This window comes from Vibrio thalassae, assembly GCF_900089835.1.
GTDB lineage: Bacteria > Pseudomonadota > Gammaproteobacteria > Enterobacterales > Vibrionaceae > Vibrio > Vibrio thalassae.
Map to the genome: position 1 here is coordinate 1 of NZ_OANU01000022.1, position 82,540 is coordinate 82,540.

Annotated in this window: 69 protein-coding genes and 3 pseudogenes; 30 read left to right on the forward strand and 42 right to left on the reverse strand. The window is 43.8% G+C overall.

The window, feature by feature from the left end:
• The coding region (locus VTH8203_RS08670; RefSeq protein WP_167385805.1) for a transposase domain-containing protein at window positions 1-176 on the forward strand (176 nt) is incomplete at its 5' end.
• A 218-nt stretch (window positions 177-394) separates the two neighbouring features.
• On the opposite strand, the gene VTH8203_RS08675 is transcribed toward VTH8203_RS08670, so the two are convergent.
• The 14 genes from VTH8203_RS08675 to VTH8203_RS08740 all read right to left on the reverse strand — a co-directional run bounded on the left by VTH8203_RS08675 (window position 395) and on the right by VTH8203_RS08740 (window position 25,314).
• Window positions 395-4,243 carry an RNA-directed DNA polymerase gene (locus VTH8203_RS08675; protein WP_096993313.1) on the reverse strand — a complete coding sequence of 1,283 codons (3,849 nt, stop codon included), beginning with the start codon at window positions 4,241-4,243 and terminating at the stop codon, window positions 395-397.
• Between the two features lie 69 nt (window positions 4,244-4,312).
• Entirely contained in the window at window positions 4,313-7,945 is a 3,633-nt protein-coding gene (locus VTH8203_RS08680) for a DEAD/DEAH box helicase family protein (RefSeq protein ID WP_096993314.1), read from the reverse strand.
• Window positions 7,946-7,986: 41 nt separating this feature from the next.
• The gene (locus tag VTH8203_RS08685; RefSeq protein WP_096993315.1) at window positions 7,987-9,150 is read right to left on the reverse strand and encodes a restriction endonuclease subunit S; all 1,164 of its coding nucleotides are present in this window, start codon (window positions 9,148-9,150) and stop codon (window positions 7,987-7,989) included.
• Window positions 9,147-10,754 carry a type I restriction-modification system subunit M gene (locus VTH8203_RS08690; RefSeq protein ID WP_096993316.1) on the reverse strand — a complete coding sequence of 536 codons (1,608 nt, stop codon included), beginning with the start codon at window positions 10,752-10,754 and terminating at the stop codon, window positions 9,147-9,149. The genes VTH8203_RS08685 and VTH8203_RS08690 overlap by 4 nt, the downstream gene beginning before the upstream one ends.
• A 95-nt stretch (window positions 10,755-10,849) precedes the next feature.
• Window positions 10,850-12,043: a Tn7-like element transposition protein TnsE gene (locus VTH8203_RS08695; protein WP_244181176.1), complete on the reverse strand. Its 1,194-nt coding sequence runs from the start codon at window positions 12,041-12,043 to the stop codon at window positions 10,850-10,852.
• A 313-nt stretch (window positions 12,044-12,356) separates the two neighbouring features.
• On the reverse strand, window positions 12,357-13,955 hold the full coding sequence (locus VTH8203_RS08700; protein ID WP_096993318.1) for a TnsD family Tn7-like transposition protein: 1,599 nt from the start codon (window positions 13,953-13,955) through the stop codon (window positions 12,357-12,359).
• A 55-nt stretch (window positions 13,956-14,010) separates the two neighbouring features.
• Window positions 14,011-15,594, reverse strand: a complete 1,584-nt coding sequence (locus VTH8203_RS08705) for an ATP-binding protein (RefSeq protein WP_096993319.1) — start codon at window positions 15,592-15,594, stop codon at window positions 14,011-14,013.
• Window positions 15,587-17,668 carry a TnsB C-terminal domain-containing protein gene (locus VTH8203_RS08710; protein WP_096993320.1) on the reverse strand — a complete coding sequence of 694 codons (2,082 nt, stop codon included), beginning with the start codon at window positions 17,666-17,668 and terminating at the stop codon, window positions 15,587-15,589. The genes VTH8203_RS08705 and VTH8203_RS08710 overlap by 8 nt, the downstream gene beginning before the upstream one ends.
• Window positions 17,658-18,479, reverse strand: a complete 822-nt coding sequence (locus VTH8203_RS08715; protein WP_096993321.1) for a TnsA endonuclease N-terminal domain-containing protein — start codon at window positions 18,477-18,479, stop codon at window positions 17,658-17,660. The genes VTH8203_RS08710 and VTH8203_RS08715 overlap by 11 nt, the downstream gene beginning before the upstream one ends.
• 134 nt (window positions 18,480-18,613) lie before the next feature.
• A complete protein-coding gene (glmS, locus tag VTH8203_RS08720; protein ID WP_096993322.1) occupies window positions 18,614-20,446 on the reverse strand; it encodes a glutamine--fructose-6-phosphate transaminase (isomerizing) in 1,833 nt (610 codons plus the stop codon).
• 73 nt (window positions 20,447-20,519) lie between these two features.
• Complete coding sequence (locus VTH8203_RS08725) at window positions 20,520-21,287, reverse strand: DeoR/GlpR family DNA-binding transcription regulator (RefSeq protein WP_096993323.1); 768 nt, start codon at window positions 21,285-21,287, stop codon at window positions 20,520-20,522.
• A 283-nt stretch (window positions 21,288-21,570) separates the two neighbouring features.
• Window positions 21,571-22,104 (reverse strand): MltR family transcriptional regulator, encoded by a 534-nt coding sequence (locus VTH8203_RS08730; protein WP_096993369.1) that lies wholly within the window; start codon window positions 22,102-22,104, stop codon window positions 21,571-21,573.
• A 50-nt stretch (window positions 22,105-22,154) separates the two neighbouring features.
• Complete coding sequence (locus tag VTH8203_RS08735) at window positions 22,155-23,303, reverse strand: mannitol-1-phosphate 5-dehydrogenase (protein WP_096993324.1); 1,149 nt, start codon at window positions 23,301-23,303, stop codon at window positions 22,155-22,157.
• 121 nt (window positions 23,304-23,424) lie between these two features.
• A complete protein-coding gene (locus VTH8203_RS08740; protein ID WP_096993325.1) occupies window positions 23,425-25,314 on the reverse strand; it encodes a PTS mannitol transporter subunit IICBA in 1,890 nt (629 codons plus the stop codon).
• A gap of 469 nt (window positions 25,315-25,783) precedes the next feature.
• Between VTH8203_RS08740 and VTH8203_RS08745 the strand changes: the two genes are divergently transcribed.
• Complete coding sequence (locus tag VTH8203_RS08745; protein WP_096993326.1) at window positions 25,784-26,440, forward strand: HAD family hydrolase; 657 nt, start codon at window positions 25,784-25,786, stop codon at window positions 26,438-26,440.
• A 92-nt stretch (window positions 26,441-26,532) separates the two neighbouring features.
• Here VTH8203_RS08745 and VTH8203_RS08750 read toward each other — a convergent pair whose 3' ends face one another.
• Window positions 26,533-27,411 (reverse strand): NAD(P)-dependent oxidoreductase, encoded by an 879-nt coding sequence (locus tag VTH8203_RS08750; protein WP_096993327.1) that lies wholly within the window; start codon window positions 27,409-27,411, stop codon window positions 26,533-26,535.
• A 509-nt stretch (window positions 27,412-27,920) separates the two neighbouring features.
• Here VTH8203_RS08750 and VTH8203_RS24985 point away from each other — a divergent pair.
• Complete coding sequence (locus VTH8203_RS24985; RefSeq protein ID WP_244181177.1) at window positions 27,921-28,166, forward strand: SRPBCC family protein; 246 nt, start codon at window positions 27,921-27,923, stop codon at window positions 28,164-28,166.
• A 93-nt stretch (window positions 28,167-28,259) separates the two neighbouring features.
• Here VTH8203_RS24985 and VTH8203_RS08760 read toward each other — a convergent pair whose 3' ends face one another.
• The gene (locus VTH8203_RS08760) at window positions 28,260-28,745 is read right to left on the reverse strand and encodes a GNAT family N-acetyltransferase (protein WP_096993328.1); all 486 of its coding nucleotides are present in this window, start codon (window positions 28,743-28,745) and stop codon (window positions 28,260-28,262) included.
• A gap of 323 nt (window positions 28,746-29,068) precedes the next feature.
• Between VTH8203_RS08760 and VTH8203_RS08765 the strand changes: the two genes are divergently transcribed.
• Window positions 29,069-29,704: a hypothetical protein gene (locus VTH8203_RS08765; protein ID WP_096993329.1), complete on the forward strand. Its 636-nt coding sequence runs from the start codon at window positions 29,069-29,071 to the stop codon at window positions 29,702-29,704.
• Here the strand turns inward: VTH8203_RS08765 and VTH8203_RS08770 are convergent.
• Entirely contained in the window at window positions 29,674-29,928 is a 255-nt protein-coding gene (locus VTH8203_RS08770; protein WP_244181178.1) for a hypothetical protein, read from the reverse strand. The two genes, VTH8203_RS08765 and VTH8203_RS08770, sit on opposite strands and share 31 nt — an antisense overlap.
• Before the next feature lie 70 nt (window positions 29,929-29,998).
• Here VTH8203_RS08770 and VTH8203_RS08775 point away from each other — a divergent pair, with 70 nt between their 5' ends.
• Window positions 29,999-31,090 (forward strand): OmpP1/FadL family transporter, encoded by a 1,092-nt coding sequence (locus VTH8203_RS08775; protein WP_096993330.1) that lies wholly within the window; start codon window positions 29,999-30,001, stop codon window positions 31,088-31,090.
• Window positions 31,091-31,094: 4 nt separating this feature from the next.
• Here the strand turns inward: VTH8203_RS08775 and VTH8203_RS08780 are convergent, their stop codons facing one another.
• On the reverse strand, window positions 31,095-31,598 hold the full coding sequence (locus VTH8203_RS08780; protein WP_370739213.1) for a L,D-transpeptidase family protein: 504 nt from the start codon (window positions 31,596-31,598) through the stop codon (window positions 31,095-31,097).
• A gap of 235 nt (window positions 31,599-31,833) precedes the next feature.
• On the opposite strand from VTH8203_RS08780, the gene VTH8203_RS08790 reads away from it, so the two are divergent.
• Entirely contained in the window at window positions 31,834-32,553 is a 720-nt protein-coding gene (locus tag VTH8203_RS08790) for an SDR family oxidoreductase (RefSeq protein WP_096993332.1), read from the forward strand.
• 45 nt (window positions 32,554-32,598) lie between these two features.
• On the opposite strand, the gene VTH8203_RS08795 is transcribed toward VTH8203_RS08790, so the two are convergent.
• Complete coding sequence (locus VTH8203_RS08795; protein WP_096993333.1) at window positions 32,599-33,255, reverse strand: cupin domain-containing protein; 657 nt, start codon at window positions 33,253-33,255, stop codon at window positions 32,599-32,601.
• A 254-nt stretch (window positions 33,256-33,509) separates the two neighbouring features.
• Between VTH8203_RS08795 and VTH8203_RS24730 the strand changes: the two genes are divergently transcribed.
• Together VTH8203_RS24730 and VTH8203_RS08800 are read left to right on the forward strand one after the other, a co-directional pair.
• Entirely contained in the window at window positions 33,510-33,653 is a 144-nt protein-coding gene (locus VTH8203_RS24730; RefSeq protein WP_167385806.1) for a hypothetical protein, read from the forward strand.
• Between the two features lie 238 nt (window positions 33,654-33,891).
• On the forward strand, window positions 33,892-34,623 hold the full coding sequence (locus tag VTH8203_RS08800) for a sulfite exporter TauE/SafE family protein (RefSeq protein WP_096993334.1): 732 nt from the start codon (window positions 33,892-33,894) through the stop codon (window positions 34,621-34,623).
• Between the two features lie 57 nt (window positions 34,624-34,680).
• On the opposite strand, the gene uxuA is transcribed toward VTH8203_RS08800, so the two are convergent.
• The 4 genes from uxuA to VTH8203_RS08820 all read right to left on the reverse strand — a co-directional run bounded on the left by uxuA (window position 34,681) and on the right by VTH8203_RS08820 (window position 39,631).
• A complete protein-coding gene (uxuA, locus tag VTH8203_RS08805; protein WP_096993335.1) occupies window positions 34,681-35,862 on the reverse strand; it encodes a mannonate dehydratase in 1,182 nt (393 codons plus the stop codon).
• Window positions 35,863-35,958: 96 nt separating this feature from the next.
• Window positions 35,959-36,708, reverse strand: a complete 750-nt coding sequence (locus VTH8203_RS08810; protein ID WP_096993336.1) for an FCD domain-containing protein — start codon at window positions 36,706-36,708, stop codon at window positions 35,959-35,961.
• 102 nt (window positions 36,709-36,810) lie between these two features.
• The gene (locus VTH8203_RS08815) at window positions 36,811-38,589 is read right to left on the reverse strand and encodes a glycoside hydrolase family 2 protein (RefSeq protein WP_208617728.1); all 1,779 of its coding nucleotides are present in this window, start codon (window positions 38,587-38,589) and stop codon (window positions 36,811-36,813) included.
• A gap of 52 nt (window positions 38,590-38,641) precedes the next feature.
• Complete coding sequence (locus VTH8203_RS08820) at window positions 38,642-39,631, reverse strand: TRAP transporter substrate-binding protein (RefSeq protein ID WP_096993337.1); 990 nt, start codon at window positions 39,629-39,631, stop codon at window positions 38,642-38,644.
• Window positions 39,632-39,939: 308 nt separating this feature from the next.
• Between VTH8203_RS08820 and VTH8203_RS08825 the strand changes: the two genes are divergently transcribed.
• Genes VTH8203_RS08825 through VTH8203_RS08865 form a run of 9 tightly spaced genes read left to right on the forward strand, consistent with a single transcriptional unit; the run spans window position 39,940 to window position 49,941 of the window.
• Entirely contained in the window at window positions 39,940-40,458 is a 519-nt protein-coding gene (locus VTH8203_RS08825) for a TRAP transporter small permease (RefSeq protein WP_063603016.1), read from the forward strand.
• A gap of 18 nt (window positions 40,459-40,476) precedes the next feature.
• A complete protein-coding gene (locus VTH8203_RS08830) occupies window positions 40,477-41,778 on the forward strand; it encodes a TRAP transporter large permease (protein ID WP_096993338.1) in 1,302 nt (433 codons plus the stop codon).
• Between the two features lie 60 nt (window positions 41,779-41,838).
• A complete protein-coding gene (locus tag VTH8203_RS08835) occupies window positions 41,839-44,235 on the forward strand; it encodes a glycoside hydrolase family 31 protein (protein WP_096993339.1) in 2,397 nt (798 codons plus the stop codon).
• 12 nt (window positions 44,236-44,247) lie between these two features.
• Window positions 44,248-45,711: a fructuronate reductase gene (locus VTH8203_RS08840; RefSeq protein WP_096993340.1), complete on the forward strand. Its 1,464-nt coding sequence runs from the start codon at window positions 44,248-44,250 to the stop codon at window positions 45,709-45,711.
• A 21-nt stretch (window positions 45,712-45,732) separates the two neighbouring features.
• A complete protein-coding gene (gene uxaC / locus VTH8203_RS08845) occupies window positions 45,733-47,142 on the forward strand; it encodes a glucuronate isomerase (protein ID WP_096993341.1) in 1,410 nt (469 codons plus the stop codon).
• Between the two features lie 14 nt (window positions 47,143-47,156).
• On the forward strand, window positions 47,157-48,116 hold the full coding sequence (locus tag VTH8203_RS08850; protein ID WP_096993342.1) for a sugar kinase: 960 nt from the start codon (window positions 47,157-47,159) through the stop codon (window positions 48,114-48,116).
• 9 nt (window positions 48,117-48,125) lie between these two features.
• Window positions 48,126-48,755, forward strand: a complete 630-nt coding sequence (locus VTH8203_RS08855) for a bifunctional 4-hydroxy-2-oxoglutarate aldolase/2-dehydro-3-deoxy-phosphogluconate aldolase (protein ID WP_096993343.1) — start codon at window positions 48,126-48,128, stop codon at window positions 48,753-48,755.
• 56 nt (window positions 48,756-48,811) lie between these two features.
• Entirely contained in the window at window positions 48,812-49,441 is a 630-nt protein-coding gene (locus tag VTH8203_RS08860) for a hypothetical protein (RefSeq protein WP_096993344.1), read from the forward strand.
• Complete coding sequence (locus VTH8203_RS08865; RefSeq protein WP_096993345.1) at window positions 49,438-49,941, forward strand: YgjV family protein; 504 nt, start codon at window positions 49,438-49,440, stop codon at window positions 49,939-49,941. The genes VTH8203_RS08860 and VTH8203_RS08865 overlap by 4 nt, the downstream gene beginning before the upstream one ends.
• 28 nt (window positions 49,942-49,969) lie before the next feature.
• On the opposite strand, the gene VTH8203_RS24735 is transcribed toward VTH8203_RS08865, so the two are convergent.
• Window positions 49,970-50,125 (reverse strand): hypothetical protein, encoded by a 156-nt coding sequence (locus VTH8203_RS24735; protein WP_167385807.1) that lies wholly within the window; start codon window positions 50,123-50,125, stop codon window positions 49,970-49,972.
• Between the two features lie 332 nt (window positions 50,126-50,457).
• On the opposite strand from VTH8203_RS24735, the gene VTH8203_RS08870 reads away from it, so the two are divergent.
• Window positions 50,458-51,561: a DUF3541 domain-containing protein gene (locus VTH8203_RS08870; protein ID WP_096993346.1), complete on the forward strand. Its 1,104-nt coding sequence runs from the start codon at window positions 50,458-50,460 to the stop codon at window positions 51,559-51,561.
• 129 nt (window positions 51,562-51,690) lie between these two features.
• Here VTH8203_RS08870 and VTH8203_RS08875 read toward each other — a convergent pair whose 3' ends face one another.
• The 4 genes from VTH8203_RS08875 to VTH8203_RS08890 all read right to left on the reverse strand — a co-directional run bounded on the left by VTH8203_RS08875 (window position 51,691) and on the right by VTH8203_RS08890 (window position 56,489).
• Window positions 51,691-52,782, reverse strand: a complete 1,092-nt coding sequence (locus VTH8203_RS08875; RefSeq protein ID WP_096993347.1) for an ABC transporter ATP-binding protein — start codon at window positions 52,780-52,782, stop codon at window positions 51,691-51,693.
• A gap of 32 nt (window positions 52,783-52,814) precedes the next feature.
• Window positions 52,815-54,017: a carbohydrate ABC transporter permease gene (locus tag VTH8203_RS08880; RefSeq protein WP_244181179.1), complete on the reverse strand. Its 1,203-nt coding sequence runs from the start codon at window positions 54,015-54,017 to the stop codon at window positions 52,815-52,817.
• Window positions 54,014-55,024: a carbohydrate ABC transporter permease gene (locus VTH8203_RS08885; RefSeq protein ID WP_096993348.1), complete on the reverse strand. Its 1,011-nt coding sequence runs from the start codon at window positions 55,022-55,024 to the stop codon at window positions 54,014-54,016. Before VTH8203_RS08885 ends, VTH8203_RS08880 begins: the two co-directional genes overlap by 4 nt.
• Before the next feature lie 109 nt (window positions 55,025-55,133).
• The gene (locus VTH8203_RS08890; protein ID WP_096993349.1) at window positions 55,134-56,489 is read right to left on the reverse strand and encodes an ABC transporter substrate-binding protein; all 1,356 of its coding nucleotides are present in this window, start codon (window positions 56,487-56,489) and stop codon (window positions 55,134-55,136) included.
• Window positions 56,490-56,800: 311 nt separating this feature from the next.
• Between VTH8203_RS08890 and VTH8203_RS08895 the strand changes: the two genes are divergently transcribed.
• From VTH8203_RS08895 to VTH8203_RS24990, 3 genes and pseudogenes are all read left to right on the forward strand, one after another.
• Window positions 56,801-57,820: a LacI family DNA-binding transcriptional regulator gene (locus tag VTH8203_RS08895; protein ID WP_096993372.1), complete on the forward strand. Its 1,020-nt coding sequence runs from the start codon at window positions 56,801-56,803 to the stop codon at window positions 57,818-57,820.
• 32 nt (window positions 57,821-57,852) lie between these two features.
• Window positions 57,853-59,538 (forward strand): glycoside hydrolase family 13 protein, encoded by a 1,686-nt coding sequence (locus VTH8203_RS08900; RefSeq protein WP_096993350.1) that lies wholly within the window; start codon window positions 57,853-57,855, stop codon window positions 59,536-59,538.
• A 122-nt stretch (window positions 59,539-59,660) separates the two neighbouring features.
• Window positions 59,661-59,843 (forward strand): annotated as a pseudogene (locus VTH8203_RS24990) (IS5/IS1182 family transposase); the annotation flags it as partial.
• Window positions 59,844-59,992: 149 nt separating this feature from the next.
• On the opposite strand, the gene VTH8203_RS08910 reads toward VTH8203_RS24990, so the two are convergent.
• The gene (locus tag VTH8203_RS08910; protein ID WP_096993351.1) at window positions 59,993-60,769 is read right to left on the reverse strand and encodes an alpha/beta fold hydrolase; all 777 of its coding nucleotides are present in this window, start codon (window positions 60,767-60,769) and stop codon (window positions 59,993-59,995) included.
• A gap of 533 nt (window positions 60,770-61,302) precedes the next feature.
• Between VTH8203_RS08910 and VTH8203_RS08915 the strand changes: the two genes are divergently transcribed.
• Window positions 61,303-63,156 (forward strand): heparin lyase I family protein, encoded by a 1,854-nt coding sequence (locus VTH8203_RS08915; protein WP_096993352.1) that lies wholly within the window; start codon window positions 61,303-61,305, stop codon window positions 63,154-63,156.
• A gap of 59 nt (window positions 63,157-63,215) precedes the next feature.
• Here the strand turns inward: VTH8203_RS08915 and VTH8203_RS08920 are convergent, their stop codons facing one another.
• Genes VTH8203_RS08920 through VTH8203_RS08930 form a run of 3 tightly spaced genes read right to left on the reverse strand, consistent with a single transcriptional unit; the run spans window position 63,216 to window position 64,877 of the window.
• Window positions 63,216-63,455, reverse strand: a complete 240-nt coding sequence (locus tag VTH8203_RS08920) for a GNAT family N-acetyltransferase (protein WP_096993353.1) — start codon at window positions 63,453-63,455, stop codon at window positions 63,216-63,218.
• Window positions 63,452-64,033 (reverse strand): HD domain-containing protein, encoded by a 582-nt coding sequence (locus tag VTH8203_RS08925; RefSeq protein WP_158296099.1) that lies wholly within the window; start codon window positions 64,031-64,033, stop codon window positions 63,452-63,454. Before VTH8203_RS08925 ends, VTH8203_RS08920 begins: the two co-directional genes overlap by 4 nt.
• A gap of 43 nt (window positions 64,034-64,076) precedes the next feature.
• Window positions 64,077-64,877 (reverse strand): PhzF family phenazine biosynthesis protein, encoded by an 801-nt coding sequence (locus VTH8203_RS08930; RefSeq protein ID WP_096993355.1) that lies wholly within the window; start codon window positions 64,875-64,877, stop codon window positions 64,077-64,079.
• A 133-nt stretch (window positions 64,878-65,010) separates the two neighbouring features.
• Here VTH8203_RS08930 and VTH8203_RS08935 point away from each other — a divergent pair, with 133 nt between their 5' ends.
• Window positions 65,011-65,169 (forward strand): DUF2256 domain-containing protein, encoded by a 159-nt coding sequence (locus VTH8203_RS08935; RefSeq protein ID WP_096993373.1) that lies wholly within the window; start codon window positions 65,011-65,013, stop codon window positions 65,167-65,169.
• 5 nt (window positions 65,170-65,174) lie between these two features.
• On the opposite strand, the gene VTH8203_RS08940 is transcribed toward VTH8203_RS08935, so the two are convergent.
• From VTH8203_RS08940 to VTH8203_RS08950, 3 genes are read right to left on the reverse strand one after another with little or no spacing between them, the layout of a single operon-like run.
• Entirely contained in the window at window positions 65,175-65,900 is a 726-nt protein-coding gene (locus tag VTH8203_RS08940; protein WP_096993356.1) for an SDR family NAD(P)-dependent oxidoreductase, read from the reverse strand.
• A 7-nt stretch (window positions 65,901-65,907) separates the two neighbouring features.
• The gene (locus tag VTH8203_RS08945) at window positions 65,908-67,458 is read right to left on the reverse strand and encodes a cryptochrome/photolyase family protein (protein ID WP_096993357.1); all 1,551 of its coding nucleotides are present in this window, start codon (window positions 67,456-67,458) and stop codon (window positions 65,908-65,910) included.
• Between the two features lie 11 nt (window positions 67,459-67,469).
• On the reverse strand, window positions 67,470-68,810 hold the full coding sequence (locus VTH8203_RS08950) for a DASH family cryptochrome (RefSeq protein WP_096993358.1): 1,341 nt from the start codon (window positions 68,808-68,810) through the stop codon (window positions 67,470-67,472).
• Between the two features lie 142 nt (window positions 68,811-68,952).
• Here VTH8203_RS08950 and VTH8203_RS08955 point away from each other — a divergent pair, with 142 nt between their 5' ends.
• Both VTH8203_RS08955 and VTH8203_RS08960 read left to right on the forward strand, forming a co-directional pair.
• Entirely contained in the window at window positions 68,953-70,212 is a 1,260-nt protein-coding gene (locus VTH8203_RS08955) for an NADH:ubiquinone reductase (Na(+)-transporting) subunit B (protein WP_096993359.1), read from the forward strand.
• Between the two features lie 230 nt (window positions 70,213-70,442).
• On the forward strand, window positions 70,443-71,465 hold the full coding sequence (locus VTH8203_RS08960; RefSeq protein WP_096993360.1) for a GGDEF domain-containing protein: 1,023 nt from the start codon (window positions 70,443-70,445) through the stop codon (window positions 71,463-71,465).
• An 84-nt stretch (window positions 71,466-71,549) separates the two neighbouring features.
• On the opposite strand, the gene VTH8203_RS08965 is transcribed toward VTH8203_RS08960, so the two are convergent.
• From VTH8203_RS08965 to VTH8203_RS08980, 4 genes are all read right to left on the reverse strand, one after another.
• Window positions 71,550-73,250, reverse strand: coding sequence for an HD-GYP domain-containing protein (locus VTH8203_RS08965; protein WP_158296096.1), 1,701 nt, complete (start codon window positions 73,248-73,250; stop codon window positions 71,550-71,552).
• Window positions 73,251-73,337: 87 nt separating this feature from the next.
• A complete protein-coding gene (tnpA, locus tag VTH8203_RS08970; protein WP_096991864.1) occupies window positions 73,338-73,772 on the reverse strand; it encodes an IS200/IS605 family transposase in 435 nt (144 codons plus the stop codon).
• A 324-nt stretch (window positions 73,773-74,096) separates the two neighbouring features.
• Entirely contained in the window at window positions 74,097-75,050 is a 954-nt protein-coding gene (locus tag VTH8203_RS08975; RefSeq protein ID WP_096993362.1) for a hypothetical protein, read from the reverse strand.
• Between the two features lie 157 nt (window positions 75,051-75,207).
• Window positions 75,208-75,780 carry an aldolase/citrate lyase/malate synthase family protein gene (locus VTH8203_RS08980; RefSeq protein WP_096993363.1) on the reverse strand — a complete coding sequence of 191 codons (573 nt, stop codon included), beginning with the start codon at window positions 75,778-75,780 and terminating at the stop codon, window positions 75,208-75,210.
• A 237-nt stretch (window positions 75,781-76,017) separates the two neighbouring features.
• Here VTH8203_RS08980 and VTH8203_RS08985 point away from each other — a divergent pair, with 237 nt between their 5' ends.
• The gene (locus tag VTH8203_RS08985) at window positions 76,018-77,481 is read left to right on the forward strand and encodes a DUF3612 domain-containing protein (protein WP_370739214.1); all 1,464 of its coding nucleotides are present in this window, start codon (window positions 76,018-76,020) and stop codon (window positions 77,479-77,481) included.
• Between the two features lie 403 nt (window positions 77,482-77,884).
• Here VTH8203_RS08985 and VTH8203_RS08990 read toward each other — a convergent pair.
• Window positions 77,885-78,007: pseudogene (locus VTH8203_RS08990) on the reverse strand (MGMT family protein); the annotation flags it as partial.
• Window positions 78,008-78,107: 100 nt separating this feature from the next.
• Between VTH8203_RS08990 and VTH8203_RS24355 the strand changes: the two are divergent.
• Window positions 78,108-78,374: pseudogene (locus tag VTH8203_RS24355) on the forward strand (DUF3612 domain-containing protein); the annotation flags it as partial.
• Between the two features lie 404 nt (window positions 78,375-78,778).
• Here the strand turns inward: VTH8203_RS24355 and VTH8203_RS08995 are convergent.
• Together VTH8203_RS08995 and VTH8203_RS09000 are read right to left on the reverse strand one after the other, a co-directional pair.
• Window positions 78,779-79,258, reverse strand: a complete 480-nt coding sequence (locus tag VTH8203_RS08995) for a methylated-DNA--[protein]-cysteine S-methyltransferase (protein ID WP_096993365.1) — start codon at window positions 79,256-79,258, stop codon at window positions 78,779-78,781.
• The gene (locus VTH8203_RS09000; RefSeq protein ID WP_096993366.1) at window positions 79,255-80,628 is read right to left on the reverse strand and encodes a DNA-3-methyladenine glycosylase 2 family protein; all 1,374 of its coding nucleotides are present in this window, start codon (window positions 80,626-80,628) and stop codon (window positions 79,255-79,257) included. Before VTH8203_RS09000 ends, VTH8203_RS08995 begins: the two co-directional genes overlap by 4 nt.
• A 268-nt stretch (window positions 80,629-80,896) precedes the next feature.
• Between VTH8203_RS09000 and VTH8203_RS09005 the strand changes: the two genes are divergently transcribed.
• The 3 genes from VTH8203_RS09005 to VTH8203_RS09010 all read left to right on the forward strand — a co-directional run bounded on the left by VTH8203_RS09005 (window position 80,897) and on the right by VTH8203_RS09010 (window position 82,352).
• On the forward strand, window positions 80,897-81,295 hold the full coding sequence (locus VTH8203_RS09005; RefSeq protein ID WP_096993367.1) for a MaoP family protein: 399 nt from the start codon (window positions 80,897-80,899) through the stop codon (window positions 81,293-81,295).
• Window positions 81,296-81,484: 189 nt separating this feature from the next.
• Window positions 81,485-81,706, forward strand: a complete 222-nt coding sequence (locus VTH8203_RS24470; protein WP_158296097.1) for a hypothetical protein — start codon at window positions 81,485-81,487, stop codon at window positions 81,704-81,706.
• A gap of 4 nt (window positions 81,707-81,710) precedes the next feature.
• Complete coding sequence (locus VTH8203_RS09010; protein WP_158296098.1) at window positions 81,711-82,352, forward strand: GGDEF domain-containing protein; 642 nt, start codon at window positions 81,711-81,713, stop codon at window positions 82,350-82,352.
• Window positions 82,353-82,540 lie beyond the last annotated feature (188 nt).

Genomic DNA, 82,540 nt, shown 5'->3' on the forward strand with positions numbered 1-82,540 from the left:
GGTTGTTCTCGAGTACACCAAATGGTGCTGAAGCGAGCGCGATGCTTTACAGTATCGTCGAGACCGCGAAAGCCAATGGGCTCATCCTCTACGACTACATGGTCAAGTGCATGCAAGAGTTAGCGAAATCTGAGCCTGATATCGATGCGCTCCTACCTTGGAACTTCAAGCATTAGCAAGATCGCCCCGTGGGTTTATGGGGCGTTTACTTATTACTTGGTAACAAACTTTATTCTACTCGAACACTTCTGTCGGAAGCCAACAAAGTTTGATCATAATTAGAGCTATTTCCTCATAACTTCGCAGACACATTTACGTGAAGTTTGATCATTTTCATACCGAGTCCCTTACTGTATATCACTATATGAAACAATAAAGATTGATCATTTTCTGATTAACGTACTACTTCAACGCCTGCCGGAGCTGTTTTCTTCTTCAGTGCTGATTTCATACCCTCACCAACACCATCTCGTCTAAAGTCAAACATGTTCATTTCAAACGTATTTATTGAAACCTGATCATTACCGTGAACATGGGCAATTAGACGTCTATGAGCATCTTTGTAAGGCGCTTTTGCATACGAGCCACCAAACTCACCCGAATTAACCAACGTAACGTGTTGATACATATGGTAATGCAATGCCTCCACCATCGAATCAAATGTATTTACATCTTGGTTCAGAGCACTAATCACATATGCGTTAGATTTGTTTCTAAGATCTGAGCTTAAAGCAATGTCAGTTGCGTCGTAACAAATTGAGCCTGTGATAATAAAACCTTTTTCATCTTTGAAAGCGGGATGTACAAGCTCTAGCATTAATTGATATGGTCGCCACGGCTGAATCTTACCTTTTTCAACTGCCGTCATATTATGCTTGCCTTGAAGACGCACTATCTCTCGCTGATTCGTATTATGCTTTGTTGGAATAATCCAAACAGCACAATTATTCGGCCCTTTAACACCATCTTGCTCGATAAAGCCAAGCCCTGAAAATACCATCGCTTTAGTTTTCTGAGAAAGTGCGATAAGTACATCTAGATCATCATTATGAACAGCAAGCTCCGGCCAAATTATCAGGTCAGCATTTAGCTTTTTACTACCTATTTCAACCCGCTGTGCTTCAAGATGCTTCAAAACTAGCTCAGCCACCCTTGCTACGTGCCTACGATGCTTAGCACGATACTCCGGCTTATCAAGCATTAGACCAGCTTCACCAAAGTCTTTTAGAGCAGGTAGCTTAGACTGTACCATTACAACAGAAAGGGATTCTTTACCATCATTCCAGTCTAGAGCTTGCTTCTCAAGTAAACTTGGGATGCCAGACTGAGTGCAATAGGCAGTTTTCAATTCATGCAGTCGTGCGTTAACTAACTGTTTAACCGCTGATACCGACCAGATTATAGGCCAATCATAACCATGGTCATTAACTCGAATACCTGGCCACTTCAATAGCTTCGATAGTAATCCCGTTAACCAACCTGAAACTTGAGAACCAACTCCTGAGATAGATTCAGGGCTTGTCATTAGTCCTAATTGTCGCTTATAGAAGCTAGAACGAATACCTCGATATCCTGGTTTAGGTACAACACTCAAACCGAATGAAGTCCAATCTTGATTACCAACTAGTACTGCCCGAATAAATTCCCCTACGTTTCGTAACACACGCACATCATCAGATACTGTAGAATTAAAATCACCCCAGGAAGCAATTAAGTGACTGTTATCGTTGAACTCAAGAGTTAGGTTTAAATCTTTATCAAATACAGAAAATGCTACCGGTGAACTAAAACCATCAAATTCGATTGTAGTTTCTGCAAGATCGATACTTTGCTCTCGATGCTTCGCAAGCAACTCATACTCACTCAAAACAGCTTGCAAGAGTTTCAAAGCCATTATTTCATTAGAGAACGGATTATCATCACGCAAGATAAGTCGAAGAATGCTAACCTTCGTGCTGATCTTATTTAGAGGTTTGCTGTAAGGCTTCGTTTCAAGATTCAGTGGTGTAAGCAATTCCTCTTTGATTTTATCTAGTGCTGCCCATTGGTGCTTTACCCCTCTAGCATGGCGAACCAGTGCAATACCCAAGGCTCTATCTTGAACAAGGAGCAACTTAAAGGAATCAAACAGTCGATCTATATCGCCATGAATTTTCTCAAGCAAACAAGAACAAGATCTAATGCAGTCTTTGCTCATATCCGACATTTGATTTGCCATAATAATAGCTACAGCTATATCTTGAGAGCTCCAATTATCTGGAAGTGTAATCTCCCTAAAGCCATGCGTTAACTTAGAAATGACATCGAACTTTGGTTCCCCAACTTCCTGCTCTAGTACAGTATCTGCTCGAACGAGCATCAAAAATCTTGCTTGTTCAGAAAGTAAATCAAAAGATTGATCCTGAGGGACGCTATGCTTTGCCGCCGAGCTTTGCAATCTCTCAAAGTACGCATCTAAATCCGCATGCGCTGGAAATGCAAGAGAATCCTTTTTGTGGATAACAGTAGCAGAATGGCGATAGACCTCTGCTAAACAATAACTTGCCACCGCAACTTGTTTATCATCTTTTTCATCTAACAACATTTCAAGTTGAACGAGTATAGGCTCTAACAGTTTGGTACTAGGGAACAGTTCTAGTCCTTTCTTAAGTAAAAGCACTAAAGACGGATCATAACTCCAGCAAGCTATAAACCTTCTAGCTATTCGCTCTTGGGAGTAGTCCCACTCCCCAGGCTGTAATACCCCATTTTCATCTGGCACTTGTGTGGCGAAATGTCGTTTCTCACGCAATATTTTAGATAGCTTATTCGCAGCAAATCGTTTAAGCGTGTCCTCTCTAACATCAAATCGAGTTGCCTCAATTGAGGCTAATCCATTAACTGCATAAGAGTTCTTGCTTGCAGCTACAACGGATTTAGGTGGCGCTTGTAACGATAACAATGACTCTAGTTGTCCAAGCTGATTATCCGCTTCTTCCAAAGAAATGGGTCCACTCAACCTACCTTGGATTTCATTCAAATTTTTAGAAACACCAACTTTAAGCCCATGAAAAACATCAACATTAGTTTTATCTGATTGGATAGATAATCCTAATGTTTTGTATGAGTCTAGCCCGCGAACCAACTCGACTACTTGATTAGTTACTTGTTGAATACGGTCAAAACCATCGAATGATTTAGGCCCCACAATAACTAAACGTAAATCATCAACGTAGCGACAGTAATCAATTAGTCGAAGCTGTTTATTTTCGGCAAATTCCGAACCAATTTTGCCACTAAATTCACGATCAAAATCCAGCATATAGAGGTTTGAAAGAAATCCTGAAGCTACCAACCCTTGAGGTAAGCCTTTAGGTGCAGTGGGAACCTTATCCGATGCACATAAATTGCTATATTGTTCTTCAGCCTCACTAGACCACTCCCAACCATTAAATGCCGCAAGCAGCTGAGTGAGTTTATCGTAGTCTTTATCAGAAGATTTTCGTTTAATGACCTTGTCAATTTGCTCGATTAATTTCTGACGACTAATCCCATCAAAAAATTTCTCTAAATCGAGTTCAACGATGTAAATCCTTTCATCAGGAGATATCTCTCCTAGCTGCTCAAGTGCAAAGTGATGTGGTCTGTCTAGAAAACGGCGATAATCAACAAAGTACTTGCTGTAGATAGTAGTTGAACCATAACTGTGTTGAGCATTGCCATCAGCATCATAGGTACAATAAAGTCGATTGCCATAACTCACAACTCCTTGCTTATGCACATCCGTAAACTCGGTGCTTGGGTTACCTTGTATAGTTTCAACTTTGTTTGCCAACCCCATCATCAGCAACGACAACATTGACTGTTCACGAATTGGGATATGAGCAAGCGGCCTCAGTTTAACTGGACTTTGGGGATGCTCAGAGGGAGTGGTATCTTTCTCGCACTCAACGGGCTTCGGTTGCCATTTAATTTTATGGCGTCCATCGCTATCATCTTGGACAAACTCCCAAGCACAGGTCTTGGGAGCAGGCACTAAGTCTAATGGTTTGAATACAACCTCGTTGTTTAGTTCATCAGCCCAATTTTTACACTGTTCTACCAAGTTAAGAGCTGATAAATCTAATTCAAAATTATCAGCATACCAGTTAGTCGTCCGGATATATTGATGGCTTTTTTTCCAAGCCAACGCCAGGAGTAACGGATCACCTAAATGCTCATCTTTAAGTGATAATTCTTCATATTTTTTATCGATAATTGGCATACATACCCTTGGATTCAAAAGGAGTTATCCTCTTGATGACTAAATTTAATTTTACTTAAGAATCAAGCTCTAAGCACTCTGGCTTTCAGGAACCACTGCATTCGCATTTACTGTGCGAATCACTCCAAATAACTCCACTACGGTACCTTCATCGAAGAAGCCGTAGGCGCTTTCGCCGTGATTGTCGGTAAATGGTGGCTCGAACAGTTGCGACATATCTAAAATGCCGTTGTTCACAAGGTAGTCAATCACTTTATCGACGAACTGAATTTGCTCGGCGTTATACGCCTCTTCATCAAGGAAACTACTGAATGCTTCTTTTGCTGCATTCATGTCTAAACCGACAAGCTCACGGATAAACGTACCTAAAGGCTTCTCTTGTAGGATTTTTTCGCGATAGGTTTCCACATCACTCATACCGCTAGCTTCCAGTAACAAGCCTTCTAATACGTCTAAGTCCGCTTGTGTAATGGCTTTATTGCGCTTTAGCTTTTGGATGGTTAATTGATCTTGGTGGTCTTGAATATAGAGCTCAATCTTCTTACGGTATTGAGCTAAATCAACGCTTGGGTTCTTGTATACGTTTGTCACGTTATGCACACCTTGAACTTCGTCTTCAAAGTTTGTGTACACCATCTCTTTTTTATCTTTGTCCAACGCAAACATGAGATTTCGCAACTTACGTCGTAACTCTTCCAGCGTCACTAGGTGAATATCTTGCCAAAACTCTTGGGTCCGGATGTCCTGAATCAGTTGTAGTTGAGCTTGTACCGCTGGGATGGTTGATTTAGCTTCTAGCTGCTCAGCGAACTCAACTACACGACCTCGGCTCGTCTCAGAAATCATACCTTTTTCTAAAAGGTCTAACTGCATGGTCAGCACAAGGCTGTCAAAGCGGTGTGATAGATGGTTAAGCTGCTCATCAGAGTTAAAAGCCTCAGCTTCAGTTGGAAGTTCTGAGATCTGACTCTCTAGCTCAGTAAACTTAGCATCGTCAATGTTATCCCAATGCTCACGCTCTAAAAATGGCTCAATCGCTCGACGCTTCGGTCTTACAATGAAATTATCGAGATTCATACCACTAACAATGTGGTGCAACATATCCAGTTGGTAACGATTTAGCTCAGAATAGCGCTCGCAGTCTTCTGGGTGTTGCTCTCGGAACTCTTCATTATTCAACCTGCTGTTAAGTAATGTACTGAGTAGTACGCGCTTCTCGAATACCTGTTGAGTCACTGGTTTCGCCACTCCGACCGCGATACCTTCAGGATTCGCATCGAAATACTCAAAGTTCTGGCAATAGTCGAAAACCTTAAATGTCTTCTTATCATCATTTGGACCAAACAGGTCTTTACACAAACGTGTGCCACGCCCAATCATCTGGGTGAATTTCACTTTTGATCGAACGACTTTGAAGAAAACAAGGTTCACTACTTCAGGTACATCAATACCGGTATCGAGCATATCTACGGAGATTGCAATGCGACAAGTAGGGTTCTTAGGGTCGAATTCGTCAATCTTGTTTTCGTCGCCACCAAACTCATCAATTAGGCTTTGTGCATAGGTTTCTTTCCATGTGATCACACGAGCTAATTTACCCGCCCATTTAGGGTAATTCTTGTTGAATACTTCTTGCAGAAACTGTGCGTGAGGGTTATTGGCAGCAAAGATGATGGTTTTACCAATGACATCGCCACCTTCAACGTGAATACCACCGCGCTCATCTTTACTCATTAACTGAGCAAACATCTTCTCGGCAGTATCGGTATTAAACAAGAAGTTATTCACTTCAGATGGTAATACTTCATCTCGATCTTCGAGTTCAGCTTTGTTTTCCCACTCTTCTTGCTCTTCAGGTGATAGGTCTTTGTACTTAATGCCTTCACGTAAAAACTTGGTTGCCACAGAGATCTTAGTGGGTGGCACAAGGTAGCCTTGGTCATACGCTTTGTCGTCTTCATAAGCGTAGGTTGGCATCCCTTTTTGCAGGTCAAAAATGCCATAAGTATCTTTTTCAACTTCATCTTTTGGTGTGGCTGTTAACCCCACTAAGAATCCATCAAAATACTCGAAGATTTGACGGTATTTCGAGTAAACAGAACGGTGCGCTTCATCGACAACAATCAAATCGAAATGGCCAACACCAAATGGTCGTTCATCTGCACCACGATCCAAGAGATTCTTCATGGTCGGGTATGTAGAGAAGTACAAACGACTGTCGATACTGTTTTTGCTTTGACCAGAATCCAAAATAGAACAACTAACGCGAGGCAGTAGCTTAACGAAGTTCTTCTTGGCTTGAGTGAGTAGCGCATTACGGTCGGCAAGGAACAGGATGTTCTTAACCCAGTCGTTTTTCACTAACAAATCGACAAGGCTGATCACGGTACGAGTTTTACCCGTACCCGTCGCCATAACGAATAGTCCTTTGCGCTCATGCTCTAGCTCAAAGTCTTGCAGCAGTTTGGTGATGGCTGATTTTTGATAGTGACGGTTGGTGATCTCGTTGTTAATAACAAGATTGTTGTTCGGCTGCCCATTTTCAAAGAAAGGTTTACGGTCACTGCGACGCTTCACCATAAGCTCAAGTTCGGCCTTAGTATAAAAACCTTGAACTTGGCGTGGCGGGTAAAAATGGTCATCCCATAGATGCGTCTCATAGCCGTTAGTGTAGAAAATAACTGGGCGCACCCCACATTGTTTTTCTAAGCAGTCAGCGTAAAGCTTCGCTTGTTGTTGTCCGTCTTCGGCTCGGCGATGAGTGCGCTTTGCCTCAACAACCGCTAACGCAGTGCCGTCATCTCCCCATAGAACGTAGTCAACAAAGCCATTACCTTTAGGGTTTGCCTGAGAAATTGGCATACCTGACACAGGGTATTCACGGTCTCGCTTATGCTCGAGTTTCCAACCTGCTTCGTGTAGAAGTACATCGATAAGATAAGTGCGAGTTTCTGCCTCGTTGTAGTCGTGTGCATCCGTGACTTTTTCCGCACTTTGTTTGGCTTGCTCGATCTGTTCAAGTAAGGCTTGGTTTGCTGCTTTGAGCACCTCGTTTTCTTTTAGCTGCTTGAGGTAAGCTTCACGCTCAACTTTGTCTTCTTGCTCTAGCTGCTTCTCTAGCTCTTGTACCCGCTTGATGCTGCTTAGCGCTTTGGTCGCCACTGCCGCATCAATTGATACTTGTTGTGGGATAAGCGCTTCATCAAATGGCTGAACTAAAAACTGACTACGATTCAAGTCTGGTGTATGGGTGCGAATAAACCAATACAAAACATGGTGCAGCTCTTTCACGGCTTGCAGCGCATCACGCTGTGGCAATGTGGTTTTGCTGTGTACGGCCTCGTTGCCCACCTTGATCACCAGTTTTAGCTTAGGAAATAGATTGGTGGTGAGGTTTTGCTTAAAGCCCTTATCGTGAATGAGCGACATTAAGGTCACATCATGGCGAGGGCGGGCTAGCCAGTTATCAATGTCAAATACGGTTTCAACCATTAACTCCAATGCATTACGAGCATAGAAGCCGGCAATACGCGGATCGGTTTTGATGTTGCGTTCCGCATTTTTGGCACGAGTTTGAATCTCAGCACAACGCGTGGTGTATACATCGCTGCCACCATTAAGGGCAACGTCCATAAACGCAAAGTTGCTCTTTTGAGAAGAGCGGCCTTCAGCGCTAGGCGAAGAATTAGCCGTATCTGACATTGAATTTCCTTTTTACATCATATTGTTCTTTTTAGTATTCGTTATAGCTTTAGCTCGCCTTTAAAAGCTTTTTGCATAAGGGAATTAAAGTTACATTCGTACTCATTTTTTAAGCTAGTTAGTCTTTCGATTTCATCATCAAGCTTACTGCGAAACTTAATATACTTTTGCTGCTCCTCAACAGGTGGATAAGGGAACTCTAGTTGATCCAAAATGCCAGTATTCATATGAGAAAATGAACCGTCATCACCCACTTTAAGGCGTTTTAATCTTGTCTTGAAGTAGGTCATTAAACATACAAAATATAATGGATCTAGTTTGTCACCAAATCGAACCCGTATTAGGTTGGTACTAATTATTGATTGTTCATAAATGGACTTAACTACTCCCATTTTACCAACGGTACCTGCCCTAGAAATAATTACATCTCCTTGATTAACAGAATACTTATCAAGCTCTTCGTACTTTTGCTTGGTAATCCACAAGGAAGCCCCATCTCTGAATGTTCCGTTTAATGTAATATTATCCATGTTCCAAACTGGAACACCTGACTCAACAAACTCTTCTTTTTTTAATGCCGAGCCAAAAGGTCCACATTTAGTTCCATCTTTTTCTGAAATGTAGAACTCTTTTAACTTACGAACCTCCCACCCCTTCGGATTCGTCAAAGGATCGCCAAACATATCAATAAACACTGACTGAGCGAGGCTGTTAAGCTCTTGTTCCATTTTCTGGCAGTCTTTACGCAGTTTGTCGGCTTTTTCTAGCACTTCGGCGATTTGCTGTTGGGTTTCTAGTGGCCAATCTGGGACATCTATATCTAAGAGTTTTTTAACCGACAGGTGTTTTACAGTGACAAAAGGAGTGTCATCCCATATCTTTTTTAGCTTTAGAGGTAGTAAGTAGTAGATAAACTTCTTACATACTTTCGATGGGTCTACTTCTATTTTGCATACGCGCTGGTTTAACAGGGCTTTTCCACCGCGCCAATATGCAGTATTAAAGTCACCATCCATGCCAACCAAAATATCACCATTTTCAAGAATGTACTTTTCGTCAAACTCACCGGAGTAGTAAGTGTTTGAGGTGCCTCTAACAACATCCCTTATTCTTACTACTGGTATTCCTTTATCTCCAAACAATTCTGATTTAAAAGCAAACCCCGAGAGTACATTACATAAAGTCGCTAATTTAACGGTTTTCACAGCAACTTCTCCAACTCAGCTACACCCTTCGCCATCTTATCCTGCAAGGTTTTAATTCGCTTCAAGATGTCTTGCGGCGCATCGTATAGCACTTCTTCGTAAACCACTTCTTTGTAGCGGTTGATGCTTAGATCAAAGTCGTTATTAGTGATGTCCGTTACCGGAACCATAAAACTTTGTTCTGTTTTATTGCGCTTATACTCTGGGCTGTCGCTGTTTGGTGTGCTGTCTTCATTAGTTAGCGTTTTAAAGCGTGCAATGATATCGGCAATGTTGCTTTGCTCGTGAGTCGGTATTTCACCATCTTTGAACAGCTGTGAGCGCTTATCATCCAGTGAGTAACCGTCAGCCTGCATGTCATAGAACCAAACGTTATCTGTACCGCCACTGTTGGTTTTAGTGAAGACAAGAATGGCGGTACTCACCCCTGCGTAAGGTTTGAAGACGCCTGAAGGAAGCGAAATAACCGCTTCCAACTTTTGGTCCTGCACGATTTTTTGACGAATGGTTTTATGTGCTTTGGTTGAACCAAATAACACACCATCAGGGATGATAACTGCCGCACGTCCACCGACTTTAAGCATACGAAGGATTAAGGCTAAGAACAGCAGCTCTGATTTTTCAGTCGGCTTTTTCTTTTTCACCTCAACCTGAATTTCGTTGCCATCTTCGTCAATTTCGGTTTTGAATTTAGGTGCCGTTTTCTTAACAACTGGATTCTTACCTAATGCACGCAGTAAGTCTGGAGCAACGATATCGAAATCAACCGCGCCTTTAAACGGTGGGTTGGCAAGGATAAGGTTGTAGGCTTCAGAGATGTTCTCTACACCTTGGTCTTGCAAGCTATCACGGTAATGTACACTTGGGTTTTCAATTCCGTGCAACAGCATGTTCATGGCACCAATGCGTAGCATGTGTTTATCAAAATCGAAGCCAGTAAACATTTCATTGTTAAAGTGCTTACGGTTATCCGGCTTGTTCACCTCGGCAGCGTGATGCTCTTCAACGTACTCAACCGCCGCCATTAAGAAACCACATGTCCCTGATGATGGGTCACAAATGGTGTCGCCCACTTTGGGCTCCATCAGCTCGACCATCATTTGGATGATGTTACGCGGGGTACGGAACTGACCATTTACACCTGATTGTTGTAACTTGCTTAACAGATACTCGTACAGATCGCCTTTGGTGTCTTTGTCGTTCATGTCGATAGCACTTAGTAGCTGCACGACCTGATCTAATAACTTGGCTGATGGGATCATAAAAATCGCATCTTTCATGTGCTCAGCAAAGCTACCTTCATTTTGTAGCGCTTTGATTTTAGGGAACACACGATCACGTACGATTTCCATCATGACGTCCGGATCTTTATCTTTGAAACTACTCCAACGAAGGGCTTGCTCTTCAGGCGAAAAGGTTGGGTTGCTCATCGGTAGACCTGTCGCTTGGCTGCGACGCTCAGCGGTCTTTTGTAGTTCATCTAAACGACGAATAAACAATAGGTAGGAGATCTGCTCGATAACTGAGATTGGGTTAGCGACACCGCCTGTCCAAAACATTTCCCAAACTTGGTCGATTTGATTACGAATTTTGCCTGTTAGCATGGTGATTCTCTTGAAATAAAACGATGGCCAAGAACTTGGCCTATATTGGCTTTATTTTACTTCATCACCTTTGCTTAAACACTTACTTTCCTTGGTTATTGTGTTAATGCTCTCTTAACAGCTCTGTCTAAGGTTTCTATCCATGCAGTCTCATACTCACTTTCGGTTCTCAGAACCATCTCACCATCGACTTTTTTGGTTCTAGAGGGGTGCTTAATTTCAACCACTACTGAACAATATTCTTGGTTTGCTTTTGCGTCCCATCTAACGCCTTTCTCGGAGCAGGCTTTCATTACGTGAGCCAGCCCATCTTTACCACTTTCAGAGAACCCAAATAGTCTAGAGCCTAGACTATGCTTGTCGTTAATATCGCTGATATCCACTTCAATAATGACTAAAGGAGTTTGCCGATAATAGAAATATGCACAATGAAAGGTTCGAGCCTCCTGTGTGAGCTTGTTCTTGTATATCAAGGAGGTATTATCCGGCTTTGGCATTGCCAAACACTGTGTACCTTTGTGTTCATAATCAGGAAGCTTCATGAGCTGCTTGATAACCGTTTCAAAAATTTGAAAATTACCTGTAGGAGCGACTACTTTCGGTACCTCTGGACTAGTTGGATCGTCGCAGTCACTACGATTGATCGCCCAGTCTAGCTCTTGTGCCGTTCCGTTAGCAATTCCATGCCCGACTCCTGAAACATCAGGCTTTGGTTCTTCTGTGGTATTCACATTGGGCGCTACCCTCGATAGTGCTTTTCCTTGAGAAACGGTTACTTCATCTTCAGAATCACAGACAAATCGGAAGCCTTCTTCACTGAAAACATCCCTTTTTCTATGACTACCTGGCGTAGCTTCAAAGTCCAACTGCGGGTTTGGGTCTGTCCGGTTGATTTCTGGGCGCTTGCCGTTACTTGGCTCAACAGGAATAACATCGACTTTTTTTGGGTGGTATATCGAGACTTTTTTTCCATAGTCAAAACTCGACGAGTAAACTGTCTTGATTTCTTCAACATGGAACAACACTGGGTCGCTTTCATCATACTCACCAGCAAGCTTAAATCGCCAATTTTTAAGTGGCGGTGGTTCAAAGTTAAAGTTCCACTCCGTACTTTCATCTTGTTGTAACTTGTTATAAATACTGTTGAAGCTTCTTGTTGCCTCAGGGTTAAGCAACAACCATCTCAAGTGTTTACATGCATCCTTGGAGTTCAAATTCTTTAGAGGGTAATCCGATGACCTGTTGAAACGGATAAAACACTCTTTTCCAGTATCATCCACAACGGCCATCCCCAATAACCCGTTTGGCCTTAAGGCTGTGCGTGTTAGATGTACATTGTGTAAAAAGAGTGCTCGAGCGAGTTCTATACACGGGACAACAGCCTTTAAGTTGCCTTCCCTTAAAATGATTGAATGCGATTTGTTTGAAGAGGCTCTTTGAAAATTATCGGATATTTTTATGTCGATGATTTCGCGTTTATGTGGAACCGTGCGTTCCTTGTTTGAGTAGTGAGAATTCACAACCAACATAGGTATCAGTTCCGCCGGAACACGACTTTTTGGGAAACCTGAAAACTGAACGTTAATATAAGGCCGGACTTTGTTATTGAGAACGCGCTTGGTATGGATACTTCCAATGTTGATTAACGGTACGTTTTCCGGAAAGTGCCGCAGCTCTCTGCCAGGCTGGGATGTCCAATCGGAGAATTTCCCGTGCAGGTTTCCTACAACGCGCACGGCTGAGTCCAGCAAGTCGTTCAATCTCACATGCAGGCCTTAAAATATCTTTACACTCAATGAGTTGAACCATAACACGGCTTAGTCTTCTTGTTTGGTACTCTTCTACAGATTCGCTATATCGATCAAAAAACAAACGACACAGGGGCAACTTATGTATTTTTTTCTCCAATAGGCTCTTACGTCCGAGTCTGGTAGAAAACCATGACTTCGAATGGCGCAGATCGTCTAGGTTTTCTTCTGTTAAGTTCTTTATAGCGATGAGACGCTTAACTAGATGAAGATCTCGCTCATGCCAGTTCACTCGTTTGTTTATATAATTTTTGATTGGTGGTGGCTTGTGGGAATTAAGCCAATGGCGGTCATAACGGTACAACCACGAGTATAGTCGTGCCCCAAGAGCCGTATCTCGAAGCTGTTTAAGCGAATGTGTTTTTTTGGGTTCTCGCAGCAGCATCAGCCACTTTACTCTTCGCGCATCTCTATTTGTTTGGTTCTTTGCAGTCATTATCAAAGAGCTGGGAGACTCCATTGTAGAGAACTTTCTCGCCCTGTAGACCTCTTCCGCCGCATTAACTGACTCTCGACCTAAAGCAAGCCAGACTACAAAATGCTGCAAATAACTGAACATTCGTCTGTGTTTTCTAAACATCGCCGTGAGCCATGTGTTTTCCTCATAAAGCTGTAGACCCTGTTGCTGCATCCATTCGTCAGACCACACATTTCTTACCAAACTAGCAATACCTTTATGATCGACTCTTGCGCCCTTCATAACTCCTTGGTCTCTTGCAAGACTCTGATAGTAATAAGTCCATTGTTCCGGTGACACATAGCTTTGGTCAGAGTTAAATAACCATTCAACCATTTCAGCTAACTTTAACTCATTTGCGTTAGCACACTCAGATAACAGTGGCGCTTCTTGATAACAATAGCTCCCAACTAAACGATGGCGGTGGGGTGAGCTAATAGGTAAATGTGTATCAATCAGAGTACACCGATGTTTAGGACAAGCTATCACGCCCGGAGATTGAAACAGTCTTTGCCAATATGTGAAGCCAAGAGTGGTAAGCTGTGATTGCCAGCATTGAGGACAAATCTTATAGCTCAATGGCCATTGAACCAGTGAGGCTGAAATGCCCGCTCTTGTGACACTTGGGTTTGCACTACAGTGGACCAAATCAGTTTGTAGTATGTTATAGCGATGGCTTGATAGAAAAAGCCTGAACAGTGGGAGGTGGGTATGCTGCTCAATGATTTTTCTGGGAGAAGAACGCCAGACGTTACCCACGTGTTGAACCAGTTGCTCTAGATGTCCTTGCAAAAATGGGGAAGGTACAACCTTTCGATTGCCAAACAAAATGCCTAGCGCGACCTTATCATCCTTAATTCCCATCTGTTGAACGAACCGAGCGAGAACACTCGTTAGCATTTCATCTTGTTGCGCTATGGGAAAATGGGTCAACATAACAGCCCCCTAATCATAGCTCCTCATAGTTGAGTATAGCTGAGGGCACACCTACTTACAGATAAGGGGTAATATCTAGAATCATCCCTTCGCTCTTCAAATGATGGTAAGTCGACATAGGCTCATCACTTCTAAAAAGCCGAAGATCGTTATCAACATAATTAGGCTCCAGTTTGGTAACCTTTGGTTTTGTTGGCTTGCTCTCGGCAAATGACTTATCCTCTAGCGATTTTATGTGAGCAACCAACCCAAATAAATCTTCATTAGGCTTTTCATCAATAGCTTGCTGCGCAGCTAACTTAGCGACATCATCACCTAATCCCATGCGAATTAGCATATCGGTCAGTTCAACGCATTTGTCAGTGGATATCTCATCCACATCTTCCGGCTCACCTAGCTGCTTGTCACCGGTTTGCCCAATGATACGAATTGTATCGGCAGGTAAGTCTAAGTCAGCATACTTGAGAATTTCTTCTTTGCGGCCGCTTTGGAGCGCTCTGATCATCGGATGAATGATTGACAACTCTTCATTAAACACATCCTTTACTAACTTGAGGGTAATCACTTCTTTTCCTGCAACTACCGCTCTTGCTTGGCAAAGGTAAAACAATGAAACAGCTACATGAGCGACACCTTGAGTAAGCTCCCAAAACAAGTCTTTCATTGGTGTCGTAATCGGTGTCGGTGATTGAAACCACTGCAATTTCCACATTCTGTTGAAAAAGCGATCCCATTCGCTTTCGTCAGCTGTATTTGATAGGTGCTCAAATCGATTCCAATTCAAACTACCGAACTGAGCAGCACGACGAGCAGACCTTAGCGTAGGAGAAAAAAGTTCGAGAGCTTTTGGAGTGCCGATAAACAACACTGGTACTTTGATTACGTTAGTGAGCGTAACGAAGAAATTAAGTAATTTAGTAACACCACCGGAACGCGCGGCATTAAGGTGTTGGATTTCGTCTATGACCAAGATACCAATAGAATGAAGGGCGCATACTCTAGCTATGTCACCCAACATAGACTCCGCTGATGATCTCGACTTCACGTAGAGCATTTCGTAATCGCTTCCAATTGCATCATCTACCGCACGAAAAAAGTGGATACATAGGCTCTTTGCCGAACCATCATGAGGGCAATCAATCTTTAGCCATACCAACTGTGTATGCTGATATTCTGGGTGATAAATGGCCTGATGCTTATATGAATCTAAGATCGCTTGTACAGCGGTAGTTTTACCTGTTCCAGAGCAACCAATGACAGTCGTTGCCAACGCTGCGCTACCCGCATTTCTTGATGCCACAGAAAAGTCGACATTATCGACATCTAAAAGGTTACGCTGGTAGTCAATTGATGCGATATTTCGGCCAAGATATCCTCGACGTATCATTCCTGCAATCATCTGTTCCAGTTGAAGGTGGGCTTTTGTCGGATATAGAAACCCATCAAGTATTCGCATCATTGCATGGCGACGGATGTATCCTGGTAAGGTTTTTTCTGAATCTCGCACTTTAGGGTAACGATTTAACTCTTTGGCTGTATTCTGAGGTGAATTCAATAAAGGTAGTGCATTGATTAAAGGCTGATCTCGATAATCTTCAATTTCAGGCGCTACATATTCCGCATGGTGAATCTTAATCATCGTCATCTCCTAAAAAATCATCCAATGACGGGTATTCAATGCTTTCTGAATTATTACCCGTATGAATATCAATGACTTCAGCGGTACTTTGTTTTGACTCAGGCTTAAGGTTAACTGAGGCATTATCTCGCTCAAATTCCCGCTCTTCATCTCGATTACCCTTAATTCCAGTCAACCTTTGTGAGTCCGTCAATTTAGGCGCATTTACCTTTTTATCACGCTCTCGTTTAGCGATACCCTCCATCGTTTCCTGTAAGTCAGGAGCTTCAAAATCCTTAGCTTGATTCGCTGCCGCCTCCGCGACTTTAGAAGACTTGAGAATACCCGCAGCATCCACGAAACTCATTCCTTTATATCGACGGCTACGATCTGAAAGCTCACATATCCAATAGGATTGATAGCTGTTATCAGGCCTTAGGTAGACGACATCGGTTCGACGCGGGTCAAAAGCCACCTCAACTTTCTTTGGCCTCGTATGTTTAAACCTGTCAAACCAACCCTCAGCCATTGCTTCACGGCAAGTGTATTTCAGTCCTTTGAAGCCAATACCAACCTCGGACACTGTTCCTTTTTCAGTAGGTAACAAGTTCACTTCAACCATCTCTTTACTGCATGGTCTCAATTTGCCAGTGCGATTTTTGATTCCCCAGTTCCAAAGCTGTACGGGGACAGCGGGTAAATCATCAGGCATATCTTCAGCAAAATCATAATCTTTAACTACATGCCTAGTATTGTAGTTAATAATGATATGAATCACGGTTTCAGTGAATGCATGCAAGGTTAATTCTGCGTCTAGTTCATATCGGCGTCCCAAACGCTTCTTGCCGTTGACTGGCTCAACAATACCACCGATATAGGGCCTGAATTTAGTTTGAAGGGTATTGAAATAGCGCTCCACACCTCCTTTATCATCCCCTCGGTAGGAGCGCGAGTTACTCAATTGGATGTTAAATGCATTAACGAGGACGTCAGCTTGTCTATGCAAAAGCTCACCTTTGTCCGCCATGATAGACGCAGGAATACCAACAGAAGGCCACATACCAGAATCGATTTCTATTCCATAGCTCCGACAATACTCTGTTTTATCAAGAAAGGCGTTAGACATCGCCATCATCGCCGCGACCCATGATGGGTTTTCCAAACCAACGTAAAGCCCTGTAACCATACGGCTAAAGACATCTTTAACCACGTAAACCACTGGCCTACCGATGATTTTATTCGGGTCTTTCTCAGAAACTAAGTACAGGTCAGCTATGGTCGCATCAATCTCATATCTGCCACCAGGTCCGATATTCATATAGGCTGATGTGCTTGTTAGCGCTCGAATATCTTTGTCGTATGCTTTGGATGGCGTTCTTCGCCTTACTACATCATGCTTCTTGTAGTTAGATTCATAAAAATAGCGAAATTGGCGAAGAGTCGGTATGGAAGTCTTATCAGAGTCGGGATATCGGGATTTATACAAGCCAATTGCTTTATCTTTGGCATCTTTGATAGAGAACTTATCGTTTTGAAGAAAGAAGCCATCAATTGCTAGACTGAAAATTTCTGCGACATCATCTGTAATGATTGCACCTACGCCCTCAGCAGTTGTTCGCTTCCGCCCGAGCTTATTACCCACGTCACGCCTAGATTTACCTTTCCCGCCGGACTTATGATAATCAGGCAGCAATGCATTGGGCGTCATCCCTCTTTGCCAATATCGACGAAGTTGACGAATGAAGTAAATACGAGGTTTTCCGGTCACTTCAACCGCGTTTCTAATTAGACGATTGCGCGACGCCTTGTCAAATAATTCACTGTGGTCTTTTAGTAGAATTTTAAGCAGCGTATAGGCTTCATCTCGTTTGAGAGCTTGTGTACTGTCGATCTCAACATGAGAGAAAGTAAAAGGTTCTCTCATGCACTCTATCGCCTGTGCTGCGATGAGTTCGTGTAACTCAGAGGCAGGCATAAATATGGGCCAAGCCGATTCATCATCGAGACGGATCAACCAGATGAACTCTAACGTTTCGTACACCACACGAATTCGCTCGTTTGAATCTTTGTACTGATAGACTTGATTAAGAAGCATTGCCGACCTCCAAATCTGTATCGCTACGAATTAAGAGTTCGACATCTTCGCACTTCCACTCAGTAAACTGAATTTCAAGTGATGCTTTTAAATACTGATTAGCGATTCCATAGCGAAATACTTCGATATGAGTGCCTTCCCTTAATTGGTAGTGGTCATCTAATTTTGCACAATGTCGGGCTACATAAGCTTTAGGTTGCTTCGCGAGTCTAGCAGCAAGATCAATGACATCTTGCTTGGAGAATGGATATTCGACTTCGGTATCTATATCAATAAGTGGTTTTAACCACTTCAAGTTCATTTTGAGGTCGTTGGCTACTTCTTGATCGGTAAAAATGGGACAGGGTACTTTTAATGCCTCCCAGTATGCCTTCTCTATTTGTAGCTTTTCGACAATGCGTCTGTCATCAAGCTTTAGGGCCGGCTTTACCGGGATCGCTAACTGGGAGCCATCGGCAAAATTGATGAGGAAGTCTGTTGTTACTATTGTAAGCTCGCTCTTTTCTTGAGGGTGACGAATACCTAGTTGTCGGCAAATAATTAAAGAGTCAGCAAGAGGAATTGGAAACTGCTCTCGAATGTCGATGACCTCTTTACACCAATCGAACACCAAAAATGCGGCTAGCTCGTTACCTGAGTGAAGGTGGTGTACACGGCCAACGGTGGCACTTTTAACACGAACGCTTTCGCCAGAGCTGCTGAACTCTCCGACTTTAATGAAAGGAACATAGTCCTTTCCCATCCCTTCACCACGTTTTTCATCTAAACGCTTTTGGTCTTTCTTATTGAGTGGCTTATCTGCATCTGACATAAAAAACCTCCGACTAAGCTAAACTTAGCAGGAGGTTAAAAAACGATCAATCTTTATTGTATATGATCAGACTTTATTGTAAATGATCAAACTTTATTGTCTTCCGACAACTTCGCACTGAATATAAAACTGAGTCACTCAACCGTTACCGCTTTTGCTAAGTTACGTGGTTGGTCAACATCCGTCCCTTTAATGAGAGCGACGTGGTAAGACAGAAGCTGCATTGGGACCGTGTAATAGATTGGGGCGATAATGTCGTTAACGTGGGGCATTTGGATGATCTTCATGTTCTCATCCCCTTCAAAGCCAGCTTTTTCATCGGCAAAGACGTATAGCAGACCACCGCGTGCTCGTACTTCTTCGATATTTGATTTCAGCTTCTCTAGAAGGTCGTTGGTCGGCGCAACAACAACAACGGGCATATCTGCATCGATAAGTGCTAGAGGACCGTGTTTCAGCTCACCCGCCGCATACGCTTCTGCGTGAATGTAGGAGATCTCTTTTAACTTCAGAGACGCTTCCATAGCAATTGGGTAATACTCACCACGACCAAGGAACAGCGTATGATGCTTGTCCGCAAAGTCTGTCGCTAATGCCTCAATTTGTTTATCAAACGCTAAAGCTTTTTCAATGTTTGCAGGCAGGTCGTGCAGAGACTTTACAATTTCTGCTTCACGCTCTTGCGTCATTCGGCCTTGCAGACGAGCAATAGACACCACCATCATCAACATCGAGGCTAATTGAGTTGTGAATGCTTTTGTCGATGCTACGCCAATTTCCGTACCTGCTCGAGTCATAAAGGCAAAGTCAGATTCACGAACCAATGATGAACCCGCAACGTTACAAATCGTCATCGCTGACATGTAACCTTTTTCTTTGGCAAGACGAAGCGCTGCTAGCGTATCGGCCGTTTCACCGGACTGGGACAGCGTTACCAGTAGGCTGTTTGGACGAACCACGAAGTCACGGTAGCGGAACTCAGAAGCGATTTCGACATCACAGCTTACTCCAGCGATTGACTCAAACCAATAACGCGCAGCCATACCTGAGTTGTAAGACGTACCACAAGCGATAATTTGAACGTGGTCTACCTTTTTAAGAATATCTACCGCATTGACGCCAATGGCTTCGGTGACTACCGCTTTGTCGGTAATACGACCTTCCATCGTCTTGATCAGTGCGCGAGGCTGTTCAAAGATCTCTTTTTGCATAAAGTGGCGGTATTGACCTTTATCGCCAGCATCATGCTCAGCATTAGACTCGGTGATTTCACGCTCAACCGGATTGCCGTTGACGTCAAGAACCGTCACTTCACGACGAGTAATTTCCGCTACGTCACCTTCTTCAAGGTACATAAAACGACGCGTAACACTGAGTAGGGCCAGTTGGTCTGAAGCTAAGAAATTTTCACCGACACCAAAGCCAATAACGATTGGGCTTCCAGAGCGCGCTGCCACAATACGGCTTGGGTCTTTGCGGTCAAGCACAACGGTGCCATACGCGCCATCAAGTTGAGCCGCTGTCTTTTGCAGAGCTTCAACTAACGTTGCAGAAGTACGTAATTCCCACTCCACTAAGTGTGCAATCACTTCTGTATCCGTTTGAGATTGAAAAACATAGCCACGCTCCTGAAGCGTTGCACGAAGCTCTTCATGGTTCTCAATGATACCATTGTGTACCACAGCGATATCCCCTGATATGTGAGGGTGCGCGTTAGCTTCTGAAGGCTCACCGTGTGTTGCCCAGCGAGTGTGAGCAATACCCGTACCACCAGTCACATCTAGCGAGTCCACCGCGTCTGCGAGCTCTTGAACCTTACCTAAGCGACGAACACGTTTCAGTTCTGCATTCGCATCAACAACGGCTACGCCCGCTGAATCATATCCACGGTACTCCAGACGGCGTAACCCCTCTACTAAAATCTCCGCTACGTCTCGTTGTGCGACCGCACCTACGATTCCACACATATCAATTCTCCGTTTCTAATTTTTGTCTCCCTCGCCAAGTGCAAGCAAATCAATAATGGAGGGAGTAATTTTGTTAAGCGCAAATGACCTTTACGCCGTTCGATTCGATTTGAGCTTTTTGCTCTTTCGTTAAGCCTTGATCGGTAACAACGACGTCAATCGCATCCCATGCTAATTCTAGGTTAGGGATTTTGCGTCCGATTTTCTCGGATTCAATCATCACCACCACCTCACGTGCAACTTCAGCCATAACATTACTCAGACCGATAAGCTCATTAAATGTGGTGGTGCCTCGCGCCAAATCGACACCATCTGCACCGATAAATAATTGGTCAAAGTCGTAAGAACGAAGTACCGATTCAGCAACTTGTCCTTGGAATGATTCTGAGTGACTATCCCAAGTGCCGCCCGTCATTAATAACGTGGGTTCGTTCTCCATCTCATTGATGGCATTCGCCAAGGACAGCGAGTTGGTCATGACCACTAAACCTTTTTTACTGCCAAGTTTTGAGACCAAAGCCCCTGTTGTACTACCACAATCGATAACAATTCGATAATGATCATTGATTAGACCAACCGCCGCTTCGGCGATGCTTTCTTTGGAGGCTGACGTCAAACTCGACTCATTTAGTACCTCATCTACCGCTTCTTGTGGAAGCGACACGGCACCGCCATAGCGTCTTAGCAGCAGGCCACTCTTTTCTAATGAAGTGAGGTCTTTACGAATGGTCACTTCAGAGGTATCGAATAGAGCAGATAGCTCTTCAACGCTCACCTCACCACGCTCTTTAACAAGCTGAGCGATGGAATGACGTCTGACTTGAGTATTTCGTTTACGCACTTTAATTTCGATTCAAAACTTAACTGATAGCAAAATTATTTCATAATGTAACTTATCACGCAAGAAATCCGCTGCATTAAATCTAAGACACGGTTTAACTGGTGAAATACTGACCATTTAAGTTTCGTTTCGAAAATTACCATTTGAAAGTTATGATTACTTGATGAAATTGGCTAGAGAGAAAGCACAAAGAAGAAAGAAAAATGGAAGAGAAAAAAGAAAGAAAAGAGAAAGAAAGGAGATATAACTTCGGCACAAGAAATAGCGCCGAAGTTTGTCGCTCTTAAACCAACGGGTTATCTCGACACAAGGTTTCTACCAATTCGGTAATCGCTAGTATAATGGTGGACTTTACTCTTTGGTAATGACGCTCTAAGAACATTTCCAGCATCACCCCCTCTAGTCCCTCTGTCATGCTTGGATCGTACTCAATCGGCATCATTTTTTGAATGGCGCTGATTTTGTTTAACTCGAACAGCACATCTCTTTCGGTAAAGCTCACTTCGTTGCTTTGGTGCTTGGTCCATTCACGCAGTGTTACGAAGATATCAATATCATCGAATACGCTTTTGGAGATAATACCAAGACCTAAAAGTAGCTTAGCCCGAACCAGAATATCTCCTAGCGGACCATCATTGTTCAGTAAAGGATCCACCACATATTTCACTGCATAGTCGTCTTTATGAAAAATACTGTTGATCAATGTGTCTAACGTATCATCAATAGCATCATAAGCCGCCATAAGGCACTCATTCGCATCTTTTGCTTCAGACAGAGCTTCTAGAAGTTCAGTTTCATTAGGTGGGTGCAGTGGCATAACATCTCTTAATACAAAGGGTGCCACATGCATGGCACCAACAGCTTGAATCATTTGAGCGCTAGATACGCTTCGTGCGCTAGTGTAACAACTTCTGAATCAACATTCAGCTCTGAATAGTGAGCCAGTGTTTTAGCAAAACCTTGCTCAGCAAACATAGCTTGAAGCTCTACTGCCTGTGGGTCATCGTCATTCTTATAAAGGAATGCCGCTGCAATACCTTTAATCAGATGAGAATTTGGTAAACCATACTCAATAGTGCCGTTGAGTGGCTTGATCAAACGATCTTGTGGGCTCAACTTGCGGATTGGCTGGCGACCAACACGATCAACTTCATCACGTAGGTACGGGTTTGCAAAACGGTTAAGAATCTTCTTAATGTATGCGGCATGTGCTTCTGCATCAAAACCGTAACGACGAATAAGAACTTCACCACTTTCTTGCATTGCCGCTTGAACATCAGCACAGATTGCAGAGTCTTCAATAGAATCTTTAATTGTCTCGTGACCCGCGAGTACACCTAAATACGCAGTAATCAAATGACCAGTATTTAGAGTGAACAGTTTGCGCTCCACGAACGCCATCAAGTTGTCAGTGCATTCCATACCTTTAATAGCGGGGATCTTGCCAACGAATTGGGTCTGGTCAACAATCCACTCACTGAAGGTTTCTACCGTTACCGCTAGAGGATCGGTTTCACCTTCTTCTGCTGGAGGAACAATACGGTCAACGGCGGAGTCAACAAAACCGATGTGCTCTTGTGCAAACGCTTTCGCCTCTTCTGACAGGTGTTCAAATACCATCTCTTTAAACTGGCTAGTACCCCGAACCATGTTCTCACAGGCAATAATGTTTAGTGGCGCTGTATTGCCAGCTTCAAAGCGTTTTTCAATACCTTGAGCAACAGATTTAGAAATGATTTTGAGAACCGTTGGACCAACCGCTGTTGTCACCATGTCGACGTTTGCAATCAGGTCCATAATGTCTGAACTAGTAGAATTCACTGCAGTGACATTATTCACCTGTTCTACAACGCAATCTTCACCAACGATTTTAACTGGGTAGGATTGACGTTCGATTAGGGCGTTAACCACGGTTTCATTTACGTCAGCAAATGTTACGTGAATACCAGCATCTGCTAATAGTTTACCAATAAAGCCACGACCGATGTTACCTGCGCCAAAATGTAGTGCTTTCATCACACACCTTCCAACCAAAATATTAAAATAAGAAAAAATAAAAAGTGAGACCAACAGGGGGCGTTGGTCTCGTTTCACTTAGGAGCTACAACTTAAAGCCATGGTGATCATCACCATGTTGCTACTTACCACTCAATATGCGAAGTACATCGTCGGCATTAGTAGTAGACTTCAAGCATTCAACGGCTTGTTCGTCGTCAAGTGAATTCGTAATTGCTGTGATGACTTGAATGTGTTCATCACCTTGCGCTGCGATACCAACAACCATCTTAGCTACATCATCTTCGTCCTCACCCCACTGAACTCCTTCAGGGAATTGGCAGAACACAATGCCAGTCTTCTTCACGAACTGTTTCGCTTCAATGGTACCGTGAGGTACTGCAATCGACTCACCAAGGTAAGTAGAAACCAACTCTTCACGAGCAAGCATGCCTTCAACATACTGAGGTTCTACATAACCAAGTTTTACGAGTTGCTCACCAGCAAACTTGATAACCTCTTCTTTGGTTTTCGCTTCCATACCCAAGAAGATATTTTCATTGTTAAGCTCAAGCTGTCCTTCTGTGCTTGAACTATTGTCTACTGGTGCTTCAGGCTTTTTTGGCTCACCCCCTTGCTTTGCGTTACCAAGGTCAGCGACCAAGCGATCATAAACAGCAGAGTCTAAAAAGTTGACAATAGATATATGATGCGAGTTTGCCGCATGTGTGCGTGCTCGGTCAGTCAAATCTTGATGCGTTATCACGATATCCGCATCGTCAGGAAGGCTATTGATGGCTAGATTGATGACATTAATATCAAGGCCAGCTGCTTCAACTTTCTTACGAAGCATACTTGCACCCATAGCACTTGAGCCCATCCCTGCATCACACGCTACAACGATTTTTTTAACGCCTGCGCTATTAAGTGCAGCATTTCCTTGACCTTTCGAAGCAGCTTTCATATCCGCTGTTTGACTCGCTGCTTTCTCGAGTGCATCGTCAGATTCATCTTGTTTCTGTGTTTTCATTAGCAGTGAAGCGACAAAGAAGGTTACTGCAGCAGAGGCGAATACCGCAAGCAACACCCCAAAATATGACGCCGGAGGTGTCATAAGAAGCACAGCAAAAATCGAACCCGGTGACGCTGGAGCAACTAGACCTGCATCGGTCATGGTAAGAATGAATACGCCCGTCATGCCACCAGCAATAACCGAAATAATGAGGCGTGGATTCATAAGGACATAAGGGAAATAAATTTCGTGTATCCCACCGAAGAAGTGGATAATAACCGCACCTGGAGCGGATTCTTTTGCAGTACCGCGACCGAAGAACATATAAGCGAGAAGTAGACCTAGACCAGGACCAGGGTTTGCTTCGATTAGGAAGAATATGGATTTGCCTGTTTCTTCTGCCTGCTGAATACCGAGCGGTGTAAAGATGCCGTGGTTAATCGCGTTGTTTAAAAACAGAATTTTTGCCGGCTCTACAAAGATTGAACTTAGAGGTAAAAGGCCAGCATTTACCATAACACCTACGCCAGCGGCTAACCCATCAGAAAGCACTTTCACTGCAGGCCCAACAACTAGGTAGGCAAGAATTGCACAAACCATGCCGATGATACCGGCAGAGAAGTTATTAACCAACATCTCAAAACCGCTTTTGACCTTGCCTTCAATAGCTTGATCAAATTTTTTGATTGCCAGAGCGCCCAACGGACCGACAATCATCGCGCCCATGAACATAGGGATGTCAGATCCGACAATAACACCCATCGTGGTAACAGCACCGACAACGGCACCGCGATCACCAGCCACCATCTTACCACCCGTGTAGCCGATAAGTAGCGGCAACAAATAGGTAATCATCGGGCCAACCATTGAACTTAATGTTTCGTTCGGAATCCATCCAGTTGGAATAAATAGAGCCGTAATCAAACCCCAAGCGATGAAAGCGCCAATATTTGGCATCACCATGTTGGAGAGGAAACGACCAAAGTTTTGTACTTTGATTTTCGCTTCAGGAGATAGCATAAGGTTATCCTCGTTATCAGAAAAAGTGGTCTCTTTGGACCAAAATTTGTTATTTAAAAGTCATTTAAAAAGTAGCACAAGATTTCAAAAAGTCAGAACATAGGCACTTTTGTGATAAGTATCACCATCAAAAAAGCCAACCCCACACAAAATAGTGACAAAGTTCACATCATTTCAGAGTTGATAAATTACACGCCATTCTTACTGAGAATTCATCTCATTTAATAGTGACAAGAATCACAATATTTAACTCATAGCATGTAAAATAGTTAGCGAAAAGGATCACACTTTTATTAATACATTCCATTTCCACTTCAAATAACCCTGCTATTATGCAACTGAGATGTGCATTAATCGCCCAACAATAGGCCTTATTGTAATTAAATTACCAAAATGTCGTTTGAATTTCACCCATTCTCTGACAAAGTACCGTAATAAAAAAACACCGTGAAATTTAAAGGATAAAAACATGATTAACGCGCTACTATTTGATATGGACGGCTTAATATTTGATACCGAATCTGTGTATAAAAAGAGTTGGCAATACGCCGCAAAACAAATGGGCTACGAGCTAACTGATGACTACTATCAAGGATTCATTGGCGTGCAGGATCCTGATTGTGAGCGTATGCTGTGCGAACATTTTGGGGAAGGATTTGACCTGGAAGCGTACAAAGTTATTCGTGACCAACACTTCCGTAAAGCGAGAGAAAAAGGTGTCGACTATAAGCGCGGTTTCCATGAACTCTTCAAAACCGCGAAGGAACACAACCTAGTAACCGCACTCGTGACCTCCTCACACTTGCCTGAAGTAAAACACAACTTTCAAGACTCTGACTATCTAGAACAATTCGATACTGTTATTACCGCTGAAAATGTCGCAAACGGTAAACCGAGGCCAGATTGCTACATCATGGCATGCCAGCGCTTAAATTTGGAACCAAGTGAATGTTTGGTACTAGAAGACTCCAACAACGGTATGCGCGCAGGAAAAGACGCGGGATGTCAGGCTGCGATGATTCCAGATATCACCCCTCCGAACAAAGAGATTGCTGAAATCGCTGACTACTTATTCGATTCATTAGAGCAAGTCACCGCCCTTATTCACAATCAACCAAGATCTTAATTTAGGTCAATAGTCGCTCTTGTAATAGCAAAGTGCCGATACAACAAAGCCCCACTTTATAAGCGGGGCTCCTTCAACCTAGGGATAAATCATCACTTCTTAAGCTGCGTAAAGTAATCAAAGATGACTGGCACATCATTTTGAGCTAGACCTGAATCAACAGCCCCTTGCAGACTCTTAGACGTGCCCTCAGCAATCAGCGATTCGGTGCCTAGATCAGACACCATTTCTAAAAAGTAGCCCAGATCTTTGTTTGCATTCGCAATTGAGAAACCTAACTTTTCTTCACCATCTACTGCGTAGAATTTGCAAAATTGCATAAATGGAGAGTTAGATGGGCCAGCAGACATAATATCAAATAGCTGTTGACCATCTACACCTGCGAGTTTTGCAATCGCGAACGCTTGCGACATAGTGGCGACAGTCGTCATACCCATAAAGTTATTTACCAGCTTCGTCACATGTCCAGAACCTAGCGCACCAAGGTGAAATACATTTTCGCCTTGTTCATCAAGGACCGGTTTCACTTTGTTAAACGTGTCAATGTTACCCGCAGCCATAATGTTTAGCAGGCCATCTTTAGCATGAGCGGGAGTGCGACCCAATGGAGCATCGATCATGCCAGCACCACGTGCGGCAAGCTCCTCGCCAATTTTACGAGTAGAGGCAGGGATTGAAGTACCAAAGTCGATAAGTGTCGCCCCTTCTTTAATACCCGCTAAAATACCTTCGTCACCATAAACCACTTTCTCTACTACCGCTGAAGTGGTTAAACATAGCATTACGATATCGCTGTTTTCAGCAAGCTCTTTCGCCGTTTTTGCTTCTTTAGCGCCACGAGCTACACAAGCAGCAACAGCGTCTTTGTTTAGGTCCATTACGTTGAGTTCGTAACCACGGTTTTGAAGGTTCTCAACCATGTTACCGCCCATAAGGCCTAGGCCGATGAAACCAATGACTGGTTTTGTCATGTGTGACTCCTAAAATACTATTGTATGACTATTGGAGTTAATCATATATGCTCTAAGTAGGTTAAGCAATCCAAACAACACCTGATTTTGTGATCAATACCCGATTATGAGAGCTACCACTCGAAATTAGAACATATAATCATACAAAAGTACTTTTCCATTACGTTCTGGTAACACAACACTAGCTAACCGCGTATTTATCTTACTCGGCCCCTAGGTCTGGGCTCGTATCATGGCTATAGTTAACAGAGTCTCAATAACACCAAAAAAGCATAGACATGAGCGAGTTAACAGGGATTCATTGGCCCGACTATTACCACCCTAAAAACGCTTCCGTACACGTCAAAAAACAGATTGTCGTTCCTTCTGAGTGTGAACGAATCTGGTCTTGTATCGTTCAAGCCCCTTGCTGGCCCAACTGGCATCATCGAAAAACCGCGGTTCAGATCCTTAAATGAGACACGCGGGAGCTTCACAAAGGCACGGTATTTAACTGGATTACCAAAACCATGAGTTTTGAATGTACGGTAGTAGAATACATTCCGTTTGAACGCATCGCCTGGAAAGGAAAGTGTGGCGATGTCGATATGTATCACGCTTGGTTGCTAGGCCCTTGCGACGAAGGTTGTCGGATTGTCACTGAATCTACTCAGCGCGGCGGACTTCGCTGGCTGACCGGAAAATTTGTCGCCAAGCAAGTGGCGTCTCATCATCAGCAATGGCTATATCAATTGTGTGAACAAGCCAAAGGTTAGACTGAGTCATCATAATGGACCGGCTTGAACACAGTAAAACATCCTTGTTCACGGCCCACCATGGGGCATATCATCGCCTCGAGTTGCCTTCTTTCACGGTAACGTTTTTAGCATCCATACGTCACAGCCGTTATGCAACGTGCCTTCATAAGGCGAATTTAAATGGGTGAAGCCAAATTTCTCATACAATCTTATTGCTGCGGACATGGACGCTAATGTGTCTAGGTAACAAGATGTATAACCTTGCTCCCTCGCAAAAGACAAACACTGTTGTACGAGTTTCTTACCCAACCCAAGTCCCCGGGTTTCTGGTAAAAGAAAGAGCTTTTTTAACTCACACACACCGTCATAAAGGCCAAATGGCGCGAGACCGCAGCCACCTACAACCTTACCGTTCACTAGCGCGACAAGATACACACTGCGATTGGATTCACTGTAGTTTTCACTCATTGCTAACACTTCTGGGTCTGAAGGGCCAAAACCCTCGCCAATCGCACCAAATTCTGCACCCACGGACTGAATGACAGCACACAGCGCTGCGTCGTACGCTGGTATTGCGCTCACTATTTCAACCTTCATTACGTTCCCTACTTCGCTATTAGAATCCTTTCACATTCACCGTTTGAGCGCTCTGCAAAAGGAAGTATTAGTTTAATTAATAACAATAAAAAGCGATAGTTTCGCCGATGTGTTTCAGCAATTAACCCGTGATGGAAGTGAAAAATATAATATATAAGTTATTGGTTATTCCTGAAAGTAGGCAGGATCGGAGTAGTGTCTTGGTTTAAGTTGCAACGTATATAGAAAATATAGTTAGGATACAAAACGTTAATTGGTATCTATCTTAAAACTGAACTAAGTTAGTAGCCATAAAATAGCCACATAAGCTGCTTAGGATTTCTATGAACAAACTCATTATTTTCGCCCTAACACTCTTTGTTTCGCTGCAGAGTGTCTTCGCCGCCACTACAGAGACGAGCAATTCGGATCAGTTAGATGAGCCTTTGGTCAATATTAAGATGATGTTGGATCTGAAAGGATTAGAGCAATCTATTGATCGCTCTGCTATTGCTATCGACAATTTGGCGACATCGTTGACCTTACTTTCGCGAAATGAAAGCCTCAATGAGGAACAACGACAGGTGCTTGTTGATACTATGGATAACATTAACGAGCTCACCGAAATGTCAAAACAATCACTCATCGCTTTGCCAGGTGCTCTGGAGCAATCCCAAAACTCTATTGCGAATAGCACCAAAAAGTTTGCTTACGATGTTCGATTTAACGTGTTGTTATTACTTGCTCTACTCGTTGTAGCTATTATTTTGTCGCTTATTGCAGCGTACTGGTTTATCCTGCGCCCCATGCAAGGGACGATTCTCCACGCCACAAGAAACGTGTCTAAAATGGCCAGTGCGATCCATCAAACTGCAGAGTCGTTAGAGACCACAACAGCCAACCAAAAAGAACTCACACGGCGCCTACAGGTATTCGAACAAGATCATCATCAACCGGATGACCACACATCGCGAAGTTGAGGCCAGCCCCATGTTGTGATTTCAACACCTTTTAAATTGCCTTGAAAGCTCAGTGATTGTCGATGATGAAACATTGGGCTAACAATGCCTTCATGAATAAGTAAAGAGCCCAATTGCTCTAACTGAGCAAGATACTCGGATGGTGCAAAAGTCGCGCCCCAAAAAACCGCAAGCGCTTTGCTATCGCTATTCCAACCAGGTTTAGTAAATAAAAAAATTCTCATTCACATTTCGTTGCCATTTCATTACTAACAATCGTACTATGATGCCCTTTTCCATTTCACGATAACGACAATGTTCTCTAGACAGCGTTTTGCGACTATCGCTATAACATGTTTACCAGCTGTTGCTCATGCTACTGGGCTTAATTTTTGGGAATCTTCAACCTCGAATAGTGCGCTTGCTGGCGCGAACGGCGCTCATGCCGTCGATGCTAGCGTTTTAGCGACAGCACCCTCGAGTATGACTCAACTTAGCCGAACGACCATCACTGCTAACGTAACTCAATATCAAGTCGATACTGACTACTACATCCTTGGCACCCAAAGCCAATACTCAAAAGCTAACCCAATTCCTGCCGGGTTTTTTGTTACACCAATGACTGACAATTGGTATTTTGGTCTGTCCGCTTATAGCCGAACTGCTGCTGATATTACCATTCCAGTTCTCATTCCTGTTGTCACAAATGAAACTCGCATGCGCCCAATTGTGGTCTCATTTGCCCCGAGTGTCGCAGTCAAGATCAATGATGTCAGTGTGGGATTCACTGTCGAGTATCAGTATGCGAGTTACCTACTGGAGAAAAATGCGTGCTTCATTAACTGCACGATGTCAAAAGAAGAAGGAACGACAGGTGGATGGAGTGGCGCAATCAGTGCGACTTGGCAAGTTGATGATTACCTATCTTTAGCAGCGAGTCACAAACTAGACAGTGACTTTGGCAATGACGATATTCAATTTAACTTGCCATCAATTACGAGTCTTTATAGTACATTCGCACTAACTGATAATTGGCGTTGGCACAACACGTACTCGCTGAGCCGTTGGCACAATCAAGGCATTACGTATATCCATTACCTCGACCCTGTCGGCCTTTTAAAAGGCTCTCGTCATAGTCAACGCTATGCCACGTCCATGACTTACGATTGGCGTGATTTTACTTTCCGAGGTGGTGTCAGTTTGGATAAAGCTATCGATGCTTATGGCGGAGAAGACATACGATACCGCCTAGGAATGTCTTATCGGGTCTCTGAACATCTCACTCTAGATCTCACGGGCTTTATCGAAGACTATGCACACAAGCAATATACCAGTGGTTCGTTTACACTCGTCGATGTACAGAATGATGGTTCTGGCCTTAGTTTAGGAGCCAGTTACCACTTCTAAACACTCACCATCGAATATAAATGGGCGTTCCGATTTTAACCAGTTTAACGAGCTCGTCCATTTCATCATTCGTGATAGCGATACAACCGTTAGTCCAATCAAAGCTCTGCACAAACTGGGCTGGTTTAGTATTGTTATTTTTCAGTCCATGAATTTTTATATTTCCACCTGGCGCGACACCTAGGCTCTTAGCTCTGTTCTTATCTCTCAGATTCGGATAGCTGATGTGCATGGAGCGGTAAAAAGCCGAATCGTTCATCACAAAATCGAGATAATACTTGCCCTCTGGTGTCCTATTGTCACCTTCCTGAATCTTGTGTCCTCGTGGGTTCTTACCCAGCGCGATTCTGTATTCACGAACAACACTGTCACCATCCATTAGATACATGCGCCTTACCGACTTCTTTACCTCAACACGGTCGATTTTGACCTCAGGAGACACCTCCAAGCCAAATGAACGAAATGGTAATGCCACCATCACCAAAACAACTAATAACCACTTATACATCAGTTCTTCCCCTAACAACTGACACGAATTTTAACCTTTTCTGACACACGATCCAACGCGGTGTTTAAATGCATATCTTTAGTTAGTATAGGAATAGACTCAGCATTTTTATTGTTGCCATGAAGCAACACAGTTTCAATTAAATCCCCATATATCAACAATAATTCTTCAACTACAATACAGACATCTTCAAAAAAGAAGTCAAATATCAAATAACACTTTAGAGGGTGAACAAATGAAAAAGCTGATTGTAATTACGGGTGCAAGTTCTGGTATTGGTGAAGCGATTGCTCGACGTTTGAGTAATGCAGGTCACCCACTATTACTTTTGGCGCGCCGCGTAGAGAAGCTTGAAGCACTGCAACTTCCTAACACACTGTGTGAAAAAGTCGACATCACTGACAAAGCTACGTTTGAAGCGGCAATCGCTAAAGCTGAAGCGCAGTTTGGTCCTGCCGATGCCCTTATCAACAATGCTGGCATAATGTTGCTTGGTCAAATCGACACTCAAGATTCTGCTGAGTGGAAGACCATGTTTGATGTTAACGTGCTAGGTCTATTAAACGGTATGCAAGCGGTACTAGCTCCAATGAAAGCTCGTAATTCTGGCACCATTATTAACATCAGTTCTATCGCTGGTCGCAAAACATTCGGTAATCACGCTGCCTATTGCGGTACTAAGTTTGCTGTTCATGCAATCTCAGAAAACGTACGCGAAGAAGTCGCAGAGTCAGATGTACGCGTTGTCACTATCGCGCCGGGTGCCGTTGAAACAGAACTTCTATCACATACTACGTCTCAAGAGATTAAAGATGGCTACGATGAGTGGAAAGAAGTGATGGGCGGTGTGCTCGCTGCTGATGATGTCGCTCGTGCGGTAGAGTTTGCTTATTCGCAGCCTCAAAACGTCTGTATCCGTGAAATCGTGTTAGCACCAACACGTCAACAACCATAATCAGACACACTTTTAGAAAGTATAAGGCGGCAATGTATTGTCGCCTTATTTTTTTGTAGGCAAATGACCAGTTTTGAACCAAAGGGTTGTCGGTTCTGTTACATAAGGTACATGCTGGCTTGCATGTGGGCTTCGAGTCCAGGTTCCTTTCGGGTACTCTCCATGTTCATCGATCAGTGTCCCTTCAAGTACCAATAACTCTTCACCACCGAAATGACCATGTGAATGGTAAGCATCGGTACCGTTCCATCGCAGTAAAGCCACGTTTTCCTGCTTGAAACTGTGTAGCGGTAAGATTTCCATTTCGCCAATCACAGGCTGCCAAGATGCCTGATTCGTGTCTATCCTCACGTACTCCAGATCATGCTCATCAAACTGATTGAGCTTCACCAAAATGACGCACCCGTGCTCACTAAAAGGCGCATGCGCGCTGCCCGGAGGATTTCTAAGATAAGTACCCGCAGGGTAGTCGCCCAGTTCATCCGAAAACACACCTTTCAATACCAGGATTTCTTCTCCTAGAGGATGCGTATGCTTGCTAAACCGAGTTCCAGGGAGATATTCAACAATACTGGTCACATGACCGGATTCAGCGGCTTCTCGCTCTAACGGTTTTCGATTCACTCCATTTGCGGGGGAAGCTACCCAGTCCAATGCCAAGGTATCAATGACAAGTCTTTGAGTAAAATCCATATTCAACATACGACAGAATCCTTATTGAGCAATGCTTAAGTATAAGATAATTGTTTCAAAACACGTACAGATATTTCAATATATCAAATTACATCCCTAATATTGTCATTGTAAGCAGTTGTAAATTTATGAGCCACTCGCTTTTTATACAATTATTAAAACTGTAAAATCTAATACATAGCTTGACGTCGCAAATTATATTCTACCAATGACATAAAATAAGCAGTAGATAAATACTGTTCACGTTTCAAAGGAGAAGCGATATGGAAAAAATAATTAACACTATCGGCCTATGTATTATAGCTAGTAAGTACGCCATTGTGCTGCTTATGGCAGGCATTACATTTAGTACTGGCGTACTAGCCACAGAGTTAATCCTCTATAGTGGACTAGAGAACTCAGAGTAAGTTCCAAATAAACTATCGCAGGGAATATTAGCGGCATTCAATTTAAAATTCTTTTAGTTGCTTAATATTTCGGGGAGACTTATTACTCCCCATTTTTTATTCCTCATATCAAATAAGATAATATTTCCTCCCATCATCTATTTTTCACATTTTTTTACTTTTAGCGTGTCTACGTGAAGACAATTGTATACAATAGCCAATTAGATATTGTATTGCTGTTCTTTGTAAAGGAAGTCTCATGCCCGCTGACTGGTTTAGTCATACAGCTCTTATTGCGATGTTGTTGATCTTTTTGGGTTCATTTGTTCAAACCGCTATTGGATTTGGCTTGGCTATTGTGGCTGCCCCATTGTTGTTTCAAGTGTCTCCCGACTATGTGCCAGCCCCAATTTGTCTGTCAGCATTATTCATCTCATTGCTTAACGCTACCAAACATCGTTCTAATATCGCCATTGGCGGTTTAAAAATGGCCCTGATTGGGCGAGTGCCCGGTTCCATTGCAGGAGCCGTATTACTGCTCTATGTCTCCACACAAGTTTTATCCCTTTGGTTAGGGATTCTAGTGGTGTTTGCCGTCATCGTGAGCCTATTGCCTTTTAGAATCGAACCTACCCCAACTCGAATGGGTGTTGCCGGTTTCTTCTCTGGATTTTTTGGTACCAGCAGTGCCATTGGAGGCCCGCCAATGGCTTTGCTACTGCAACATCAGGAAGCGAACCAATTGAGAGGTAACTTATCCGCTTTCTTTGTCTTTAGTTCTATTATGTCGCTCGTAGTTCAGGCACCGATAGGTTTTCTTACGCTGCACCATCTCTATATTACCGTGCCTTTGATTCCCGCTGCGTGGTTAGGATATAAATTGGCGTTAGTCACCACTCACTCCTTACCAAAAGAAAAAATCCGTCTTGGAGCCCTTATTATGTGCTCTATCAGCGGCATGACTGCGATCTTTCAAGGCATTTTTCATTAACTACAAATACAAAGAAGGAGGCAAATGCCTCCTTCTTTTATTCTAATCACTGAACAACTACTGATAAAACGCTCTCTTTAGTGCCAGCTCTACACCGCGAATTTCCGCGAGCCCTTTAAGACGACCAATACAAGAATAACCTGGGTTCGTCTGTTTCTTCAGATCATCGATCATTTGATGACCATGGTCAGGTCTCATCGGAATCATACGAGTTTCACCAGCGCTCACTCGACGGTTCTCTTCTTTAAGCAACGCGTTGATGACATTATACATATCCACATCACCTTCCAAATGAGCCGCTTCATGGAAGCTCATTGGGTTGTCCTCACGTTGCGTAGAACGTAAGTGAGTAAAATAGATTCGCTCACCGTACGACTCAATCATTTTCACCAAGTCATTGTCACCACGCACACCGTACGAGCCTGTGCACATTGTGATACCGTTCATCTTACTTGGCACCGCTGTCGTCAATGCTTCAATGTCTTCAATCGTAGAAACAATGCGTGGTAGTCCTAGGATTGGGCGTGGTGGATCATCAGGGTGAACCGCCAATTTCAATCCATATTGTTCACATACTGGCATAAGCTCTTGTAAGAACAGAACCATATGTTTACGCAATTTTTCTTTGCCGATACCTTTATAGGTATCTAGACGCGCTTGAAACTCTTCAAGTGTGTACCCTTCCTCGGCACCAGGCAGTCCAGCAATAATGTTAGACGTTAGTTTATCGATCTGAGCTTGAGACATAGCGTCAAAACACGCCTTCGCATCCGCTTGCTCCTGTTCGGTATATTCAGCTTTCGCGCCTGGACGTTTGAGAATAAATAGTTCAAACGCTGCAAACTCGATTTGGTCAAAACGCAGTGCTTTTGAGCCATCAGCTAATTCATATTCCAAATCTGTACGCGTCCAATCTAATACTGGCATGAAGTTATAACACACCGTATCAATACCGCATTCAGCAAGATTGATTAGCGATTGCTTGTAGTTATCAATCCACTGTTGATAATTACCAGAACGCGTCTTAATTTCTTCATGTACTGGTACACTTTCTACAACCGACCAAACAAAGCCTTTTGCTTCAATTATTTCTTTACGCTTTAATATTTCTTCTTTTGTCCAAATTTCACCATTTGGAATATGGTGCAGAGCATTTACAATACCAGTTGCTCCCGCCTGTTTAATGTCATCTAGTGATACAGGGTCATTAGGGCCATACCAACGCCATGTTTGTTCCATATTAATTACCTATCTTTGGACAAGACTAGTGCGTAGCGAATAATTTCATACTCACTAGTCGTTATTATTATTGAAGAGCTAAATTGTTATTTTTAACTAACGGAAAAGGAAGCCGTCAAATTGCGGATCATCTACGTCAGATAATTCAAATAACGTTTGTTTTACGTTTTCCAAGTGTTGCCACATCGCTTCTCTTGCACCTTCAGGATCTCTACGTTGAAGGGCAAGCAACACTTTTTCGTGATCGTCTAACCAAGCGGTACGATAATTCATGTTAGTGATACGTGAGTGCAACTGTCTCCACATTGAACTCTCATCGCGGCGCATCCAAAGATCTTTAACAATATCACTAAGGACACTGTTTTGAGACGCTTCTGCAATGGTTAAATGGAATAGTTCGTCGCCATCGTAATCCCCATGACCTGTTTCCAACTGTTGACGCTCAGTATCTAATGCTTCTCTAAGACGACCGATATCGTTTTTCGTCACATGCATCGCAGCAAAACTAGCGATTTGGCTTTCGAGTACTTGTCGAGCTTGAAGTAACTCAAAAGGGCCAATGTCAGAATTTGCTCTAAGCGTCGCCAATTGAGATTGCTGTGCGTCAGCAGAAGGCTTTGCATTAACGTAAACCCCAGAGCCTTTGCGAACTTCAACTAAACCTTGTAGCTCAAGCATGATAATCGCTTCACGCACCACTGAACGGCTCACTTCCATCTCTTCAGCAATATCACGTTCTGGAGGCAGTCTGTCTCCTATTTTGAATTCATCTGATTGAATACGCTCTTGAAGCGCAAGTCCGATTTCTTGATACAGTCTTTTCGGTGCAGTAATAGCGATATTCATAGCATCGTCTTATAAATTGGTCTTAGGTTAATAATATCCACTTGGTTTAAATTGGTCAACCAATTGGTTGACCAATTATATCTCATTTTAAGCTTTCTTGTTTCAACTTGTTATAGAAGTCAGCAAGTAGCGTAAATGACTCTTTTTCGTAAATTTGTCATTCGAGATGAGACCTTTACGGTTCCAACCTTTCTGGAACATGTTCTGACGACGCTCCACACGGAACTCATAAAGAATCCATGGCGAAATGCCTTTAATGTAATCCAGTTTTTCCAGATATTCGATTTGCTTTTTGTATACATCTGTCATGTATGACTCGCTGAAGAAGCCAGTTTTCGGCGCACCCTCACCAATGAAACCATCAGCACCAGTCTCCGAAATAACAACCGGTTTACCTGGATTAGAGTTTTCACCGATTTCGATAAGGTCATCAAACACTTCTTCATACCAACCGTAATACTCGTTGATACCAATAATATCTAGATGCTCAGCCAAACGGTCCTCAATCTTGTTCTTCGCATGGTTAACCAAACAAGCTGCAGAAACTAGACGACAAGGATCATTGTCACGAGCGGTACGAACTAGACCAGACATAAACTCTAAGCGCGCATCCGTATCAGCGTTCTCATTACCCACTGACCACATAATGATACTTGCGCGGTTACGGTCACGTTTAATCATCTCTAGTAGTTGGTTTTCAGCGTCTCGGTAAGTTGCTGGATTTTCGAAATCTATCGCCCAATACACTGGTATTTCAGCCCAGATAAGGAAACCAAGCTCATCGGCCATTTTGGTCGCCATTTCATGGTGCGTATAGTGCGCAAATCGCATGTAATTGCAGTTCAGCTCTTTCGCATGCTGGAATCGACGCTTTAGGTCTTCCGGTGTGACAACCTTGCCTATCGCTTTGTCATCTTCATGGACACTGATACCACGTAAGAAAGTATTCACACCATTAACAAAGATTTCAGTACCTTTAACTTCGACCTGTCTAAAACCGATACGATCAGTGACGACATCATTCCCGTAGGTTGCTGAAACATCATACAGTTTCGGACTTTCTGGAGACCAAAGCTCAGGCTCAACGCTTAATTCTATTGTTGCTTTTCCATCTACAATTGACAGTCTCTCATTGATACCCAACTCCTCAATTGCAAAGGTAATTTCAGACTGTGAACCTTCAACTTCTACGTCAACATGCACTAAGTTATATTGACCGTTTGGTACTAAGTAGACATGTAAATCTCGAATGATCTCTTTTGGGGTTCTGACAATCTCGATATCACGGTATATACCACCATAGTTGAACCAATCGGTATTGCGCATCGGAACTCGGTCTAGAGTGCGAGTATTGTTTACGCAACACATTATCCAGTTACGACCTTGGTTTAACTTATCGGTGAACTCTGCAAAAAACGGAGTGGAACCACCGTAGTGATTACCTAAAAACTCGCCATTTAAGAACACCTTACAATCATATTGTGCAGCACCAATACGTAAGAATACGCGCTCATCGGCACCAAACTCTTCATAGTCCCACGATTTTGTATACCAAGCACTCCCTTCGAAAAAGTACCACTTCTCCTTTTGCATTTGCCAACACGAAGGAACTGGAATGGTTTCGCCGACGTATGGGTCATAATCCCAAGGTTCAATTCGTTGTTCTGCTGGCATCGGCTTCATGTCATACCAACGTTGACGAAGGCCTGTATCTAAAAGGTCAACCGCAAAGTTCCAATGCCCATTAAGAGACTCTGTGTTGCGTCCCCCCATGAATAGCATGTTGGTGTGGTTTAAATTCTGTAAGTTAAAAGGCACATCATATTGTTCATCGTGCAAACAATTGATGGCATTTTCAGCAAGCTCAGAACGTTCTAACATCTTACGTAAACTCCGAAAACGGGAGCACAAAACGTGCTCCCAAACTCAATCATTATTGAACTGCTAACGCATCAATTCCGCGTACATAGTCCGCAATTGCTGGGTTGTTTAACGCAGCGTCATGCATAGGTTTAACAGCATCAACAAATGGCTGCTTCTCAACTGTTACAAATTTAACGCCCATACCATCTTTTGCTTTTTCGATAGCTTCGTTAGTCATTTTGGTCCATAAGTCTTTGTGGTACATCATTGAGTCTTTAGCCGCTTTCTTAAGTGCTTCTTGTTGGTCTTGAGGTAACTTGTCCCAAACTTTGGAACTGATGACCAATACATCTGGAATCATAGTGTGCTCATCTTGGCTAAATACTTTCGCCACCTCACCATGACGAGCTGTTGTTAGAGCTGTCGGGTTATTTTCAGCACCATCCACAACGCCTTGCTGCATTGCAGTATATAGCTCACCGTAGGAAAGCGGTGTTGGTGACCCACCCATTAACTTGATCATTTCAACTGCCGTTGGGCTAGGTTGAACACGAATTTTCATACCACTTAGATCAGCTGGAGAATTGATTGCCTTTGATGCGTAGAAACTGCGTGCACCGGCATCGTAATATGTAAGACCAACAAAACCCTTGTCGTGAGAAGATTCAAGAATTTTCTCTCCGACTTCACCTTGCATTACACGGTAGTAGTGGTCACGGTCACGGAAGATATAAGGAATGTTAAACGCACCATAAGCTGGTTCAAATGCTTCCATTTCACTCGCATTTGATTTCGCAATGTCTAAAGCACCATTCTGTAGCAATTCCATCGATTCACGTTGAGTACCAAGCTGTCCGTTTGGATAAATACGGATACGAACTTCACCATCTGTCAGCTCTTTCACTTCATCAGCCATGTACTGCATTGATTTATGCACAGGGTGATTACGGTCTTGGTTGTGGCTAAGTTTTAGCGTGGTTACTGCAGAAGCGGTAAAAGAAGTCGATGCAGCGAGAGCACAAGTAACGAAAGTTGTTAGTGCTGTTTTGTTCCAACGCATAGGGGAGTCTCCATTCAATTTATGTTCAGTTATAGGATTAATTATTACAATTCGGTTAACCAATTATGGCTAAATTCCGTTTCTTATTAACTACGCTATCAATCTGAACCATCACCAACCAATAATCAACGTAAAAAATCGAATTGGTTGACCAATGTCATACTTTCACCGCCTAAATTGGTTGGACCAATTTTATTGTGAGATTTATCACAAGCGGTTTCAATTTACTGTGTTTAAATCTGCTCAACCTTACCTCTTGCTTTTTTTCCCAATTATAAGACGAAGGATTTCGTCAACTAGGAGATGTTATGAATAAGCTCATTACGATAATGAATAAGGTTTTATCCTTATTCTGTATTTCGCTGAGTAGTGTTTTAGTTGTTTGCGTGTCTTGGCAGGTGTTCTCTCGCTATGTATTAAACGCGCCGAGTACATTCACTGATGAAGTTGCCCGTTTTCTCTTTATCTGGGTTGGTTTGATGGGTGCAGCTTATACGTTAGGGCAAAAACGCCACCTTGCTATTGACTTATTAGCAATGAAAATCGAACACGACGAAGTTAAACATAACAAGTTGAAGTTACTGATTAATATGATCAGCATGTCTTTCGCCTCCATCATTATGGTCTATGGTGGCGGTAGATTAATGTTAAAAACTCTAGCGACAGGTCAAGTATCTCCCGCTCTAGGTATAGAGATGGGTTTAGTGTATGCCGCAATTCCTCTTGCGGGCTTATTTATGGTGATTTATTTGGTCCAAGATATTCTTGAGAATATCGCTTTTATGACCTCAAAAAATACCAACTCTTCCACTCTTTCAAACCAATAATTAATAAGGAATATTACTGTGGAATGGCAAATAATTATTGTTTTATTTGGTAGCTTTTTCCTTTTCCTAGGATTAGGGGTTCCGATTTCGTTCGCTATTGGTATTGCGTCATTATTAACGGTAATGATGACACTACCTTTTGATGCCGCTATCGCCGTTATTTCTCAGAAAATGGCATCCGGCCTTGATAGCTTTGCTCTACTAGCAATACCATTCTTTATCCTAGCGGGTAATATCATGAACCAAGGCGGTATTGCACTTCGCCTTATTGAATTCGCAAAAGTACTTGGAGGCCGCCTCCCAGGGTCGTTAGCTCACGTAAACGTACTTGCTAACATGATGTTTGGTGCTATTTCAGGTTCAGCCGTGGCCTCTGGCGCAGCTGTAGGTGGCACCATGGCACCGCTACAAAAGAAGGAAGGCTATGACCCAGCCTACTCTGCAGCTGTTAACATTACTTCGTGTCCAACAGGTTTATTAATTCCACCGAGCAATACATTCATCGTTTATTCTCTGATCTCAGGTGGTACATCAATAGGTGCACTTTTCCTCGCAGGTTATATCCCTGGCATAATTATGGGACTTGGTCTTATGATCGTTGCCGCTATTATTGCTAAGAAACGAGGCTATCCTGTTGCCGCTAAACCATCGACCTCTGTTGTCATTAAGAAAACACTTGATGCTTTACCAGCGCTGAGCTTAATCATCGTCATCATGGGCGGTATCATCGGCGGTATTTTCACAGCGACTGAAGCATCTGCCATTGCTGTTGTTTATACGCTATTACTAGCTGTAGTTTTCTATCGTGAAGTATCGATCAAACAGCTTCCGGGCATCATTCTTGAATCTGTCGTTACGACATCCATTGTTTTACTACTTATAGGTGCGTCAATGGGCATGTCGTGGGCAATGGCGAACGCTGATATCCCTTATATGATAAGTGATGCCTTATTAGCCGTATCGGAAAACCCATTGATCATTCTGCTGATCATCAACTTGATTCTGCTTATTGTCGGTATCTTCATGGATATGACACCAGCGCTACTGATCTTTACACCTATTTTCCTTCCAATCGCGATGGACCTAGGTATGGATCCAGTTCACTTCGGTATCATGATGACCTTCAACCTATGTATCGGTATCTGTACTCCACCTGTAGGTAGTGCGCTGTTTATCGGTTGTTCTGTAGGCGATGTGAAGATCGACAAAGTTATCAAACCATTACTGCCTTTCTACGCTGTATTGGTACTAGCACTAATGCTAGTGACTTTCGTACCTCAAGTAAGCCTGATACTACCTCAACTATTCCTAGGCTACTAATCTCACCAAATATCATTCTGAGAGCCCGTTTGGGCTCTCTCTATTGAAAGGAATTCTAAAGTGAAGACCATTAGAAACTGGCAATTTAAGCAGCAAAATAATAACGAAGTAATTCTAAGCTGCGACGACAAACACACTCTCCATTTATTCGTACTAGAGAACCATCTAATTCGTGTGTTATTCCAACGTCACAATACTCTTCGCCTTGACAGAACTTGGATGGTGGCACCCGATGGTAACGATGTACCATGGGAAGGTCGCGACAGAATGTCACTAGAGGGGTTCACCTTACCAACATTCGAACTCTACGAAAACCAAGATACTCTATGCGTTGAGACAGAGCAGTTGCGTTTAACTGTCCACCAGCCTCTATGGATGGAGTGGGAACATAAAGTAAATGGTGAGTGGAAACCATTAACTAAAGATCGCAAAACAGGCGCATACCAATTGGGTGTCAGTGAACCAGGTATTGCCCACTTTATGAATCGTGGTGACAACGAACTATACTACGGTCTTGGAGAGAAGACCGGCAACCTCAATCGTGAAGGTCGTCGTTTTGAAATGCGCAACCTAGATGCAATGGGTTATGACGCAAGCAAGACCGATCCACTGTACAAACATGTTCCTTTCTATATAACTAAAACGACCTCTGATGAAAGTGGCGCATCGTTTGGTGTTTTTTATGACAACTTAGCAAGTTGCTGGTTTGATTTAGGAAATGAGCTGGATAACTACCACATCAAATACCGTAGCTATCGTGCCGAAGATGGTGACCTAGACCTGTATTTCATGTACGGCGAAAGCATTAAAAATGTGACTCAACAGTTTGTCCGTTTAACTGGTGGCACTGCCTTTGGTCCGAAATGGAGCTTGGGTTACAGCGGCTCAACCATGCAATACACAGACGCACCTAATTCTCAGGAGTTACTAGAAGGTTTTGTAGACCAGTGTGCAGAGCACGGTATCCCTTGCGACTCGTTCCAACTTTCTTCGGGTTATACGTCTATCGGGGACAAACGCTATGTCTTCAACTGGAACTACGAAAAAGTTCCTAATCCAAATGCAATGTCAGACCATTTCCATGCTCATGGGCTGAAGCTAGCTGCAAATATTAAGCCTTGTTTGCTACATGACCATCCTCGTTTCGATGAAGTCAAAGAGAAAGGCTTGTTCATTAAAGATTCCGAGTATGACCTCCCAGAAAACTCGGTGTTCTGGGATGCGGACGGCTCACACCTTGATTTTACCAATCCAGAAACTATCAAGTGGTGGCAAGACAATGTTAAAGAGCAGTTATTAGAGAAAGGCATCGACTCTACTTGGAATGACAATAACGAATACGAGATATGGGACAAGAGTGCACGTTGCTTCGGTTTCGGCAAAGAGATTCCTGTGGGCCTGATTCGCCCACTACAACCATTACTCATGATGCGAGCTTCTTACGAAGCGCAGACCGAGTTCGCTCCAGAACTTCGCCCATACCTGATTTCACGCTCAGGGTGCCCTGGGATGAACCGCTATGTTCAAACTTGGAGTGGTGACAACAGAACCAACTGGACCAGCTTAAAATACAATATCAAAATGGGTTTAGGTATGAGCTTGTCTGGCTTGTATAACCTTGGTCATGATGTTGGTGGTTTTTCGGGCGACAAGCCTGACCCTGAACTCTTCGCTCGTTGGGTACAGAACGGTGTTATGCACCCACGTTTCACCATCCACTCTTGGAATGACGATGGCAGCGTTAACGAACCTTGGATGCATCCAACTGTCACTCCTATTATTCGTGACGCAATGAAGATTCGTTACCAGCTTCTTCCTTACATCTATGATTCGTTGTATCAAGCTCATACTCATGATGAACCAATGCTTCGCCCTACGTTCCTAGACCATGAGCATGATGAAAATACCTTTATCGAAAATGACGACTACCTACTAGGAAAAGATCTACTCGTCGCTTCTGTAGTAGAAGAAGGACAACGTGAGCGTGACATCTATCTTCCAAATAACGAGGATGGTTGGTACGACTTCTACACAGGTCAATGGTATAGCGCCGGTAACACAATTTCCGTCGCCGCACCACTAGAGCGTATCCCTCTGCTTGCTCGTGCAGGTTCAGTGATCCCGACAAGTGCGAGAATCGCTAATGCCAACGCCCAAAAAGACGACCGTCGTGGCCTGAATATTTACCCACTCCAAGGCGTGGGACAGACTCAATGTAGCATTTTTGATGATGACGGTGAGTCTAACGGTTATCTTGCAGGCAACCACATTACTCTGAATATCGAAATGGTTTGCGACAACAACATCATTACTTTGAATATCACTCGTACCGGTGACTTCCTACCGGCATATGACACATTAACGCTGAACCTTCCAAACAGCGAAAAACGTCAACTCATCGTTAACGGAAATACCTATCAAAACGGTGATGCGTTTCCACTTTCAGCGGCTAAATAAGGAACCGATTCAATGACAAATATCAGTAACCACACACTGAACGCATCTGTAAGCCAACCTAACTACCTGCGTTCTGAGCTGAAATCACGAATCGTTCACCTAGGTTTCGGTGCATTCCACCGCGCACACCAAGGACTCTTTACTGATGAAGTTGCGCGAAGATCACAAAGCGATTGGGGTATTTGTGAAATCAACCTTTTCGGTGGAGAAGAGTTAATTACTTCGCTACGTGCACAAGATCATTTATATAGTGTCGCTGAAAAAGGCGCTCAGTCAACTGACGTCAAAGTCATTGGTTCAGTAACAGAATCTCTACACCCAAGTTTAGACGGCATCGATGCTATTATTGAGAAGATGGCCGAGCCACAGGTCGCCATTGTTTCAATGACTATCACTGAAAAAGGCTACTGCGCAGACCCTGCTACTGGTCGACTAGATAAGAACAATCCTTTAGTGGTTGCAGACTTAGAAAGCCCATCTTCTCCAAAATCAGCACTAGGCTATATAGTGCAAGCCTTGAAAGTTCGTCGAGAACGTGGGCTATCACCATTTACTGTCATGTCTTGCGACAATGTACAAGAAAACGGTCACGTGGCGAAAGCGGCTATTTTAGAATTCGCTAAGTTATTAGATGCTGAGCTAGGCGCCTGGATTGAGGCAAATGTAACTTTCCCTTGCACTATGGTAGACCGTATCGTTCCCGCAGCAACGGAAGAAACGCTACGTGAAATCACTGAACTACTCGGCGTTGAAGACCCATGTGGTATTGCTTGTGAACCTTTCCGCCAATGGGTAATCGAAGACAACTTCGTAGCTGGCCGTCCAGATTGGAACATCGCTGGTGCTGAGTTCGTTGCAGACGTTGTGCCTTATGAAGAGATGAAGCTAAGAATGCTCAACGGTAGTCACTCCTTCTTAGCTTACTTAGGTTACCTCGGTGGTTACGCTCATATTTCAGACACGATGACAGATGCCGGTTATCGCAAAGCCGCTTTCGATATGATGATGTTAGCGCAATCCCCATCACTAAAGATGCCCGAAGGAACAGATTTAGAAGCTTACGCCAAGCTGCTCATTGATCGTTTCACTAACCCTAGCTTAAAACATAAGACTTGGCAGATCGCGATGGACGGTAGCCAAAAGATCCCTCAACGTATGGGGGGAAGCCTAAAATTCCATCTAGACCAAGGTTCTGAATTTAAGTGGCTTGCCGCTGGCATCGCTGGCTGGATGCGTTATGTATCGGGTGTTGATGAGCAAGGCAACGAAATCGACGTTCGCGACCCAATGGCGACAATGCTTCGTAGTGTCTGCGATCAGCACGGTCTGAATGTCACTGTCGTCCCAGCATTACTTGGTATCGAAGCGATTTTTCCAGCTGATATTGGCCGTAACCTTCAGGTTATAAACGCCGTTTCGAGCGCTTATCAATCACTAATCGACAATGGTGCAAAAGCGACCGTCGCGGCACTTTAAGGGTGAGTTAAGGAATTAATGATGAAAGACTTTCTATGTGAAGATTTTTTACTGAGTAATGAAACTGCTCGCCGCCTTTATCATGAGCATGCGGCGGACCAGCCAATTTACGATTACCACTGCCACTTAAATCCAGCCGAAGTCGCAAGCAATCGTAAGTTCGATAACCTCGGTCAAATTTGGCTTGAAGGCGACCACTACAAATGGCGCGGTATGCGCTCAGCTGGTATTCAAGAGCAATTGATCACAGGTTTTGCCTCTGATTACGACAAATTTCAAGCGTGGGCAAAGACAGTACCTATGACGTTAGGTAACCCGCTCTATCACTGGACGCATTTAGAGTTGCGTCGACCATTTGGTATTACAGGGAAGCGACTTAGTCCCGAGACGGCTGACACCATTTGGAACCATTGTAACGAGCTGCTACAAACGCCTGAGTTTTCAGCACGCGGTATTATGAAGCAAATGAATGTTGCCATGGCCGGGACAACTGATGACCCAGTCGATACGCTTGAACATCATAAAGCGATTGCTGATGATGAAAGTTTCGATATTGAAGTACTGCCTAGTTGGCGTCCTGATAAAGCCTTCAAAATTGAGTTGGATGGTTTTGCAGACTATATGACGTTACTAGGCCGCGCAGCAGATGTTGAGATTAACAGTTTCGCAACCCTGCTTGACGCACTTGATAGACGTCTTTCTCACTTCGATAATCACGGCTGTCGTGCAGCCGACCATGGCATTGAAATCGTTCGCTACGCACAAATTCCATCAGAGCAAACGTTAGACCACTTGATAAATCGCCGCTTAAGCGGAGAAAAACTTACAGAAGAAGAGTGCGCACAATTCTCTACTGCGGTCCAAGTCTGGTTAGGTAAACGCTACGCCAAGCTAGGTTGGGTAATGCAACTGCACATTGGCGCACAGCGAAACAATAATACACGCATGTTCAAATTGCTTGGTGCAGATACCGGCTTTGACTCCATTAGCGACCGTACCTTTGCATTTGAGTTAGCTCACCTCCTAGATGAAATGGACCAAAGTAATGAGCTACCTAAAACCATTCTTTACTGCCTAAACCCTCGTGATAACGAAATGATGGCAACAATGATTGGAAACTTCCAAGGTGGCGGCATTGCGGGCAAAGTTCAGTTTGGCTCTGGTTGGTGGTTTAACGACCAAAAAGATGGAATGCAGCGACAAATGGAACAGTTGTCTCAACTGGGTTTACTAAGCCAGTTTGTTGGTATGTTGACAGACTCTCGCAGCTTCCTTTCTTACACTCGCCACGAGTATTTCCGTCGTATCTTGTGTGACATGATTGGTCGCTGGGCGGAAAATGGCGAAGTACCAAACGACCTATCACTGTTAGGTCCTATGGTTGAAGATATCTGTTTTAACAACGCCAAGCGTTATTTTTCCATCAAGTAATTGGGAGACTTACGATGAAACATATCGCCATCATTGGTGAATGTATGATTGAACTAAATGGGAAACCATTTGGTGAGATGCATCAGACGTTTGGTGGAGATACGCTTAATGCCGCGGTTTATTTGAACCGTGGCTGTCAGCTTAACTCTGAGGACACCTTAATAAGAACCTCCTTTGTCAGCGCTTTGGGAACCGACGCGATCAGCGAAGCAATGATTGCGCGTTGGCAAGATGAAAATATCGATACGCAGTTCGTGTTGCGTGACGGGGATCGAACGCCCGGTCTCTATCTTATTCAGCTAGACGAACAAGGGGAACGGACGTTTCTCTATTGGCGTAACCAGTCAGCCGCAAAATACCTGTTACAACACCCTAATTTTGACACCATTGCTCACGCTCTAAAGTCGACAAATATGGTCTTTCTCAGCGGCATCAGCTTAGCGATTTTACCCACTGAGGATCGAGTCAAACTTTTCGGCTTACTTAACGAGCTAAAACGGAATGATGTCGAAATAAGCTTTGATAGCAACTATCGTCCAGCTTTGTGGCCTTCAGATGAACTTATTACCGTCAAAGAAAACTACCGCCAGATGTATCAACTTACTGATATAGCATTAGTCACCTTTGATGATGAAAAGCTAATTTGGGGAGACCTCAATCCTCAAGCAACCATAGAGCGACTTCATAGTGAGGGCATCAAAAATGTTGTGCTAAAACTGGGCGCAGAGGGTTGTTTAGTTTCAGAAAACTTTGGCAAGCAATCCCTAACCGTTCCCACGCAGCCCGTGAAAAATGTTGTAGATACTACATCGGCGGGCGACTCATTTAACGGCGGCTTCCTCTCCTGTTATCTCGCTGGCGGCTCAATGGAGCACTCTTGTCAGAGAGGCAATCGTCTCGCGGGAATCGTTATTCAACATAAAGGGGCAATAATCCCCAAGACTGCGACTGATGTCGTGACCCAAAAACATTAAGGAATTTACATGTCGACTATCAACGAACAACTACAGGCGCTTAAAGTCATCCCTGTTATCGCTATCGACAAAGCGGAAGATATTATCCCTTTAGGCAAAGTGCTGGCTGAAAACGGCCTACCTGCTGCTGAGATCACTTTCCGCTCTGAGGCTGCAGTCGAAGCGATTCGTTTGCTAAGAGAAGCGCAACCAGATATGTTGATTGGAGCTGGTACGGTTTTAAATCGCGAGCAAGTGATTGCAGCAAAAGAAGCAGGAGCGACATTTATTGTTTCACCTGGTTTCAACCCAAATACCGTTAAAGCGTGTCAAGAGCTTGAGATCGACATTGTACCCGGAGTCAACAACCCAAGTACGGTTGAGGCGGCGCTAGAAATGGGGCTCACTACTTTAAAATTCTTCCCAGCGGAAGCATCTGGTGGCGTTAGTATGGTGAAATCACTGTTGGCACCCTACGGTGATATTTGCTTAATGCCAACTGGCGGAATCAATCCTAAGAATATCAAAGGCTACCTAGCGATCCCTCGTGTACTTGCTTGTGGTGGGACATGGATGGTTGATAAAAAGCTAATCGAAGCTGGGGAATGGGAAGAACTTGCTCGACTTACCCGTGAAGCGGTTGCATTAGTGAATAATTAATCTGTATTGTTGAGGCTCCAGAAGGAGCCTCCCAAGCAATAACGAAAAGGATTGTTATGAAGATTTTGTTCCTGCACACTTTAGCGAGCAACATCACTCTCTTTAAACCTCTAGCCGCAACATCGCTCCCTAAACATGACATATTCCACGATGTCCAAGAATCATTTCTAAGCAACATACGCAAAACAGGGCCAACCCCCTCTATCGTCAAGCAGATTCAAGGTTATTTAAACCAGCAGCTTACTCAAGGCTATGACTTTATTGTCTGCACTTGTTCAACCCTGGGCCCCATTGTGGATGCTTACCCTGATAACCGTGTTTTTCGAGTCGACCGACCGATGGCAGAACAAACCATTGGCTACAGTCAGATACTTGTTGCTGTTACGCTTGAAAGTACGATAGAACCCACTCGAACTTTACTAGAAAGCTGCAACAACCATTCTCAATTCGAGTTTTTATTTATTCCTGCGGCGTGGGAACATTATGTCGCGGGCTCAACGCAGGCTTTCAATTCAAGCATTGCAAACACTATCACAGAGCATCGTACACATTCTACAAACCGTTATGATGCTATCCTGTTAGCGCAAGCGTCGATGGCATATGCATTAGCGGATTGTCAGTTTGACATTACCGTTTTGTCCAGCCCACAAAGTTGCCTGAACTATCTGGAGAAGCAATTAGAATGACGTTAATGCTATTCGCCCAACTTGTTGGTGGTGTTGCTTTTATCTTTGGAATCATGGCATTTTTACAAAAAGACGACCTTCGTTTCCGTTACTGTATGGTCGCGTTTTGTTTCATCATGATGGTACACTTTGCCATGATGGGGGCCGTGGTTGGTGCAATAGGTGTCGCTATCAATGGTATTCGTGCTTTCGTCTCCATTAAAACTCGCTCTAAGCGCGCCATGTGGTTCTTCATTGTCATTCTAATTGGCATGACACTCCCCAATGTCTCCTCTCCTGTAGAGCTCTTACCAATTATTGGTTCCGCAGTGGGTACATGGGCGCTATTCTCCGCATCTGGTATCAAAATGCGAAGTTTCATTTTATTCAACTCCGCATGTTGGTTTACCCATAATATGTGGATTGGCTCTATCGGCGGTTCACTAGTCGAAGGTACATTTCTAATAGCTAATACCGCCACGATATATCGCTTATGCATGAAACAACACGAACCAGCATAAAGCTGGTTCAATCCTATCACTTGAGCTATTAAAGTTTAGTCATCGATTTAGGACATGTATCAAGGTGAGTCGTCACTACAAGTCCAGTTTCCGTCAAACAGATATTGCCTGGTGCGCCTCCCTCTTCAGCCACCGAAACGAAAGTGCACATTGCTCCGAATATCAAAATAAGGACTGCTTTCATATTATTCTCCGCGTGATAACCATGTTAAAAGAAGATTTTCCTTTGCTTCGTCATTATTAGCTTAGTTGAGAAAATATGAGAGAGATTTAATTTTATCTTTATTTATCATAAAGATGCATTCAACCAATACAATAAGCAAACTCATTTATCAGCCAAATAATAACCCCTCACCTCAAATTCTGGCCATTGACGAATTCATGCTTCATGTAAATATATTTACACTTACGTTAAGGGTTCATAAAATTCATGAATAAAAATTAACCTCAAAATCACACATGCTTATTAATAACTTTTTACAATCTAGCTCTTAATGACCATTTAGGCTGCTCGCTATGAAAATGAACAAAGCAATCGTTGCAATATTTGTTAGCGTATTTTTGCTAACTGGTGCTAGTATCATCAATCTTGATACCTCCCCAACACAGCAACAGTTTCAGGCCTCAGCAAACGTGGTTAAAGACACCTACGAATCACAGTTATTTACTCTTTCTGCCTATAAACAAGGTCATTTCGGACTACGTATGTATAGACAGACTCAGGACCCTAGATACGATGCGGTCGTTTTAAATGACCTTGCAAATGTGACTTCTAGAGTCAATGAAATTGCAGCAGAAGTCACCACACCAAAAGCAATTCGTAGCTATTCTTTACAGCGACTAAATGACTATAAGCAAGGCAAGGACGAACGCAGTCAACGCCGCTACGAGGCCACTAAGGATCAGCCTGAGTATTTCTATATGGGGCTGGACTTGTTGCGTTATTTAGCAAGACTTAACGAGTACGGTGTTGTTCATAAAAATGACAAACAACTTAGACGTATTCTAAAGCAATACAATTTCGAGCCAGTCTTAACCGATCCACAAATGATTACGGCTTGGGCTGCACAATTGGCTAATCAAGCTTATTGGCTTAAGCAGATCGACGAAAAAGATCTTGTCGATGAGTTTATTGCCGCCTTTCGAAAGACCTACCCTGATAGCGAAGACTATCGTTTGAGCAACCAGCAGTTTGGTAACAAACTTTATGGTATGACTCATATTATCCTTGCTGACTCGGGCTATTATCAACGATTGGTCGATGAAAAAGAGCACCAGTGGATCTTTGATTATTTCAGAAAGAATATTGATGACATCATCTTGCATACCAAAGAGGACATCGTTGCCGAAGTTGGACTCTGCTTCTTACTCGCAGGATTAGATGACGATCCTGTGGTCGCAAAAACCAGAAAGTCGATTCAGGAGGCCATTGATCAGGACAAAGGCATGATCCCGTCGGTGTCAGGTGACTTTGATTTTGCTTATGGAGAACACCGCAATGTGCTTGCGATTATGCTCCTTGATTGGCAAACGCCTAAAGAGGGGCCCAGCACGGTAACCGTTCCACAGCTATTTTCTACTCTGCCTTACGGTGTAAAAATGAAACCCACATCGATTTAACAAGTCATGCCGCGGCAACGAATATGAAACAGGCACTGGCACTTGGTTTTAAGAAGCGAATTATGATAGCCCCATAAAATTCAGGGCCCCCGGAAAGGAGCCCCTTGATTCATTACATACCACATCGGCTTAGCGATATTTCAACGACATACCGTCTTCGTTAAACAAGTGTATTTTCTCTGGTAGCGCTGTCAGGTGAATAGTTTCACCTTTGCGGTAATTAAGAATACCAGGTAGCTTGGCGACGACCGTTTCATCATGTCCTTCAACATTGATATGCAATAGTGTCACCTCTCCCAACGACTCCACAAAGAGGACTTTACCAGACATAAGGGCGTCAGACTCTTCAGCGACTAAAAAGTCTTCTGGTCTGATTCCCAATTGCAGTGCACAGCCGTTTAGATCTTGCGCCGCTGCAATCGGTATTTCAATATTATGACCACTTTCTGCAGTTACCAAGGAGCGTTCTCCCGCGCTTTCCATGTGTGCTTTACTTATATTCATCGCTGGTGAACCAATGAACTGTGCGACAAACACATTCGCTGGATTGGTATAAAGCTCCAGCGGCGTGCCGACTTGCTCAATCTTACCCGCTGACAAAACAACGATACGGTCAGCGAGCGTCATTGCTTCTACCTGATCGTGCGTCACGTAAATCATCGTGGTTGCTGTCAACTGCTCCTTCAAGTTGGCGATTTCAATTCGTGTTTGAACACGTAACGCTGCGTCCAAATTGGAGAGCGGTTCATCAAATAGGAACACTTTTGGGTGGCGAACAATCGCTCGACCAATGGCGACCCTTTGCCTTTGACCACCAGAGAGTGCCTTGGGAAGACGATCGAGATACGGTTCAAGTTGCAACATACGAGCTGCTTCCATGACTCGCTCATGGATCTCTTCCTTGGACTCTTTAGCTATGCGCATTGCAAATGCCATATTGTCGTAAACGGTCATATGTGGGTAGAGTGCATAAGTCTGAAACACCATGGCTATCCCACGCATGGCCGCAGGCAGTTCATTAACTCTAGCCCCTTCAATACAAAGCTCTCCTGATGTAATGTCCTCAAGGCCAGCAATCATTCGCAGCAGTGTTGATTTACCACAGCCGGACGGTCCTACAAATACGATGAATTCGCCTTGCCCGATATCCAGATCGATTCCGTGCAGAACCTGAGTCTCTCCGTATGATTTTTTAACTTTTGTTAAAGATAATCCTGTCATTTGTTTTGTCTCATCGTTAAATCAGGAACTGCTTACTTAACAGAACCAGAAAGTAGGCCACGAACTAGATAGCGTTGCAGTGCAAAGAAAACTGCCAACGGAACTGCAATGGAAACGAAAGCTGAGGCGGTCAATATCTCCCAGTTCCCTCCGCGTGATCCAAGAAGTTCACGAAGTCTCGCCGTTAGAACCATGTGTTCTTCCCCTGTACCCAAAAATACGGTAGCGACTAAAAGGTCATTCCAAACCCAGAGGAATTGGAAAATACCGAACGATGCAAGTGCCGGATAAGACAGAGGTAAAACAATTTTCATAAAGATTTCGAAATCCGTCGCACCATCGACTTTGGCTGATTCAATGATCTCTTTGGGTAGGCTCGATATATAATTCCTAAGCAAATAAATCGCCAAAGGCAAACCAAATCCTGTATGCGCTAACCAAATTCCTACGTAGGTCTTCGCTCCCACTCCAAATAAGGCACCAATATCATTGTATAGGCGAAGTAAAGGAATCAAAGACATCTGCAGAGGCACAACTAATAAACCGACGACCACTGCGATTAGTATATTTCGACCCGGCATTCTCATCCATGACAATGCATACGCCGCATAAGCCGCAATAAGAATAGGGATAATCGTAGCGGGAATAGTTACCGTCAACGAATTAATAAATGAACGACCAATGCCCTCTGCACCAAGTACCGTGTGATAATTGTCTAAACCAAACTTGGGCGGAACCACTGCCGTAAAGAATATTCGCTTCCCACGGTTTCCTTTGAAAGGTTCAAGCGAGGTCATTCTATATTTACCATCTGCGGTAACGGTTAACTCACCTCCATTTTTCATCTTAGCGATGTCACCTGGGATAAATTTGGTAGGCTCACCAGAAGAAAAGCCAAAAGCCCGAACCTGTGCAGCTTTATTATCAACCAATAGTTGTCCCTTCAAGACGAAGACATCACCGTCTTGAATTTGTGTGTCTGCCCCACCAGTACGAACCATTAAATTTTGTTCAGAGGCAGTTAACGATGTCCACCAGCCAGATAGCGCAAGCTGGTCTTTATCTCTGAAAGAAGATATTAATAGCCCTGCGGTTGGTAGAGTCCATAAAATGACGATCAACAGTACCGAAAAGTGTAACAGTAGAGTCAGAGGTGAACGACGCAATCGGCTCAAACTGAAGCGGGCTTCACTGGCTTCTAGCTTCGAGGAAGTTTGAAGTTGCTGAGACATCATCTTCCCTCCATTTGAGCATTAGCTTGACGCATATTCCAGACCATTACGGGTATCACTGCAACCATGATTATCACAGCAATCGCCGCACCCCGACCAAAATCACCGCCACCACGGAACATCCAATCGAACATCATGTTTGCCAGAACTTGCGTGCTCCATTGACCATTCGTCATCGCCAAAACGATATCGAAGACTTTTAAAACCAGAATCGTAATGGTGGTCCACACTACTGCTATGGTTCCCCATATTTGAGGAATAAGAATTTTGAAAAATATTTGTACTCCGTTTGCACCATCTAATACCGCCGCTTCAACGGTCTCTTCAGGGATACCACGAAGAGCGGCTGAGAGTATAACCATCGCAAAACCAGTTTGAATCCAAATAAGAATAACCATTAGAAAGATGTTGTTCCAAAAAGGAAGGGCTATCCATGGTTGCGCTGTACCGCCAAAGTACTCTAAAACAGCGTTGAGAATACCAATTTGTTCCGAACCCGGAGCGCGGTAATCGTAAACGAACTTCCAAATAATTGATGCGCCAATAAATGAAATGGCCATAGGCATGAATATTAAACTTTTGGCAATATTCCCCCAACTGACCTTATCAGTTAATGCAGCAATAACCAGGCCGAAAAATGTCGACGCAGCTGGTACGATAAGCAACCAAAGCACATTATTAAACAGTGACTCCCTGAATTCAGGGTTATTAAATAACCAAGAATAGTTGTCAAAACCTACGAATTCGTCGGCGTTTCTGTCATGTAGTGACAAGTAAAACGAATCAAATACCGGATAGACCAAATAGAGACACAAAAAAGTCAATGACGGGCCCAAAAACAGCCAAGGTCTAACCGCAGCTGCGCGCCTTAGGTTTTGCGCCATCTGGCGGTTTGACACATTTCTCGTGGGGAAAATAATACCGAGAAGCCAGTTAGTGCCTATAAAATAAACCGCACAACCAGCAACTCCGAGTGCCATAATAAATAATGAGGAGTAAAGCTGTTCCATCGCTACCTCGTTTTAAAACTCGGATAAATCTGTGAGTCTCGGTAGACGTAATGATTAATCACATCTACCGACACCTTTGTTACTCAGAGTGGTACTCTGAGATTAACGCTTACTTCAGTGCATCCCACGTTTTTTGGATGTCATCAGCCACGTCTTTTGCGGGTTTGCCGCCACTGTAATCAACCATACCAGTCCAGAACGCCCCTGCACCAATTTTGCCCGGCATCAAATCAGAGCCATCGAAACGGAATGTTGTTGCATCAAGCAAGATTTCTCCCTGTTTCTTAAGCGTATCGTTACCATATGCCTCAACATTTGCGCCTTTGTGAGGCGTTAGGAAACCTGATTGGGCCATCCAGATCTCGTGTGCAAGCGGCGATTGCAAGAACTCCATAAATGCACGAGTGCCCTTTGAATCCTTTGTGATACTCCACATAGTCCCTGCGCCAAGTACTGGTTTACCCAAATCTTTTGACTCGTAGGCAGGGAAATAGAAGAAATCAACATCTTGACCAAGCTCTGTCCCTTCTGGAAAGAAAGTCGGAATGAATGAAGCTTGACGGTGCATGTAGCATTTGGGTGGTGAGGTGAACAAACCTTTTGGCGAGTCACGGAAGTCCGTAGTTGCCACCGCTCTGGAACCGCCATCTACGTATTTATCATTGAGAGCAAACCACCCAAACTCTTCGATAGAATCAACAACCTTCTGGTCGTTGAACTTCATTTCATTTGTCGTCCACTTATCGTAGTCAGCTGGTGATTGCGTACGAAGCATCATATCTTCAACCCAATCCGTCGCAGGCCAGCCCGTTGCGCCTCCAGACCCCAAACCAATACACCAAGGTGTTTTCCCATCCTTTACCATTTTTTCCGTTAACGCTTTCAACTCTTCCATGGTTTGAGGCACTTTATACCCTGCGTCCTCAAAATTTTCGGGCACATACCACACAAGGGATTTGACATCTACCTTGTAAAAGAACCCGAATAGATGTTCTTTTCCATCCTTATCTTCAAAGGACCCTAAGTCCACCCAAGATGAACCGGCGGCATAGTTGTCCTTGACCCACTGAGCAGTCTCTTCATCCAGAGGCGTCAGAAATCCTTTAGCAGCCAAATCTTGCGCTAAGCCGGGTTGAGGAAATATGGCAATGTTTGGCGCACTGCCTGCTTGAACATCGATCGCAATCTGCTGCTCGAAAGAGTCTGAGCCAGAATACTCAACATCTGCGCCCGTCGCCTCTTCGAAGTAAGCAATCACACTTTCGACGAGCTCTTTATCTTTCGTTAGCCAAGGGCCAAAAATTGTTATTTTTTCACCCTCTAGATTGGTTTTTTTTAAATCATCGTAGCTTTTCCAGTTAAAGCGTTTATCTTCTCCCGGTGCATACTTCAAATCTGCTGCAAAGACAGAGGATGCAGAAATGGCTACAGCCACTGCGCTGGCGACAAGCATAGAGGTTTTCATTAGTCTAACTCCATTCACAAGAAACTACTTAATTTACCCTTAGGTTCGTTTACATCTTCGACCTCGGAATCTTAATCGGTTAAGCCGATATACATTACATTATAGCCTGCTTAAAATTTGTTCACTTCATATTTTAAAAACTGTGGATAGCATCAATAAAGTCGGCAGCAAAACAAAGTAAAGAGCGCTATAGATCACACAAATTAGATTGACTTTTTGTTTTTGATTTAAAATCGCAACTTAATCGTTTTAGAATCTGGTCAATGAAATAGGTATTGTTAGCGATCAATTCGACAAGCGAGAAAGTTGATATGGAACGGAAGAAACCGAATTTGAAAGCCGTGGCTGCGCGCCTGGGGGTATCGACAGCAACTGTGTCAAACGCGTTTAATCGTCCCAGTCAATTGTCGAAAGCCTTAAGAGAAAGAGTTCTCAATGAATGTAAGGAGCTTGGTTACACGGGACCCAGCATCACCGCTAGAAGCTTGCGTACCGGAAAAACAGGTATTATTGGAGTACTATTGGCTGACAGCCTAGCGCACAGTTTTACTGACTCGGTAGCAACCAAATTTTTAAGTGGAATATCAAGAACTCTCGATGATTCACATGTGAACATGCTATTACTTCCATCTAATCGCGAAAATTATCAATCCACCCAAGTTGAAACTATCCCTGATAGTTTTATCGTCTACGGAAAGCCCGTAGACTCTGGTGTTATCGATCTGATAACTCGTCAGCACAAACCCGTCGTTAGTGTGGATTTCTCCCTGCCAGATGTTCCCTCGATAAACATTGACAACATCAAAGCTAGCTACGAGATTGCTAAGCACGCCATTCATAGCTCAGAAGATAATGTTCTTATTTTAGCTCTTCGTCTAGAACCCTCTACCTCACTAGCGCTCACCAACCTCGACAATCTATATAGTATTGAAGAATCAGTGTCTCGTTGTCGATTTGAAGGATACAAGCAGGCACTCTGTGGAAATGGCATTGAATTAGACTTTGAAAACATTTGGCAAATCCATGACCTCGATGAAGGCATATTGAAAACAATGCTCCGAGGTGCGCTCACTGGTCCAAAACCAATCGATGTTTTGCTCTGTATGAGCGACAAGATCGCCCTAGCCGCGCTTGAAGTGGTCAGAGAAACCAACGTAACAGTCCGCATTGTTGGGTTCGACGATATCCCTCAGGCGGAAGAACAAGGGCTAACAACAATCAGACAACCGATCGAGGATAAAGGCCGGATTGCAGCAAAAATTGCGCTCGGCCAACTACCCTACGAATCTATCCAACTGGATACGAAACTAATTATTCGTTCCAGCAGTTAGACATTACCTCACTTGCTAAGGAGAATTGGTCCATGAGTACGGAACAACTGGAAAAGCGTTGGTGGCATGACGCCGTCGTTTATCAAATCTATCCAAGAAGTTTCAATGACTCTAACGGAGATGGCATTGGTGATATTCCAGGTATCATTGAAAAACTCGATTATATCCAAACGCTAGGCGCAAATGTTATCTGGCTCAGCCCTGTGTATAAATCTCCCATGGATGACAATGGTTATGATATTTCTGGCTATCGTGAAATTGCACCAGAATTTGGCACGATGGCGGACATAGAAAAGCTGTTATTCGAAGCGGATAAACGCGGCATCAAAATTGTCATGGATCTGGTGGTAAACCACACCTCCGATGAACACCCTTGGTTTCTCGAATCCAAGAGCAGTCGAGATAACCCCAAACGCGATTGGTATATTTGGAAAGATCCTAAACAGGATGGCAGTGAGCCAAACAACTGGGAATCTTTCTTCAAACCTAAAGCGTGGACGCTTGATGAGACGACGGGACAATACTACCTACACCTCTTTAGCAATAAACAACCAGACCTAAACTGGGCCAATCCAGAAGTACGTGAAGCCGTCTACGACATGATGCACTTCTGGCTGAAAAAAGGCTTAGGTGGCTTCCGTATGGATGTCATTAATATGATCGGCAAACCGTCAGACTATCCAGACGCGACCATCTTTGACTCTGGTGTCGCTGGTTGGGAACATTGGTCAAATAATCTACTGGTTCACCAATATCTACGTGAAATGCACGACAAAGTGCTAAGACATTATGATGTGCTCACCGTTGGTGAAACTCCCTTTACCACAACGTTAGATGGCCGTTACTATTCTCACCCAGAGCGTAATGAACTTAGCATGATCTTTCAGTTCGAGCACGTTGGTATCGACCGCGAAGAACACAATGCGGTGAAGAAAGATTTCGATTTAGTTCAGTATAAAGAAATCATGTCTCGCTGGCAGGAAGACTTATACCAGAGAGGTTGGAACAGCGTGTATTGGAGTAATCACGACCAACCTCGTACGGTATCGCGTTATGGCTCTGACTCTCCTGAATATCGCATCATCAGTGCAAAAATGCTTGGCACGGTTTTACATATGATGAGCGGCACCCCCTATATTTATCAAGGTGAAGAGATAGGCATGACCAATAAGCACTTCAATAACATCGAAGAGTTTAATGACCTCATGGCGAAGTTCCATTACCAGAAGATGATTGAGCGTGGCGTTTCCAATGATGATGCGATTGAGTTTTTAAACTACTTCTCTCGTGACCATGCTCGTGTCCCAGTGCAGTGGGATACAAAAGATCATGCAGGTTTCACTACAGGCACGCCTTGGCTCCCAGTGAATGAAAACTATGTTGAGATCAATGCAGAACAAGCGGTTAACGACGAGGATTCCATTTATCATCATTATCGCCAGCTTATCCAGCTGCGCCAAGGTGAAGAATATGGGGATGTTGTAGTTTATGGCAATCATACCTTACTCGACCCACAAGACGGTGAAGTCTACGCATACATTCGCTCGAGCGGCGAAAAGTCTTTGCTTATCATTGCTAACTTTACCGATAGTACCTTACAGAGAACCTATCAATACGGTGTGAAACAAGTCGTACTAAATAACTATGATGATGCACCAAGCTCAATACACGAGCTAGTTTTGAAGCCTTATCAAGCCATAATCATTGATATTGAATAACTGAGGCAAATGTAAAAAAAGCAGCGATTAACAACATCGTTGCTTTTTTGTTGAGGTACAACAATACCTTAATAAACCGTGGTTCTCTGACCTTTTGGATTGATGAGGATACGATAGCTTAGTGGAAACAACGGAATGGCTATCATGAGCGCTCGCTATAAGAGGCAGCAATATAGAGTGAAACAGTTGTTAGGTGGGAAGTTAAGCCAGAGAAACTACAACGCTCAAGTTGGCGAGACTTAAGCTATGATCCACTGACTAAGCTCAAAGGGCTCGGTATGCCTAAAACTCAGCATGTTGTTTAAGAACGGCTCAACATGGCGCTGCCATGTTTTCTTACCGAATTACGCAACAAAGCCAATGTCACTCAAAATGCTATTAGCTAACGAAGTCACTAGACAAAATGCCGTAGCAATAGAGAACTAACACTATCGTGTCGTTCTATAATGCTACGTTATTTCGATTCGAACTTATCGGTCTCAATAAAGTTCAGTACCAATGAGGTTACATAAGGATCTCGACGTAGCCTATCGTGTTTGATATCTACTTCAATAAAATCTCGCATACCGTCCAGTTTTGTGGATTCCACCGAGACTAGCCCATCGTTGCTTTTGCTGAACATGCCACTGAAAACCGGGTAGCTTTGCGTACCTGCTATGACACCAAAATCGTAGTTTGGGTTTGGCAAACTATTTGGGAATGAATTAGGACTGGTTGTTAGCGATTCAGCGGTGCCACCCACTAGAGATAACATCCAAGTGTCCGAGAAGAAATCTGCAACATCACTACCATGGTTGGGAGTACCAACAAACACCACTTTTCCCATCTCCGATGAGTCGACAAAATCGGGATGCTGTGCCAAGTACGAGCGGATCACTAATCCGCCTAATGAATGCCCAACAAAATGGATTTTTGACTGATTAGTGACAAGGTTTTTTGAGTGATTAAATTCGTCAATACATCGAGAGAGCTCCTTGGCACTCTCGGCAAGCGTATTTTCAATAGGCTGGCGAAGCGTTGGGTAATTCACGACACAGACTTGATAACCTTGCTTGGCAATACTTTTTGACATGTTTTGCATCGACCAAGCGCTTCTCGCTAAACCGTGCACTACAACAACTTGATCTAAGTGGTGTGCATTTAGCTCACTATCGACGGTTTCTATCTCCGGCTTACTGCAACCTACTAAAGCAAGAGCAGTCAATATTGCCATACTGACTTTCCACTTCATTCTATGCCTCCTAACGTCGATACCACCCCCAGAATATCAAAGTGGTTTAACCACTTCTACACTATCTCTGTAAGACTTTCATTCCAAATCTAAGTAAATTTACAAAAAATGAAAAACCACTTTACCGCCGAGTTTTTAAACTGTTATTCAATGTGCTGGAGTATAAAAGCTAGCAATTCAAGATTGATGCGCTCATTACTCTCCGAACGCAAAGAATTCTTATTCCATTCACCGTTTTTATATGTCCATCACTAACAAAATTACTGCGATATTAACCCTCGGTATCATATAGATATATTAGATTACGGACTTATTAGCGAATTTTAAGCCTTAGTCGCTCTTTTCCTATCTAATGCTTAGAAATAGTCTTTCTTTCCCAATTTACATTCACCACATCAATATAAAACCTGTTTGATATGCATTCCAAACTTTCTAAGGTGTTGAAGAGTGCACTCATTTAATTCCAATTTGATCCGCCTATTAGATGTTGCGACCTGAGCTCGTAACAGGCGTAAATAACAAAGGAATATATTATGAGAACAAGATTAAATTACCCTGCAATGATTCTCCCCGCATTGATGTTTGGGATGCTGCTGAATACCTCACTGACCTTCGCCAATGTCGATTCTGATGGCGATGGTGTCCCCGACCTTGAAGATATTTATCCCTGGGACGACACCAAGTCTGCCTTACCTATTCACCGATTACCTTCCATTGTGGAAGCGGAAGATTATGACCTTGGTGGACCAGGCATCGCCTACTTTGACAAAGAACCAGAGAACCGTGGGGGAAAGCAATACCGTAACGATGGTGTGGATTTCTCTACTCACAGTGATGGGCAGGTACACGTTGGCTGGTTTGCGCGCGACGAATGGATGAACTACACCGTGCAAGTCGAAGAGGGTGCCTACTACGAATTCTCTGCTTGGTTAGGCTCATCTGCCGACAAAACCAAACATGTAGAACTGCGTAAGGGCACAGAAGTGTTGTTCCGGATTCCATTCCTTTCCTCCACCCAGATTACTCGCGAATTTGAGCAAACCTCACCTCAGACCATTTGGTTAACTAAAGGGGAACATACGTTTACGCTCGCAGCAGTAGAAGGTTCAATCCGTATTGATCGCTTGCAGTTTTACTTATCGCCCCTTTCCAAAGACTCTGATAATGACGGTGTCGTTGATGCCGAAGATGCCTTTCCCTATGACCCTACCGAAGCTATCGACACGGACAGCGATGGCATTGGAAATAACAAGGACACCGACGATGATGGAGATGGTGTTGCCGATATAGACGATGATTATCCACTTGACCCAGAAAGATGGAAAAATGAGGTCACCATTATCTCCCCAGATAGCTGCAATGGTTTTGAGAACCAAGCACTACTATGCAATGTGTTAGCAAACGACCTAGACCCTGAAGGTGATGAACTAACCATCGTCATTGCATCTGAACCAAACTATGGAACAGTTACCGTTGTCGAAGGACAAATACTATATCAGCCAAATGCTGACTTTGTCAGCCTAGATGGCTTCTTCTACCATGTAGAAGACGGATTTAACCGATCGCAACCAGCTTGGGTCGACATTCAAATCGACCGAACCACGACAATCGAAAATCCAGCCGCCATATACACTGCTGGTTGGGAAAACGGTCTGGCAGACTCCGGCTTACCTGGGGAACTTACCCCCTCTTTTTCTAGTAGTTACGACTCACTCACCAAAATACCCGCCAGCTATCACTATTACGAGGTAGCTCAAGTAGATTGGGCTCGCACAGGTAATCATGTGATGAAGTTTTACGGCGAGCCACCCGCTTATCGAAGCGAAACCGCCTTTATGGATGGCCGCTATCAGTATGCACCGGGCGATGACTTCTATTTTAGTGCCAATATTCGCCCCGATGCATCTTGGCAGACCATCACTAAGTACTCCATTATCTTGGCGCAGTGGAAGTCATTCAGCTCTGGTCCTCACGCAGCAGTACGTCTAAGCAATGATGGGCTTTTCAAACTCAGCTTCCACGCACCTAACTATCCGGTGATCGATTTAGGCGTTGCACCACAAGATCAATGGACTGATATTCGTATCTACTTTAAAAAGTCTTTGGCCGACGATGGGCAAGTAAAAGTCTGGGTCAATGGTGAGCTGAAGCTCGACCGAAAAGGTAAAAACATGCTGATTGGCAATAATGGCTACACCAAGATCGGAATGTATACCGAAATTCGCAGTCCAAGGACAATCTATTTCGACAACGTTTCTGTCTCCAAAGCCATCAATAGACAGTTGGATGCTTGGGGACGCTCCCCCGTGGATGGTATCTATAATGACAGTGACGACGACGGTAAAAGTAATGGCTTAGATCCGTATCCATTTGATCCAGAACGTTAGCCTTTGTCACTCTTGCAGCGACGGTGTGAGAACCGTCGCTGAGCTAACCCACAACACTGCTATCTATTCAAGAATCTAGCCACATACCAACAGTCGGCTTCAATCTGGTAGCCTTGCTCTCTAGCCCAAGCAAGACCGTGATCGACTAACTGTTTTGCAGAGCCCTTTCCACGCTGTGATTCTGGCACAAAGGTGTGGTTAAAATTAACCGTATTACCCGAAAGCTTGTAATTCAATACCGAGTCTTGCCCGTTCGAAGAAAGTACAAATCTTTGTCTATCCAGTTGATGTTCAATCATGATATTTCGTGCCCTAGCTGCGCTAAATACTGTTTCATAAACGCCACTCTACTGATTGCTTCCTGTTTACCCGCGTCGGTTTTCATTGTATCTGCAATGGAAAATAGCTTGATGTAAAAATGGTCAATAGTGAACTTAGCGTCGTCGGGAGAGCGCTCGAGGCAAAAAGGATCGTCAATATGATACAAAGTTCGACCTAGACTGGTCGCAACCTGAATACAACGCGTAACACCAATAGCACCTAATGCATCTAATCGGTCGGCATCTTGTACTACTCGCGCTTCAACAGAGTCGGTTGAGATATTGGCAGAAAAACTGTGTGCGACAATCGCATGGTGAATAGCATCAATATGCTGCTCTGGATAACCTATCGTTCTCAAAAACTGACACGCTTTATGTGCAGCGATAGTTGAACTGCTTGAACGTTCTGGATGATCCTTAGGATAGGTGAAGCAATCGTGCAGATAGGCCGCAGGAATAACCACATCCAGATTGGCGTTTTCTGTCACTGATAAGCGTTTAGCACAATTAACGACACGCAGTACATGGTTAAGATCATGCGCCGCATCAGTGATCATTTCCGCTTGAATAAAATCCAGAAACTGAGGAATCCATTTCTCATTAAACACGGATAGTACCTTTTATAAGCGTAATCGCTTGACCACTGAGCTCAATACGGTCTTGTTTCAACATCATGCCAACGTAGCCTCCGCGCTCAGAGTCTTGATAACCGGTGAGCGAACATTTATTGAGTTTGTCTGCCCAGTAAGGCGCTAGTGCGCAATAAGCCGACCCCGTAACAGGATCCTCATTGACTCCAACCCAAGGAGCAAAATAGCGAGCAATGAAATCCACATCACTGCGCTCAGACTTGGCCGTTACCGCCATGGCGCGACCTTCACATTGGATAAGAGCTTGGAAATTTGGAGTAAGATGATGCAAACGCTCTTCACTTTTTATTACCAGTAAATCTTTACCACTTTCAAACTCACCCCAGTACTCGATATCGTCTTCTTTTAGACCAAGAGCTTCCAATTTCGCAAGTGAACGTTCTGCCCTATCATTTGCGGGATAAATAGGGAAATCTAAAGAAATACGCTCACCCACTTTTTGTGCATGAAGTTCTCCAGAGAGGGTTTGAAAACTGCATTTGCCATCTTCTGCCAACAGTCCTATCTCATCTAACACATTGACCGTAGCCAGAGTGCCATGGCCACAAAGTGCCACCTCCACTTGCGGGGTAAACCAACGTAAGCGATTGTCGGTTAATGAGAGGAACGCCGTTTCTGATATCGCCATTTCCTTAGCAATCGCGAGCATTAATGAGGCGGGTAACGCCTCTTGAGTAACACAGACACCAGCAGGATTTCCCTTAAAGGGTTCGCTAGTGAATGCATTGACTTGATAGATATCTAAATGCATGACAACTCCTTATGGACCATTACTACTTTATAGGATAGATAACATAATCGCGAGTGGAGTTTAAATTGTTATGAAGGCTGATCTCGTTTGTTATGACTTCGTAAGTAACAAAAACAATCTAAACGTTACCATTATGCATCGAAAAGCGCGCCTACCTAGCAAAGTCTGCCTGTGTTGTCGTCGGCCTTTCACATGGAGAAAAAAATGGCAACGTTGTTGGGAGCAAGTGCGATACTGCTCCAAACGGTGTGCCCGAGAATATCGCGGACGAAAAAACCAGCCTGAAGGTTAACATGGTCACCACTCGATGCGACTGCCATCGTAAGCGAGAAAAAGGCCATTGTCTTCTGGACTGAGATTCTCCAGTACATGAAACAGCAAACTTGCGGTTTTCTCTGGCGAGAACAGCTGATCCTTTGGCACATTGGCTTGAAAAGGCAGAGAAAGAGCAGTAGCCGTGGTTCCGGGGTGCAGCGCCACAGTACAAGAGCGTTTCATTAAACGTCCCCATTCAATACTTATGTTTTTGAGCGCCATATTCAGCGCAGCTTTTGAACAGCGATAACTGTACCACCCGCCTAATTGGTTATCCTCAATACTACCCACTCGGGCAGAGAGGGTCGCAAAGCGCGGAGCTTTGGCGCGTCTTAGTAAAGGTAACGCGTACTTTGCTAACAACAACGTTGGCAAAGTGTTGACTTGAATACTGGTCATTAAGCTGCTTGCGGTGACTGCCTTTACACTTTTTTCCGGAGTGCACTCATCCAACGATAGAACACCAACACAGTTGATGACCCAATCAAGACTCTCAACCTCAGCGCTAAGTGATGTCATTAACGCACCATAATCATCCTCTTTAGTGACGTCCAAAGCGTGCCAGCGCAGCCTAGAGTGCTGCATATCAGGCAGAGCACGATGATAGGTCGCAAATACCGTGGCATCAGTATGGGCCAGTATATGCTGGGTCATTGCCCTACCTATCCCTCCGGAAGCACCAAGTATCAAGACATTTAAGGGCTTCATCTTCACCTCACAATCGTTCAATTCGAACTAAGTTCGCTTCGGCAGTGGTAAGATGTTCATCCTGAACTTCAGGCGCCAGTCGGTCCCATGTCCGATAAATCATCGCCGTCCGAGGATTGTTACCGAGCCACTCGCGATGCTTATACATAAAGCGCCAGTAAAAACCATTAAAAGGACAGGCTTGTTGGCCTGAACGCTCTTTGACGTTATAAAAACAGCCACTGCAATAATCACTCATTTTGTTGATATAACCGCCACTGGAGCCATAGGGTTTGGTCGCAATGAGCCCATCATCGGCATATAAAGCCATCCCCCTAGTGTTGGGCATCTCTACCCACTCAATCGCATCAACATAAATACCAAGATACCATTGCTCGACTTGATCTGGATCTAACTCGGTGAGCAACGCAAAATTACCTGTCACCATCAAACGTTGAATGTGATGCGCATAGGCGAAATCCAAAGACTGAGTGATGGCATGTTTCATACAACTCATTTTTGTCTCACCATTCCAAAAATAGTGAGGCAATGTTCTTGATGCCCCTAACGCATTGGTAGTCGAGTAGTCTGGCATATTGCTCCAATACATCCCTCGAATATACTCACGCCAGCCGAGAATCTGTCTGACAAACCCCTCAATCTGTGCAAGCGTGATTTGACCATCAGAATGCGCATAGTGATCAATTGCCGCGTATAGCACCTCTAATGGCGTCAGCATCTTACAGTTAAGCGAAAAAGAAAGTCGGCTGTGATAGAGGCTCCATTGGCTTTCATGCTGTTCTGTCATCGCATCTTGAAAGCGACCAAAATTGGGTAAACAGATTTGGCAGAAATGCGCGAGTAGCGTGAGAGATTGAGACCGGTTGATAGGCCAAATGAGCTGTTCACCAATTCGTCCTATCGAAGGAAGATTATGTCGCTGTATTCGTGATACGGTGTCTTTTGTCGGTGACGCAAACAGAAGTGGGGCGGGCAACGCTTCAATGTCGGCTTTTTTCAATTTGTTGCGATTGTTCGCATCGTAACTCCATTTTCCACCAAGCGGTTTGGTTTCAGTTTCCATCAACATGCCATGTTTTTTGCGCATCTTGCGGTAAAAGTGATCCATCACCAGAGACTTGCCGCGAACGAAATAGTTATCTATCTCTGAAAAAGGCAGCAAAAAATGTTCTGACTCGACCAAGTTCGTTGAAAACTGTGGGTGAGAAAAGCAAGACAATTTCTTTAGCAGTCGGTATTCATCTGGCCTTTGGAACTCAAACCTTTCGATATTGTGCTGCTCAGCAACCGTTGCGATGAGATCGGTCAAAGAATCGAAATCGCACGTGTCGTCTAAAGTGAGGTGATGAACGTGATGCCCTTGTTCTGCCAAGCATCGTGCGAAATTTTCCATTGATAGAAAGAACGCCACTTGCTTTTGAATATGATGCGTCACGTACTCTGATTCTTGCTTCAATTCTGCAATCAAATAAAGAATCTCGCTATCCACACTAGCGAACCATGAATGTTGGGAGTCGAGTTGATCACCCAAAATGAGTCTTAGCGTTCTATATCCCATCGTCTTCCTTATCAGTCTTGAATCGGCCAATCCACCATATCCACTGCGTTCAAGCGAGAGTTAGGCTGGTCACCTTTCCACTTACGGATGAAAACATTTTCAGGATCATACAGTTGTGTCTGTTTACTTAGGTCAAACTTCCTATGTCCACGAGGGTCGGCTCCCACACCAGCAAGATATTGCCAATTGCCCCAATTTGACCCAACGTCATAGTCAATAAGCATATGCTGGAAATAACACGCTCCATAACGCCAATCAAGGGAGAGTTCATGCACAAGACAACTTGCCACCAACTGTCTTCCTCTGTTGGACATATACCCTGTTTCTCGCAATTGATTCATGCATGCGTTCACAATAGGAAACGGAGTATTACCCTCAACCCATTGACGTAATCTGTTGGCATAAAATGTGGTCAATGGGCGCTTGCCCTGAATGCCTCCAAACGCAAACAGCTTTGCCCCATGTTTGTGGCTATACCAGTGAAAGTATTCACGCCAAAGTAGCTCAAACAAAATCCAGTGGGTCGATTCATTACTGCCATGCTGACGTTCAAAGCGATTTAAATGGCTCAGTATCATTTTTGCAGACACGTTACCATTGGCCAGCCAAAGTGAGAATTTCGTGGAACTGTCCCAGTTGTCCAACTCGTTGCGAGTGGATTTGTAATGTAGCGCCGCGGTCGTAGAAAAGTAATCTCGCACGTGTCCAAGCCCTGCTAACTCTCCACCACGCACACCATGATGAATTTTCAGTGATGAGGGTTCACAACCATAACTGGCAGGTAACCCATCTCGATTATTTAATGGTGGCGGCAATTGCGTCGTCGTGGGCCCAGCAATTGGAAGTAGTATATTTTCTACCTGTTTTCTGAAGCGCGAGAATGACGCAGGAAGGTCCTCAATGTCAAAGGGGAGCAACGCCTGAGAAAACAACGAGGCAGTTTCAGCTCTGTGCACTGCTATTTTCGGGTGTCTGAGGATAGTTTTAGTGAGAACGTAATCCACATACCAACTGGCGCTGTGTGCAACGTAGATATCTGTGATCGAGTAATAGGTAATCATCTCTTCCAGCCGAAGAACGGCGTCGTCAAGACTATTGACCGTCACATAATGCAGCACTTGACCGAGTTGCATTAAGGACTGATTAAACTCGCCCAATGACTGCATTGTGAATTCTCGTTTGGCCGAATCATCAATTTCTATTGGTAAAAAGCGCCGATCGAACACACTTTTTAGCTCATCAAAACAAACACAATGAAGCCTATCAACTTGTTCGCTTGCATGTTGTAACAGTAGATTGTCGTGCAACCTAAGATCTTGAGTAAACCAATAAATCCCTCTTTTATTCGACATGTCATTTTCCTAAATTGTTTGTGCGCTGCCTGTTTGTACGCAGCATTACTTAGGACAGCTTAGAAAACCGTTGGTCATTCTGTGGCTCGTGAACGTACAAACGTTGATGACGCTACAAACACGACCTCAGGGAGGACTTGGGATGTCACTAAAAAACAACTTAGATAAACTCGCTCCTCATTTCGAAGCGGGCGGGAAATACCAAACCTTTTATCCACTCTACGAAGCCATTGCCACACTGTTTTATACCCCTGGACACGTCACCAAAGGACAAACCCACCTCAGAGACAGCATAGATCTGAAACGCATCATGATAATGGTGTGGTTAGCCGTATTCCCTGCAATGTTTTGGGGCATGTACAACATAGGCAACCAAACGGTAGCGGCGTTATCCACCACTTATTCGGCCGAAGAGATCACTCAATTGATCGCGGAAAGTTGGCGTTTATCATTCGTCTTTGGTTCTGCGACTGGCTTACTTGAAGCCGGATGGGTAAGTAAGATGTGGTTTGGTGCCTGTTACTTCCTACCCGTATACCTCACCGTGTTTGTTGTGGGCGGTTTTTGGGAAGTACTGTTTGCTATCGTTCGCAAGCACGAGGTTAATGAAGGCTTCTTCGTCAGCTCTATTCTCTTTGCATTGATTCTCCCCCCTACCATTCCACTCTGGCAAGCGGCACTCGGTATCACCTTCGGGATCGTCGTTGCCAAAGAAGTGTTCGGAGGAACAGGGCGCAACTTTCTCAACCCCGCACTTGCTGGAAGAGCCTTTCTTTACTTCGCCTACCCCGCCCAAATGTCTGGCGGTGCAGTCTGGGTCGCTGCGGACGGCTACTCGGGTGCAACACCTCTGAGTCAATGGTACGAGGGCGGAGAAAGTGCCCTGTATAGTGCACTGACTGGAGAACCTTTAACTTGGTGGGATGCGTTTGTTGGAAATTTGCCGGGCTCCATGGGTGAGGTCTCCACATTACTGATTACCGCTGCGGGTATTTTCCTGATGGCGATAGGGATCGCCTCTTGGCGGATTGTTCTCGGAGTCTTAATTGGTTTGACCCTCTCAGCCACACTTCTCAACGTAATTGGTTCAGACTCGAACTCAATGTTCTCGATGCCCGTTTACTGGCATTTTGTCATTGGTGGCGTGGCATTTGGCACCTTTTTTATGGCGACAGATCCTGTGTCCGCAGCCTTTACTAACTCAGGAAAGTGGGCATATGGTTTACTCATAGGTTTCATGACCATTGGCATAAGAGTGCTAAACCCAGCCTATCCTGAGGGCATTATGTTGGCCATTCTGTTTGCCAACTTGTTCGCTCCGCTCTTTGACCATTTCGTGAAGGAGGCGGTCGTAAGGCGTCGAGTAAAACGAATGAAGCCGATCGACAAGATCTCACCTTAACTTCATGCCTTAGATAAATAATGGCGTTAATTGTAATTCATTTTATAAATAGCGCCATTATTGAATCAGAATCACGTTAATAATTGAGTCTGCTATCAAAAACTGTGCTTTCTAAAGTGACAAAGTACTGAACTCGTTGGATAATTAAAAGTAATCCGACCAAAAGAGTCCGACCTTGAATTAAGTGCAAGCCTCGCCAATCAGAATAAGCCAGGGACATTAGTTAGATCATGAAAAAGAACGATTTTCAGAAATCGGCGGCGAATTTAAAGAAAGCAGTACCATTGATGGTAAAACACCACGTTCCAGCGACGCCTGCCAATTATGCACTTTGGTATACGTATGTCGATCAAACTATCCCCGAATTGAACGCGGAAGTGGATGCGATTCTCAAAGATTTTGATATCTTGCCTCTAGTCAACACCAATCTACTATACCGCGAGCATATCGCAGGTAAAGCGGAAGTAAATTTGCAAGATTTGAAACACAACATGGAGGCCTTAGTCACTGAAGTATCGAGCTCCATGACCGATGTGATTGCCGATACCTCGCAGTTCTCTAAAGTGCTTGAGCAAAGCTTCGACGAATTGAGCACGCAAATGGAATCGCCACGTAATCCTACTCTTGATGAAGTGATGCCTTTGATTCAACAATTGGTTGATGAAGCAAACGATATTCGCCATTCCACCGACTTTATTAATGATCAATTGAAAAATGCCAGTGATGAAATAGCTCGCTTAAAATCACAACTGGCAAAAGTTCAATGCAACGCATTATTTGATAGTTTGACGTCACTCTATAATCGTGGCGCCTTTGACGCCGACCTCAATATGTTCTGCGAAGCGAAACAGCCAATGAGCCTTATCTTTTTAGATATTGACCATTTTAAGACATTCAATGACGAATTTGGCCATCTGTTCGGTGATACTATTTTGAAAGGCATTTCACAACGTCTTAAGCAGGCTTGTCGAGGTGGTATTACCGCTTACCGATTTGGCGGTGAAGAGTTTGCGTTAATCATTCCCAATAAATCTCTAAGAGTGGCGCGACAAATGGCTGACGCTTTGCGTTTGGCTATTGAAAAAATGACGATAAAAGACCGAAAAAACGGCTCAAAAGTCGGTAATATAACCGCATCGTTTGGCGTAGCAGAATTTACCACCGGTGATACTTATTCTTCTCTTGTAGAGCGTGCAGACAAAATGCTGTATGACGCCAAGCGCGCAGGTCGAAACCGAGTCATGCCATTCTAATTTATTTACCCAAGCATTCCAGAGTTTCTAATAACATAAAGGCAGATCATAGAATCTGCCTTTCTCATTTTCTGTATCCAGACGTTAGGATAAATATTGGTCTAAATCCACCTCATCAATTTGTTCGGGGCGTAAGAATCGTTTCGCATAGGTTTGATAAACACCTGAGCGTAAGAACAATTGAAATAGCGCAGGATCCAGATGTTGGTTTTTCACCATAAAAGACATAATCCTTATCGACTCAGATAGCGTTTTAGGCTGTTTATATGGTCTATCGCAACTTGTTAATGCTTCAAAAACGTCTGCAATCGCCATCGCACGAGCCGGAAGTGGAAGCTCTGCAGCCTTTAACCCCAAAGGATAACCTGTTCCATTCATTTTTTCATGGTGACTGCCCGCCAGCAATGGCACATTCTTCATGTTTTTAGGAAACGGCAGACTCTCTAACATTTTCAGTGTCTCTATCATGTGACTGTTAATGATATAACGCTCTTCACGGTTCAACGTTCCCTTTCGAATCGATAAGTTATATATCTCACCTTGGTTGTTTTGATACTCTCCTGCTTTGAGAAAAAAACGCGCTTCTCTCAACGGCTCTTTCTCCCAAGCGACTAGGTGTGAAGGGTTATCTACCAATAACGAGACTGGTTTACCGGGGACAAAGTCTTTATCGGAGTACCGCGCTAACTCTTCCCATGAGAGACCCAATGTGGGGTTGATCGTTGGCTGCCACGTACGGTTTGCAATGGCTTCCAGACTGGCGACTTTTTGGTCATCTAAGGATTCAGAGCCGAGGTTGATGTCAGCGATCAGCGCAAACTCTTCATCTAACTCTTTGTGTGCCACTCTGATTTTTTCAACGTCTTCTGGCGCTAATTGACCATCCAATTTGACACGATACACCGCGATTTCCACATCACGTTTTAATACTTCAAAGCGGGTTCTAACTTCATGAATACGATTGTAAATCGTCTCCAACTTGGTCGACTTATCAATGATGTGTTCTGGTGTTGTCACTTTTCCGCAATCATGCAACCATGCGGCGATATGCAGCTCTTGCCACTGCTCTTGGCTCATCGAGAATTCAGCGAAAACCCCTTGGTCACAATCTTGAGCAGCTTGCGTCAGCATTTCCGTCAGAACAGGAACGCGTTGACAATGGTTGCCGGTGTAGGGCGATTTCGTATCGATAGCGCCTGCCATAACTTGAATAAACGAGTCTAATAACGCTCGCTGATCTGCCAGCATGGTTTGCGTTTCAATAGTGACGGAAGCATAAGCCGCCAGAGTTTCTAAGTATTCCTTGTCTTCTATTAGAACTTGAGAGTGATAATCTTCATCAACCCCCAATCCCAATGCACCAATAACCCTCTGGTTTCGGTCGATAAGTGGAATAAAGAGCAAGTTATCCGTCTCGTTGTCTTTGAGCACATAAGCTCGATCTTGGTACTCTTTAGCATAGATTGGTTGCTTGTGAATAAAGAAGGTGTCTACATCGTCCTTAAGACGCGGGTCTTCAAGAGGCAAACGTGGTTGCGTGGTGACATCAATCACCCCCTGAGTCGCTAACTTGATAAATTTAGGGTCAAGATACTTCTCGTCACTGCTCAGTAAATAGAGATAAGTACTATTAGCGAATGTCGCGTCGGCGGTTTCAGCACAGACTAACTCCAAAATTCGCTCTAAGTCTTGTTCTTTCGCAATCGTATTAGTGAGTGAAAGAAAGCGTTTAATGGTCGATTTCATGACCGTCAGTGAATCAGACATGGCTTTTATTTCAGTCACACGAGAATGTTCTTGCTCACCCGAGTCAAAATCAAAACTACCGGTGAAACCGGTAGTATGATGAAAGCCCCTAGAAGGGGCTATGTTTTATAAGCCCGAGAGTCGCAACTGCTCTTGGCGTTTTTCTTCCGACTCCTGATTACGTATGTATTCACGAATCATCTGTTCATCGAGTCCTACTGTGCTAACACAGTAACCTCTTGCCCAGAATTTTCTCCCAGTAAAGTTACGTTTTACCTGCATATAGTCGCGGAAAATTCTTATTGCTGATTTTCCTTTCAAAAAGCCAACAGTATTGGCCACGCTATACTTTGGTGGAATCATCAAGAGCATATGGATGTGATCTTTCATCGCATAACCCTCAACCAATACTACCCCTTGCTGTCTACATAACTCTCTTAAGATTTTTCCGATATCTCTACGCAATGAACCATAAATCGCTTTCTTTCGATATTTTGGAACAATCACAACGTGATATTTGCAATAATGTTTAACGTGAGCTTGGCTCTGCCAGTCTCTCATATGACCTCCTTTGAACTTGCCGGTTCTATAAAGGAGGTCATTTTCCCATCGATGCACGCTGTTACGGCAGAGCCTTTTCGAGTCACACCGCCAGAGGCGGTGGTTTACCAAGTTTCAATTAAAATGTTGTACTGCCCATGCTTTTCGCGTCGCTTGTCGTATCGGGCGAGCCAACCACTGAGAAAGATAATAGATACAAGGAAGTGCAATTAATAAGGCGAAAAGTGAACCGATAAGCGATCGCTTGGCGACGAGATTGGCATCCTTGAGCAACTGATCTGACTTAACTGCCATGACCAGATTAAACAACTGCTCTCGCGTACCTCAGAGACTGTCAACTTTGACCACCCACTTTTCACCTTTATAAGTAATTTCTTTTGCTTGCGCGCCAAATGCAACAATATCCATGGTGCTAGAAATCAGTGGGTGATTAATATTACCAAGTTTGAGTGGGGAAGACTGTCGTAAGACATCTCGTACTTCAATCAACTCCGGTTGGCTGTAGGCAAATACATTAAAGTCATCATCATACAACACACGAAGAGCGTCACGACTTTCATCGTTATCCCTTAATACTTGCGAAACCTGATCCAAAATAACATCTGCACCAAACACCGTTCCGTTGGCCGCTTTACGATGAATCGTGACCCCTGTCTTTGAGATGATCGACATGTAATAAGGTTTAGATACTTTGGCCGTCGTGATCGACGAGCTCCGATACCAGTCCATACTTCGAGGATCGCTAAACGGACTTTCAATGAGGCTCGATTGCAAACGCATTACATGAATGTTGTAGGTTCTTACCGAAAGTTTATTACTCTCTGGGTTATAGCTCAGAGCAGCGTAGGTTGCATTTGAATCGATCCCTAAGTTTCGTCTCATGGTCGGGTCGGTTAATCTAATCACGGCTATCCACTCGCCATCAGGAAAAGCCGCCTTTAGAGTAAAAATGTTCTGATTGGCGCGCAGTAGCGAGGCAAGTTCGGGCACAAATGCAAAACGTCGTTCCGGATCTACTTCCCGTACCAACTCTCCTGCAGAGTAGGCATCGACAATGCTAAAGGAGGGGCCAAAGTGATACGACATGTTACTTCGCGTCTCACCAGCAATACGCTCAAATAGATTTTCATTCGCATTCAATAAAACTTTATTTAAGCTCGCTTGGGTGATCCAAATCTGGACACCACAAATCACCAGCACCAACACGACAAATAAAGTTGAAATATGAATATGCAGCGGAAAGGTCAACTTATTTTGAGTTTTAGAAGAGGTCGGCATAGCAACTAATACTTTGAATTAACACTATGTAAGACTAGTTGAATTGACTATTAACGAGAAGTCTAATCTGGATAATTGCCATAAAAAACGCCCCACGGCTCGAGTGTGGGGCAACACTACCAAAGGAAAAGCAGTTTAAATAAAAGGGCTAACGGAATTAAAAAGCAAAGCTAAATCCAAGGTTATAATCATCACCATTTTTGGCAGTAAATTCTTTATCTTCGCTACACGCTCTTGGGCGGCCTTGGTCGTCACCTTGAACCAGACTTACCCAATGACGGATACCAGATGCATGACACTTGTCGGTTTGTCCAAATGTTGTACATGTCTCCAACTGAATGTCCTCAATTTCTACCAGTTCTAGATTGCCGGTACCTTTGCGCTTTGCCACCATCACTTCTACGTGCGTGCCGCTCTCATCGCGAAATAAAATGGCTGCTGGCGCACATTTATTTCCAGCGTAAGCAACAAAGTGTTTGGCTCTTTTCAAACCTGTGTGTGCTCCATTCTTAAAATAAGCTTGTACGTGTCGATAATCAATTTCGTAACTTACGACGTCTTCGTGAGAGCCTGACTCTAGGGGAAACAAAGTATCAAGAAGTTGCTTCGCCATCTTTTGCTTCTCTATTTGCTCATCGGCTTTGACCATTTCCACGGCAAAGACAGCTTCTGCGATAAACGTTGAATGGTTTTTGTGTAGTTCTGTTTTATCGAATGTCAGCATGTTCATCGTCTTTTCCTCACCTGGCTCTTGTTGATCTAGAGTAAATATACTAAACAAGTGTTTAAATTTATATTCGTTTTGTGATTTGTATACTTTGTAGACTAGCGCGTTTTTGACTACAATTTCACAACAAAAATTTTACAATGTGAATTTTACAAAATGCCTCTGTCAAAAAGTCTAATTCGCCAGTCCCATTTTTTGGGAACAAAGGTGAGAAACCTTCGAAAACGCAACCATTTAACAATGGAAGACCTCTCTGCACGGTGTATTCGTATCAATCCTGAGTACGCGCCATCCGTCTCGTATTTATCGATGATCGAACGAGGTAAACGGGTGCCGAGTATCGATATGCTTGAGGTCATCGCGGAAGTTTTTCAAAAAGATCCAGCTTGGTTTTTGGATAATGAACCAGAACAAGAAGAAATTACTCCGGTTAAGGGAAACCGCGGCGGTATTAGTGGCATGGCGTTAGAGCCCAGCTTTTTGTTCTCCAATGACATTTTACAAATTGCTATTCCGGAAATGTTGTCGCAAACCGGAATCACCGGAAGACAATTCGCCCACCTACTCATTCGTGCTCACCAAGAAAGTCTTCAAAACCATTTCCCTGATCTAGAAAGGGCAGCAGAAGAGGTAGGGCTAAAACGCCTTAACCTTTCAGTCGAAGATTTGATCGACATCGCAAGCGATTTAGGATTGCGAGTTCAGTGGGTGAACCGTACACCACAAGATGTCGTCGATGAATTGGGTATTAATGCCAAGCAACTGGTAACTTCGTTTTTTGAACCTCCCGGTACCATCTATCTCAACGAGATACTGAAAGCGTATCCAACCCGTCTAAAATACGACCTCGCGGTTTATATCGGACATCGAATTTTGCACAGTGAAGAAGGACTTAAAAGCGTTCTCAGTGTTGGGCACCACAATAGCTGGGAAGATTCCGCAACGGCCCAGTCAAACTCTGCTCTAAACTCACAAGACATTTTGCAAGCATGGCGCGATTTTGAGTCCAGCTTTTTTGCTGGTGCTCTACTTTGTCCCAAAGTGCCTTTTCGTCAGTTACTAGATCGAAACGGCTATGAAATCGATGTTCACAAACGCGCTGGTGTTTCTCCTTCTGTTGCCATGCGTCGCATGACAGTGGTTTCCCCCTATCCACATTGGCACTATTTCGACGCGTATGGTCCTGGAAAACTTAAAGCGGTCTATCGAGGAAATGGGATTCCACTACCTTGGGGTAATATGCGAATGGTGAACGACCCATGCCAACATTGGGCAGTGTTTAGGCGTTTATCTGAGCCCCAGAACGGCTCCTCAGCACAAATTTCCATTCTTAATGTGGGCAACGAACCTCGTATTTATTGCTGCGAGTCCATCAACATGACAGATCCTGCTGGGAATAATCGCGTCCTTTGTGCAGGCATTGACCTTAATCCGGCGATTGACGCTCAAGGTGGCAACGCATTGGAAATTGCAAGTGAATTAAAGCGCTCGTGTGTTGAAGGTGGTGGCAGTGTTAGCATTCCAAGGACCATCAAAAAAGATCTACAGACGGTGGCTAAAATCCTCAACATCAATTGGGTGGAACGCGGCATTGAGGGGGAGGCAAGATTGATTTGCTCGCGTGGTGCTAATTGCCCGAGAAAGCCAAGTTGTTATGAAGGTTGTGTCGAGAGCAATACCGCGGACCTAAGTGGCATCGTTTGACTATCAACCAGATCCTATGCAACAGAAAAAAAGCCAGACACAAAAAAGTGTGGCTGGCTATATAAAAATGTGAACAATAGAGGTTCACTAACAACGTCAGTTGGCTAGGTGACCCTCGGCTTAAGAAGGGTCGATTTAGTTAATGCATCAAGCGTGCCAATTTTTAAGTCATTGTTTTCTGATAAATTTGGTAAGCTAAGTAACTATTTCATATAAACCACACTCATATATTATGTTTAATCTGCAAATTTATTCGCATTATGCAAATAAAAACATTATCAATTTGCAAATCTAGGTCAAATGAGTCGAACTAATATGAAAGTCATTCTTCTTCCTGTTGGATCTATAGGCATACATAACCATTGGAAATATTTTGATTGGTAAAACGCCGACTATAAGCGACTTACGTTAAAGCAATATCTTCCAACTCTAACCGCTTCCTTTTTCTTTCAATGCCACCAGCATAACCTGTTAATGCGCCACTCTTCCCTATGACTCTGTGACATAGAACAATCATGGAAATGGGGTATTACATAATGCTTGCCAAACTCGTTTTTGAGCGCCAACAAGGCAACGTGGCGTAACTCACTCTTGGCATATATGATTGATAAACGATCTTTTCGACCATTGATGCTCAAGGCGGTAACACATTGCAAATCGTGAGCGAACTAAAACTTTCGTGTGTGAGGGGTGGAGGCAGTGTTAGCCTTCCAAGAACCATCAAAAAAGATTTACAGACGGTAGCTAAAATCCACAATATAAATAAGTTGGAACGCGGCATTAAGCGAGAAGCAAGATTGATTTACTCGCGCGTCGCTAATTGTCCGAGAGAGCCACGTTGTTATGACGGCTGTGCCGAAAGCAATACCGAGCGCCTAGATGGCATAGTCTGACAATCAGTCAGATCCTATCTGGCATAAAAAAAGCCAGTCACAAAGAAGTGTGGCTGGCCATATACAAATGTGAACAAAAGAGGTTCACTAACAACGTCAGTTGGCTAGGTGACCCTCGGCTTAAAAAGGGTCAGTCCAAGTAATGCATCAAGCATGCCAACTTTTAAGTCTTTGTTTTATCGTAAATCTGGTCAGATAAATATCAATTTCAGTTAAATCACGCTCATATAGTATGGTAAATTTGCAAATACATTCGCATTATGCAATCAATAACAATATCAATTTGCAAATTTAAGCCGAATGAGCCAAAAAAAATATGAAACCAAGTCCTATTGTTACTGGATTTATGGAGATAAATAACGCTCTGAAATCTTTTGGCTAGTAAAACACTTGCCGTAGGCGGCTTAAGTTAAAGCAATGCCCTCCAACTCTAACAGCTTCTTTTTTCTTTCAATGCCACCAGCGTAACCTGTTAATGTGCCACTTTTCCCTATGACTCTGTGACACGGAACAATCACGGAAATGGGATTTTTTCCATTGGCCGCTCCAACTGCTCTTGCGGCTTTAGGCTTACCTATTCGATTGGCTAACTCTTGATAGCTGATCGACTCACCAAATGGAATATCACATAATGCTCGCCAAACTCGTTTTTGAAATTCAGTCCCTTCGGCCACTAATGGCAGATCAAACGACTGCACTCTACCTTCGAAATAGCCAATAAGCTGTTTCGAAGCCTCTACTAAGATTGCGTGCTCGGGCGCGAAGGTCCCCAACGATTTCGGGAGCGTGGTGTGTTCTTCAAACCAGAGTCCTAGCAACCCATCATCGTTTGCTTGAATCGTGACATTCCCAAGGGGGCTCGGTGTAATTAAGTAATACTTCATGAAAAATGGCTCCAACAATGCAACGTCGCGTAGCTCCCCCACGGCGATACCTTCGCCGCATTCAACTGTGGGTGCTTCGCCAGGTATTTTTTAACGATCAAATCACTGTCAAGAAATAAGTCTGGCTCTGAGGCTCCTCTCATTCTTGCATAACTAACCGTCCATGGTCCGATGCCTTTCAAAGACAACCAATTGCTTGGTGGGCTTTCTGGCGTGTTAGCAATATGCTGCGCTAAGCGAGCTAATGTCTCTTTTCGACTGTTTGGCATTTTAAGAAAACTGAGGTCAGAGCGGGCCACAACGTTTGCGTTAGGAAAGACTCGCTGTCCGGATACATTATGGCCCAAGGTGTCCGTCAGCAAATTGAGCTGTCCGACGGCCGCTTTTACCGAAACCTGCTGTCCCACTACTGCCCTAACTCCCGCTTCCCAAGTCGACCAAACTCCCGGAAGTCGTAATCCAGGCCTAAGCACTAATTGCTCATCGTGCGCCGATAAACGCTCTTCTATCAAAGCCACATCAGTATTTAGGTCGAAGACTCTTTTTATATTGCTCATCAACCAAGACAGCTTTGTGACATCCTCCAATTCAAATTCCACTTTGACGGTTTGTTTACCTTTAACATCCGCGTACAACTTGAACCAAGCTAAACTGCCATCAATATCCACGTAACGAGAGTAGCTGTGTGGCGTCACGTCTTCTACGCCCTCAATAGCTCTCAAACGATTGAAGTCGAGTAGCGACTCCCAATGATATTGACCACGGTAAGCCAAGTGAATGACATTACGCTCCAAATCATCAGATCTTACATGGTGACGTCTCATTTGCGAAGGTGTTAACTTCAGGTACTTCTTAAAAGCATCATTAAATCGACGAGTACTATTGAAGCCACTGGCAAAACAAACATCGGTTATTGATAACGAGCTGCTATGAAGCAACTGTTTGGCAAACATCAATTGATGATATTGAGCGTAGACTTTGGGTGACATACCCAAATGATTTTGAAACAATTGTCTTAAGTATCGACTGGTCACACCCAGTCTGTCTGACAAGGTCTCTAAGTTCGAATACTGCAACGCCCCCTGCTCAATCAACTTTACAGCTCGACGAAAACTGGTTTCTTTACCAAGCCATGCCCAAGAATTAGGCGCACTGTCTGGACGGCAACGTAAGCAGGGTCGATATCCAGCTTGCAACGCAACCGGTGCTGTTGAGAAATACTCAACATTCTCTTCTCGTGGTAAGTTTGCGGGACAAATGGGACGGCAAAAGATACCCGTTGTCTTTACCGCCACGAAAAACACACCGTCAAACCTAGGATCCCTTGATAGTCGAGCGACTGAATATTGCTCTCTCGTCAGTGAGTCCATCACTACCTCAAACTTGTTTATTCTGTCGCCAGTGTAACTCACATCTCACATCTTACTAGCCATTTTCGGAACTCAATGGCGACATAAAATCTTCATTAAACCCTCACGCAATATTAAATAAACCGAGTAAAAGTAGCCCCTAACCAATGAGTTAATACGTACACAAAAAAACATCAATAAAATCGACGTGTAAAATTTTAAAAACCTTTCATCCTCTGTCTATACTGAGGCTGAGTTCGATGGTTAACGTCATGTTATGAGGGTAGCTATGTCAAATGTAGATTTTCGTCTTGGAAAGAAACCTTTTTACGATAACAAGCGCTTTAAACGCGGATTTGCTAAGTCTGGTGATTTTACTTTAGTGGAAGAAGACCTTTTGATTCGTTTTGGTGACACCATGAGTCTGCTAGAAAGCGGAGATATGTCCCCTGAGTCCGAGGCGGAGCAGCACTTTATAGAAGTACTCAAAGACGAAAGACACGCTGAAAGCAAGCTAGAAAAAACCTGGATAAAATACATCCACCTTGCGCGAGATAGAAAAAGGTTCCATGCCTTAAATGGCAACAATACCGCGTCAGAGGCAAGTAATGACGATTCAGATTATGATACTTCAGACGATATGGATGACAGCCTGGTTAATAAGAACCTAGACTCTGATAACTCATAAAAACGTGGTCTAAAACGCCTTTTTAGTGCTTGCATTTTATGTGCATCGGTGTACACGAAGCCCCGTCATATATAGGATCGGCTCTTTTTGTCGACCTACACCTCAGCTTTGCGAATCTCTGCTTTGAATTCTTCTAAGTGCATATACTCTATGGTGAGTAAACTAGATTATGCAAAGACAAGGATGAACATGCTCACTAACCTAGACGAAGTCTATGAAGTACTCTCTTGTTTACCCGATCCTGTGTTCATATTAAGTGAAACAGGCGAATACATCGATTTACTTGGAGGAACAGACTCGCAATCCTATCATGATGGAAAAGTGCTTATCGGACAGTCTTTACACGCCGTGTTGGAACAAGACAAAGCCGACTGGTTTATTGAGAATAATCATTACTGCGTTAGACAATAACCAAGTGCTCACTGTCGAATATGATTTAGCAGGAGAAGATGTTGCAGGCTTGGATCAGCGTTCGGGTCCTGTTGGTGTCTTGATGTTCGAAGGGAAGATATCACCCCTTTCATTTAAGTATCACGACAAAAGAGTCGTTTGCTGGCTGACTCGAAATATCTCAAAACGCCATCGCCTAGAAGTGAAATTACGCAAACAAAGTGAATCAGATGCCCTCACAAAGATTGCCAATCGCCGTCACTTCTTTTCTACGCTCAGCGCGATAACAAAAAGCACAACTCCGCATTGCTTGTTGCTCAAGAAGGTGAATGATACCTATGGACACTTGGCGGGTGACAAGACACTTAAGGAAGTGGTCACACGGGTAAAAAACATCATTCGACCTGGTGATACTTTAGCGCGGGTAGGCGGCGAAGAATTCGCATTATTGTTGCCAGACATTGACGAATATGCCGCTTTTGAAATCGCTGAGCGTATCCGTCGCGCTATTGCAGATGAGCCTTTCCATTATGAAGAACACACTTTCGCAATTACGTTGAGTGTCGGCGTGACTCAAGCTCGCTATCAGGAAAAAAATAACCTTATTTTTATCCGCGCCGATGATGCCCTGTACATCGCCAAAAGCCCAGGGCGAGATCTCACATAGTTTGTAGGGTTTAATTGATTAAATGCCAAACAACACGGTCAATTTGCGTTCACCTGCATCAAGGAATTAAATGTTCTTTATTTTCGATTGAACTAATCCTGATTTTGTTGATCAGATCATTATCTATGTACTACTCAACCTACAAAATGACACTTTTTGAACGCCTTAATCGCATACCCGATCCACGT

Coding starts and splice junctions, on each gene's coding strand:
- VTH8203_RS08950 (WP_096993358.1), bottom strand. CDS start 68,810: ATGTCGAATAAAAGAGGGATTTATTGGTTTACTCAAGATCTTAGGTTG.
- VTH8203_RS08945 (WP_096993357.1), bottom strand. CDS start 67,458: ATGGGATATAGAACGCTAAGACTCATTTTGGGTGATCAACTCGACTCC.
- VTH8203_RS08675 (WP_096993313.1), bottom strand. CDS start 4,243: ATGCCAATTATCGATAAAAAATATGAAGAATTATCACTTAAAGATGAG.
- VTH8203_RS08860 (WP_096993344.1), top strand. CDS start 48,812: ATGAAGATTTTGTTCCTGCACACTTTAGCGAGCAACATCACTCTCTTT.
- VTH8203_RS08760 (WP_096993328.1), bottom strand. CDS start 28,745: ATGAAGGTTGAAATAGTGAGCGCAATACCAGCGTACGACGCAGCGCTG.
- tnpA (WP_096991864.1), bottom strand. CDS start 73,772: ATGAGAGACTGGCAGAGCCAAGCTCACGTTAAACATTATTGCAAATAT.
- VTH8203_RS08850 (WP_096993342.1), top strand. CDS start 47,157: ATGAAACATATCGCCATCATTGGTGAATGTATGATTGAACTAAATGGG.
- VTH8203_RS08715 (WP_096993321.1), bottom strand. CDS start 18,479: ATGTCAGATGCAGATAAGCCACTCAATAAGAAAGACCAAAAGCGTTTA.
- VTH8203_RS08895 (WP_096993372.1), top strand. CDS start 56,801: ATGGAACGGAAGAAACCGAATTTGAAAGCCGTGGCTGCGCGCCTGGGG.
- VTH8203_RS08705 (WP_096993319.1), bottom strand. CDS start 15,594: ATGATTAAGATTCACCATGCGGAATATGTAGCGCCTGAAATTGAAGAT.
- VTH8203_RS08960 (WP_096993360.1), top strand. CDS start 70,443: ATGAAAAAGAACGATTTTCAGAAATCGGCGGCGAATTTAAAGAAAGCA.
- VTH8203_RS24730 (WP_167385806.1), top strand. CDS start 33,510: ATGGAAAAAATAATTAACACTATCGGCCTATGTATTATAGCTAGTAAG.
- VTH8203_RS08995 (WP_096993365.1), bottom strand. CDS start 79,258: ATGAAGTATTACTTAATTACACCGAGCCCCCTTGGGAATGTCACGATT.
- VTH8203_RS08855 (WP_096993343.1), top strand. CDS start 48,126: ATGTCGACTATCAACGAACAACTACAGGCGCTTAAAGTCATCCCTGTT.
- VTH8203_RS08825 (WP_063603016.1), top strand. CDS start 39,940: ATGAATAAGCTCATTACGATAATGAATAAGGTTTTATCCTTATTCTGT.
- VTH8203_RS08930 (WP_096993355.1), bottom strand. CDS start 64,877: ATGCATTTAGATATCTATCAAGTCAATGCATTCACTAGCGAACCCTTT.
- VTH8203_RS08745 (WP_096993326.1), top strand. CDS start 25,784: ATGATTAACGCGCTACTATTTGATATGGACGGCTTAATATTTGATACC.
- VTH8203_RS08790 (WP_096993332.1), top strand. CDS start 31,834: ATGAAAAAGCTGATTGTAATTACGGGTGCAAGTTCTGGTATTGGTGAA.
- VTH8203_RS09000 (WP_096993366.1), bottom strand. CDS start 80,628: ATGGACTCACTGACGAGAGAGCAATATTCAGTCGCTCGACTATCAAGG.
- VTH8203_RS08870 (WP_096993346.1), top strand. CDS start 50,458: ATGAAAATGAACAAAGCAATCGTTGCAATATTTGTTAGCGTATTTTTG.
- VTH8203_RS08695 (WP_244181176.1), bottom strand. CDS start 12,043: ATGGCCGTTGTGGATGATACTGGAAAAGAGTGTTTTATCCGTTTCAAC.
- VTH8203_RS08935 (WP_096993373.1), top strand. CDS start 65,011: ATGCATCGAAAAGCGCGCCTACCTAGCAAAGTCTGCCTGTGTTGTCGT.
- VTH8203_RS08810 (WP_096993336.1), bottom strand. CDS start 36,708: ATGAATATCGCTATTACTGCACCGAAAAGACTGTATCAAGAAATCGGA.
- VTH8203_RS08915 (WP_096993352.1), top strand. CDS start 61,303: ATGAGAACAAGATTAAATTACCCTGCAATGATTCTCCCCGCATTGATG.
- VTH8203_RS08730 (WP_096993369.1), bottom strand. CDS start 22,104: ATGCCACTGCACCCACCTAATGAAACTGAACTTCTAGAAGCTCTGTCT.
- VTH8203_RS08840 (WP_096993340.1), top strand. CDS start 44,248: ATGACAAATATCAGTAACCACACACTGAACGCATCTGTAAGCCAACCT.
- VTH8203_RS08910 (WP_096993351.1), bottom strand. CDS start 60,769: ATGAAGTGGAAAGTCAGTATGGCAATATTGACTGCTCTTGCTTTAGTA.
- VTH8203_RS24470 (WP_158296097.1), top strand. CDS start 81,485: ATGCTCACTAACCTAGACGAAGTCTATGAAGTACTCTCTTGTTTACCC.
- VTH8203_RS08885 (WP_096993348.1), bottom strand. CDS start 55,024: ATGGAACAGCTTTACTCCTCATTATTTATTATGGCACTCGGAGTTGCT.
- VTH8203_RS08800 (WP_096993334.1), top strand. CDS start 33,892: ATGCCCGCTGACTGGTTTAGTCATACAGCTCTTATTGCGATGTTGTTG.
- VTH8203_RS08980 (WP_096993363.1), bottom strand. CDS start 75,780: ATGAACATGCTGACATTCGATAAAACAGAACTACACAAAAACCATTCA.
- VTH8203_RS08880 (WP_244181179.1), bottom strand. CDS start 54,017: ATGATGTCTCAGCAACTTCAAACTTCCTCGAAGCTAGAAGCCAGTGAA.
- VTH8203_RS08865 (WP_096993345.1), top strand. CDS start 49,438: ATGACGTTAATGCTATTCGCCCAACTTGTTGGTGGTGTTGCTTTTATC.
- VTH8203_RS08925 (WP_158296099.1), bottom strand. CDS start 64,033: ATGATCACTGATGCGGCGCATGATCTTAACCATGTACTGCGTGTCGTT.
- VTH8203_RS08710 (WP_096993320.1), bottom strand. CDS start 17,668: ATGCTTCTTAATCAAGTCTATCAGTACAAAGATTCAAACGAGCGAATT.
- VTH8203_RS08920 (WP_096993353.1), bottom strand. CDS start 63,455: ATGATTGAACATCAACTGGATAGACAAAGATTTGTACTTTCTTCGAAC.
- VTH8203_RS08780 (WP_370739213.1), bottom strand. CDS start 31,598: ATGTATAAGTGGTTATTAGTTGTTTTGGTGATGGTGGCATTACCATTT.
- VTH8203_RS09005 (WP_096993367.1), top strand. CDS start 80,897: ATGTCAAATGTAGATTTTCGTCTTGGAAAGAAACCTTTTTACGATAAC.
- VTH8203_RS08765 (WP_096993329.1), top strand. CDS start 29,069: ATGAACAAACTCATTATTTTCGCCCTAACACTCTTTGTTTCGCTGCAG.
- VTH8203_RS08740 (WP_096993325.1), bottom strand. CDS start 25,314: ATGCTATCTCCTGAAGCGAAAATCAAAGTACAAAACTTTGGTCGTTTC.
- VTH8203_RS08955 (WP_096993359.1), top strand. CDS start 68,953: ATGTCACTAAAAAACAACTTAGATAAACTCGCTCCTCATTTCGAAGCG.
- VTH8203_RS08975 (WP_096993362.1), bottom strand. CDS start 75,050: ATGCCGACCTCTTCTAAAACTCAAAATAAGTTGACCTTTCCGCTGCAT.
- VTH8203_RS08985 (WP_370739214.1), top strand. CDS start 76,018: ATGGAAGACCTCTCTGCACGGTGTATTCGTATCAATCCTGAGTACGCG.
- VTH8203_RS24985 (WP_244181177.1), top strand. CDS start 27,921: ATGAGTTTTGAATGTACGGTAGTAGAATACATTCCGTTTGAACGCATC.
- uxuA (WP_096993335.1), bottom strand. CDS start 35,862: ATGGAACAAACATGGCGTTGGTATGGCCCTAATGACCCTGTATCACTA.
- VTH8203_RS08775 (WP_096993330.1), top strand. CDS start 29,999: ATGTTCTCTAGACAGCGTTTTGCGACTATCGCTATAACATGTTTACCA.
- VTH8203_RS08890 (WP_096993349.1), bottom strand. CDS start 56,489: ATGAAAACCTCTATGCTTGTCGCCAGCGCAGTGGCTGTAGCCATTTCT.
- VTH8203_RS08750 (WP_096993327.1), bottom strand. CDS start 27,411: ATGACAAAACCAGTCATTGGTTTCATCGGCCTAGGCCTTATGGGCGGT.
- VTH8203_RS08875 (WP_096993347.1), bottom strand. CDS start 52,782: ATGACAGGATTATCTTTAACAAAAGTTAAAAAATCATACGGAGAGACT.
- glmS (WP_096993322.1), bottom strand. CDS start 20,446: ATGTGTGGAATCGTAGGTGCGGTCGCACAACGAGACGTAGCGGAGATT.
- VTH8203_RS24735 (WP_167385807.1), bottom strand. CDS start 50,125: ATGAAAGCAGTCCTTATTTTGATATTCGGAGCAATGTGCACTTTCGTT.
- uxaC (WP_096993341.1), top strand. CDS start 45,733: ATGAAAGACTTTCTATGTGAAGATTTTTTACTGAGTAATGAAACTGCT.
- VTH8203_RS08815 (WP_208617728.1), bottom strand. CDS start 38,589: ATGTTAGAACGTTCTGAGCTTGCTGAAAATGCCATCAATTGTTTGCAC.
- VTH8203_RS08680 (WP_096993314.1), bottom strand. CDS start 7,945: ATGTCAGATACGGCTAATTCTTCGCCTAGCGCTGAAGGCCGCTCTTCT.
- VTH8203_RS08735 (WP_096993324.1), bottom strand. CDS start 23,303: ATGAAAGCACTACATTTTGGCGCAGGTAACATCGGTCGTGGCTTTATT.
- VTH8203_RS08690 (WP_096993316.1), bottom strand. CDS start 10,754: ATGCTAACAGGCAAAATTCGTAATCAAATCGACCAAGTTTGGGAAATG.
- VTH8203_RS08820 (WP_096993337.1), bottom strand. CDS start 39,631: ATGCGTTGGAACAAAACAGCACTAACAACTTTCGTTACTTGTGCTCTC.
- VTH8203_RS08940 (WP_096993356.1), bottom strand. CDS start 65,900: ATGAAGCCCTTAAATGTCTTGATACTTGGTGCTTCCGGAGGGATAGGT.
- VTH8203_RS08795 (WP_096993333.1), bottom strand. CDS start 33,255: ATGTTGAATATGGATTTTACTCAAAGACTTGTCATTGATACCTTGGCA.
- VTH8203_RS08900 (WP_096993350.1), top strand. CDS start 57,853: ATGAGTACGGAACAACTGGAAAAGCGTTGGTGGCATGACGCCGTCGTT.
- VTH8203_RS08700 (WP_096993318.1), bottom strand. CDS start 13,955: ATGTTGACCCATTTTCCCATAGCGCAACAAGATGAAATGCTAACGAGT.
- VTH8203_RS08770 (WP_244181178.1), bottom strand. CDS start 29,928: ATGAGAATTTTTTTATTTACTAAACCTGGTTGGAATAGCGATAGCAAA.